Here is a 115343-nt window from a genome sequence, read left to right on the forward strand (position 1 = left end):
ATGGCGCGCTATCAACAATTGTTTCTGGATCCCGATTGGACACTCACTGAGCTACCCCCCTATGGTGATGCCGAGGGCGGCAATCCATTCAGCACCTATATGCAGATGCCCGCCAAAAGCCGCTATCAGTTCCTGTTGGATGATGCGCTGTTTTTTGTCCGCAGCTTCATACGCGGCCCTGTCTGTCACGGAGCGACCGCAGTTGATGTGATCGAAGACCGGTTCTGGGTCAGCTTCCTTGACCCGGAAGCGGATTTGTCAGTTACCGACCCCAGCTTTCTGCAAGACGGGGCCATCTATCTGGAGTTGCCCGTGTCAGAGGCCGACGCCAGTGCATTGGGCGCGTTGCCGGGGTTTTCGCACAAGAACCAGGTTCGGTATCTCGAGTTTCGGGACGCACGGTACAAGAAGGCCCCGATATACGAAACCGGGTTTGACTATGGCTCGATCTGGGACGGCGACGGCTCGAACCCCAATGCTCTGATCACCGTGTTCCGTCACTTCGACAACGCCTCGGCCATGACCGGATTTCACGGCGGCATTCCCGAAACCGCGTGGGTTCTGGATTTCCCGGTGTTCGAACGTATCTACTATGACCTTGTCGCGGGCTATGATGTTTTCGGCCGGGTCGAGCATCAACTGACCACGCGGCTTTACATGAACGAGCTGCGGATGGAGAGTGAGGATACGTTTCTGTTTTTCATGCCACGGGATGTCAGGTCGCAGATGCATCAAGGCTGGTATCAGGGCGTGTTGGCCGAATGGCTTACCTATTGGCACCGTCGCCAAGTTGATGGACATTTCCCCACCGGCATCACCTTTGCAACCACCACTCCTAAGCAAGAGTTCCTCTTGACCTTGCTGGAACGTGGCAACGGCCTGTGGCCCACCACCGACCCGATCAACCGATGTGTGGACGGTGACTGCCCCTCGGATCAGTCAGGCATTTTGCTGCGCGATCTGGCGGATCAGACCGGAGATTGGGTGAAGTATCTGCCCGACCTGTCCGTTCTTGTGGTCGAGCAAGATGGCGGCGCGGCAGAGCTGTTCACCCTGGCCCATGACAAGGCGCATTCCAACGTCGCCTTTCTGTTTGAAGAAAAGGCGCGCCGACTCCCGGCCGAGGACAAGGTGACAATTCTTCCGGGCCTGATCGGCAGTTATCCGAACTTCTATTTCCATGTCCGGCAGAACCAGTTGGCTCCTTTCATCACTGGATTGAAATCCGTCAGATCGCAAAGCGATTACATGGCCCTGGTGGCAGAATACGGCGTGCGCCGGACAAGCCCTGAATTCTGGGCGCTCAGCGATCGGATTTACGAGATATTCCTGGATCAGAAGCCAATACAGGCAGGGGTGTTTGACCTGAACAGGTACAAAGACCCGAAGGCGGGGGATGATCCGACCTAAACTTGTCGGGTTGCGATCCGGCCCCTAGATTTGAGACATGTGGTCTTTTGCAGATATCCGGCCGGCCTATACCCGTGCCGAACGTATCAGCGATGGGGTTGTACACGTATTGGGCGTGGCCGCGGCCCTTGTTGCCGTGCCGGTTCTGATCACGATCACCGCCCAGCACCGGTCCGAGCCCGAGGCGGTACTGGGAGTTTCGATCTATGGCGTGACGCTGGTGTTGATGCTGACGTTTTCCGCCCTCTACAACATGGTCGACAATGACAGATGGTCCGATCTACTGCGCCGGCTGGATCATTCGGGTATCTACGTCAAGATCGCTGGCACCTACACGCCGTTCGTTTTGCTTTCGGGCGGGCAGGCATGGGGGCTTTTGATTGGCTTATGGTCGTCGGCGACGCTGGGATCAACATTGAAGCTGATCGATCCAAACCGGTTTAGGTGGTTTGGTCTGGGCCTGTATCTGATGATGGGATGGGCCATCATTTGGGCCGGACAATCCATGCTGACCGAGCTGTCGCCGACAATAGTGTGGCTGATGATGGCGGGCGGTGTCGTTTATACCGTCGGCGTTGCATTCTATCTTTCGGAACACCTGCCGTTTCATAACACCATCTGGCACGTGTTTGTCCTGACCGGCAGCGCGCTGTTTTTCATCGCGATTTCGGTTCGAATTCTGTTGGAACCACACCCGTTTTCCTGACGGTGGCGCCGGTTAACGGGGCTCAAACCTGATCGGTACAGAAAAGCGAAAGCTGTCGCCCTGTAACCCCTTGGGTGCTTTCGGTACGCGCTTTGTACGGGCCACAGCGCTAAGTGCGGCCTGATCCAGTGCCGAATTGCCCGAGGATTTCAGCAGTTTATGCGACAACAGACGCCCATCGCGCGAAACGGTCAGGGTGATCATGGCGCTGCCACCATCCGTGCGGCGCAACGATTGCTTGTTGCGCTCGATGCGGGCGCGAACTTTTGCACCCCAAAACACCTTGAGCTTTGCTTGCTTTCCAGAGGACCCAGCGTTCACTTCCGCCGATCCCGCCCCGGCCTGCGATCCGTCACCTGAACCTGCGGCAACCTGTTTGTTTACACCTGCGGCGGTTACCTTGGCTTTTCGACCGTCCTGCGCGGGCGTCTTGTCTAGCTGTTGAGATTCACGCTCGGCCCTTTCCGTCGGCGCGACAACTGGTGGCGGCTGTGCCGTGTCCACCTGCGGCAGCTTCTCCGGTTCTGGCGGGGCAAGTGCGATTGTCATTTGAGCCCTCGGGGCCTGATCGATTTTCAAGATTGGCCCGGCGGGGACGGCCGGGGTTTGCGGCACTTGCACGGTCGGCGTCTGCCGGGTGGGCGTGATGGGCGCAGCCTCCCACGTTTTGACCATCTCGGCCACCGAGGGGGCGGCAGCTTTTATCGTTGCCAGATCTGCGCCACCAACACCGCCCGCAACAACACCAGACTTTGGCTGGCTGGCAAAGGCGGCGAGATGCAAGGCGGCGGCCAGAGCAACAAAAACAAAGGCTTCAACCCAGCGTTTCATTTTCGGGCCACCACAAGCTCGACCCGGTTCAGCCCCGCTTGTGCAAGACCACGCAGCAGCCCGGACATCACTTTGGCCTCAAGCTGCGCATCGGCGCGAACCTGGACGACGCTGTTGGTTTCGCTAATCGTTGCCAAGGCGACCAGCGCCGCGTTTCCTTCCTTCCCTTCGAAGGACATATGGCCAGTTTTGTCGACATAAAGCATCCGCTTGACCTTGGGGTCGGTGTCGGATGTCGATTTTGGCGGGGTAACTTCGAACGGCTCGGGTTTGATCAGGTTCGCCGTCATCAGGAAAAAGATTAGCAGTAGAAACACGACATTGATCATCGGCAGGATGGATGCAGGGCGCGGTTTGCCGGATGGGTCCGAGAAATTCATCGCGCTATTCCACCAAAACGACCGAAATAAACCCAGCGTCACGCAGGATCTCGGTGACGGTCACGATCCGTTGCAATGTCGCGCCATTCCTGCCGCGCAAGATCACCAAATCCGTGGGGGCCTGCATCAGTGGTGCAAGATCGCGAGCTATATCCGCGCTGGCGATGCCGTTCAGCAACTCTTGGTTGGGCAGGACGTCAATCAGGCGCGGCGGTCCGCTATATTCCTGGCCCGCAGAGGCCAGCGGCAGCGGCAAGATGGACTCGATGCCGAAGCGGGACGCCAACATGAAGAACACCAAAAGCAGGAACACCACGTCGATCATCGGCGTGAGGTTGGGCTTGCGTCTGGGTTTTGCAATTGGGGCGAATTGCATCAGATCACTCGGCAGCCAGCTTCAGATTGCCCGGCTTGCCTGATACGAAAATACGGGTTGCGCCGTCTTCCAAATCGCGGCGGATGCGGTCGATTACGGCCTCGAACCACGTCAGCGCGGCAGAGGCTGGGATGGCCACGGCCATACCTGCCGCGGTGGTCAGAAGCGCCTCCCAGATGCCGCCAGCCAATAGGGAGGGATCGGCGCGGTTGCCTGACTGTTGCAGCGCCTGAAACGCTGCAATCATGCCCAGAACTGTGCCTAACAGACCCAACAGAGGTGCGATCGTTGCGATTAGCTCCAGCGCTCGAAGGCCGGTACCGGCATCGGCAATCTCGCGTTTGGCCACGCGCGAAACCTCTTCGCGGGCGCGGTCTTCGGGTAGGGTGCGAATGGACCGGATGGCATGGCTCATCACCTTGGATCGAATTCCCCGGCGGCCATGGAGCGTCGTAACAGCGGCATCGGACTCCCCAGTTTCGAACAAATCCACGGCCTGACCGGCCTTGCCCCGTGACCATGCCCCGATCAGGGCCAGCCGCCAAATCTTCCACAGGATCAGGGCAACGGTGAGCACAGACAGCGCCGCGATGGCCCAGATCGATGGTCCGCCTTTGCGCAGAAACTCGGCCGCCTGGACCGAGGCATCCTGCGTGGTTTCCACACCTGTGCTGTGTTCAGGCGCGGGTTCGTTGGGTTCAGCCGAAACTGGTTGCGCTGGTCCAATCTGGTCGCCTGATACCAGAACCTCTGGCACTGGGGGTGTCAGGGTGTCTTGCGCGGCGAGGGCAACCGGTACCATCGCAAGGGCCATAAACAGGATCAATCGGGATATCATAAGGTTCTCCTGTGTGCAGGACCAACCGGGTTACCCCGTGGCCCCGCTATTCTCCGGGTCAGAAGGTTGCAGTGACGAATAGGTTGATATTGCGTCCTGCAGCCGGGATCTGGTCATTGGCCCGGTAGGACCTGTCGAGGATGTTGTTAAGCTCGAGCGTCAGCAATGCGTTCTCGGTCAAATCCACGCTGCCGCGGAAGTTCAGCGTGGTCCAGCCCGAGGTCGGGTTGGTGCCGGTGGCTGTCCCGCTGTCGACGATATTGCCGTTTTCGTCGCGCAACTCGGCCGCGCTTTCGCCCCGCAGGAACATATCCCAGGTACCCGTCAAGCTGGCAGTCTGCCAGTCTGAGCGCACACCAAGCGTCCCCGTCCATTCCGGGGTGCCACTGTCTTTGGTGCTGAACCCGTTGGAATAGGTGAACTCTCGGGTCACATTCGACACGATGACATAGGGGCGTACACCGCCCCAGCCGGGATCAACCTCGGCCGCGATTTCAATGCCCCAGCTGTCTGCGCTTTCGACATTGTCATAAATCAGCTCGGCCGGATTGACCGGATCGGCCACGGTGGTGATGTAGTCCTTGGCTTCGGTATAGAAAATGGCCGTATCCAGCACGAAGTTCCCCCGATCCACACGCGCACCGACTTCATAGTTGGTCGCGGTTTCGGGTTTCAGGTTCGGATTGCCATTGATGACCTGGCCGCCAGCCGACGTGGACAGGTACAGCTCGGACAGGGACGGGAATGTATAACCTTGCGAGATGTTGGCCCGCAGGATGGCGTCATCTGACAGATTGTAGACGGCACCAATCGAGCCCAGCCAGCGGTCATCGCTGTTGCTGGCATCCGGCAGCGGAAACCCGTTGACCGTTCGTTCGTTCAGATCGCTTTCGACGCTATAGTAGCGCGCGCCGACCGTGGCGACGAAATCGCCAAAGGTTGCTTCGTGCTGTCCAAAAATACTGGCCGTTCGGATTTCCGCATCCGTGAAAGAGGGCACGCTGATTTGGCTGGGCGGTCCAAAGGGCGGAATGATCGTGATATCAGAGGTCTTGGTGGTCTCTAGCCGGTCATCGTCATATTCAAGCCCGATACCCGATCGGTGACCGGGTGCAAATTCAAAATTCGCTGTTGCCACGAATCCGCTGGTTGTCTGTTCATCGTCCGATCCCGCGTTGACAATGGTGGTGACCGGCCCGCCGCTGCTGGTGAATTCGCTGTCGAACACGCGGTCGACCTTTTGCGTATAAGCGCTGAACTTCAGCATCGACATCCAGGGCGTCAGGTCTTCGCCTTCGTAGAACGCGCTGTATTTGCGCAGGTCCCGTTTGGGCAGGTTGATCTGGGCAACCGGGCTGCCGGTGAACACCTCGGTCGAGGCGTCGAAATCCTGTGCGCGCAGGCCGACATAGCTGTTGCCAAAGCGGTATCCGACAAAGCCCAGCACGCCGTGTTCTTCACTGCTGGAGGGCACCAGATCACCGTCGGGTGCTTCGCGGTCGTTCAGATCCAGTTTCGAATACGACAGACGATAGTCAAAATCGTTGAACGTACCTGCGATGCTGGCAGCGGCGCGATAGCCGTCATTGGCCCCGATGTAACCTGCGGTGCCGGAAACCTCGACCGGTTTGTCGGCGCCGCGTTTGGTGATGATGTTCACGACACCCCCAATGGCCCGATTGCCTGAGACAACCGATGAAGGGCCACGCACGATCTCGATCCGTTCGATATCGGTGGGTGACACCAGCAGAGGTGTTCCATAACGGTTGTGATCCGACAGGCGCTGACCGTCCAGCAGGATTGCGACGCGCTGCGAATCTTCGCCACGGATACGGATACGATCCAGATCATTCTCGGATACCTGAACGCCCGGCACATCCGACAACAGATTGGCGACTGAGGCCGGGGGGATTTCGCGGATTTCACCGGCATCCACAACGGTGACGGAGGACGGGCTGTCGAAAACCTCGGTTGGAAGCCCGGTGCCGGTGACGATGATGTCATCGAGTTGGATGATGTCGTCTTCTTGTTCTTGCGCCCATAGCGGCGTTGCCGCCAAAACGGCGCTGGTCAGGGCCACGCTTGCGGTAGGCCGCTTTAATGCCGATTTCATTGAAACCCCCAGTATGTGTATCGTGCAGTCAGAGATGCACCCGCCTGAAGCAGGCGAAATTCAGATGCTACCTCGCGATGTGCTGGGTGTTTCTACGGGCCTGCGCGCTAGATGCCGCGCGCTGTGGTCCATGTGGGCGGCTCCTTAGCGGATTAGATTTTTTAATACCATACTATTTTTGTCAGAAAAATGCTGCGTGCCCTTGATGCCACAGGCCGGACCGCTTAGGACAAGGGCAAAGAAAGCTAAAAACAGCGCGCAGCCCGGTCGTCTCGGTCCCAGCCAAATGCGTTTCGATACCATTGTGGAGACGACCATGACCCATCCAAGCCCTTCTGAAATCCGTGCTGCGCGGTTGGAAAACCCCAAGCGGCGCGAGCGTGATCTGGCGGATCAACTCGGCATCACCGAGGCACAGCTGGTGGCCGCGCATGTCGGACACGGAGCCACCCGCATAAGCCCCGACATGGATCGGCTGATGCCCTTGGTGAACCGATTGGGCGAGGTCATGGCACTGACTCGCAACGAAAGCTGCGTGATCGAGAAGGTGGGGATTTACGATGATTACCGTGGCGGCCCCCACGCGGCGCTGATCGCCAATCATGAGATTGATCTGCGCATGTTCCCGCGTCACTGGGTTTACGGCTTTGCCGTGGCCAAAACTCTTGAGGGTGGCTCGGAACGCCTGTCCCTTCAGATTTTCGACGCCGCAGGTGATGCGGTTCACAAGGTCTTTTTGCGCGATACCTCTGTGATCGAGGAATGGGATGCCGTGATCGAGGCCCTGAAACTGCCGGACCAGTCAGACACTCTGACAGTTGAACCGCGCGCAGCGGTCGAACCTGCCAAGGTCGACCCCGAGAAAACCGACCGTCTGCGTGCTGGATGGGATGAAATCACAGATACCCATCAGTTTCTCCAGATGGTTCGCAAGCTCAAGCTGAACAGGTTGGGGGCCTATCGCATGGCCGGGGCGTCATATGTGCGGCCTCTGGCGATATCGGCTGTCGACACAATTCTGCACAGCGCCGCCAAAACAGGCCTGCCGATCATGGTTTTTGTTGGCAATCAGGGGTGCATCGAAATTCACACCGGACCCATCAAGGAGGTCAAGCAGATGGGCCCATGGCTGAATGTGCTGGATCCTGGCTTTAACCTGCACCTACGAACCGATCACATCGCCGAGGTCTGGCAGGCCAGGAAATCCACCAAACGAGGCGATGCGATCTCGGTCGAGGCGTTTGACGCGCAGGGTGCACTGATATTGCAAATCTTTGGCGTGCTGGCCGAGCCTGCCTCAGCTGCAATCTGGAACGACCTTGTTGCGTCGCTTGAGGGCCGCCCAGAGGAGGTTCCGGCATGACTCGGGTGCGCGCAAAACTGAAACTTGCCGGATTGTTGCTGTTGGTATCTGCATTTGGTCTGCATGCCGACCCGGCGCAACGCATTGTCTCGGCCGGGGGATCGATCACCGAGATCATTTATGCGCTGGGACAAGAACACCGGTTGGTGGCACGCGACAGCACGTCGAACCATCCGCCGCAGGTCGCCGCATTGCCAAACATAGGCTACGTGCGCCGCTTGTCCGCCGAGGGGTTGCTGTCGGTCAGCCCCGATCTGATCTTGGCAGAAGAGGGCGCAGGCCCGCCGGAAACGCTGGAGGTTCTGGCCGAAACTCATATCCCTTTTGTCTGTATACCGATGGGCCATGATCGCGCGGCGGTTGTCGCCAAGATCAAGGCCGTTGCCAAGGCGCTGGATGTTCCTGACGAGGGCGAAGCACTGGCGCAACGCGTTGGCGGCGCAATCGATGCCGCCACTGCGCACAGTGAATTGGCCGATCAGCGTGTTCTGTTTGTACTGGCAATGCAGGGTGGGCGCGTGCTGGCCGCAGGGCAGGATACAGCAGCGCAGGGTATTATCGAACTGGCCGGGGCCACAAATGCTGTTGAGGGGTTTCAGGGCTATAAACCATTGGGGGATGAGGCGATCATTACAGCAGCCCCCGATGTCATCTTGCTGATGGAGAGCGGTCGACAGATTTCCCTGACAGATGAAGAGGTTTTCAAACACCCTGCGATTGCGGCCACACCGGCAGGTCAGAACGCTAAATTGTTGCGGATGGATGGCATGTTGTTGTTGGGTTTTTCGGTGCGCACCGGGCAGGCCATCTCTGATCTTGCAGCTGGATTGCGCGGCGCCAATGGCTGACCAAACCGCTGACGGGATGACAATCGACGGCGACCGGAGCGTAACCGCGCGTCGGCTCAGCTGGGTTTTGATCCTTGTATTGAGTGTGGTGGTGCTGACCGGGCTTGCAACGGGGTCGGCGGGCACGTCGTTGTGGCAGGCATTGATCGATATGGCACAGGGCCAAGACCTGTCCTTACGGGACCGGGTGGTTTTGCTGGATATCCGCGCGCCCCGTGTGATCATGGGTTGTCTTGTTGGGGCGGCGCTGGCTGTGTCTGGGGCAGTGCTGCAGGGCTTATTCCGCAACCCGCTGGCCGATCCGGGCATAGTTGGCGTCAGCGCCGGGGCCAGTTTGGGGGCGGTCGGTGCGATTGTTCTGGGCGGGACTTTGACCGTTGCCGCCGGGCTGGCAACATGGCTTGTCCCGATTGCAGCGTTTCTTGGCGCCTGGATCACCACAATGCTGCTCTACCAGGTCGCGACGCGGCATGGCCGAACCTCTGTTGCAACGATGCTGCTGGCCGGGATTGCGCTGACCGCGCTGGCGATGGCATTGACAGGCATCCTTGTCTATGCGGCGGATGACGCGCAGTTGAGGGATTTCACCTTTTGGTCCATGGGCTCTCTGGCGGGCAGCAGTTGGGGCAAGATCATGGTTGCGGCCCCGTTGATCCTGATCCCCCTAATGCTGTCGCCATTTCTGGCGCTGGGTCTGAACGGTCTGGCCCTGGGCGAAGCCGCAGCCGGGCATATCGGCATCCGCGTGCAACATCTGAAAACCTGCGCCATTCTAGTCGTCGCCGCATCGACCGGGGCAGCTGTGGCCGTCAGTGGTGGGATAGGGTTTGTGGGTATCGTGGTGCCACATCTGCTGCGACTGGCCTCGGGGCCCGATCACAAATACCTGCTGGTCAATTCGGCCCTTCTGGGTGCGGCGCTTCTGGTGCTGGCCGACCTGATCAGCCGAATGATCATCGCGCCGTCTGAGTTGCCCATTGGGATTGTCACCGCAGTCATCGGCGCGCCGTTCTTTCTGTGGATTTTGTTGAGGCAACGCGGAATTGTGGACCTTTAGACCATGTTGATTGTCACAGACCTGAGCGTTCAGCTGGGACGCCGCACGATCCTAAGCAATCTATTTTTCTCAGCCCAGCCCGGACAGGTGACTGCTGTTGTCGGCCCGTCGGGGGCGGGTAAATCCACCTTGTTGGCCGCGCTGACCGGCGATCTGGACCATGACGGGGCCGTTACTTTGAACGGTCGGGATATCGCGCGAACCAGCGCTGCTGAGCTATCCGACATTCGTGCCGTCTTGCCACAAGCGACTCCGATGAGCTTTCCTTTCACCGTGTTAGAGGTGCTCCGCATGGGGCGTATGCGCAGGGCTATGGACGACCGGATTGCCTTGCATGCGCTGACTCGTGTCGGTTTGGGTGGATTTGAAGGGCGGTTCTATCAGGAACTGTCAGGGGGTGAGCAGCAGCGTGTTCAACTGGCCCGCGTTCTGGTGCAGGTGTGGCAACCGACCGGGCCGACAGAGTCGCGCTGGTTGTTTCTGGACGAACCCGTTTCCAGCCTGGATATCGGCCACCAATTGCAGGTGATGCAAATTGTTCGGGATTTCGCGGCCAGCGGCGGCGGGGTGGTCATGGTGATGCATGATCTGAACCTGACGGCCATGTGTGCCGACAATGTGATTCTACTGTCGGATGGGCAAATTCTCAGCCAGGGCACGCCGGTGGATACATTGTGCGACGATTTGCTCAGTCAGGCGTATGGCTGCCGTATTGCGGTCAATTGTGCCCCTGAAACAGGAGTCTACCTTTTACCGCAGGTGGCTGGGCTTTGATCACGCTTCGCGGTTCGGCGCTGTTGAATTAGATTTAAGTTGTAGTTTGTTGTATTATCGATATTAGAAAGGCTAGGCATGGAGTTTTGGATAGATTATCGATAAAATGGAAAACACCTCCCCCACTTGGACCCGCGAGGCGGCGCAGGCCGTATATGATCTTCCCCTGATGGATTTGCTGTTCCGCGCGCAGACCGTGCATCGCGAGAATTTCGATCCCAACAAGATTCAGACCTCCAAGCTGTTGTCGATCAAGACAGGTGGCTGTGCAGAAGATTGTGCCTATTGTTCGCAATCGGCGCGCAACGGTTCGAAGCTGTCGGCCTCGAAACTGATTGAGGTTCAGCGCGTGCTGGCCGAGGCCCGCAAGGCCAAAGACGGTGGCGCTACCCGGTTCTGCATGGGCGCGGCCTGGCGTGAACCGAAAGATCGCGACATGGATGCGCTAGTGGCCATGGTCGAAGGCGTTCGCGAGATGGGCATGGAGACTTGCATGACACTGGGCATGCTAGACGACAACCAGGTGTTTCGCCTGCGTGACGCGGGCCTGGACTATTACAACCACAACATCGACACGTCCGAGCGTTATTACCCCGAAGTAATCACCACCCGCACCTTCGCCGACCGGATCGATACAATGACCCGCGTGCAAGAAGCCGGGATCAAAGTGTGTTCCGGCGGTATCCTGGGGATGGGTGAAGAGGTCGGCGACCGTGTCGATATGTTGGTCACACTGGCCAATATGGGACCCGCACCTGAATCGGTGCCGATTAACATGCTGATGCCGCAGGAAGACACACCGCTGGCGGACGCCAAGCCGATCGATCCGATCGAGTTCGTGCGTGTGATCGCCACCGCCCGTATCATGATGCCGAAATCCTATGTTCGCTTGTCTGCCGGACGCAGCGACATGACCGATGAGCATCAGGCCATGTGTTTCCTGGCCGGGGCGAACTCGATCTTTGTGGGGGAAACGCTGCTGACGGCAGAGAACCCGGAAGAAGACACCGACGCGATCCTGTTTGCCAAGCTTGGGCTGCAAGCCGAAACCGTGGCCGGGCAAAGCTGCGCGGAAGCTGCTGAATGAAAGCATTGGGTCGCCTGAACTCGATGCTTGAAACATTAGGCGCCCGGCATCGTCGCCGGGTGCTGACCCCGAGGCGTGGGTTGGACTTTGCCTCGAATGATTATCTGGGTCTGTCCGAATCTGCATGGCTGCAAGGTGCCGCGCAAAAGGCGCTGGATCGCGGTGTGCCGCTGGGATCGGGTGGGTCGCGGTTGCTGCGCGGCAATCACCCGGAACATGAGGCGTTGGAGGCTGAGGCCGCCGCGTTTTTCGACGCCGAGGCCGCCTTGTTCATGGGTGGCGGGTTTCAGGCCAATCAGGCGATTTTTTCGACCCTTCCCGCCGGCGGTGATCTGATCCTGTATGACGATCTGGTTCATGCCAGCGCTCATGAAGGAATGCGTATGGGCCGGGCCGACACGCGGGCCTTTGCTCATAACGATGTGGCCGACGCACGCCGTGTTATTGCCGACTGGCTTTCCGCAGGAGGGTCCGGTCAAATCTGGATTGCCGTGGAAAGCGTTTATTCGATGGAGGGTGATCTCGCGCCCCTGAACGCGCTGTCCGATCTGGCTGTGGAGCAGGAAGCGGTGTTGGTCGTGGACGAAGCCCATGCAACCGGTGTTTTCGGCCCACACGGCAAAGGACTGGCGCATGGGTTGAAGGCCGAAGTGCTGACATTGCATACCTGCGGTAAGGGTCTGGGCGTTTCGGGCGGACTGATCTGTGGCCCACGGCTGATGATCGACGCGCTGATCAACAGGGCACGGCCGTTCATTTTTGCGACCGCGCCATCTCCGTTTAACGCGGCCCTGGTGCGGGCTGTACTGGCGCATTTGCAATCAGACACCGGACTGACCGAGGCGGCGAACGCTCGAATACATCATGCCCATGCCGAAGCGCGCCAGAACGGCGTGTCGCCGGGTGCGCTGAACAGTCAGATCATCCCCGTCATTCTTGGGGACGAAGCGCGCACGATGCAGACGGCCGCAGCCCTGCAGTCGCAAGGCTTTGACGTGCGCGGCATTCGCCCTCCTACGGTTCCGCGCGGCACATCGCGGCTACGGGTTTCGATTACAGGCAATGTTTCACAGGCCAATATTACCGCCTTGTTCGAAACCCTAGCGCATCAACAAAGCGAGGCCGCATGAGCCCTGTCATCGTAGTCGGAACGGATACGGGCATCGGGAAAACTGTCTTTGCAGCGGGCCTGACAGCAGCCCTTGGCGCGCGGTATTGGAAACCTGTGCAGTCGGGGCTGGAAGAGGCCACCGACTCGGAAACCGTCAAGGCCCTGACCGGGGCCGAGGTGCTGCCCGAGGCGTACCGGCTGAACATGCCCGCCTCACCGCATTTGTCGGCCGAAGATATGGGGATTGAGATCGACCCGGCTCACCTGACGTTGCCACAGGTGTCCGGCCCACTGGTGGTCGAAGGCGCGGGCGGGTTGATGGTGCCGCTTAACCGTCAGGTCTTTTTCCTGGATGTGATTGCGCAGTGGCAGGCCCCGATTGTGCTGGTGGCGCGTACCGCACTGGGTACGATCAATCACACGACCCTATCCCTGATGGCGTTGCGCAATGCAGGATGCAATGTGATTGGCGTGGCCTTTGTCGGTGATGCTGAGCCGGACGTGGAACAGACCATCGCCGAAATGACCAATATCCGCCATTTGGGCAGGCTGCCCTTCGTCGAAAACCTTTCACGCGAAACCCTGTCCGACGCATTCTCTGCCATCGACATTGACGCGATCCGAGGTGCCTTATGACACCGCTGGAGTTTGATGCCCGCCATCTGTGGCACCCTTACACAAACGTGCTGGAACCCGGCCCGATGCACCTGATCACCGGGGCAGATGGGGTTTGGCTGACGGCTGAGGATGGCACGCAGATGATCGACGCCATGTCGTCCTGGTGGTGTGCGGTGCATGGGCATCGTCACCCGGCCATCATCGCAGCCATGCAGTCGCAGTTGGATCATATGCCGCATGTGATGTTTGGTGGGCTGACACATGAACCCGCGATTGAACTGGGCCGGAAAATGATCGGGCTTTTGCCCGACGGGCTGGATCGCATTTTCTACAGCGACAGCGGGTCGGTCGCCATCGAAGTAGCCCTGAAAATGGCGGTGCAGTACCAAATGGCGCAGGGTCGCAAGGGGCGAACGCAGTTTGCCACCATCCGCGGCGGCTATCACGGCGACACCTGGAAAGCGATGAGCGTGTGCGACCCGGTCAACGGAATGCACGGGTTGTTTGCGGGCGCCCTGTCCGTTCAGCATTTCCTGCCGCGCCCTCAGATCGCCTTTGGTCAGGACTGGTCCGAGGACGGTGACCTGAACGGGCTGAATGCACTGGAACAGTTGCTGGAGGCGAAAGCCGACCAGATCGCGGGGCTGATCCTTGAACCTGTGGTTCAGGGGGCAGGGGGGATGTATTTCTACCACCCGACCTGGCTGCAGCGCGCCCATGAGATGTGCAAGGCACATGACGTGCTAGTAATCTTCGATGAGATCGCCACTGGCTTTGGCCGCACCGGTGAGCTGTTTGCCCTGCACCATGCCGACATTGCGCCAGATATCCTGTGCGTGGGTAAGGCGCTGACAGGTGGGCATATCACGTTGGCGGCCACGGTCACCACCGAAACCGTCGCACGACGGATTGGGGAAAGCGAGGCCGGCGTCATGATGCACGGGCCCACTTATATGGCTAACCCGCTTGCCTGCGCGGCGGCGGTCGCCAGTTTGGAACAACTCTCGGTCCGCGATTGGCGGTCGGAAGTGGCGGGTATCGCTGCGCAGATGACGCAGGAGCTGGCTCTGGCGCGCGACTTGCCCGGTGTGGCAGATGTGCGCGTCTTGGGTGCCATCGGTGTTATCGAGATGGAAGGCTGGGTCGACCCGTCGGTGGCGCATGGGTTGGCGTTGGAAACCGGCGTCTGGCTGCGACCGTTCGCGCGCAACATCTATTGTATGCCGCCCTATATCATCTCATCAGATGAGCTAAGCCGCGTAACCTCGGCCATGGTATCGCTGGTTCGAGGGATGTCATGAAACAGCGCTGGTTGTCCCGGTTAGGCACGGCCGAGGTGCTTTTGGTCTTCGGGGGCTGGGCCCTTGGCCCGGGTCCTTTCGAAAGCCTTGAGGGCAATACGGATGTCTTGTTCGTCGACGACTATATCCGTCTAGATAACCCGCTGAGCGAGCTGTCAAACTATGACAGGGTCACCCTGATCGCGTTCTCGTTTGGCGTGGCCTCGGCCGCGCATTGGTTGGCACAAACGGGGGTGCGGCCAGATCGGCTGATCGCGGTCAGCGGCACTTTGCATCCCGCCGATGTCGAACGCGGCATCGCGCCGGACATGATCCGGGCCACGGCCGATCAACTTAGCACCGCCAGCTTTGCCAAGTTCTGCCGCCGAGCTGGGCTGGAAGGTCCGGCGCCCGAAATAGATATCGACACGGCAAAAGCAGAGCTGCACGCGGTGATCGAACGTGGCCCGGCACCCGATCCCGGGTTCGACCGGATTTGGATGCCGCTGAGGGACCGGATCATTTCCACATCCGCCCAAAAGGCAGCGTGGGTTGATCAACAAGAAGCAGTCCGAACTGTTCCAACCGCGCATATACCCTTTGCCAACGGTCAGAACTGGCAGGAGTGGATCGCATGAATGCCCAGATGACCAGCCGCGTCCAGCGTAGTTTTAGCCGCAGTTTCCGCTCGTACCACGAGGCTGCCAACCAACAGGCGCGGATAGCTGAGCGATTGGCGCAGGATTTGCAACGTGACGGTGCTCCGACGCATTTTGCGTCCGGATTGGAGTTTGGCTGTGGCACCGGGCATTTGACCCAAAGGCTTTGCGCGCAGTTCGCGTTTGATGGTTTGACCGTCAACGATCTGTCCCCCGAGGCATATGAGACCGCCGCGTCCTTTGGTGCAGGATTTCTGTGTGGTGATGCGGAAACGGTCGCATGGCCTGCGAAACCGGATCTGATTGCCTCGGCGTCAATGATCCAGTGGTTGCCAGATCCCGCCGCGTTCCTGCACCGTGCCGCGCGGGCGCTGGCCCCCGGAGGCTGGCTGGCGGTTTCCGGTTTTGGCCCGCTGCAATATCAGGAACTGGTGCAGGTTGGATCGGCGGCGAAGGCGCCCGGCCTTTGTGGACCGGAGGTTTTGACCGCTGCTGTCGAAGGTATTCTGAACGTCGTCAGTGCCGGAGAATCCAAACAGCAGATGCAGTTTTCCTCTCCTCGCGACGTGCTGGACCATCTGCGCAGAACCGGAGTGAACGGGCGCGCGCAGAAGCCGTGGACAAAGTCGAGCCTGCTTTCCTTCAATAATGACTATGTTCGGCAGTTTGGCGGCAAGGACGGGGTTCCGTTGACCTATCACCCGACCTGGATCATCGCCCGGAAACCCGACTGATCCCGCCTAGGGCAGGCGGGTCAGGTGGCGCTGCATAACCGAATGCGCCTTGGCCGCATCGCGATCCTTGATGGCGGCCAGAATTGCAGCGTGATCCGGATCGGCGCGCGGTCGCCATTTGGCGGTGTACAGGTTGTTGAAATGCCACGTGTACAGCACTTGCAGGTTCCTGATCTCGTCAATCATGCGCGGCATGTTGCAGGCCGCGATGACGGCCATATGGAAACGCTGATTGGCGTCTTCCCAATCTTCAGCAGTTTGGGCGCTGTCGCAGTCTTCGTGTACCTGTTCGATCTGGGCAATCTGCTGGGCCGTCAGGTTTGGAACGGAATGTAGCAAGGCCACCGGTTCAAGCGCGCGTCGCATCACGCGCAGCTCTTGATTGGCGTTCTGGTCCATTGGCGCCACGCACATACCTCGGCGTGGTACAGCGACGGCCAGTCCTTTTGATGCCAGATTCAGCAGCGCCTCGCGTACAGTGACCTGGCTGACTCCGAACTCACGCGCGATCAGGTCCTGCCGCAGCTTTTCGCCGGGTTTCAATGCGCCACGGACAATCCTGGTCAACAGTTTCTGCGCAATGTCATCCGATTTTTTGATCTGCTGCTCAGACACCTGAACTCCGTCGCTTTGGTGCTTTGGTCATATGATCAGACGATTATCGCTCTGCAAGGTGATGGGCAACAGGTGATGGTTGTCGTCGCAACAGCTTGGTCGTTAACTCTGCCACGCTTGACGATACAAAACCCGGCAAGTCCTGTCGCAACTCAAATGACCTTGCGGCAAAAACCGTTGGAAACCAACTGGCAGCTTTCACAAATGCGGTGGGTGCGGATAGGGTACCCGCAGAGGCAACGTAGTGTTGCAACGTTCTGAAAAGGGACCGTCATGGACTTTGCCCCATCGCCACGCGCTGCGGAAATCCGCGAGCAGCTGAAACGCTTTATGCAGGCGCATATCTACCCGCGCATCCGTGCCCATAAGGAAGAGATTGACGCAGGCAAATTCCCGGTCTCATTCATGGAAGACCTCAAGGCGCTGGCCCGGGCCGAAGGGCTGTGGAACCTGTTCCTGCCTTCCTTGCGCGACGATGAACCCGGCACCCGGCTGAGCAATCTGGAATACGCCCCGCTGGCCGAGTTGATGGGGCAGGTCAGCTGGTCCTCTGAGGTGTTCAACTGCAATGCGCCGGACACCGGCAATATGGAGCTGTTGCACATGTTCGCCACGCCCGAGCAGCGCCAAGAATGGCTGGTGCCATTGCTGAACGGCGAAATCCGTTCGGCCTTTGCAATGACGGAACCGGATGTGGCCAGTTCGGACGCGACAAACATCACCACCTCGATCCGGCGCGAGGGGGATGAATATGTCATCAACGGGCGCAAGTGGTTCATCACCAATGCCTGCCATCCGAACACCAGAATGTTCATTGTCATGGGCAAGACCGATCCCAATACCGACAGGCATAAACAGCAAAGCATGGTGATCGTGCCCAAAAACACATCCGGCCTGGAGATTGTCCGCAACCCCACGATCCTGAACATGCATGACCCAGAAGGCCATGCCGAGCTGCTGTTCAAGGATGTACGCGTGCCGGTCGGCAATCTTCTGGGCGAAGAAGGCAGCGGGTTTGCTCTGGCGCAGGCGCGGCTGGGGCCGGGACGTATCCATCACTGTATGCGCTCAATCGGGGCCGCAGAGATGGCGTTGTCGCTGATGGTTGAACGCGCGCAAGAACGGAAAACCTTTGGCAAGCAACTGTCAGACCAAGGCGTGATCCGGGAATGGATCGCGAAATCGCGGCTTGAGATCGAACAGGCACGTTTGCTGACCCTGCAGGCTGCGTGGAAGATTGACCAGGTGGGCGCCAAGGCGGCGCGGCGTGAGATTTCCCTAATCAAGGTGGTGGCACCCAACGTGCATGCCGCCGTGACCGACCGCGCAATGCAGGTCTTTGGTGCCATGGGGATGACGCCGGATACGCCGCTGGCCGACAGCTATACATGGGCGCGGGCATTGCGATATGCGGACGGCCCGGACGAGGTGCACCTGCAAGCCATCGCGAAGCAGGAGATCAAAGAGTCAAACTTCGGGATGTCAGCGCAATGGCTGACTCCGCCGCCGCGCTGAACGCTTACTTTCCTTTCCAAACCGGGTCGCGTTTTTCCGCAAAGGCGCGCGCGCCTTCCAACTGATCTTCGCTGGCATACAGCACATCTACCGTGCGCAACTGGCGCTTGGTGATGCGGTTCATGGCATCCTGGAACTTGCTGTCCTCGGCGTCGCGCACGACCTCTTTGATCGCGGCGTAAACCAGAGGAGGGCCCGAGGCCAGCAGCCGGGCCAGCTCCCACGCGCGATCCATCAACTGATTGGCGGGGATGATTTCGTTCACCAACCCCCAGCGGTTGGCTTCTTCGGCGTCGAACCAGCGCCCGGTCAGCAGCAGCTCCATCGCGATATGGTAGGGGATACGCTTGGGCAGTTTGACGCTGGCCGCATCCGCAACAGTGCCCGAGCGGATTTCGGGCAGGGCGAATGTGGCATGCTCGGCCGCCAGGATCATGTCGGCTGACAGAGCCAGTTCCAAACCGCCGCCACAGGCGATCCCGTTTACCGCTGCGATCACCGGCTTGTTCAGATCGCGCAGTTCCTGAAGGCCGCCGAACCCGCCAACGCCGTAATCGCCGTCAACTGCATCGCCATCGGCAGCGGCTTTCAGATCCCAGCCGGGGCAGAAGAACTTTTCGCCCGCGCCTGTCAGAATGGCGACGCGCAGTTCGGGGTCATCGCGAAATTCGGCAAAGACCTCACCCATTCTGCGGCTGGTGATCAGGTCGATAGCATTGGCCTTGGGCCGGTCCAGCGTCACCTCAAGGATCGCTCCGTCGCGTCGGGTTTTGATCGGGTCCATGTCTCAGGCCTTTCTAATCAGGGCATCCACTGCAACCGCCGTGTCGGGCGTGCAGAGAAGCGGGTTAATTTCGACCTCGCCAAGCGTGTCGGCATTTTGCATGACATAGGCCTGAACGGCCTGAATTGCGGTGATGATCGCATCCATATCAGCGGCAGGTTGGCCGCGATAGCCCGCAAGTAACGGGGCTATTTTCAACTTGGCCAATGCGGCGCGCATATCGTCGGATGTGCTGGGTACCAACAGCGACGCGGTATCGCGTAGCACTTCGGTCAGCACACCGCCTGCGCCCAGCGTCAGGACGAACCCATGCGCCGGATCGCGGACGACACCGATTAAAAGCTCGACTACGGTACCGGTGATCATCTCTTCGATCAGCACCTCATCCGTCCCGATATCGGCGGCCACATCGGCCACGTCGTCAACCTGGACGCCAAGGCATACTGCGCCGTGTTCGGATTTATGGGCCAACCCGATGCCTTTGATAGCAAAGGGCGCGGTCATATCCGACGCCGCAGCGCGTGCTTCGTCAGCGCCCCGAACTGTGCGGTTCTGAGGGACGCGCAAGCCACACACTTCCAACGCTGATTTCGCCTCGGCCTCGGTCAATGTACGCGTTGCCTCGATCGTGCCGGGCAGGCAAACTACGGCCTCGGCGGGTGCTTTGATCTGACCCGCTGCACGGGTGGCGCTAAGCGCTTCTTGCAGACCCATAAGAGGGGCTACGCCACCGGCCATAAGGTCTTGCGCGATGTCCTGGGGCAGAAGTTCAGGCAGAGTTGCCGCGATAGCGAAACGAGCTCCGGTCTCGGCCCGCACTTTCAACGCCGCTCGCGATGCGCAGGCCCAATCTGTCGGATCAGTGGTCGGGTAATCGACGATCGAGAAGGTCAGGTCGATATCGTCGCCTGTCATTCCCGACCACGCCCGCGTCATCGCACCCTCATCGCGCCAGATATAAGTGTGGTAGTCCAGCGGGTTATTCAAAGCGACCATCGGACCAAGCGCATCACGCAGTTGGGTTTTCTTGTCGTCAGTCAACTGAGGGAAACTCAGACCAGTGCCAATGGCCATATCGGCGATCAAGCTGGCCTCGCCCCCCGAGCAGCTGATCGAGGCGATGTTGCCACCCGGCAATGGCCCGTAGCAGTGCAACAGTTTCAGCGTTTCCAGGAAATCAGGCAAGGCAGACAGGCGCGGTATGCCCAACCGCTCCAGCAGCGCCTGCGCCCCGGCGTCGCTGCCTGCCAGAGACGCGGTGTGCGACACGGTTGCCGCCTGCGCTTGTTCCGACGCGCCGACCTTGAGCGCTATCAGGGGGATGTCCTTTGCATGCGCCTTAGCGGCTAGCGCCTCCCACTGTCGGATATCCTTGAACCCTTCGATATGTAGGCCAACGGCGGTCACGCGCGGGTCGTCGATCAGGGCCGAGGCAATCTCGGCCTGACTGGTTTGCGCCATGTTTCCGCAAGTCACCATATAGGCAATCGGCAGCGCGCGTTTCTGCATCGTCAAGTTGATCGAGATGTTCGAGCTTTGCGTCAAGATCGCAACGCCCTTGTCCACCGGCGTTGCACCATGCTGATCCGGCCATAGCAGCGCCCCGTCGAGCGCGTTGATGAAGCCGTAACAATTCGGTCCCAGAATGGGCATGTCTCCTGCGGCGGCTAGCAGCTGCTCCTGCAGGTCCGCGCCGGTGTCATCTTCGGCCACTGCTTCGGAAAAGCCCGAGGCGAAGCATACCGCCCCACCGGCACCCATGGCAGACAGCGTCTGTACCGCCTCAATCGTGGCGTGTCGGTTGATGCCGATGAAAACGGCGTCCGGGGCCTGTGGCAAGTCTTCCAGACGGGCGAAAACCGTGTGCCCTGCGATGTCACTTGCCTTGGGATGGACCGGCCAGACCTGGCCGGCATAGCCCATGCGTTCCGATTGCAGGATGACCTGCTGACACCACGCCCCACCGCCGATAACTGCAATGGATTTCGGGCGTAGCAGCCGGTTCAGATCTTTGCTCATCTTCAGGCGCCCAAGGGACGCAGCAGATCGCGGCTGATGATGTGGCGCTGAATCTCGCTGGTGCCGTCCCAGATACGTTCAACTCTTGCATCGCGCCAGAACCGTTCGATCGGGAAGTCATCCATCAGACCCATGCCGCCGAAGATTTGCAGTGTGGTATCGGTCACCCGTGCCAGCGTCTCGGAGGCATAGAGCTTGGCCGAGGCGATCTCACGGTTCGATGGCAAGTTCTGGTCCAGTCGCCACGCGGCGGCGAGGGTCAGCCAGTCTGCAGCGTCAATCTCGGTGATCATGTCGGCGATTTGGAAACCGACGCCCTGAAACTTGCCGATGGGTTGGCCGAACTGCTTGCGTTCGGCCGCATAATTCAGCGCATAGTCAAAGCACCGGCGCGCGCGCCCGACTGAAAAGGCCGCGACCGTCAGCCGGGTAGCATATAGCCATTCGTTCATCACCGCAAAGCCACCATCGACTTCGCCGAGGACCTGCGCATCGGGCAGGCGGCAATTGTCGAAATAAAGGATGTAGTTCTTGTAACCTTTATGGCTGACCGAGTTATAGCCCTCGCGAACCTCGAACCCCGGCGTGCCGCGATCCACGAGAAAGGTGGTGATCCGCTTCTTTGGACCTTTCGGGGTCTCATCGACCCCGGTTGCGATGAAGACAATGAAGAAATCCGCGTGCTCTGCGCCCGAGATGAAGTGTTTTGAGCCATTGACGACCCAGTCCCCGCCATCGGGCACGGCCTGACATTTCATGCCCCGCACGTCCGACCCGGCATCTGGTTCGGTCATCGCCAGCGCGTCCATCCTTTCACCACGCACGGCGGGCAGCAGATAGCGTTCGCGCTGATCATCGTTGCAGGCCATCAGAATATTTTGCGGACGGCCAAAGAAGTGGGTCAGCGCCATAGAACCGCGGCCCAATTCACGTTCGACCAATGTGAAATCGAGATGCGACAGACCAGCGCCGCCGACTTCTTCGGGGAAGTTGCAGGCGTAAAAGCCAAGGTCGATACACTTCTGTTTGATCTCTTCGCCCAGCTCTGATGGCACGGTTCCGCTGCGCTCCACCGCGTCTTCGTGGGGGTAGATCTCTTTCTCGACAAAGCTGCGGACCGTAGAAACGATCATTTCCTGTTCTTCTGACAGACCGAATTGCATGGCGCGTGTTCCCTGGCTGGTGGTTGACGAATGAAACGCCACAGGTCACGGTCACGACATGCAAAGTTAGCCGCCTAGTATGCAGAGTTAGAAAAAATTGTCCCAACGCTATAACATTCTGTTGTTTGATGGGTTTTCGAACCACTGCCTCGCCAACATGGTCGAACCGCTGCGGGCGGCCAACTCGTTGTCGCGGCAGACGCTGTATCTCTGGCGATTCTGTTCGTTGGATGGCAAGCCCGTGCAAAGTTCCAGCGGGCTGGTCGTCACGCCGCATGGGGCCTTGCACGTTCACAGCGGCGATGTATTGGTCGTGATGCCATCTTACGGCTATTTGTCGCTGGATACTCGTGCCACCACGCGCGCCCTGCTGGCGGCGGCGCGGACCCATCCGCAAGTGGCCGGGCTGGATACCGGCAGTTGGCTACTGGCGCGCGCTGGCTTGCTGGACGATCACCGCGCGACGATTCACTGGGATGAGCTATCGCGGTTCGAAGAAGCCTTTCCAGCAGTTGACGTTGTGCAGGAACGCTTTGTCATAGACGGCAATCGGTTGACTTGTTCGGGGGCGATGGCGGCCTTTGATCTGGCCTCGGCCCTCATTCGTCGGGATCATGGCCCGCTACTGTCGATGGAGGTAGCCCACCTGCTGATGAGCCGCAGCGCGACCGATCCCTATGCCTTACCTTTGAAATCCGAAGATACGCTGGTCAATCGCACGTTGACGGTGATGCAGGGGAACATAGAAACACCGCTGACGATCCGGGACGTTGCCCGCAAACTTGGCTGTTCGCAAAAGAAGATTGAGATGCGGGTTCAGGCCGAGTTGAGCACCACGCCGCAGGCGCTGTATCGGCGACTGCGGCTGACTATGGCCCGGAAACTGGTCGAGGAGACCGAACAAACCATCGCGGAAATTGCCGGTCGCTGCGGGTATGAAAACGCCAGCGCCATGACCCGTGCGTTCAAGGCCGAATTCGGGCGAACCCCAACTGCATTCCGCAGCGGGGCGCCGAATTGATGCAAAGCTTGGCGAATTCAGACTGTCGCACCCTTGATGCGGATGACCGAACCCAACGTACCTGCGCATAGGCCGATGACGACGGCGATTAACAGTTCGACCATACTGACATTGGCAAAGTTCCAATGGGCGAAGATCACCGTTTCCAGCACGCCGACCACGGCCCCCATCAAGCCGCCCAGCCACAGGCGGCGGGTCATCATGCCAAGCGCAAGGCCCAGAATGCCCGGAAGGCTGATGATGTTGGCCCCGATTGTTCCCAGAAGTTCCAGCATATCGTGCCTCTCTTTAATCCGCGCTCTTGTTCAGAAATGACCGGATCTCATCGCTGCTATCTGCAACCTGATGCGATTGTGCGCCCGTTGTCTCACCGGCCAGCTCATCCGTAACTCTCTGGTATTCCTCAAGGTAATCCGAAGGCAGGCTGTGCGCGATGCCCTGGTGGCAATCGATGCAGGTCATGTTGGTGTCGATGGCGCGCTGGTGTTCGGATGCGGCGCGAGTTTCCTGAATGGTGAAATCCATATAGTCGAAGTTGTGGCAATTGCGGCATTCGCGGCTGTCCGACGCCTTCATCTTTTTCCAGACGGCCGAAGCCATGCTCAGACGGTGCGCTTCGTATTTTTCGGGCGTGCTGATGGTTCCTGCCAGTTCGTGATAGACGTCTTTGACGGCCATGATCTTGGCCTTGATCTTGTGGTTCCACTCATGCGGCACGTGGCAGTCGGAACAAATCGCGCGCACGCCGGAATGGTTGTTGTAGTGGATCGTTTCGCGATATTCGCCCAGATTGACCTCCATCGTGTGGCATGAGGTACAAAATTCCTCGGTGTTGGTCAGTTCCAGTGTCCAGTGGAACCCACCCCAGAACAGGATGCCGGCCAGAAAACCAGCCAGGATCAGAAAGCCCGAGCTGAACGCCACGGCCGGTGTCCAGATCCAGTTCCAGAGGCGGCCAATCCAACCGCGTTTTTCGGGGGAGTCTGCCATCTTGGTGCTCCTTTCAGACATGCGTTGGATTAGTTGCCGGACGAGGGTTCAAACACGTTGTCGACCAACGCAGGCGCGTCTGCCTGAGGCACGTGACATTGGTTGCAGAAATAGCGGGTGCCCGCAATGTGATCCAGCTCGTTGCCGTCGCGATCCAGATAGTGGGTCATCGACAGGGTCGGAGCGTTGCGTTCACCTGCCTTGGTCCAGTCGTGGCAGGACAGACACTGATTGGTGCGCACGTCGATCTGGTATTGTTCGATCGAATGAGGAACCAGCGGTGGCTGCTGGCGATAGTTGCGCTGCATACGCCCTTCGACATTTTTGTGGATCTGATCGAGTGGAATAAGCTCATCCACATCCGCCCCACGCAGGGTTTCCACTTGGGCCGACTGGGCAAGGGCGAACCCGCTCAGGAGCAAAACGGGGATCAGGGCCAATCCGCCTGTCACGATTGATTTTTTCATCTTGGCACTCCCTTAAATAGGTCTGGCTGCGCGCCGGTCGGGCGCGGGAACTGGATCGGAAGGCGCGGCGACATGGTCGTCGAACCGGTGAGTAAAGGTAAAGACATCGACCGCGCATACGTCGATACAGCGGCCGCAATTGGTGCAGTCCGGGGAAAGGATCAGTGGCGTTGTCCCGGGCTTGCCCTTCAATGCGGGGGATATGATTTGATTTTCTGGGCAGACGGCATAGCAATCCATGCAATCGTCACAGGCCGCCCGGTTTGCGGCGCTGACCCGCAGCAAGCTTTTGCTGCCGATCAGACCATAGAAAGCGCCGACCGGGCAGATATGACCGCACCATCCGTGGCGCGCGACGAACAGGTCAAAGATAAAGATCGCAGCAACCATGGCCCAGACAAAACCCGCGCCAAAAATCAACCCGCGATGCAGCATGGTGATCGGGTTGATCAACTCCCACGCGATCACGCCGGTCAGGCCCGACACGACCAGAACCATTGCAAGCACCCACAGGCGGGTGGCGCGTTTCGGCTGCCAGCCTTTCGGCAGGTCCAGTCGCCGGTGCAGCCAGTTGGCGGCGTCGGTCACTGGATTGATCGGGCAGACCCATGAACAATAGACGCGGCCCCCGATCAGCGCATAAGCGACCAGAACGATCAGCCCGCCAATCAGAGCGGTCAGTTCGGGCCAATGACCGGCAACGATGCTTTGCAATACGATAAACGGATCGGTCAGAGGCAACACGCCAAGGGTCAGGGACCCGGCCAGTGTGCCTTGCACGATCCAGATGCCGAACCAGGGGCCCAGCAGGAACAGGACCAGAAAGAACAACTGGCTGGTGCGACGCAGTAGCAGAAAACGATTCGCTCCGATCCAGCCTTTGGCTTCGATCGCTTCGTGACCGACAGGTATATGCGTGCGTGCGCTCATTGGCCTACCCCCGGCAGGTCATATGACGGTGCAAAGCCGCCCGGTGTGGTCAGGTTGTCTGTGCCCGGTCCCGGCAAGCGGTCGGGCAGATCGATCAAGCCGTCAACCAAAGGCCCGCCATGGGCCTCTTTTTCTTCCCAGCCTTTGCGATAGTGGTCGGCCGCGCTGCCCCGCGCCAGTCGTTCCGGCAGAACCTTGATGGCAGCTTCCGGTAGGACACAGCTTTTTTCGCACATGCCGCAACCGGTGCAGCGCTCGGCATGCACGGTGGGGATGAACATCGCATGATGGCCCGATCGGGCGTCATGGGCCGCTTCCAGCGTGATCGCGTCATCAATGACGGGGCAGACGCGATAGCAGACGTCGCAGCGCAGGCCCTGAAAGTTCAGACAGTTCTCCTGATCGACCAGAACGGCAACGCCCATTTTCGCGTCGTCGATATTGTCCAGCCCCGGGTCCAGCGCACCTGTGGGGCAAGCGGCAACGCAGGGAATGTCGTCGCACATCTCACACGGCACATTGCGCGCCGTGAAATAGGGGGTGCCGGTGGCCACGGCATCCACCCCAAGTTCGGCCAGTTTCAACGTATCGTAAGGGCAGTCCCGCACGCACAGCCCACAGCGGATGCAGGCCGACAGGAACGCCTCCTCAGGCAGTGCGCCGGGAGGACGCAACGCCTCGGCCGGTAACGCACGGGCATCACGGGCCAGCCAGGCCAGCAAAGACCCTGCGACCACGCAGCCGCCTGCCGCGCGCGCCGAATCCTGCAGGAAACGGCGCCGTTGCGGCGAGAGGGGGGTACCAGCCAGAGACATGGGGGCTACCTTTGCGATCCGGGCCGGTTACGCGCGCTCGACCTTGCAGGCGCACTTTTTATAGTCGGTTTCTTTCGACAGTGGGCAGGTCGCGTCCAGCGTCAGTTTGTTGGTCAGCTGGTGTTCGTCGAACCACGGCATGAAGACCAAACCGCGCGGCACCTTGTTGCGTCCGCGGGTTTCGACCCGGCTGGTGACCTCGCCGCGGCGAGTGGACAGAACGATCTCTTGCCCGCGGCGCAGACCCCGATCCTTGGCGTCCTGCGGATGCATGTAGACGACAGCGGATGGGAAGGCGCGGTGCAATTCAGGCACCCGGCGGGTCATCGAGCCCGAGTGCCAATGTTCAAGCACACGTCCCGTAGACAACCACAGATCAAATTCTTCATCCGGCTCTTCGGCCGCGGGTTCGTAGGGCGCAAAGATGATCTTGGCCTTGCCATCCTTGTGGCCGTAGAATTTTACGTCAGCCCCTTCGGGAACATACGGGTCAAAGCCTTCGCGGAAGCGGTATAGCGTTTCTTTGCCATCCACGACCGGCCAGCGCATGCCGCGTGCCTGGTGGTACATTTCGAACGGTGCAAGGTCGTGTGCATGTCCTCGTCCGAATTCAGCGTATTCTTCGAATAGGCCTTTCTGAACATAGAACCCAAAGTGCTCGGCGTCGTCGTTATGGAACCCTTCTGCCGTTTCGGACAGCGGGAACTGATCCACCTTACCGTTGGCATAAAGCACGTCGAACATGGTCTTGCCGCGATGCTCGGGCATCTTGGCCAGCAGTTCTTCGCCCCAGACCTCTTCGACGGTGAAGCGTTTGGAGAATTCCATAAGCTGCCACAGGTCGGACTTGGCCTCACCCGGGGCCTGCACCTGTTGCCGCCAGAACTGGGTGCGGCGTTCGGCGTTGCCATAAGCGCCTTCCTTCTCGACCCACATGGCGGTGGGCAGGATCAGGTCGGCAGAGACGGCGGTGACGGTGGGATAAGGGTCAGAGACAGTGATGAAGTTTTCGGGGTTGCGATAACCGGGATAGCCTTCTTCGTTGATGTTGGGCGCGGCCTGCATGTTGTTGTTGCACTGCACCCAATAGGCGTTCAGCTCACCATCTTTCAGCTTGCGGTGTTGCAACACAGCGTGGAAGCCTGGTTTGGGCGGAATGGTACCTTCGGGGATGTTCCACGCAGTTTCGCAAATCTCGCGGTGTTCATCATTCGCCACCACCATGTCGGCGGGCAGGCGGTGGGCAAAGGTGCCGACTTCGCGTGCAGTCCCGCAAGCTGACGGCTGACCTGTCAGCGAGAAGGGCGAGTTGCCCGGTTCGGAAATCTTACCCACCAGCAGATGCACATTATACATCAGCGAGTTCACCCAAGACCCGCGGGTGTGCTGGTTGAAGCCCATGGTCCAAAGGCTCATGACCTTACGGGTTGGGTCCGCATATTGCTGCGCGAGTTTCTCCAGCTTGTCTGCTGGAACGCCCGACAGTTCCGAGGTGTATTCCAGCGTATAGGGCGCAACTGCTTCGGCGTATTCTTCAAAGCTGATGCTCTCAAGCGCGCCAGAGTTCGGGTTTTCTGCCTCTTGTTGCAGCGCGTTGGTTTCTCGCAGGCCATAGCCGATATCGGTGGCAGTCTTCGTGATGTTGACGTGATTTCTGACGAAATACTCGTTCACCGCGTTGTTCTGGATGATGTAGTTCGCGATGTAATTCAGGATCGCCAGATCGGTCTGTGGTTCAAACACGATGCCGTTGTCTGCCAGTTCGAACGAACGGTGTTCGAAGGTCGACAGCACGTGGACTTCACATCCCGGCTTGGTCAGGCGCGTATCGGTCAGGCGCGACCACAGGATCGGGTGCATCTCGGCCATGTTCGAGCCCCACAGCACAAAAGTGTCCGCGTGTTCGAAATCGTCGTAACAGCCCATCGGCTCATCAATGCCGAAGGTGCGCATGAACCCGACAACGGCGGATGCCATACAGTGCCGCGCGTTGGGGTCGATATTGTTAGACCGGAATCCGGCCTTCATCAGCTTTGAGGCGGCATAGCCTTCCCAGATTGTCCACTGACCCGAACCGAACATTCCAACACTGGTTGGACCCTTCTTGGCCAGGGCCTCTTTCCACTTGGCGGCCATGACGTCGAAGGCTTCGTCCCAGCTGACCGGTTCGAATTCACCGTTCTTGTCGTATTCGCCGTTGGTCTTGCGCAACAAAGGCGTGGTCAGACGGTCCTTGCCGTACATGATCTTCGACAGGAAATAGCCCTTGATGCAGTTCAGGCCACGGTTGACCGGCGCGTCCGGGTCGCCTTGCGTGGCCACCACACGGCCGTCCTTGGTGCCGACTAGCACCGAACATCCGGTACCGCAGAACCGGCAGGCCGCCTTGTCCCAGCGGATATCGGGGGCCCCGGCCTGCGCGTTGGCCTGACCGGTGGCCAGAGGAATGCCAGCGGCTGATGCAGTGGCAGCGGCCGCTGAGGCCTTGAGAAAAGTCCGGCGAGATTCTGATGTAGTCATAGCGTGAGCCTCCGGCTGGTGGTTTGGCTTTGGGCATCGGGATGCGGGGTAGCCTCCGCAAGTTCCTCGAAATGGTGATAGGTCAGCGTCAGTGAGACCACTCCGGGGATCTGATGCAGATCCATGATGATCTCGGACGCCAGGTGATCGGATGTGTCTTCGACGACGACGACGAAACGGCCGTCTTCGGCCTGGGCATGCACCTCGACGCCTGGTGTGTCGCGCATCGTTTGCGCCGCGGCCTCAGCTTGGTCAGGGACGATATGTACAAGGCAACCGCAAATATTCATTGTATCGCTTCCGTTTTAGATGTGGGCTGACGGTCAAGCGCGATGGCATTGACAGGGCAGGAGGGCACGCAGGCACCACACCCAACGCAGGTTTTGGCATCCAGCGAAGGCTCGGCCACACCGCCCAGTTGCAACCTGAAGCGGATGGCATTCTGTTCGCAATTGTCCTGACAGACGCGACAGCTGACCCCGTTCATGGACAGGCAAGAGGATGTCTCGATCGCCGCGCGCCAGGGCCAGTCGGGCAGGCGTTCGATTTGCAACGCGTCTGTCGGGCAGACCGTGGCGCAATCGCCGCAAAAGGTGCAGGGGTTTTCACTGGGCTTAAACACCGGGAAACCGTCCTGACCGAAGACAATTACCGTTTCCTGACAAACGTCGACGCAGTCGCCACATTTGGTGCAGTGATCCAGGAAACACGGCACATGTGATCCCGGAGGACGGACAATGCTGCTGTCCTCCCGACATACTTTGGCGCTTAGAAACGCCCGACGACTGGTCATCTGGCTCATTTGGCTGGACTGTACGCGCTTGATTCCCTTACTAGGTTATCCCAATAGCGTTTCCGAATGTGATGAATCTTGATCCAGATCATTATTGAAACATTTATTTTTCGCCTTTTCGCCAGTCACCTGACAGTTGAAGTTGTCCAATGCCGCTCAGGCGGTGGCTGCACCAACGGTTAGAACCAAGACGGCGCGGCGCAGAGTTGGGTTTGAGTATCATTTCGAAACAAACTATGCTGCGTCGCAGAAATCGACTCGGCCACTGGCAGAATTTTACGGTGGTGGCGCATGTGTTTTCGATGGTTAGAGGACAGGCTCATGGTGACCAATGTGCAGAAGACCTCGTTGAACCTTCGGTCCGAGACGGCTGAAAATGCGGCTGCGGCTCAGGACCGAACGGTTGATATCGTAACCCGCGCTTTGGATCGGTCCGGCGTACAATGGACCCTGTTGTCCCAATCCGCCCGGCTGCAATCGACGCGGATTATCGAAACGCATTCAGAGCGGACCCGAGATCTGATGCAGGGCTTCGCCGAGGTTTCGCAGCGCATTGCGCGTTCGCAATCGATTGTCGACGATTGGACAGCTTATCTGAAAGACGCCACCCAGCGCGTGGTGCTGACCATGGACGCGCTGCGTGAACGCGGAGATGCTTTTCTGGAGCATGAAGCCGCGGGTTGCCCGCCAGTGCTGATCTATGACTATGAGGTCATCGTCGACGGGGCGACCCTGAAACGCCCCTGCAATTACCAACTGCTGCGCATCCTGCCGCCCAAAGGTGTAACCATTGACGACACCCGGCGTCCCTACATCATCATCGATCCGCGTGCCGGTCACGGCGGCGGCATCGGTGGATTCAAACCAGACAGTCAGGTTGGCGTTGCCCTGTCAAAAGGGCATCCGGTTTATTTCGTCAGTTTCGGGCGAGACCCTGTGCCGGGGCAGACCCTTGCCGACGTCATGCATGCCGAGGCCGGGTTCGTGCGCACTGTCCGCGCGCGCCATCCCGACAGCCCGCAGCCGGTCGTGACCGGCAATTGCCAAGGTGGGTGGGCCACTTTGCTGATGGCCGCCTGCAACCCGGATCTGACCGGACCGCTGATCTTGAATGGCGCCCCCATTGCGCCATGGTCGGGCGAGGTGGGGGAAAATCCGATGCGGTATAACGCCGGTGTTCTGGGCGGCACCTGGCAACCGATGTTCTGGTCGGACGTCGGCGCGGGCATGTTCGATGGCGCCAATCTGGTGATGAATTTTGAACAGCTGAACCCCAGCCGGAATTATTTCGGCAAGTATTTCGACCTCTACCGCGACCCTGACGGCGGTCGGAAACGCTTCATTTATTTTGAGCGCTGGTGGGGTGGTTACTTCCTATTGAACGAGGCCGAGATTCACTGGATCGTCGAGCAGCTGTTCGTTGGCAATCGGCTGATCAAGAACACCGCGCAGTTGGAACCGGGCGTGCCGATCGACATCAAGGCGGTGAAAGGCCCGATATTTGTCTTTGCCAGCCAAGGTGATAACATCACCCCGCCCCAGCAGGCACTCAACTGGATTGCCGCCACATACGCAGATGAAGAGGAAATCCGTCTGCGCGGTCAGCGGATCATCTACATGTTGCATGATGAGGTTGGCCATCTGGGCATTTTTGTTTCGTCCAAAGTGGCGCGTAAGGAACATACGCAGATGGCTTCGACCCTGGAAACGGTCGAAGCAATGGCACCAGGCCTCTACGAGATGGTGATCGAAAACACCCAAGGCGAAGGCCAGGATAAACAGTTCGAGGTTCGGTTCTATGACCGCACACTCGGGGATGTAGCCGCGTTAGACGACGGCCAGCAGGATGAGGCCAGCTTTGCCGCGGTGGCCCATATGTCCGAAGTGCAGGCGAATGCGTATGAAACCTTCGGGCGTCCTTTTGTGCGGTCCGTGACGACACCGATGGGCGCAAAGGCTTTGCGTGATCTGCACCCTCTGCGCGTTCAACGCACGGCGATGTCTTCGGACAATCCGATGATGAAGGGGGTTGCGCAATTAGCCGGGATGACGCGCGAACTGCGCGCCCCGGCGACAGCTGATAACCCGTTTCTTGAGATGGAAAAGCTGACCGGCGACTGGGTCGAACAGGCCATGGATCTGAGTCGAGACCTGCGCGACGCCTGGTATGAAGGGATGTTCTACGCGCTTTGGGGTGGTCCGCTGGCCGCGTGGTTCGGCAAGAAGAACGCTGCCCACCGTACCTTGCCTGATCCTGAAACCCTGAAAGCCCTGCCCGAGGTTGAGGCAGCATTGGCGCATATGAAACAGGGCGGGCTGCCCGAGGCCGTGATCCGGTTGTTGCTGTTGCTGGCCTCAAGCAACCAAAGCTTTCGGGCTGAAATTCTGCATCGCTGGGCGCATGTGTTCCAACATGAGGCCCCGTTCAGGGATCTCACCGTCGAAGACCGCCAACGCATGTTGCGCGAACAGACAGTGATCGTCACTTTTGACGAACAGGGTGCGATAGATACGTTGCCCGACCTGTTGCCGCGGGTTGCTGACAGAAAACAGGCGGTTGATCTGCTCAAGCGTGTTCTGGGTGAAATTCCGAACCCTTCACCTGAGCTTGTCGAGATGGCACAAGCGCTATACGACACGCTTGATCTTGCTGAGATCAAACAGAAAACCGGAACTCGGTCCAAACCTAAAGGGCGCAGTTCGGCTGCTGCGAACAAGGCCAAACAGAAATGAAAATAACGGAAAACCGCACCTACACGCAGATCAAGGTCGGGGACGTGGCGCAGGTGACGCGCTTATGTACGGTCGATGATCTTTATGCCTTTGCCTCGGCCTCGGGCGATCATAATCCATTGCATCTGGCAGGATATGATGGCGATGGCGATGGCCACCCCGAGGCAGTGGCCCCAGCCCTGTGGCCTGCCGGTTTGATTGCGGCAATTTTGGGCAATATCCTGCCCGGCGCGGGCACCCAGGCGCGGTCGGCGAACCTGTCTTTTCATGCGCCTGTTCTGGCAGATGACGAGGTGACCGCCACGCTGACCGTGACCGAAAAGCGGGACGACGGTGATTTGCTTTGTGCGACCGAAGTGCGCCGCGTGGGCGACAACGCTCTGATCCTCAGTGGTGAGGTGCAAGTGACGCCGCCAGCCAAACACCTGACGTTTGACTCGGTTGACGTGCCCGGCCTGATCGTTCAGCGCCATCGCCATTTCGATGCACTGATCGCAAAGGCAAAGCCTCTGGATCCGATGCCCACAGCCGTGATCGCCCCGGAAGAGCCGAACTCGCTGGGCGGCGCCTTGCTAGGGCATTCCAAGGGTATTATTGCGCCGATCCTTCTGGGTGATCCTGACAAAATCGCTGCTGCAGCCGCCGAGTTGAAGGCCGATTTGTCGAGTATCGAGATCATTGAAGCCCGCAGTCATGAAAATGCGGCCCATCGCGCTGTGGACCTGGTGGTTGAAGGTAAGGCGCAAACCCTGATGAAGGGGCATTTGCACACCGATGTTTTGCTGCGAGCGGTTCTGCGTCGGGACAAAGGTCTGCGGACAGGCCGTCGCTTGTCGCATGTGTTTGTGATGGATGTGCCAGGCTTTTCACGGCCCATCATGGTGACGGATGCGGCCGTGAACATCGCTCCGGACCTCGAGACCAAGGCAGACATTGTGCAGAATGCCATCCATCTGGCACACTCGATCGGGATAGAAACACCAAAGGTTGGCGTCTTGTCGGCGGTTGAGACGATCAACCCGCATATGCCCTCGTCTGTGGATGCGGCGCTGTTGTCGAAAATGGCCGAGCGGGGTCAGATCACCGGTGGGCTGGTCGATGGCCCACTGGCGATGGACAACGCGGTTGATCTGAAGGCGGCGCGAACAAAGGGCATCAAGTCCGCCGTCGCCGGGGCGGCGGATATTCTCGTGGCCCCGAATATCGAAGCTGGCAATATGGTGGCCAAACAGCTGACTTACATTTCCCATGCCGAGGCAGCGGGAATTGTGGTAGGTGCCGCCGCCCCGATCATTCTGACGTCCCGAGCGGATGATGATGCCTCGCGGTTGGCTTCCTGTGCGGTGGCGGCGCTGCATGCGCAAGCAAATAAGGGTAAAATTCATGGCTGACCATGTGCTGGCGCTGAACGCCGGGTCGTCTTCGTTGAAATTCGGGCTGTATGAACTGGTCGAAGGCAATCGCCCCAGCATGCGTTGGCACGGCCAGATCGAACGCTTGGGGGATGCGCCGCGCTTGTTGGCGGAATCTGCCGGGGGCCGCTCGATCAACCAGGCGCTGACGGATACCCAAAGCCATGACGAGGCAATCCAGGCCTTTCTGGACATGACACGCGAATATCTGCCGGACATCCACATCCGCGCCATAGGTCACCGGGTTGTGCATGGGGGGACGGTGTATTCCGAACCCGTGCGGATCGACGACAAGGTTCTGGATACTCTGGCCGGGTTCATCCCCTATGCGCCGCTGCACCAGCCATTCAGTCTGGCCGGTATCCGTGCAGCCAGCGCCGCCTTTCCAGACACGGTTCAGGTGGCCTGTTTCGACACCGCCTTTCACCGCACCCATCCATGGGTCAACGATACCTTCGCCCTGCCGCAGAGCTATTATGACAAGGGCGTGCGCCGGTACGGCTTTCACGGCCTGAGCTATGACTACATCACGCAAAAGCTGAAAGAAACCGCGCCCAGCCTGTATGATGGCCGCGTTGTCATCGCGCATCTGGGCAATGGCGCGTCGATGTGTGCTGTGTCAGGCGGGCGGGCTGTGGCGTCGACCATGGGTTTTTCCGCATTGGACGGCCTGCCGATGGGCACCCGCAGCGGTCAGCTGGACCCGGGTGTCGTGCTGTACATGATGCAGCAGGAAGGGATGAGCGCGGATGAAATCGCCGACATGCTCTATCGTAATTCCGGCCTGCTGGGTCTGTCGGGGATGTCATCGGACATGCGCACCCTGCTGGCCGCCGAAACGCCCGAGGCACGCAAGGCGATCGATTATTATGTCTTTCGCATTCGCCGAGAGCTTGGCGCCATGTCTGCTGCGCTGGAAGGGTTGGACGCGCTGGTATTCACGGGCGGCATTGGTGAGAATGCAGTACAGATCCGTCAGCGGGTTTGTGACGGGATGCGCTGGATCGGGATTGAAATGGATCCCAACAGGAACGCCGACAATGGCACGGTTCTGTCGACCGATTTCAGCCGCGTGCGCATTCTGGCAATTCCCACGAACGAAGAGATGGTGATCGCCCGCGCCGCCGCCCGGATGGTGCAATAGTCGCTATTGCTCGGGATTGTCTTTGCGACGCTTGGCGTATTTGATCAGCGTACTCAGAATGGCGCTGATAACATCGGGTGTCAGGGCACCCAGCGGGTCGCGCCGGATGCCTGTCACGGTGTTACGTGCGTCGGACAGAGTGTCTTTGATCTCGGTCTCGATATCTAACAGTGCCATATCGCGCAATTCGACCGCGGCTGTCGTATCTGCCTGCGCGTTCTGCGTGTTGGCCATCAGCACCAGGATCACACCCAGCAACAGGTTGGCCCCAGCCATGATCAGCGCGGCCAGCGGTTTGGACAGGGTTGCGGACAACCAGAAAAAACCGGCCACGTTCAGCATGATGACAGCCAGCCCCACGGCCAGCCCCGCCGCAGCGTAAAAGCCGGTACGCCGTGCGGCCACAGCAACGTGGCGTTGGGCAATCAACCGTTCGGCGCGCAGAATGATCGAGATATTGCGGGAAATGCGGCTCATTTTCAGGCTCCTACCGGGATCGGCCTAGCAGATAGCCAAGCGTAAAAATGCCAAGCGCAAACAGGATCGGTCTTTTGTGCGGCAGATCCTCCAACTCGGTCAGGGCTTCTTCAAGCTGTCCGGTCCAGTTGTCGATGTTCTCGGCAATCCTGTCGGCCACAGTATCGTGTGGTTCCGGCCTTTGTGCCTGTTCACGGGTCGCAGTTTGCTCGGCCAGTTGGCGGCGCAGATCGGCAACTTGCGCTTCAAGCTCGGCTTTCGTGACCATTGGACCGGCCCCCTAACAGTTGTTGCGCTAACAGGTCGGGGTTGGAACCCCCACCCACGGTTTCGCAGCCCATGTTAATGCGTTTTTCCGGTTTAAGAAAAGCGACTTATCATTTTGCGGGTCAGGTCAGCCTGAAAACTGCGTATCAAGAGTAGTAATCCGCGACCAACAGGAAATCCGGCGCGACGTCTTCTTCGATGGTTGCAAAGCGCGGGATCGGGTCTTCGAACACGTTGTCGGTTCGGTCGTCATTGACGGTCGAGACCTCGCCAATCAGGCAATCACCTTTTTCGGCCCAGAAGGCGTGCCATATGCCGGGCATCAGAGTGACGCTTTCGCCGGGTTTCAGGCGAAGCAACTCACCGGGCCGAATTGTGACGGGGCAACCGTCGCTGGGCACAACAACAGGATTTTCACGGTCGATATCGCCTTGCGGGTCCGAGGCATAGATCTCCATCACCAGATCACCACCGCCGCGGTTTATGATGTCTTCGGCTTTCACAATGTGGCGGTGCATTGGCGACAGCTGTTTGTCCCGCGATACCAGCAGCTTTTCGGCATAAAGCATGCCCCGACCGCTGTTCAGATCACCCACATCGCCGTTTCGCAAGGTGAACAGGAACAGGCCCAGCTCATCAAAGCGACCCTGCCCGTAATCGGTGATGTCCCAACCCAGCCCGCGTTCGCGAATGCCTGCGGCTTTGTCACTGCGCATTTGGTCAGGCGACCAATTGGCAAAGGGGGGCAGGACCGCACCGAAGGAACGGATAAAGGCATCGGCCTCGGTTTTGATGGTGTTGATGTCAGAACGTTTCATTTAGATCTCTTTGGGGTTCAAAGCTCGTGCGCCCAGGGAGGGTTGGCCCCGGCGCGGGAAACGGTGATGGCTGCAACCTCTGCGCCTTTGGCCAATGCGGCGCGCAGGTTTTCGGTACTCAGGGTGCGTAGCGCGGTTTTGGTCAGTTGCCCGCCGCGCTCCAGCTCGGCCAGCACACCAGCGTTGAACGTGTCACCTGCACCGACGGTATCGACAACCTGAACCGGTCGGACGGGGACTGAGGTTTCGGACCCGTCCGCCAGATAGCCTGACGCGCCGTCACCGCCACGCGTTACAATAACCACGGCAGGCCCGGCTTGCAGCAACAGCGGCACTTTCTCAGTGATGCTTTCCGGGCCGGGAATGATCCAATCCAGATCCTCGTCCGAGACCTTTACGATATCCGCCTGTGCGATCATCCGGTTCAGACGGGTGCGATACCGGGTTTGATCCTTGATGAAATCGGGCCGGATATTGGGATCAATCATCACCGCCCGATCCGCCCCTTGCCGGTCCAACAATGCGGCATAAGCGTCGGCGCAGGGTTCGCACGCCAGGCTGATTCCGCCGAAATACAGCGCCGAAATAGCGGGGAGCTGATCCGGCATATCCTCGGGCATCAGCATGCGACCCGCCGAGTTTTCGTCGATAAAGCTGTAAGAGGCGTGCCCGTCCTTCAACTGCACAAAGGCCAGCGTCGTGGGGCGATCTGATCGGATCACATGGCTTGCATCCACATGGCTGGTCTTCAGGGCTTCGGCCAATTGCTCTCCGAACATATCTGAAGACAGGCCAGTCAGCAGTCCAACCGGCGACCCCAGCCGCCCCAAGGCAATGGCAGTGTTAAAGACCGCGCCCCCGGAATGGGGCACAAAGCCTTCACCGCCCGAAATGGTCGGGGTGGCGATCATGTCGATCAGAGCTTCACCGCAGCACAGGATCATGCCGGGTCCTTTCTGTATTGTGGGATCAGGCGATCATATTAATGCGCGAGCGCACTTTTACAGAAATTGTTAGCGCCAACAATGCCAAATTCGTCCTGTTCCGAAACATACAGGCTCATTGATCGCCGCAATTCGCTGAACCGCCCGCCCGCGTTGAACGCATCGCGGAAGGCTTCCTTGAAGAGCCAGCGGTTTTTCTCGGCCACACCGCCCACAAGGAACACACCGCCCACAGGCATCAGCACGACGGCAAGATCACCCATCACTGCGCCCAGATGGGTGGTGAACATATGCGCCGTTTTTTCGGCGATCAGGTCTGTCTGCGTACGCGCGTCATCAAGAATGTCCTTGGCGCTGCGCATTGGCGTGTCGGCCTGTCCGGCGGCCATACCGGCCGCACGGTACAGGATCGGCAGACCTGTGCCGCTAAGGAACATTTCCGCCTCAAGGACCAAAGTTTCATCAAAGAAACAATCCGGCGCGATGTGCCGGGCGGCTTTGAAAATCTCGACCTCATCCACATGGCGCGGTGACAGGCCGATATGGCCGCCTTCACCAGATGCGGTGTGATATCGGCCTTCAGAGTAGAGCAACGCCCCAACCCCAAGACCTGTGCCGGGACCGACTACCAACCGGGTGCCAGGGGGTGGGGTCGCGGCGCCTTGCAACACCTCGACATCATCGCCTGTGATTTCGGCCACCGACCAAGCAGCGGCGGTAAAGTCGTTGATGACAAAGGTATGCTGCGCGCCCGTGGCCTTGCCGATATCACCCTCGGACAGGTCGAGCTTTGCATTCGTCAGGCGGATCGTCCCGTTCTTCACAGGCCCGGCCCCGGCGGCCACCACGGCGCGTGGATCGGTGCCGATCTCATCGCGCAGGGTGTGAAAGGCGTTAAGCAATTCTGGCAGGGTGCCGGTTGGGTATTTGCGCAGATCGGTCAGCTTTCCGTCAGCGATCACGCCCAAGCGCGTATTGGTTCCGCCGATATCCGCGACCAAGTTCCAATGCGCGCGCATGGCACCAGGTGGTTGAGCCAGAGGCAATGACACCGCGCCACCAGACAGGACGGGTTTAAGGATGTTATACGACACCTTCGGTTTGCTTTCTGGCGCACTAGAGACTGTGTCGACCACGTCTTTCGGTTCAGCGTCGTAAGGGGCCCAATTGCCCCGGTCCAGCACAGACCGGATAAACACCCCCTTCACCGGAACACCCTGTTTCAGCGCGTCCTGTACTGCCGATAGGTGTTGGGTAAGATCGTTACCCCACCCATCCCCGTGCGAAGTTTCGCGGCCAGCCATACCGGTGACAAGGATCGGCCTGTCTTGGGTGTAGTCGTGCTGAAAACGGCTCAGGTCCACAGCAGATGGCCAATGCGTGTCAAAGGTCAGACCGCACCAATCAACGCCAGTTCCAATGGTTTCCATGTCGCCCTGCCAGCTTGACGGCAGATGACGCTCCAGCGATTCAAGCGCCATTGTAGGGTAGGTCTTGTTGAAAACACCAGCCGGACAGAACCGATTGAGGATGTCACCAAGCAAATCGGTGGCGGGGTCCTTGGACGGTTCCGCGCGTGTTTGATCGAACACAACCCCAAGATTGGTCATGCCCAACCCTCGCATCGCCTCGATGGCACACCCATGGGCCAACAGCATGTGGTGCATTGCCCGCGCGGTGGCGCGGGTATTTCCGGTGTCGAGTATCTGGTTAGCGAAATTGTGTAATCTGCCGATGCCAGCCGGGATGCTGATCGGTGCAACGCTGTACATACGGTCGCCGACACGCCCCATGATGATTTCGGTGAAATCCGCAAAATAATCGGCGATGGCGCGGTTTCGCCATCCGCCCAGATCCGCCAGCGCTGCAGGCAATTCGCCGTGATTCAGTGTTGCGCACGGTCGAAGGCCACGCGCCAACAGCGCGTCCGTCAGACGATCGTAAAAGTCCAGCCCGGTCTCGTTCATCGCCCCGCGCCCTTCGGGCAGAACGCGGGCCCAATTGATTGAAAATTGATAACAGTCAAACCCGGCTTCGTGTACCAGATCGAATTCCTGTTCGATCTGGTGCGCTGAGGTTGCCACGCCAAAGAGGAAATCCTTTGGGAAATCGGAGCGGGTGTAATTCATGGTCAAAACCTGTTTGCGCCGGTTGGGCCGCCACCTAACAGGTCGGCCCGATGCATTCTAGATGTTAGCGATATCATGGATGGATTAGTGTGTTTTGTCAGCACTTCTGGCGAAATACCAGCCCCTTTGGGCCGAATCTTGACAAAAGGGGTGTTGCTGCTTCAACGTTATTGAAACGTTTCAATCGAAAGACATCCAGTAAGCAGATGCGTATAGCGGCACAGCTTTATACCGTCAGGCAGCTCGGGGATCTGGCTGCGCAGTTGGATCTGATCCACGCCTGCGGTTTTGCGGATGTTGAAACGGTTGGATTTCACGATCTGTCCCCTAAACACATGGCGTTGCAAGTTGCGCAGTCGGGCCTGACCGTCCGTTCGGCGCATTTCGATTGGGAGGAATTCGAAACCCGGTTTGACGATATTCTGACCCTGCTTGATCTTTTGAACTGCCCGGTTGCCGTGATGCCATGGCTGGCGCCACAGGCCCGCCCCGGCACGGTCGCGGGATGGCAGGATGTAGCAGACCAACTCTCTGCCTGGGCGGCGCGATTGGCGGGCCAGGGGGTTCGACTGGCTTATCACAACCATGATTTTGACCTGGTTGGCCCTGTTGGAGAAACGCCTTTGGACCTGATCTTGGCGCATGACACGCTGCATTGGCAGCCCGATATAGGATGGTTGGCCGTCTCGGTGCCGGAACCGGCCGCGGTGTTGCAGCGGTACGCGGGGCGGATCGTATCAGTACACGCCAAGGATGCAGAACCGGCTTCGGGGCAGGGTGATGATCGCTGGCGCAATCTGGGGCAGGGTGTGGTCGATTGGCCCCGGCTGTTGCGCATTCTGAATAACAGCCCCTGCAGCGATCTGTTTGTCGAACACGATGAAACGCCTGACCACGCCGAGACCTTGCGGACGGGGCGAAAGTTTCTGATGGGACAGATGTCTTCGGAGGTCGGATAATGGCGCGCGCAACGATCAAGTCGATCGCCAAGGAGACGGGCTATTCCGTTGGCACCGTCTCGAACGCGCTGCGGGGGGCTGCGTCAGTTCGGGAAGAAACACGCCAAGAGATTCAGGCTGTAGCCACGCGTCTCGGGTACCGTGTCAATATGGACGGTTTGAAGCTGCGCACCAACAAATCCTACCGTATCGCGGTGCTGGTTAGCGTGTCACCTGGCGCAGCAGAGGAATGGGAAGGGGTAGAATTCACCCGCATTCTGGCCGGTATCTCGGCGTCCTTGCAGGGTTCGCGATACGAGATGTCTGTGTTCAACGTGGCTGACCTGTCGGATGCCATGGCCGTTCTGGAGCGGATTGTTCAGGACGGTTTGGCCGATGGTGTCATCTTTTCGGGCACATTGCAGGGCGACCCGCGCATCGCTTTTCTACAGCAACATAGCTTTCCGTTCGTGACTATGGGCATGAGCGACAGCGAGTCACCCCATGCCTATGTCGATTTCGACAGTCAGGCGGCTGCGTTTGACGCAACCGCGCGGTTGGTGGGGTTGGGGCATCGGCGTATTGCACTGGTAAACCCCCCGACCGAACTGATCTATGCAGCACAACGTCAAACCGGATACGAACAGGCGTTGGCCAATAGTGGCCTTGCGCCTGACCCAGCGCTGATTTTCAATGGCCCCACAACCGCTCGTACTGGGCAGTTGTGTTTTGAGGCTCTGATGCAGCTAAGCAACCGACCCACGGCCTGTATCTGCGCGAATGAGGCAATGACACTAGGCGTTTTGTCCGCAGCCCATGCTGCGGGTGTGCAGATTGGCCGGGAAATGGTGGTGATTTCCACCGATGATCTGCAACTCAGTCGATACTTCGTACCCCCGCCCAGCACCTATTATGTGCCCATCGAAGAAACCAGCCGTCTTCTGGGCGAATACATGTTGAGAGCTTTGGACGGGGCCGGCCCGTCCGAGATCCAGAAAAAGATCAGGGCCACGCTGATCGAGCGCCAACCTGACACCCCAGCGCCGCATAAGGCGCCCACCACGTAAACCAACTCAGGAGGACTTGAAGGTGTTTAAAAATCTACTGGCCGCAGCGGTCGTGACCGCGATAGCAGCCCCCGCAGTTTTTGCTGCCGACCTTGACGGGCGCGTTCTGAAAATCGGAACCGACGCCACCTATCCGCCGATGGAAACTGTCGATGAGACGACCGGTCAGATCGTGGGTTTCGATGTGGATGTGATGAATGCGATCTGCGAACGGGTCAATTGCGTCCCGAATTTCGTCAACACCGCATGGGACGGCATCTTTGCCGCGCTTCAGCAGGGTGAGTTCGATCTGGTGATCTCGGGCGTCTCAATCACGCCGGAACGCGAAGAGACGATGGATTTTTCAGAACCCTACATTGTGGTCAGTCAGGCCATTCTGCTCCAGGTCGACAATGCGGACATGACGCTTGAGGATTTCAAAGCCGGTGGTCAGAAGCTGGCGGCGCAGACCGGTACCACCAACGCGCAATTGGCCGAGGATCTAGTAGGGCGCGAAAATGTCAGCCTGTATGACAACTTCTCGGCCGCGATCCTGGCACTGCAAAATGCGGATGTGCAGGGTGTGATCATCGACGGCACTTCGGCCGCCGCATACGAGCAGGAGTTCGCGGGTGAGCTGACCGTGGGCATCACCGGCCTGCAATCCGACCCGCTGGGTATCGTGTTTCAGGAAGGCGACGCAACGGTCGACGCCATCAACGAAGGGCTGGCAGCGATCAAGGCCGACGGCACGCTGGACAAGTTGGTCGGCAAATACTGGGGCACCGAATAAACCTGTCCGATCCGAAACGGCCCGGTGCCGATGGCAACCGGGCCGCCTGTTTGCAGTGAGGTCCCATGAAGCGTCTAAGCTCGATCCGCCCGAGCAATCTTGTTCTGCTCGCCGCGGCCCCGTTCATTATCTACCTGTTCGCTACCTCTTCAAAATACCTGCGCTCTTTGATCGCAATTCTCGGGATCGGGAATAATGCCGGCCCGATTTTTGTCGGGTTCCTGCTGGTTCTTGCGGTGGCCATTCTGGGATATCTCTGCGCCCGAAACGCGCGGTTTCAGACGGCGCCGGGTTGGGTGCGTATCTCGGCATGGGCGGCCTTGCCCGCAGCGTTGGCGCTGGCAGTCTTGGTCTTCGTCGCGCCGCAGGTGCTGATGCCATTTGCCGAGTCCGTCTTCTTTCATGCGCTCAACGAAAATACTTCGACCTTGATCGACCGCTCCGCGCAGACTTGGGTACTTTTTCCAGACGTTGTTGATCAGGTTCAGACAGGTCTTCAGGTGTTACTGCTAATCTATGCGCTTGTGGTTGCAGGTATTTTGCTGTCGGGCCGGTTGCCCGTCAGGGCGCAGGGACTTGCTCAGCTTGGGTTTGAAATCCTGACCGGGGCCGCGCTGTTCTATCTGATGTTTATGGCCCATTGGCAATTTGCAACCGGAGTGGCGATCACGTTTCGCGCCGCCATTTTTGCTTATATCTTCGCCGCCATTCTGGGGTTGATCTGGGTCGGGCTGCAATCGTTCAAACCCAAGGCGCGCACGACTGTTGTCTATGGCTGCATCAGCCTGACTTTGCTGGGTGTATCGGCGTTTTTCTTCATGCAGCCACAGGTCAAATACGAACTGATAGGTACGCTGGATGCGCGCATCGCCATTGTGCGCGGCACCCCGCAGGCGCAGGCCGACATCATCAGGTTTGGTGAATTCGACGGGGGCGAAGACCAACAATACCGCATCCGTAGCGCCCCAAACGCTGCCAGCGCGGTGGAACAGATCGAAACCGTCGACAGCGTGTCGGGCGCCTTTGTCCCGGTCGGTGCCAACACCAAGGGCTATCCGGTGATCTGGCAGACGCAATTCCTGCCGGATCAGTACCGCAACCCAGCGCTGGCTTTTGCCGTGTTTGGTTTTCTATTGCTGACGCTGACGGTGGGCGGTGCGCAGCACAAGCTGCATCCGCTGGCCGTAGGGGCCGAGTTCTTCGTGGACACGATCCGTGGCATTCCGATGCTAGTGATCATCCTCTATATCGGTCTGCCTTTGGCTGGGGCGGTCAAAGATGCCACGGGTGGCGGTATCGATATGACCAATATGACTCGCGGGATCATCGCGATCTCGGTCGGCTATTCCGCTTATATGGCCGAGATTTTCCGATCCGGGATCGAGGCCATCCCACGGGGTCAGATCGAGGCTGGTGGCTCGCTGGGTCTTTCGCGCTGGCAAACTGCGCGGCTGATCATCCTGCCGCAGGCGCTGCGCATCGTCACGCCGCCCTTGGGCAATGAGTTCATTGCGATGATCAAGGATACCTCACTGCTGTCGATCCTGTCAGTCCGCGATATGACCCAGCGGATGCGCGAATTTCAGGCCGCCAGTTTTCTGCCCTTTGCGCCGTTTAATACAGCCGCAATCCTCTATGTGGTGATCACGTTGGGCTGCGCCAGCTTCCTCAAATGGATCGAACGCCGCACGGCAAGGGAAGATCGATGAGCAGGTTGGAACTTGGGGTATGCTATTACCCCGAACAATGGGACCGGTCGCTCTGGTGTGAAGACGCGCAGCGAATGGTCGAGATGGGACTGGATTGGGTGCGCATCGCCGAATTCACTTGGGGCCTGATTGAACCGGAGCGCGGCGTTTTCCACTGGGATTGGCTGGATGAGGTGATCGACATTCTGGGCGAGGCAGGCCTGCGCGTGATGATGTCCACGCCCACCGCCGCCCCGCCGAAATGGCTGATCGACGAACATCCGGAAATTCTGCCAGTTGGGCCGGACGGGCGCGTGCGAAGGTTTGGATCGCGGCGGCACTATTGCTTTTCCAGCGATTTCTATCTGGCCGAAGCCCGCCGGATTGCCACCGAATATGCCCGTCGTTATGGCCAGAACCCCTATGTTCACGCTTGGCAGATCGACAATGAATATAACGATCACGACACGGTGCTTAGCTATTCGGATGCGGCGCGGGTCGGATTCCAGCGGTGGCTGGCGGATAGGTACGGGTCGATCGCGATACTGAATGAAATTTGGGGGACCGTGTTCTGGGGATCTGCCTATTCCAGCTTTGACCAGATCGAATTGCCCAACGGGCTGGTGGCCAGCCCCAACCCAACCCATGCACTGGATTTTGCGCGATACTCCTCGGACCGGGTGCGGCTTTTCAACCGCGCGCAGGTGGATGTGCTGCGTCAATACGCGCCGGGTCGGGACATCACCCATAATTTCATGGCGGGCAGTTTTGAGTTCGATCACCATGCCGTTGCCGCCGATCTGGATATTGTTGGCTTCGACAGTTACCCCTTAGGAAATCTGTTGGGCTCGACCCTGTCTGACGACGAAAAGCACCGCTATTTGCGGACTGGCGCGCCGGATTATCAGGGGTTTCACTGCGATCTGTATCGCTCTCAAGGCAAGGGGCGGATGTGGGTGTTGGAGCAGCAACCCGGCCCGGTGGACTGGGCCGAGAAAAACCCCTCACCCGCGGACGGGATGGTGCGACTGTGGACCTGGGCAGCCTATGCGCATGGCGCGCAGGCGGTGATGTTTTTTCGCTGGCGACAGGCTAAATTTGCGCAGGAACAGTATCACACAGCATTGTTGCGTTCGGACGGCAGCCCGGATCAGGCCGCCGTGGAATTGGCGCAGGTCGCGGCAGAGCGCGACTTGTTGCCCGCCGTGGTACGTGAGCGGGCGCAGGTGGCCATAATTCTGGATTACGAATCCATCTGGGCGGCGGATATCCTGCCGCATGACGATGCCTTCCCAAATGCTCAGGTCATCCGCGAATGGTATGCCGGGCTGTGCGCGCTTGGGGTCGATCTGGATTTTGTGGGGCCACAAGATGAGCTGAACGGGTATGCCCTGATTGTTGTCCCGCAAAGCATGATCGTTCCAAACGATCTGGCCAACAAACTGCGGGACAGTGGGGCGAAACTGCTGATCGGCGCGCGCGCGGGCAGCAAGACACCCGACATGCACACACCGCACAACCTTGCGCCCGGAGCGTTGGCTGAGCTTACCGGTGTGACGGTCTTGCGGGTGGAATCGCTACCAGAACTGGCGCAGGAATCGGTGCGCTTGCAGGACGGAACGACGTATGACTTCACCGGTTGGCGGGAAATCATCGACACCAGCGGAATGGTAACGGCAGAGTTTAGCAGCGCATACCGGGATGGCAGCCCGGCGATTGTACGCTCGGACCGAGCGATCTATCTGGCAATGATCCCACGCGGCCAATTGCTGCATGCCATACTTTCGGACGCGTTAAGCTGGGCGGGCCTTCCCGTCACGGATTGCGGACCGGATCTGCGGATCACACGTCGCGGAGGATTGAAATTTGCCTTCAATTTCGGGGCAGATGGGTTGTCATTACCGACTGACGAACCACATGCCTATTTGGTTGGGGGCACTGAAATCCCACCCTATGGGGTTTCAATCTGGCGGGACACGTGATCTTGCCAGTCCACATTCCTGTTGGCAGCAAGTAGAAGGCTGCAAAACAACTCAATAGCAGGAGAATCAAAATGGCTGAACGGAAAACCCTTTCCAGACGCTCGATGCTGAAAGGCGCGGGCGCGGCTGTTTTGGCGGCTCCGCTTTACAGCAAAAGCGCGCTGGCCTCTTCGGGTGAGATCAACGTGGTGATGTGGTCGGATTACCTGCCGCCTGTGTTTCTGGAAGGGTTCGAAGCGGAAACGGGGATCAGGGTCAATCATATCGGGATCGGATCGAACGAAGAAATCCTCAACATGATGACTGCGTCGAATGGCCAGGGGTTTGACCTTGTCGCGCCTACCAACATGCGGTCTTTGCAATGGGCGCCGCTGGACCTGCTGCAACCGTTTGATCTGGATAAGGTGAATCTGGACGCGGTTAACCCTTCCATGGTCAGAATTGGGACCGACGCTTGGAATTTCAACAAAAGCGGAGCGCACTGGCTGCCGCATATCTGGGGGACTGAGGGCATAGCCTACCGTACCGATCTGTGGTCGCCCGAAGGTGCGGCCCCGTCCTATGGTGATGTTTGGGCAGAGGAAAATGCTGGCATGACCATGGGTCGTGCGCATTCGATGATGCTGTGTGCGGGTCTGTATTTGGAACGCTTGGGTGAGATGGAGCCCGAGTCCGTCTGGGATGCCTATGACGACGAAGACACCATGCGCAGGGTCTGGGACCAGATCACGGACTGGTGCATTGAACGCAGGGATCGGATCAAGCTGATTTGGAACGATGCTGAAACTCAGAAATACGGCTTGCTTAATGGCGGCGTGGTTGTGGGGCAAACATGGGACGGGCCGCCGCTGGCTTTGAAATCAGCAGGGGAACCGGTGAGTTATCAGGCTCCGATCGAAGGAGCGATGGCGTGGGTGGATGGTCTTGCAATGCCGGTCGGTGCGAAAAACATCGAACAGGTCTATGCGTTCATCAACTATTTGTACCGACCTGAGCCAGCCGGAGCTGCCGCTGCAGTGAACGGATATAACACAGCCGTACTAGGCGCCGAGGATTTCGCGGGCGATGAGTTCAGAAAGAACTTTGCCGAGGCCTATCCGGGCGACGCGTTGGCCAGCCTCAACCCGTGGCTGGCCGAAGCTCCGTGGTATGCCAAAGCACGGGCCGAGTTTGTCGAGAAATTTTTAAACGCCTGAGCATTACCCCTGTGCGGCTGGACCTTTTGGTAGGATGACGACGTCACACGCTGCGATTTCGTGCCCGTTCCAAAGGACGGGTGCGGCGGTGTAGTTGATCAGAAATATATACTGCACGGTTTCCCGTCGGCGCAGGCCCTCGGGCATTGCATGCAAGGTCAGGTCGACCGTTTGGGCGGCCATCGAGATGACCCTGTCCCAAAGAGCCTCATCCGGGAAACCCGCAAGGTACCAAAGACCGTTTTCGCCTTTTAGGGCAGATGTGCCATCAACAAAAGTCAAAAGGTCTGGGGCATCTCCGGAGAGGCGGTCAACCCAGTGTTGCGCCGCGCCACCTCCGTTAACATCACGCTGCACGTTAGGGGACAGGGTTTCCACAAGATCAACTTCGCAATCCAGCCCGGACAGGCCCGGGCGGCCTGAGGTTGGGATTTGGAAATCGCGAGTGATCGCGCCTGTACGGGGGCCAAGGATGGCCAGATCACAACCCTCAGTCAGGCGGGTTTCCAGATCGTCATCCAGCGTGGCCATACCGGGGGCGAGGATCAGTTTGTAGCCGGTCTTGGGCGTTTCCGAGGCCGCAATGAAGTCCATCGAAAGCCCGGCCCGCCGCAGCGCGCGATAGGCTGAAAAAACCAGCCGGAAATAGTTGAAGCTGGCCCCTTGCGGTTGTGTCGCCCAGGCCCAGTCCGAGGCATAATCGAACACAATCGCCACGTCCGCCTGCGTTTGTGTCAGCGCGCCAAGCTCGGCCAGATCAACTGCGGTTTGACGAGCCTCGGCCATAGCCGGGGCGGGTTTGTTGTTCGGCGTCAAAAGGCCAGCGTGCATTTGTTCCTGCGCGAACGGAGCCTGCCGCCAGCGGAAATAGCTTACCACTTCGGCCCCATGCGCCACCGCCTCAAGCGACCACAGGCGCACCATGCCGGGCAGGGGGGCAGGGTTATAAGGAGCCCAGTTCACCGGGCCCGGTTGTTGTTCCATCACCCACCAGCGCCCGCGCCCAACGGCGCGATAAAGGTCGTGATGAAAGGCCTGCATATCCGGATCGCCCTGTTGCAGGAACGCGGCTTTATGGGCCTCGTCCGCCTCAAGCCGGTCTGAGAGAAACCCAATCGGATAGCTGTCCCATGTGGCGATATCCAGATCCGCACCGACTTTGAAATGATCGAAATCCAGAACCCGACCCATGTAATTATGCAACAGCGGCGCGTCGGTCAGTGGCCGCAACGCATCAACCTGCGCTTTGTTGAACATCACCACCTGATCCGAGCTGAACCGGCGGAAGGCCAGAACATGCGCGGGGTTGGGCTCGGTCACAGTGAGATTGGGCAGGCCGATCTGATCGAAACCTGCGTATTCCATCGACCAGAACACATTGCCCCAGGCGGCGTTCAGAGCGTCAACCGAGCCATATTGATCGGCCAGCCACCGCTGAAACTCTCGCAAGGCAGGCTGGCTGTAGCTGACGGTCGTGTCATGGCAGCCATATTCGTTGTCGATCTGCCAGGCGGCGACATGCGGGTTGCGCCCATACCGTTCGCCCATGAGCCGGACAATGCGGGCGCATTCGGCGATATATCCCTGATGACTAAAGCAATAGTGCCTGCGTGAACCGAATTTGCGCGGCTGCCCCTGAGCATCCACCGCCAGCATGTCAGGGTGTTTCTCAAGCATCCATCGGGGCGGCGTTGCTGTCGGCGTGCCCAGAACAACCTTAAGGCCCGCAGCCCCCAGCACCTCAATCGCTCGGTCCAACCAGTCGAATTGCAGATCACCCGGAGTTGGCTCCATCCGGCTCCAGGCAAACTCACCGATCCGCACCCAGCTCAGGCCGGTTTCGGCCATCTGCGCGGCGTCCGTGGCCCACATTTCTTCGGGCCAGTGTTCGGGATAGTAGCAAACACCAAGTTCGGGCTTCATAGAATGACTCTGTGTTCGGCCTGCCCAGTACCCGTGCTGGGGGCGGCAAAGGTCATACCGTTGGTAGGGTGTGCAGCAAGCGTGTCCTCGTCCAGCCCCTCGCGGGCAGTGGTGCAGTAGAGTGTGGTCAAGTCGTTGCCGCCAAATGCGGGGCATGACACATGGGTGGCTTCAAATGGGATGGCCGTCAGGAACTGTCCTGACGGTTTATAGGCTGCAACACGGCTTGCACCCCATTGCGCGATCCAGAGGTTGCCTTTCGCATCAACCACGGCGCCGTCGGGGTTCAAACCGTCGACGCGTAGGTCCAGGAATACCGTGCTGTCGCCCTTGGGCCAGCCGGTTTCGGAATTCAGCGGCCATTGAATGACCTGCTTGGTGGCCGTGTCCGTGTAATAGGCGCAAGACCGGTCCGGGGCGAAGCAGATCGCGTTCGAGATCGTGACATCGTTCACCAGTTGCCGAAGTTCCCCCCGCCAATACCGATAAATCGCGCCTGCACCGGGTTCGGCGGTTTTACCCATCGTCCCGATCCAGAACCCACCCCAAGGATCCGCACGCCCGTCATTTGAGCGCGTGACCGGATTGTCCGCCTCAAGTGGGGCGATCAGGTCTTTCTGGTCGTTTTGCAGGTTGAACCGCCACAGGCCCGTTTCAGAGGCTATCAACAGCCTATCCCGGTCTACCCAGCCCGCGGCCGAGACATGTTCGTCGAACTGCCAATTGCGCTGCGCTTCGCCGTCCCGTGTCATCAGACGTTTGCCCAGGATGTCAAACCAGAACAGCTGTTGCCGTTCCGGGTGCCACAACGGCCCTTCGCCCAGTTCACAGGCGCGGTTGTCGTAGACGATGCTCATCCAGCGGCCTTGTCGTAGGCGGTGACGATTTGGGTCGCCCGCTCTGCGACTTCCGAGGCGGTCATGCCGGGTTTGAACAGCGCCGATCCGATGCCGAACCCATCAGCGCTTGCCTTGATCCACAGGTCGAAATTCTCGGGGCCTGCCCCGCCGACGGCATAAACCTGCGTGCCTGTAGGTAGCACCGCACGTAAGGCCGCCAACCCTGTTGGTCCTGCCAGCGCTCCGGGGAACAGTTTCAACCCTGATGCCCCTGCTTGGAGCGCGGCGAAAGCTTCGGTCGGGGTAAAAATACCCGGCCAGCTTTCCAGTCCCAGCCGATGTGTGTGCGAGATCACCTCGGGGTCGCAATTCGGTGAGACGATCAGACGACCGCCGACCTCTGATACCATGTCGACCTGCTGGGACGTCAAAACCGTGCCTGCCCCGATCAAAGCACGATCACTGAACTCATTGGCCAGAACGGCGATCGAGGCCAGCGGATCGGGTGAATTCAGCGGCACTTCGATCTTGTCGATGCCAGCGTCGATCAGCGCCCGTCCAACGTCGGTTGCGTCCGAGGGGGCTATTCCGCGCAAAATGGCGATGATGGGTCGGCTCATGCGGTTTGCCTCGTGAGGTTGCGGGCCTGTTGCAGACCGGCCAGGGTACATTTCGTGCTGTTGGCGGTTTCTACAAACGCGCCCTGTTGTTGTAGCGCCTTGGCATAAACTTCCGACAGGCTCTCGGCCCCGATGATTGCCAATTGCTGACCCAACCAATAGGGGCGGGTGGCCGCCAATTCCGCGCCGATCAGATAACCTGACAGCCGTGCCCGGATAACGCCGCCATCCTGCCCTTGCAGCAGATCAGCGGCCCGCAGGCCAAACAGACGCGCCGCCAGTTGTTCAGGTTTCGACAACGCATCGGCAGTGGCCTCGGCAAAGGCGGCATCCTCCCAGCCCTCGCCGATCGAATGTTTTAGCACCGATTGCCCGCCCAGCAGATCGAACATCTCGCCCGTCATGAAGGTGCGAAAGCTGACAACCTCTCCGGCGCTGACCTGCACCCATTTCGTATGGGTCCCGGGCAGGCAAATCACCCCGTCCCAGTTTTGATGAGTGGCCAGAAAACCAGCGATCTGGGTTTCTTCGCCGCGCATGACGTCCGGCGGGGCCGTTTGTTTTAATCCGGGCACCACAAAGGCGCGAATTCGGGGATCTGTATTCGGCACGCGGAAGGGGGCAACCGGTGTCGGTTCACACGGAACCGCCGAATACGGGGCCTCGACCCAGCCCTGGCGCGCGCCGACCATTCCACAGGCCACCACATCAATCGGAGCAGTGCTCAGCCAACCTTCGATCAGTTCGAACAGCGCGGCTTGGAACCCGCCTTTGTCCACCCGCGCCATGCCTTTGACCGACTGCGCCTGATCCAGCACCGCATCACCCTGCATCGCCCAAGCCCGCAGATGCGAGGTTCCCCAATCGACTGCAATCCATTCCGTATTCATGGCTTTACCCCGTTACGACAACGCCGCCATCGACGGCCATGCATTGCCCGGTCATCGCGCGGCTGGCGTTTGAGGCCAGAAACAAGGTCGGAGCGACCATATCCTCGGGCGTCAGGTGTTCTTTCAGGCATTGACGGTCCAAATGCGCGGCCAGATCTTCGGGCGTGGCCCACATGTCCAGCTGTTTCTGCGTCAGAACCCAGCCCGGAGCCAGCGCATTCACGCGGATGTTCTGCGGCCCAAGCTCGCGCGCCAAGGATCGCGTCATCCCGGTGATCCCGGCATTTGAGGTGGTGTAGATCGGATAGCCTGCATTGCCCATCATATAGCTGATAGAACTGAAATTGATGATTGCTCCACCCTTGCCCTGCATCTGGCGCGCGGCCTCCTGACAGGCAAAGAAATAAGCCTTGAGGTTCACCTCGATCATCCAGTCCCAGAATTCGGTGGTGGTTTCGTCCAGCGAATGGCGTTTGTCATTGGCGGCGTTGTTGATCAGCACGTTCAGCGGGCCATGCGCCTCGGCGGCTTTTTGCATGGTGACGTGAAGCAGCTCGGTGTCGGTCATGTCGCCTTGCATGAACAGGGGCGCGCGGCCGTGTTTGTCGCGCATTTCCTCGACAAACCCACTGGCGTCGGACCGGCCGATGAAGGCGACATTGGCGCCCTGCGCAAGAAACCCATCGGTCAGCGCCGCGCCAACCCCCGAGCCACCGCCGGTGATATAGACCGAAGCCCCGTTGAGATCGTGGAAAGTGGCTGGTTGATCCATCAGTGGCTCTCTCTGGTCACAAGGCGGGTGTCTTTGCCGACAAGAAAATCAAGGTCCGCGCCCTGATCGGCCTGCAGCACGTGGTCGATATAGAGTTTCGCATAACCGCGTGTGTAATGCGGGTCATCCGGTTGCCACGTGGCGCGACGGGCGTCCAGTTCCTTTTGATCGACCAACAGTTCCAGCTCACCCTTGCTGGCGGAAACCCGGATGCGGTCACCGGTTTTGACCAGTGCCAGCGTGCCGCCTGCCTGCGCTTCGGGGCTGACATGCAGGATGACGGTGCCATAGGCGGTGCCGGACATGCGCGCGTCCGAGATACGGATCATGTCGCGCACACCTTCCTTCACCAGCTTGGCCGGGATCGGCATGTTGCCGACCTCGGGCATCCCCGGATAGCCCTTGGGGCCGCAGCCCTTGAGCACCAGAATGGTCTCGGGTGTCACCGGCAGGTCGTCGCGGTCGATATTGGCCTTGAGATCTTCGATGTTCTCAAAGACATAGACTTCGGCCTCGGTCTCCAACAGCGCGTCCGTCGCGGCCGAGGGTTTCACGATGGCGCCGTTCGGGGCCAGATTGCCGCGCAGCACGCGCAGGCCCGCGGCGGGTTTCACCGGATCGTCAAAGGGGCGGATGACGTCGCGGTTAAAACATTCAGCCCCTTCATAATGGGCCGAGATATCCTTGTTCAAAACCGTTTTCGCGGGCCGCAGGAAGGGTTTCAGCTCGGACAGAACGACGGGAACGCCGCCTGCGTAACAGAAATCCTCCATCAGGTATTTGCCCGAGGGCATGCAGTTCACCAAAAGGGGAATATCTGAACCGATTTCGAAATCTTTCAGGGCCAGATCGACTTCGACGCGGCCTGCCAATGCCAGCAAATGAACTACCGCATTTGTCGATCCACCCACGGCGGCGTTGGCCAGGATGGCGTTTTCAAAGGCTTCCTTGGTCAGAATATCTGAAGGTTTGAGGTCTTCGTCCACCATCTCGACAATGCGTTTGCCGGTCAGATGCGCCAAGGCCATGCGACGCGCATCCACCGCCGGAAGGGCGGCGTTCGTGGGAAGGCTCATGCCCATCGCCTCGACCAGCGACGCCATTGTGCTGGCCGTGCCCATGGTCATGCAAACGCCCGCACTGCGCGACATACCGGATTCCGCACTCATGAAATCCTGCAGCGTCATTTCACCCGCGCGTACGGCTTCAGAGAACTTCCAGACGTCTGTGCCTGACCCGATATCCTGTCCGCGGTATTTACCGTTCAGCATCGGGCCGGAACTGACCACAATAGACGGCAGATCAACCGAGGCCGCACCCATCAATTGACCCGGTGTGGTTTTGTCGCAACCTCCCAACAGGACAACGCCGTCGATACCATAGGCGCGGATCGATTCCTCAACATCCATCGCCAACAGATTGCGAAACAGCATGGCGGTGGGTTTCATTTGCGTCTCGCCCAGCGACATGACCGGGAATTCGACCGGAAAACCTCCGGCCTCCCACACGCCGCGTTTGACCCCTTCGGCCAGATCGCGCAGGCCCGAGTTGCAGGGCGTTAGTTCCGACCATGTGTTGCAGATCCCGATGATGGGGCGCCCGTCAAACGCGTGGTCTGGAAAACCCTGGTTCTTCATCCACGAGCGGTGGATGAACCCATCTTTGTCCAGCTTGCCATACCAGTGCTGTGATCGGCGTTTCTTAGTCATTTGTTCTGCCTTCTATTCTTGGGGTCAGGCGGCTTTTGCGGGTTTGCACCAGTCCGGTAGCCAATCGGCATGGGCGATGAGAAGATCATCAACCATGTTGCGGATTTGGCGCAGGTCCAGTTCGGCGGCAGTGTGCGGGTCCATCATGGCGGCGTGATATATGTATTCGGGGTTCCGGTCGACCAGCGCACGCACCGTTAGCTCCTGCACGTTGATCTGACTGCGCATCAGCGCGATCAACTGCGGTGGGATGTCCGCGACCACCGAGGGCTGCACACCGTTGCTGTCCACCAAGCACGGGGTTTCAACCGCAGCCCCCAAGGGCAATTGCGGAATTTGGCCTGTGTTGGGCAGGTTGCCATAGGCCACGTAGGGCGTGTCGGTGACGATGGCGTTCATCAGATCGGCAGCAAATTCATGGCTGCGGGTAACCTTAATATTGCGCCCGTCGGTCAGGGTCTGGGCCTGTTCTTTCCAACTGGCCACCTGTTCCACGCAGCGGGTGGGGTATTCGTCCAGCGGGATCGAAAACTGCTCGATCAGGTCCGACCGCCCATCCTTGATGAACCACGGCACGTATTCCGCCAGATGCTCGGAACTTTCGGTGCAGAAATAGCCCAGATGGTCCATCACCTCATACCGGACCTTGTTGGGGCAGCGTGGCATCAACAGCGGGGCCTTGGGTATTTGACCGCTTGCGTATCCCTGCCGCAATGCGGGGTAGAGATCGCGCCCCTGGTGTTCCAACCTTAGAAAGAAGGCGACGTGATTTACGCCAGCGACCTTATAGCGAAACTCGTCCTTAGACAGGTCCAGATCATGGGCCAGCTCTTCGATTGTGTTCTGGACCGAGTGGCAGAGGCCAACATGCTTCACCGCTGGAAATTGCTCGGCCAGCGCCCAAGTGTTGATCGCCATTGGGTTGACGTATTGCAACAGGGTTGCATTCGGGCACAACTGCATCATGTCTCGCGCCACATCCCACAGAACAGGAACCGTGCGCAGGCCGCGCATGATGCCCCCAATGCCCAGCGTATCAGCTATGGTTTGTCGCAGACCGTACTGCTTGGGAATTTCAAAATCGGTGACTGTGCAGGGTTCATAGCCGCCAATCTGGAAGGCGGTGATCACGAAATCCGCCCCGTCCAGCGCCGCGCGGCGGTCATTATGGGTGGATACGGTCGCACCCGATCCGACCGAGCGGATCATCGCACGGGCGACCGCCTCGCTTTCAGCCAGGCGCTCGGCGTCGATATCCATCAATGCAAAGTGGCTGTCGGCCAGCGCAGGGGTCAGCAGGGCATCGCCCACGATGTTCTGCATGAAAATCGTGGAACCCGCACCAATAAAGGTGATCTTGGTCATAAGGCGAACTCCGGTTCGAAGCTATTTGACGGCACCGAGGGTCAGGCCCGCGATGAAGTGTTTCTGCATCAGGAAGAACATGGCCACCGGCGGCAAGGCTGCCACGATGGAGCCGGCGCTCATCAACTGATAGGCGGCGCGGAATTGCGCGTTAAAGCTGGTGATGCCTGCGGTAACAGGTTGGCTTTCGGCCCCTTGGGTCAGGACAACGGCCCAGAAATAATCGTTCCAGATGAAGGTGAAGATCAGCACACTGAGCGCGGCGATGGCTGGTTTCATCAGTGGCAGGACCACATACCAGAAGATACGCCATTCGCTGATACCTTCGACCCGGGCAGCTTCGATCAGCTCAAACGGAAGGGCGCGGATGAAGTTGCGCATGAACAAGGTGCAGAACCCAGTCTGGAAGGCGATGTGGAACAGGACGAGCCCGGTTTTGGTGTTGTAGAGACCTAGCTGCAGCGTCAGGTCGCGGACCGGAACCATCAGAATTTGAAACGGCACGAAATTGCCTGCCACGAACATGAAGAATATCCAGATGTTCGATTTGAACTTGTAGATCCCCAGCGCGAACCCGGTCATCGTGCTGAGCGCGACACACCCGACCACCGTCGGGATGGTGATCAGGAATGAGTTCAGCAGATACCGTGGCATGTCCGAGTTAAAGAACACCTGCCCGTAGTTGAACGCACCCTCAAAGCTGGACGGCATGCCCCAATAGTTCGCGTTGGTGAAGTCCGCAGCCGGTTTGACGGAGAACAGGGCGACCGCCAACAACGGCCCCAGCCACAACAGCAAGGCTAGTGGCAGCATAGCCTGATAGCTGATTTGCGCCGCGCGGGATTGTTTTTCGATAGGTTTGGGAAACATCTCAGTGCCCCTTTTCTTCGCGATACATCGACCACAGGAAGTAGGCGATGAAGCAGAGCATGATCAGGAACAGGATCACAGCGATGGCGGCACCATATCCCATACGGAAGCCGTATTCGGACAGCGCGACCTCGAACATGTAATAGGCCAGCACGCGGGATGATCCGAACGGGCCGCCCTGGGTCATGATTGAAATCAGATCGAAGCTGCGCAGCGCGCCGATGATGGTCACAACAAAGGCGATGAACGTGGCAGGGCGCAGTTGCGGCAGGATGATGTGCCATAACATCCGCAGGCCCTTGGCGCCGTCCAGACGCCCGGCCTCGATCTGTTCGGGGTCCACGGCGTTCAGGCCGGTCAGGTACAGGATCATGCAATAGGCCGTTTGCGGCCACAGACCGGCAAAGATGATGCCATAGGTGACAAAGCGCTCATCCCCTAGCACGTTCAGCGGCTCGATGCCGAACAGGCCGAGGAATTCATTGAGCAGGCCGAAGGTCGGGTCATAGAACCACGTAAAAACGAGGCCGACGACGACCTGAGAAATAACGAAGGGGAAGAAAAACAGTGATTTGTACAGGCGGATGCCCCAGACCGTCTGGTTCAAGAGCAGCGCGATGAACAGGCCCGCCGGGATCGCGGCCAGATAGAGAACCAGCCAGATCAGGTTGTTTTTCAACGAGGTATAGAATGCATCCCGGTCAACCCATTCCCAATAGAGGTCTTCATAGTTGCGAAAGCCCACATATTCAGCCGCCCCAAGTCCATCCCATTCATAGAGGGACAGGTTAAAGGACTGGAACACCGGGATGATCACATAAACCATGAAGAACAGCAGGCCCGGGGCCAGAAACAGCCAGGGCGCAATGCGTTGTTGGTTTCTGTGGAACCAGCTTTCCTGTTCTGGGACGTCGACGGCTGACATGAGCAAACTCGGGTTTTAGGTATGTTGAGTAAGACGGGTTGCCACCCGTCTTACGCAGGATGAGGTGCAGGCCGGGCTTTCGCCCGACCCGACCGGTTCAGTTGTCGTAGATGCGCTGACGTGCGCGTTCCAGTTTGGCCAGAATGCGGTCGGCATTGTCCGGCTTGACCATGAATTCCTGAAACCCTTCCATTGACACTTTGGCCATTTCGGCAGGTGCGTCACGATCCCAGAACTGCGCCACGCCACCGGGGCTGTTCGACGACAGCATCTCGAAACCCTGTAGCAGGAACTTGTCGTCATCCACGGTTGATTGCGCGTTCACTGGCAGTTGGCCGAGATTGGCGCCGTTGTTGATCTGGGACTGTTCGTCCGCGGATACAACGAAGCGCAGGAACTCACGTGCGGCTTCCTTGTTCGATGCGTTGGCCGGGATGTGGAACGTGTCGGTCGGCGCGTCCTCGGCCAGTTCAACGTCTGGGTTGATGGCAACGAACTGGTAGAAATCCAGTTGATCATCGGTCAGCCCGGCCTCGCGCAGCGGAGCGACGGCGAAGTTGCCCATCAGATACGCCGCGGCCTCGCCGTTGACCATGAAGGGTAGGGCCTCTTGCCAGCTATAGGTCTGGTGGTTGTCGATGAACGCACCCATGTCGATCAGCTGTTTCCAGTTGGCGAAGGTTTGCTTGACCCGGTCGTCTTCCCAGCTGATTTCGCCATTGGCAAGTTGGTTGTGGAAGTCGAAGCCGTTTGTGCGCATGTTCAGGTAGTCGAACCAGCCACCGGCAGTCCAAAGGAACTTGGTGCCGATGGTGTAACAGGCGCGACCGGAATCGACGATCTTCTGACAGTTGACCAGCTCTTCTTCCCAGGTGGTCGGCTCGGTCAGGCCCAGCTCATCAAAGATGTCTTTGCGGTAGTAAACGCCCCATTGATAGTAGGTATAGGGCACGCCCCATTGCTTACCATCAAGGGTCATCGCGCCTTTGGTCGAGGCGAGATTGTCTGCGATCTCGGGTTCGGCCCAAAGATCGGACACGTCTTCGAACAGGCCGGCCTCAACATAGGGCTTCATCCGGTTGGCTGCATACCATGTCGCAACGTCCGGTGTGTCCGCCGTAAGGAAGTTGCGGATCTGAGTCTTATACGCCTCGCGGTCGATCACGGTGGTTTCAATCTCGAGCCCCGGATGCTGTTGTGCGAACCGATCGATCATCGCTTCCATCGTCGCGCGGGGCGCCGGGTTCGATGTGTCGAGGAAGATTCGCAGCTCGCCGGACAGTTCGGCTGCTACGGGCGCGGCAAGTGCCGCACTGGCCGCCAGCGCCACCGCAGTACGCTTGAACATGGAATGCATGGTTTCCTCCCTTAGCTTCCATTTTTAGTTTCAAATAATGAAACCGTGTTTTATATATTGAAAACTACACATCGACTCGGTTAGTCTTGTCAAGACCCTCGTGAAGATGGCTATGGGTCAATAGGAGGAGAACAGACGCCCGTGGCAGGTGACGGAACAATAGGAAAAGCATGTGATGTGCTGGATCAGGTGGCGAATTTCGCGCGTCCAGTCCGATTTGCGGAACTGCTGGAGAGCAGCGATTTCCCCAAGGCAACGCTCTATCGGTTTCTGCAAACCCTGACCAATCAGGGCATGTTGTCATATGACCCTGATCGGCAAACCTATACGCCCGGTCTGCGGCTGGTGCGGCTGGCACATGCGGCTTGGACACAAAGCTCATTAGCGCCGATAGCGCGGCCGTTTCTGGATGCTTTGAGCGCGGAGACTGGGGAGACGGTGCATCTGGCGCAGCTGGATGCCAATCAGGTTCTGTACGTCGACAAGCGCAACGCCGCCCAACCGATTGAGATGTATTCGCAGGCGGGTAAGGTCGGCCCGGCCTATTGTACCGGTGTCGGTAAGGCGATGATGGCGTATTTGGATGAGGTTGCGCTGGAGCGCGCCGTTTCTCAGCAGAGCTTTCACCGGTTCACGGATAAAACCCTGACCTCTGAGGCGGCGCTGCGCGCTGACCTCGACCTGATCCGCAGTCGCGGCTATGCCATCGACGATGAAGAACACGAGCCGGGCATTATTTGCATCGCTTGTCCGATTCTGACGTCGGGCGGGCGGATGTTGGGGGCAATTTCGGTCACCGGATCGACCGAGCGGATGAATTTCGAACAATTGGAAACCTGGGTTCCCCGTGTTCGCCGAGTGGCCGAACAGATCGGAGCCGAAGCACAGGCCTGGCGGTTCCCTGAGACCCGCCAAAGCGCCGACAACAACAGGATGCAAGCGACATGACCGGAGTGACTCTGAACCAGGCGATCAAGCGATATGGCGAGACGCAGGTAATCCACGGTATTGATCTAGACATCGAAGATGGTGAGTTTTGTGTTTTCGTTGGCCCCTCTGGCTGCGGCAAATCCACTTTGCTGCGCATGATCGCGGGGCTTGAAGAGACGACCGAGGGTCAGATTAATATTGGTGCGCGAGACGTAACCCATATGGATCCGGCCAAGCGTGGCGTGGCGATGGTGTTTCAGACCTACGCTCTGTATCCGCATATGACTGTGGCCGAGAACATGGGCTTTGGTCTGCGTATGAACGGGGTCGCCAAATCCGAGATCGACCAAAAAGTTCAGCAGGCGTCGAATATCCTGAAGCTGGATCAGTACCTCAAGCGTAAGCCCAAGGCCCTGTCTGGCGGTCAGCGTCAGCGGGTTGCCATTGGCCGCGCCATTGTGCGGGGACCCGAGGTGTTTTTGTTCGACGAACCTCTGTCTAACCTCGACGCTGAATTGCGTGTCGAGATGCGGGTCGAAATCGCGCGGCTGCACAATGAGATCGGCGCAACGATGATCTATGTGACTCATGATCAGGTCGAGGCGATGACCATGGCCGACAAGATCGTGGTATTGCGGGACGGCCGGATTGAACAGGTCGGCGCGCCGATGGATTTGTATCGCGACCCGGACAACCGCTTTGTCGCGGGGTTCATCGGTTCGCCCGCGATGAATTTTCTGGAGTGTGATTTTGCGGACGGTAAAGTCTCGCATCCCGCCCTAAGCGCACCGTTGGAGGTGACGGCTAATGTGCCTGCGGGACTGAACAAGGTGACGCTGGGCATCCGTCCCGAACATATCGAAGTTGATCGTGCAGCCGAAACCTGCGCCGTTGATCTGACCGAAGCGCTTGGTGGGGTAAGTTATACCTATCTGTTGACCCCCAATGGCGACAAGCTGATCATTGAAGAGCGCGAAGACCAGCGCAGCAAGCAAGGGGAGCGTATCGGTATCACCGTGCGGTCAGATCGTGCAATGCTATTCGATCCTGAAACCGGGCAACGGTTCCGGTAATCGCAAAATCCTGAGTGAAGCAAAACGCACCGGTCTCTGTGATCTGGTGCGTTTTTTGTCAGTTGTAAATTTTCTGGATTTTGTATCCAATATCCGTTATGCCGAGTCAAAAGGGTGAATTCCGCCCGCCTCTACGTTGCCTATTGGAAGGAAAACTTCGATGTCGACCAATGTTTTCACCGGCACCATGCCTGCTCTTATGACCCCCTGTAAGGCTGATCGCACGCCTGATTTCGACGCGCTGGTGCGTAAGGGAAAGCAGATGATCGACGCGGGAATGTCAGCGGTGGTCTATTGCGGCTCGATGGGGGATTGGCCGTTGTTGACAGACGCACAACGGATGGAGGGTGTTGAACGGTTGATCGATGCAGGGTTGCCCGTGGTGGTCGGGACCGGGGCCATCAATACAAAATCTGCTGTGGCCCATGCGGCCCATGCGCAGAAGGTTGGGGCGGTCGGCCTAATGGTGATCCCGCGCGTGTTGTCGCGTGGCAGCTCTCCGGCAGCGCAAAAGAACCATTTCCAGGCGATCCTGACCGCCGCGCCGGATGTGCCCGCGATCATATACAACAGCCCGTATTACGGATTCGCTACGCGGGCAGACCTGTTTTTTGCCTTGCGCGACGAGCATCCAAACCTAATCGGATTCAAGGAATTCGGCGGCAAGGAAGATCTGCGTTATGCGGCCGAAAACATCACCAGTCAGGATGATCAGGTCACCCTGATGGTCGGCGTGGATACCGAGGTTTATCATGGCTTTGTCAATTGCGGCGCGACGGGCTCGATCACCGGGATAGGCACCGCCTTGCCGCGTGAGGCATTGTTGCTGGCCGGGTTGTCCAAAAAGGCGGCCCAAGGCCATGCCGAGGCCCGCCAGCGCGCGCGAGAGCTGACCGAGGCGATCCATGTGCTGTCCAGCTTTGACGAAGGCCCGGACCTGGTGCTGTATTACAAGCATCTTCTGGTGCTGAACGGGGAACAGGAATACCGTCTGCACTTCAATGAAACGGACGAGTTGACGGATGCGCAGCGCAACTATTGCGAACAGCAATATGACCTATTCCGCACATGGTTCGCCGACTGGTCCAAACAGGGCGGAGTAATCGCTGAATGCATGTGATCGACAGCCACACCGGGGGCGAACCCACACGGGTTATCCTAAGTGGCGCACCCGATTTGGGTTCCGGCCCGTTGGGCGAACGCGCCCACCGGCTGGCGACAGACCATGAGGAGTTCTATCGCTCGATCATGTTAGAGCCGCGCGGCCAGCCTGCCATGGTTGGCGCGCTGCTGGTCGAGCCGGTTGATCCGACCTGTGTGACTGGCGTGATCTATTTTGACGTGGATGCCGTGCTGGGCATGTGCGGTCACGGAACCATCGGGCTAACCGTCACGTTGGCCCATCTGGGGCGGATCGGTGTTGGACAACATCGCATTGAAACGCCTGCTGGGATCGTAACGGTCGACCTGCACGACGCCAACACTGTCACCGTCACGAATATCGAAAGCCGCCGGGTGCATCGCGGGGTGACGCTGGATGTGCCGGGTTATGGCGCGGTGACCGGCGATGTGGCTTATGGCGGCAACTGGTTCTTTATCGTTGATCCCAGCCCTATACCGGTGGAAACTGAAAATATCCCTCAGCTGACCGATATGACAGTTGCGATCCGAAAGGCCTCGATTGCGCAAGGGATTGGCGGAGAGCAGGGTGAACCGATCGACCATGTGATCTTTCAGGGCGCCTCGGATGATCCGACGGTCCATGGTCGCAACTTTGTGCTGTGCCCGGACGACAATTATGACCGGTCCCCCTGTGGCACCGGCAGTTCCGCGCGTCTGGCCTGTCTGGCCGCTGATGGGGTGCTGAAACCTGGCGAAGAGATTGTGCAACACAGCGTCATCGGCAGCGCCTATCACCTTTCATATCAGCCCGGCACGAATGGTGGTGTCATCCCGTCGATAACCGGGCGGGCCCATATTATGGCCGAGGCGACGCTAATCTTTGGGGACAATGACCCCTTCAAGGCGGGCATCAACCTATGACCTCGCGGGTCGTCGTGATCGGCGCTGGCGTGATCGGCATCACAACCGCGCTTGAGTTGCAGCGCCGGGGCCATCGCGTTCTGGTTCTGGATCGTGAGGGTGTTGCAGCACAGGCCTCGGCCGGGAACGCAGGCGCGTTTGCCTTTTCCGAGGTCGAACCTCTGGCAAAGCCAGGGATTATGCACAAGGCACCTAAATGGCTTCTGGACCCGCTGGGGCCGCTGTCCGTACCACCTGCTTATGCACTGAAAATCGCGCCGTGGATGTACCGGTTTTGGCGGGCCAGCCGACCGGGACGGTATCAAGACCACCTGCGCGCGCAGGCGCGTCTGATGGACTTGTCCCGCGCGGCTTTGGACCGTTTGGTCACTTCGGTGAATGGCGAAGCGATGATGCGGCGTGACGGACAAATGCAGCTGTACGAAAGCGAGGCCGAGTTCCGCGCCAGCCTGCCCGAGTGGGAGCTGCGGCGCCAACATGGGATCGATTTCGAACTGCTGGACAGTCGCGAGGCACTTGCCGAAAAACAACCCGGCCTGAGCCCCCGTTTTACCCATGCGGGGTTCACGCCGAACTGGATGAACACTGTCGACCCAAAGAAATGGGTTGCGCATCTGGCCCAGACCTTTCGCGATCGCGGAGGGCAGATTGAAATTCATGACACGCGCGGGCTGACTGCTGATGAAGGCGGCGTTCGGATCGCTCTGTCAGACGGTGAGAAAAAGGCAGCCAAGGTGGTTCTGTGTGCCGGCGCATGGTCGCATCACCTTGCGCGGACACTGGGCGACGCGATTCCGCTTGAGACTGAACGTGGCTACAACACTACCCTTCCTGCCGGTGCGTTTGACCTGCGCATGCATCTGACATTTGCGGGTCACGGATTCGTCGCCACACGAATCAATGGCGGCGTTCGGATCGGCGGAGCGGTTGAATTGGGTGGGCTGACCCTTCCGCCGAATTACAAACGAGCGGACGCGTTGCTGAAAAAAGCGGTGCAATTCCTGCCTGGATTGAACACCGATGGGGGATCGCAGTGGATGGGGTTCCGCCCATCCCTGCCAGACAGTCTGCCGGTGATCGGAGCGTCGCCGAACGCGCCGGACGTCATTTATGCCTTTGGCCACGGTCATCTGGGTCTGACGCAATCGGCAGGAACGGCTGATTTAGTCGGAGCTTTGATTGACGGGCAACCTTCTCAGATATCCCTAACCCCTTTTTCCGCCACCCGGTTCTAAGGACAAGACATGCGCAGCATCAAAACCATCCACGTGATTTCGGCCCATGCAGAAGGTGAGGTGGGGGATGTCATCGTCGGCGGGGTCCAGCCACCGCCCGGAGAAACCCTGTGGGATCAGCGCGCGTTCATCGCCCAGGATCAGACTCTGCGCAATTTCGTATTGAACGAACCCCGCGGCGGCGTGTTTCGCCATGTCAATCTGTTAGTGCCACCCAAAAACCCCGAGGCGGACGTTGCCTTTATCATCATGGAGCCCGAAGACACGCCGCCCATGTCGGGATCGAACTCGATCTGCGTGTCGACGGTGCTGCTGGATGGCGGGATCATCCCGATGCAGGAACCGGAAACCGACATAACGCTTGAGGCGCCGGGCGGATTGGTCCGGGTCCGCGCAGAATGCCGGGACGGCAAAGCCCAGCGTATTCACGTGCAGAACTTGCCAAGTTTCGCCGACAAGATCGCAGTGCCATTGGAGGTTCCGGGCGTTGGCACGTTGACCGTGGACACGGCCTACGGCGGCGACAGCTTTGTGGTGGTCGACGCCGCCGCGCTTGGGATCGAGATTGTTGAAAATGAGGCTCGAGATATTGCGCGCATGGGTGTGGCGATCACGAATGCCGCTAATGAACAGCTTGGCTTTACCCATCCTGAGAATCCGGACTGGAACCACATCTCATTCTGCGCCTTTTGCGGCCCGCTTGAGACCACCGAGACTGGCCTGACCGGCAAGTCCGCAGTTGCCATCCAACCGGGCAAAGTTGACCGGTCACCCACCGGTACCGCAGTCTCGGCGCGTATGGCATTGATGGCGGCCAAAGGACAGATGACGGTCGGCCAGACATTCGAGGCGGTGTCGATCATCGGCTCTCGCTTTACCGGTCGGATTGTCGCCGAAACCCGCGTCGGCGACCGCCCGGCCATCACCCCCGAGATCAGCGGCCGTGGTTGGATCACCGGCATCCACCAGCACATGCTGGACCCAAGTGACCCCTGTCCCGGGGGGTACCGGTTGAGTGACACGTGGGGCGTGTGATTGATCGCCAAGGTTGCGCGTGTGGTTTTTATGGATCACTTACAGCAGGTTGACGGTAAAGGCATCTTGAGAATGGGCCGGGGATAACCACCTAAAGGTGAGTATCTCTGACCCAAAGGAGCCTAGATGCGTATACGCCTTGCTGCCCTGATCGTTGTGATTACGGCATTGCTGCTGTCGAGTAATTCACCGTCCAAACTTGACGCGGTACACGCAGAGCTGACTGCAGCATGTCTGGGTAATAAAGGCAGCACGTCCCATATAACCGGCGCGTGTACTACGTTGATGGACGTTGAGGGCTCACTCCGGCGTATCAAAGCACGCTACTGGGGGCACGTGGTTGGGCCTTCTACTGCGATCGCCAATATGAGAACGCCATTGCGGATTATAATCAGGCTCTGGCTTTACGATCCAAAAATGCGACTGCGTTTCTGAGACGCGCTATGGCTTTGGACGCTCTGGGAAACAGCGAAGCGGCTGTAGCCGACTACGCAAAAACACTGTTGATAGATCCAAACAACACGAATGCGTTGCTTGGAAAGTCGGAAATTGATGAAAACAAGGAAGATTTGCTGAAGCTGTTTTGGGATATGAGCGGGTGCTTGATATTAAGCCTGATAGCCGAAAAAGCGGTTATGCAATTGCCTATTTGCTAAATCAAGAAGACGGAAAAGATGCGGTCAAGACGTTCTTGGATCAGGCGTCAATGCGTTGGCCAGAACAGATTTGGGCCTACGAACTGCTTGTGGAATACCACCTAAGCTACACCAGTGATTACCTTGGCGCGTTGGCAGCTGTGTCAGAAATTGATCGGTTGACGTCCGACATTGGGACAGTGCTGCTGCTACAGGCCCGCGTGCACCTTGAGATTGGTGATGAAAAGAAGGGGATAGAATACGTTCAGAAGCTTGCTGCATATCAGCATGAAGATGATGACACAATGAAAGGCATTTTCATAAAACGGTGGTTCTACAATGCCGTCGGATGGTTTTGTGGAGAAATAAAGAAGAAATGATGCTCCGAGGCTATCTCTACGCGGTTATGGGACGACCGGACTTGGCGGTGTCAGAGCTAGAAAATGCTCTGCCATCGTTTGGATACAAAGGACGAAAAGCGATATTGGATTCCTTCGGCAAGCAAGGAATATCAGTTCCACGCCAAGCGTATGACGGGTCACCTGAGCATCTTAATAAAGCGATTTCTGACTACGTTTTACATGCGGGCAGATTGATCGAGCCCCTAAAGTTTCGCTCCGTAAGCACAGCGCCGCATGATTTGGTAAAAGTTAAGTAAGGCTAAGCTAAACGGCTGAATGTTTAAGCAACCTCGGGATTTCTCAACCCCGTGTCAATTTGCGCCCCCACTAGACGATTGATCCCAAGGCAAACCTGATTTAAGGGAGACCCTGTCAAATCAGAGTCACCATTGGGGCGCTAGGAATCCCGCGCCCCGTATCAAGCCACGCAGATGTGGCAAACTCTTGGATCGCACGCCCCGAAAGGTTGAAAAAAGGTAAAAGAATATGGCAGAAAAATCGAACTTCGATATATTGTATACCATTGTAGACGAAGCGCCTGAGCTGGCCAGCGCGTCCTTCCTGCCCATCATTCGCAAATTCGCCGGCGCCGCGGGTGTCAGTGTTGGAACCAAGGATATCTCGCTGGCAGGACGTATTCTTTCGACCTTCCCCGAAAACCTGACCGACGAACAGCGTATCACCGACGATCTGGCCGCGCTGGGTGAACTGGTGAAAACGCCCGAGGCCAACGTGATCAAACTGCCGAACATCTCGGCCTCGGTCCCGCAGCTGGTTGCTGCCATCGAAGAACTGCAATCGCAGGGCTATGATATCCCGAACTACCCCGAAGAGCCTTCGACCGAAGAGGAAAAGGCGATCCGCGCGCGGTATGACGCGATCAAGGGTTCGGCCGTGAACCCGGTTCTGCGCGAAGGCAACAGCGACCGTCGCGCCGCGAAGGCCGTCAAGAATTATGCCCAGAAAAACCCGCACTCAATGGGGGAATGGGCCGCTGACAGCAAGACCAAAGTGTCGTCGATGTCCGGCAATGACTTCTATGCCAACGAAAAATCGGCCACCATCACCGCGGCACAAGCGGGCGATGCAAAGATCGAATTCGTCGGCAAAGATGGCAGCGTGACTGTCCTGAAAGGCGGCTGGCCGCTGGACGAAGGCACCGTGGCGGACGCCACCTTTATGTCGGTCAAAGCACTGTCTGCCTTCCTGACCGAAGCCATTGAGGACACCAAGAAAGACGGCACCATGTTCTCGCTTCATATGAAGGCGACCATGATGAAAGTGTCGGATCCGATCATCTTTGGCTATGCCGTCAAAGCCTGGTTGGCGCCGGTGTTCGAAAAATATGGCGCTGAGCTGGATGCGTTGGGTGTGAACCCGAATTCGGGTCTGGGTGATCTGCTGGACCGCGTCAAAGGCGACGCCGAGATCGTGGCCGCCATTGACGCCCTGAAAGCTGATCGTCCGTCCATGTACATGGTCGACAGCGACAAGGGCATTACCAACCTACACGTACCGTCGGATGTGATCATCGACGCCTCGATGCCCGCAGTGATCCGCGCTGGCGGCAAGGGTTGGGATGAGACTGGCGCCAAGGGCGACACCAACTGTGTGATCCCTGACCGCTGCTATGCCGGTGTTTATGATGAGGCGATCAACTTCTTCAAAGCCAATGGCGCGCTGAACCCGGCCACAGCCGGTGCTGTCGCCAACGTTGGCCTGATGGCGCAAAAAGCCGAAGAATACGGCTCGCATCCGACCACGTTCGAAGCGCCTGCTGATGGCGTGATCCGCATCGTGCTGGCTAACGGTGACGTCCTGCTGTCACATGAGGTTGAGGCTGGCGATATCTGGCGCGCTTGCACCGTCAAGAAAGCTCCGATCGAAAACTGGATTCAGCTGGCATTGGACCGCCAGCGTCTGACAGGTTCCGAGGCGATCTTCTGGCTGGACGCAAACCGCGCCCACGATGCAGAGCTGATCAAATACGTCAAACCGGCGCTTGAGGCTGCTGGCTTGGCGGATAAGTTCCTGATCATGGCGCCGCGCGAAGCGACACAGCAAAGCTTGCAAACGATCACCGCTGGCAAGGATTCGATCGCCATCACCGGCAATGTGTTGCGGGATTACCTGACCGACTTGTTCCCGATCTTGGAACTGGGCACCTCGGCCAAGATGCTGTCCATCGTCAAGCTGATGAATGGCGGTGGCCTGTTTGAAACCGGTGCTGGTGGCTCGGCTCCGAAACACGTGCAGCAGCTGGTTGAGGAAAACCACCTGCGTTGGGACTCGATGGGTGAGTTCTGCGCGTTGGGTGAATCGCTGAACTTCCTGGCCGACAGCAAAGGCAACGCTAAGGCAGGTGTTCTGGGTGCCGCGGCCGAGGCGGCGACGCAGGGTATTCTGGACAACAACAAGTCGCCCAGCCGTAAAGTTGGCCAGCCCGACAACCGCGACAGCCACTATTGGTTTGCGCGCTATTGGGCCGAGGCACTGGCGGCGCAGTCCGACGATGCAGACCTTGCGGCCGAATTTGCGCCAATCGCAAAAGAGTTGGCCGATAAGGAAGGTCAGATCCTGGGCGAGCTGGCCGCTGCGCAAGGTGCACCCGCCGATCTTGGTGGCTACTATCACACCGACCCGGCCAAGGCCGCTGCTGTGATGCGCCCCAGCGCAACATTGAATGCGATCATCGGCTGATCGCCGGAAGTCACGCCTTTAGGCGTGGCTTTTTCGCTGAAAAATAGAGATCAAAATAGAAAAAAGGGCCGACCCCCAAAAGTCGGCCCTTTTTTGAGTGAGTGGGGAGGCTGCGCCTCTCCGGTATAGTTGATTTCAGAATATCACTCTGAGCTATTCCGGGTATTAGGGGATTCCCGTAGGCTCCGCATTTGAACCCCAAGAATTTGACCGAATAGCGGTACCAGAAACCAAAAAAGGCCGGTCCTAAGACCGGCCCCAAGGGTTTCAGGTGAACTAAAAGATCAGTTCGACGCTGCGTTCAGCTTTTCGTTCTGCTCACGCAGGGTATCCGAGATGATCGCGTACCACTCGCCGGACTCACGCATCTCAATCAGGCCTTTGTTCATCATCGCAATGTATTCGCGTGCGAACGGGTTGGTGCGGTGCGCGAGGAAGCTCATCGAGGACAAGGTGGATACATACGGGTTTTCAACGATGTCAGCCGAGGTCAAGCCCATGTCATTCATTGTCGATGCGAACAGATCCACTTCGAATGCCGCCACATCTGCGGTGCCGGTCAATACGGCATCCAGACACTCACGGGCTGTATTGGGCTGGACCACGGTTGTGTTGTTGTGGTTCAAGCCTTGCTCTTCAAGCACCACCATGCTCCAGCCTGCCATGCGGCAGATGGTCGAGCCTTCAAGGTCCTTGAAAGAAGTCGCACTTGCATAGTCGCTTTCCGGCAGTGTGAAGAAGCCACCCACGATGTCATAGACAGGAACTGATGCGACAAACTGCGTGCAGCGGGCTTCGGTAGCCTCAGACCACTCATACGAGCGGTTAGTGCAGTCCGGGACGGTCCATGCGATCGAAATGTCAAACGCCCCTAGCGGCAACAGGGTGTCCAGGTGCGAGCTCCAGTCATCAACAAAGCTGACAGAGTATTCGCGCTGGTTGCCCGCACGCTGAAGGCTGGTTGTTGCCAGACGGGTCATAATACCGCCACCGTTCAGGGTTTCAGTTGTAAATGGCTCCCATCCGTTGCCCGCGACCATCTTGATCGGCGGCGCATAGACATTCGAACGCTTGACGCTTGCCGCACGCTGTTCCTCGGCCGCAATAACTTCCTGAGCGGATTGACCGTTCGGCAGGCTGCCGTCTTCACAAGGCAGCGCAAGAACCAGACCAGGGGCCAGATCGTTCGGGTTGGTGATCAGGTTGCGGTTCGCGTTGAAGATCGGCTGATAGTTCGACGTGCCATAGGCTGCGATGGCGATGGTGGCCATCGTGTCGCCATCCGCGACGGTATAGTTGGTGCAGGCTTCCTGTGCTGCGGCGGCTCCGGCGCTCAGGGCGGTGACGGCTGTTGCCGACAGCGCGACTTTCTTCAGGTTGAATTCAAACATGTCCACTTCCTCCAGACTTTTTAGTTGTCAGGCCGGTTGAGGCCTTAGCCATTTTCCATTTGATGACGCAGAGCGGTCGAAACGATGTCACGCCATTCGCCAGATTGCTGCATGATTGCCAGACCCTGGTTGAGCGTCTCAAGGATCGCTTCCCCATCCGGATTATCTTTGTGGGTCATGACGTTAAGCGACTTGATCGCCGCCAGGTTGGGGTTTTCGAGAATGCGATGCTCATAGCCCAGGCGGCTGATTGCACCGACGGCCAAGTGAGCTTCGATCGCGACGATGTCGGCGGTGCCTTCCATAACCGCGTGAAAGCAATCATCTGGTGACACCGGGCGCATCAGCGTGATCGCCGGTTCATAAAGACCCACTGCATCCATATGCGACAGTGACCAACCCTCGGGGCGGCAGATCGTGGTGCCTGCAAAATCGGCATAGGTCAGCGTCTGTTCATAGCCCGAGCCTTCGCGGGCAAAGAAGGTGTCCACAACCTCATAGAACGGGTTCGAGAAATTGTAAGTCTCGCACCGCGCGCGGTCATTTTCCGAGAGGGCTTCGGCCGTTTCGCAATTGGGGCGCGACCAGGGGAAGGTGCCGTCAAAGGCCAGTGTCGGCATCAGCAGGTCCAGATGCGAGGACCAGTCGTTGACGAACTGGATCTTGTAGGCTTGCTCGGGCGCGGCCCGAAGCATCGCAGTTTCCACCAGATTTGTATAAAGGCCGCGATGGGGCAGGGCCTCATCTGTGAACGGCGCATAGTTGCCGCCGGTGATCAGCAGCAACTGGCGATCCCGAATACCGGGGCGGATCCCGCCATCCGCGTCGCGGATCAGTGCGGCACCCTCGGCGCGGGCGGCTTCGATTTCTTCGCGGGCCGCGGCTTTGGCTGCAACCACTGCGTCCTCGCTGGTCTTTTTGGCTTCGGCCTCGGCTTCTGCTACGCGGGCTTCGGCCTCGGCTATTGCTTTAGCTGCCCGCTTTTCGGCTGCTGCGACCAGTTCGGCCGCCATCTCGGCTGCCATGGCTTCTGCTTCCGTTTGCGGAACTTCCCGCGCACGCCCGATATCTTCCAGACAGGGCAGGGTCAGTACGTCGCCCACGCGGATGATGTTCGGGTTGTTGCCGATCACGTCGCGGTTGGCGTCAAAGATGATACGAAAATCCTCGGTCGAATAAACATTGATCGTCAATTCGCGCAGGCTGTCGCCTGATTGGATTTCGTAGGTTGAGCACGCCTCTTGCGCCGAGGCGGCTCCGGCCGCGGCAGCAAGTGCCAGGCTGGATATGAACAGATGGGTTTTCATGGGTCCTGTATCTTTGCCTTGGTTAGTTTCTTGTTAATTTCACAACACCGATCGAGGCATTGTCCTGATCGGGGTCAAACTTGGCGTGAAGCGCCTGCAACAACGCTTCGGCGATGTCCTGCGCCCATGCATGCGCGTTGGCCTGCACAATGGTCTGAATTTCCGCGTCGCTGAGGAACTGCAGCCCGTCACTGCCCAGGATCAACACATCTGCTGCAGTCAGGTGCAGCGGCTCTTCCGGGCAATCGACCTTGGGGATTTCGGCCCCCATGACCACTGATGTCAGTTGGTTGCGATCCGGGTGAACCTGCGCTTCAGCCTCTGTCAGAGTGCCTTGGGCCACCTGCGCGTCAATGACCGGAGCCATGGAGTGATCTTCGTTGATCTGGCGCAGCACCCCGTCGCGGAACAGGTACAACGGGCTGTCGCCGATCGAAATCCAGAACACGCGCTGTTCCAGCAACAGCACCCCCAAAAGGGTAGACCCCATGTTGAGGCCCTCGCCGTTTTCCTCGCAGCGCGCGGCAATTGCGGCATTGGCTTGCATGGCAGCCAAGGGCAACGCGTCGATTATCGCGCTTTCGGTCGGGGTATTGCACTCAAGCTCAGCGTCCAGGGCCTCGCGCCAGGCGGCAATCACAAGATCCGAGGCGACTTCGCCTGCCGCATGACCACCCATGCCGTCGGCGACGACAACATAGCTGGCATTGGCCGCATCGAACATGCGCGCCGCGATCGCGTCTTCCTGCGAGTCGCGCTGACCCTGTTCCAGGATCAGAGCAATGTCATATGCCGGTTGCGCCAGCATCTATTATGCATCCCGCCAGTCAAAGCCGTCATCGCAAAAGGCGGCAAATCGAACTGAGGTTTCGCTGATCCGGATCAGGTCGCCACTGGACAGCGCAACGGTACTCAGCACCGGTTTGCCGTTCAGACGGACCAGGTTGGCTTTGCCGCCGTGACCCAGATAGCATTTGCGGTCTTCGGGATCATAGGCGATCACCGCATGATTGCTGCGTGAAATACCGGTGTCGCCAAAGTCCAGTTGAATAGCCTGGTCGTCGTTGCGACCAATCTGCATCAGCCCCTCAGTCAGGGTGATGCAGGATCCACGACCCGGTCCGGCGGTTACGACCAGCCAACCCACAGGGAAGGTTTCCTGCGCAGTCTCGGTCTTGGCTACCGGTTCTGCGCTTTCGATCATCTCCTGAACGTGCGTGTCGGCGCGTTCAAAACCAAGGAACGTGGTTTTGACGCGGCCACGGCGGTCCTCGGAGGCGGGCGCTTGAACCGGCTGAGGCGGTTCCGGTGCAATTTCTGGTTCAGGTGCGATTTCAGCGACTGGTTCGGGTTGCGCAGGTTCAACCGGCTCGGGCTGAGCGGTCTCAAGTGTTTCAACAACAACCTCAAGAATGGCCTCTTCCAGCGGCTCCTCGGCCTGTGCGGTTTCTTCCGCCTCGATCTCTTCGTCGGTGGCGATGTGCAGGGTTACAACCGGCTCTTCTGGTTCGGGCTGGGTTTCGGGTGTTTCGAAGATGTTATCCTCGGCCTCTTCGACCACTTCGGTCACCACGACGTCATCCGAGGCATCTTCTTCCGGCTCGTCGGAAAACTCGGGCATGTCCTTTTCGGGGATCAGTTCGTCAGCTTCTTCGTAGGATTCCGACGACATGTTGCCACCGGCCAGCGCGTTACGCAGTGCGTTGAAATCCGCAATTGGCTGGGGCTTTTCCGCCTCGGGCTCTGCGGCTTCTTCCGCGACCACTTCTACTTCGGTTTCTGCTTCTTTAGGTTTGCCGGCACCTTCGAGAAGCCGGCTGAGAGGGCTTTTATATTTGAACATGGTGTCGACACCTTTGCTTTTTGACACAGGGTTTTCGTCCTGCGGGGCTGCTACTCGCCTCTGCGCGCATCGGCACAACGGCACTTACAATTTGGAAACCAAACCAACTTTTATCTGCCGCGACGGGCCGGTCCCCGTCAGGGTGGCGGATTTCCAGGCACCACCCTTCGTTTTCACTTTGCGGCAGATCACTTTCGAACCGGTCAGATTACTCCTGCGCTAGCTGCATCACGGCCTCAGCTTCGGCCCCGTTGCGCAGCACGGTCAGTCGGGCCTGCGTGAGATTGTCCGAAACCAGAGCTTCCAGCAGGGCATCCAGGCTTTCTTCTTCGTTCAGGATGGTCCCGGTTTGCGCTTCCGAGATTAGAACGTCACCAGTCCGAAGGCTTCCCGCCGTGTCGGTAGGGGTGCTTGTTACAGTCGCCTTCCAGCCCTGACCGCCTTCATTGCGGACGGTAAAGCCAATGCCGTTTTCCAAACCGATCACACGGATGGCAGGCAGGGCCAGCAAGCCGTTCTGGGCCAAGGTCTTGCCCAGCGGACGATAACGCGCGGTCACACGGATATACCCGTCAGGATCAACGGACAGATCATCCAGAACATGCGCGGCGAAGCTTGCGTTCTCGCGAATGGGTTTGCCATTCAGCGTATAGATCGCAGCGCCGCGCGTGACCCAATCGCCGATCACCGACATGTCTTGTGCCGGGTCAACACCGGTAACGGCGATGATGCTGCCGGTGGATACACGACGTCGTGAGAACTGGAACGGAATCTCGACATCCCAATGCGAGAAGGCAACTTGCGTTTCCGCAGGGGTTCCCGACGAAACCGCTGCGGGTGAAGGTTCGGCTGTCTGGGCTTGGGCCTCTTGTGTGTCAGCCGAGGGGGCCTGTGTCTGCTCGACAGGCTCTGGCGTCGGTTCTGCCATAACAGGCGCCGGATCAACTGGTTCCGGCGTAGGTTCGGTGTTGGCCGCCTGCTCGACAGGGGCTTCGGTATCAGCAGTCTGCTCGACAGGTGCTGCCGTTTCAGTTTCGACCTGGGTTGTTGCTGGGGTGGTGGTCTCGGTCGTTGCGGGTTCGGCCACAACCGCAATGTCCTGTGCGGGTTCTGGTTTTTCGCTGGTCATCAGGAAGTATCCGCCCGCCGCCAGACCGGCCACAACAACGGCAATGCCCGCAACCAGTTTTCCGCTGCCGCCTGATCCACTTTTTACCACAGTGTCAACGGCGACGGCCGTGTCTTCCTTGGACGTGAACTTGGCCAGTTCATCGTCGTTTTTATCTTCGTTGCCCAGAGCCAGATCTGCGTTGCCAGCCAGCAGTGCGGTGACCACCGCCTCGGCGTTTTCGCTTTCGGCCTTGATCCGGGCTTTTTCAACCTCATCATCCTTGCGGTCCATCGCAACGATGACGGAAACTGGACGGTAGTCGAACGTATCGAACATCACGCCCGGACCGCGGAACATGCGCAACCAATCCAACGCGCTTTGCAGGCGGTCAGTGACGTGAACCTCCATCGCCTTGTCGATCGCTTCAAGGAACCCATCCGGGTAGCCTTTGAACTGTCCAGCCAACGGAGAGTACGGGTCGTCCTGGTCATTGTTGAATGCGTTCAGGCGGGTCTGACCATCAATTGGACGTTCTCCGCTGATGGCGTGATACAGCGTGGCGGCCAGCACATAGAGATCACTGCTGGGGCCTTGATCGGCGCCACGCACATAGAATTCGTGGGGGGAATAACCGTCCTTGATAACCCGCAGGGTCAACAGAGCCGCGGATTGCTGTGCCGCTTGCTCGCGCGCGGCGCCAAAGTCGATCAGCACCGGATCGCCGTTCTCGTTGATCAGGATATTGTCGGGTGAGATATCCCGGTGCAGCATGCCGCTTTGGTGGATGAAGGACACCGCAGACAACATCCTTTCGGTCACCTGTACGATGAAATCCGGCCCGGCCTTGTTGTCGGAGTTCTCAACGTAATCCAACAGATCGCATCCCTTGATGAAATCCATCGCGATATAGGCGGTGTTGTTGTCTTCAAAGACCTGGTGGACGTCTACGATATTGGGATGCACCAGACGCGCGTGGTTGCGTGCCTCTTGAATGAACAAATCAATGATGGCGCGCAGATCGTCCTTGTGGTCAGGATCGGCGGGTTCGACTATGTCGCCATTGCGACGGCACAAGGCACCCGGAAAGCACTCTTTGATCACCACGTCACGCTCTAGGCTGTCGCGGGCCAAATAGGTGATCCCAAAGCCGCCATTGCTTAGGAAACGCAGGATTTCATACTGACCGCGCAGTAGTTTTGCGCCGGGTTGAAGTCCTTCAATTTTCGGTTCGTCGTGCGATGCACCGACCGCCTGGTTGTGGCTCATTTCTTTCCGCCCGTTCTGATCGTTTTGCGGTTTATTTAACTGGGCTAAATCGCCCTCGAACTCACAACCAAACACAACCGCAGGACACTTAAGACGGTTAGACGTTTCAAATTTGACTTTATTGGGGCCGCCTCATGGCTTCACTATGGACCGTTTTCGGATCAATACTACATATTGTATTCTTGGGAGGTGGTGTCTCTAAATGTTGAAAATCAGCCTGCACAAAATGCAAGCTGATCGACTGTTTGTCTCCGCTTGGTCAACGGAGTCAGAAAGTTTTAGGTGCGATTCTAGGGCATTCGAATCGCTGTATCGCGACTCAATTTTAACGAGAAGTTATCAGGTTCCGGTTTTTGGCTGCGCCGAATCCACTCGGCTGCCTGCCCAGGCAAGGTTATCGCTGAGCTGTGCCAGAATGCTGATCGCGTCCTTCAAGGGGGCGTCACCGCTTTCAAATTGCAACAACAACAACAGGTCGGTGGCCTTTTCGAACTCGCCCGGGATCCAGTCGGCCGTGGGGTCGATTTCGCCCCCTTGCTCTAACCGTTCGGCGAAATCTTCGACGATTTCCTGGCACGAATGCAAAAAGGCCGACGGTTCGATATCCGACGATTCACGCAGGTCTTCGTAGATGCTGGCAATTGCGGCCAGCCAGTCCTCGAGGATCGGGTTTTCAAGCGGCGGCAGTGCGGATTCCAGCGTGGCATGCATCGAGGCAGTGTCGGCTGGTTGCGGCTCGGCCTCTGGCAGGTCCAGCGTTTCCAGAAAGGGCAGAAAGTCCTGTTTCAGGTCTGCCTGTGCGGCTTCAAGGTCAGCCAGACGGCGGGCGGATGCGATCTCTAAAACCTGTTCGGCCAGATTTTGGCCACCACAAGTTTCCCACAGGGTAAAATCGGGCTCGGGCTCCTGCGCCATGGCGCGGACGGCAACCGGCGTGCCAATAGGCACGACCGAGCGGAACAAATCGCCCTTTTCCTTGTTGAGCCGCGACAGAACCCGATCCAGTGCTTCGCTGACATGCGGCAGATCGGTGTGGGTGACGGCCAGCAGACTATTGGCGCGCAGCTCTTGCGGGACTTGTACCCACAGATGCCGTTCGGTTTCACGCCAGGCATTGGTCCCGTTGGTACACCAGATCGCACAATCGACAAATTTCAGCAGATCGAGCGTCTCTTTGTAATTGTCGTCCAGCGCGCCGGTTCCCGGCAGATCGAACAAAGAGATTTCCTGCAGGGCAGGGGTGTTCAGCCCAACCGAAATGAAATCGGGTTCATCCGCGGCTGCTTTTTCCAGCGCGATGCCGGAATAAATCTTGGGTTCACGATCCCACCAGCCCACGGTGGTTTCCGGAGTTTCAGAATAGGCGACGATAACCAGTGGCAATTTCAGGTGTTGTGGCCCGGTGGGCAGGATATCGGCCCCGGCCAACATGTTGGCAAGGCTGGACTTTCCAGCCCCGAATTCCCCGGCAAAACCGATGTTGACCGCGTTGGACAGCCGTTCGGCATGGGCCAGCGCTCTATCGCGCATATCGCCCAGTGCCTCATCGGCTGTCAGGTTTTCGGTCACGGTCAGAAAGCGTTCAAGTTGTCTTACTTCCTGTTCGGTTCCGGGAAATTCGATCATTCCGCCGCCTCTGCTAGTAATTTGTCTACGTCATCCGCGCCGAATACGGCGCTTAGTTCTGCCACGATGCGCTGTGCCTGATCAAAGGCCATTTGAGCCTCGGTGCGCTCATTGGTTTCGCCGCTTCCAATGCGATGTTCAAGATGCCCGGCCAGCAAGGCCAGATAGTGATCCAGAACGGTGTTCAGGCGCTCCAACAAATCGCTGCGGGCGGTGTCCACCAGATCGTCTCCGATCATCTCGAATTCCTGAACGATCATGCGTTCGGCGCGGGCGACAACGCTTTTGCGTGAAATCAGACGTGACAGCCAGCTGACCCGCAACTCAACCGTAATGCCGCGGGTCAGAGCTGTGGTATCCGGGCGGAACCAGCGTACGGCACTGGTATTCATGCGGTTGTCGCTTGGGTCTTGCCAGCCGGGCAGGGCGCGCAAGGCGGCATTGCTTTGCATATCAATCGAGTACAATTCGCTCAGCATTCGCTGCCGCACCACCTGCGTGGCCCCTTGAACCAACTCGCGCATTCGGTCGCGCAGCGGAGTGAAGTTCAGTTCGGTATCCCCACCCTTAGCAAGCAGGGGTGAGTCGCCATTCGGTCCCCGAACCACAGCCGAGACAGACTCGGCCACGGTATCGTCCATGACCCCGCGCAGATTGGCCAGAACATCGTCCATGTCATTGACGATTTCCGAGGTTTTTTGCGTTACCAGTGTGCGCAGATCGGCGAGCGTCTTACTATTCTCGTCACCGCTGTCGGGGGCAGGGCTGATTTCCTCTTCGATGACACGCAGATGGGCCTTGCTGCGCTCTAGCTCGCCTTGGGCAAAACTGTTGAGGTGCTGCCAAGCCATCCGCAGCTGTTCATTGCGCGGTCCCTCGGTCAGCGCACTGGTCACGTGACGGCGCAGGTCTGGCAAGCCCGAAGCGATCATGGCGGCAAACCGCAAGACGCCTTCGCGGCTGATCGGGCCCGAGCCGCGTTTGATTTCTTCGACCCCGTCCAGATATTGCTTCATTTGTTCCGGATGCGCGCGCAGCCAGGCCAGGACCTCATCATGGTTGATACCTGTTTCGTCCCCGGTCAGCGCATAGTGCGCCCATTGGGCGCTGCCCATCAGCACATCGATATCCGAATTGCCAAGTGCTTTTTCCAGACCGTCCATCACATCGGCCCGGACCTTGCCCGCATCTTCGGCTCCACCGCCCAATTCGTCGACGCGGTTGATGAAGACTACGATCTGACCCAGTTCCAGCGCCTGCATCAGGCGGAACAGTTTCAGATCGGCGCGCGACAGGGCCTGATGCGCAGACAGAACCACAACAAAGAAGTCGGATTCCTTGAGGTATTGGCGCGAGATCTCCTCGCGGATCAAAAGCGGGTCGTTGACGCCCGGCGTGTCCGTCACCGTCAGCGGGAACGGGAAGTGGCCGATGTCGAAATAGACCTCGGCCTTGCGGGTGATGTCGCTGTAGAGACCACGATCTGATCCAGGGTCGTGCTCACCCTCTTCGGTTGGATCATCCCCGGCACAGACATAGCGCGCCAGATCGTCCGAATTCAGGTCATCCAGATCGTGATGCTGGCCCAGCAGGTGCTTATAGCTTTCGCCCAGACGCAGCTTGGCGCGGGTTTTCATCGCCTCGACCTGCTCTTCGATCATTTCGCGCTTATAGCTGTCCTCGTCATCGGGGAACATGTTGCGCAGCTCTTCGCCTTCGGCGATCAGCGCTTGCCACTGGCGGTTGTCGAAAAAGTGGAATTCGGCCCCTGCGGTGCGTCCCGATGGGTGGCCGAAATGCATATCGGTAATCACCGTCGTCCACGGGTTCACATCCGACGGCAGGTATTCGGCCTGCCCGGTGAAGCCGTTGATCAAACGGGATTTGCCGGCCTTGATCTGCCCGACAAAGGCAATCGAAGGTTTCAGATTCGTCAGGTCGCTGACAATTCGCGAAATGAACTGGCGGGTCTCTTCATTAGAGGTGCCGTTCATGTCATCGGCAATACGGATTAACTCGCGACGGTTGTTCTCACTCATAAACTTTACCCTGGTAACTTGTAATCACGGATAGAATTAGTCGAAAAATTGAATGTTATGGCCGAAATCATCCGTCCGGCCTCTTTAGATTGGTCCACAGATTGACGACGGCACCCAGCTTGCGCGCCTCGTGTACGGCCATTGCCAGGTTTTTACCATCGTTCAGGATTGCCAGCCCGGCGTCTTTGCCACCCGAAGGGCGCATGACAATCAATTGCGGATGGTCCATGACGGCGGCGCTGTCGCCATTCCAACCAGCAAGATCGCGGGCAAAGCGGGCCAGCAGGTCAGAATCGGGGTGTAATGATCCATTTTCTTGGCAATCACCTGCCATTTGCAGTGCTGCCCCGTCGGCCCCGGCTGCCAGAACACGCCCCTGTGCAAACCGCTCGGACCCGTCATAGAAACGCTGGGCAAGAGTGTCGTTTTCTTCGCTTTCCAGAGCTTCATCGGCGGATGCTATTTCGTCAAGATCGGCATCCGCAACAATGGAAATAACAGGCTCTGTCGGCACTTCTATGTTTTCACAGGCGGTTTCGATCTCGCTGTAGGTTATGCCAACGTCATCCGCCTCAAGCGCCGTGTCTGGTTGCAGGGAAACAAGCTCAAGCGGAGCAGGAGCGCAGGCGATGTCCGTGACCAGTTTCGCCAGCTTGACGGCCAGATCCTCACGCGATTCCGTTTCGAAATCCGGGGCAATACCGGATTGCACGCGAAACACATCCGTCACCCGAGAGCTGTTGACCTCAATCGCCAGGCAATCGCCGTTTGCGGCGGTGAATTCCAACCGACGTGGCAGGATGGTGCCGCGAATGGTACGCAAAACCTTTTCGCGCCGCGCCTGGGCTGTTTCGCCTGGTACGGTCACCGCCGGATTCAGGCGGGCGACAGATGCGCGACCGATATCGTCGAGCAGATCAAGTATGTCCGTGTCCATCATGCCGTGACCCCCCTCTGGTCCGGTCTAAACTGCAGCCGCTACCGGCCCCAGGCTGAGATGCGATTTGGTCAACGCCAACCCGACATTGGCGCTGTTGTGACAGATGTAGCAGACCACGTGATCGGGATATTCCCGGGTCCGCAGAAAGATGTGCAGCCGATCGTTCGAAAACACCGCGATTTCCCCAAATCCCGGACTATCCGACTCTTCTGCTGTGGCCGAGCGCAACAATTCCTCAAAGGCTTTGACGCCGCGACCCTGAAACAGGTTAGCCACGGCAATGGCCAAAGTGTCCAGAACGTCCGCGCTGTCTGTGTCCAAGGTGTTGGTCGCCAGCAACATCCCCGTTTCCATATCGACATACCCGGCTGCAATGCAGTCGGGTATGGTGTCCATCGCGGTGTTCAATGCGGCTTCGATTGTCATCGCTTGCTACCTGCGCTTCGGGTCACAACACATGGAATTCCGCCCCGCCGTTTTTCGAAGCGTTCGGAACCGTATGCATAGAATCCTTGGCCTGACGTGCGTAATGTTCGGCTGCGATCTGGTCAAATTCCTTGAGGAACGCGTCGAACACATTTTTCATGCCTTCAGCGTCGTCCGGCAAATCCTCATCCGCAGTGATGTCGCGCCACATGGATGCCGCGCTCAGCGGTTTTCCTGCCGGTACGTTCAGCAAATCTTCCAGTTTTTCGCCGTTTTTTGCGGCCGGGGTTGCCTCGTCAGGGGCGGCACCGTTGGACAGCGGCACAACTTGCATGTCCACAAGACCACTGGATTCGGGCTCGGGTTCATACTCATCATCTGCGCCTTTCGCCTGTTCCGCCAGCAAAGCCGTAATTGATGACACCGAGACATCGGCGCGACGGTCTTCCGGTGCTTGTTCGGCGCTCTCACCCTGCTCGGACGTGTCTGCCAACTCGTTTTCGGGCGAGGAAAGGATCGGGTCCGAAGCGGCCAGTTCTTCGGCAGGGCTGTCCACTTCGGGGTCAGACAACAGGTTGATATCGTCATCTTCGTCCAATTCGTCATCATCCAGCAGATCGAACGAGTCTTCCTCGTCGAAACCCCGCACGTGTTCGGACAGGTTCAGGCCGGTATCCGGTGTGTCGCGGAAAAAGGCGCGCAGCTCGTCCTCTTGGGCGTCCTGGACGGGTTCAGCATCCTGCTTTTCCGCCACCATTTCGGCGCGCAGGCGCTCGGCCTCGGCCGCATCGATGCGTTCTTCCCGGTCGGTATCCTCGGCGCGGCGCTCGACACGCGTTGGACGAATTGGGAAGTTGGTGACCACTTCGTCTGCGCCACCCGCCTCGGATTCGGATACGGGGTCGACCAATTTCAACGGCGCCGGTTCGTCGGCCTGTTCTTCCTTTCGCTTGGGGCGATTTGGCTGAACACGAAGGCCGCCTGACAGGCTGTTGTCGATCTGGTAGCGCGCCAGCATATCGGCGCGGTTGTCCATGATCTGTTCGGTAATTTCGAGGAAGCTGTCGACCATCTTGCCGCCACCGCTGCGGGCCCACAGCTCGGCGTCACCGCTTTTGTCCCGCGCCGTGATCGCGTCACGAGCCGAAAACAGGATCGATCTGTTAAACAGATGACCGGCTTCGCGGTTCACGCGGCGCAGCACTTTTTGGCGATCTTTCTGGCCCAACACATCTGCTCGGGTCACCAGCAGCAGCGAGTTATGCTGCAAACGTTCGGGCAAAGACACCCATGTCGCCCGCTCGGTCTCGCGCCAGGCTTGGGTGGCATGAGTACACCACAGCACGCCATTGGCTTGCCCGACCGCGCGACGCCAGACATCGCTGGAAATTTTCGGGTCGGAAATGCCGGGGGTGTCGATCAGGTCCACCGCTTCCAGAATGTCGGATTCAAGGAAAATGCGAACGAACTGAACGTCGTTGACCCCTACGGTATCAAGCTGGTCCAGCGTAATGTTCTCGCGGCTACCATCGTGGCGCTGCACATAGGCCGAACCTTTTCCCCAACTGAACCAGACGGGGGGCAGTTGCGTGGCCGTGACCTGCGTTGGCAGCGCGTGCGAGCGCAGCAAAAAGTTCATCAGCGTCGATTTTCCGGCACTGAACTCTCCCATCAGCGCAAAGATCGGTTTGCGCCGGGACCACTGCTCGATGCGTTCCCATGCCTTAGGAGAGACGAAGCGGGTTTGTGTGTCTTTTGCCATATCGCTACTTATGCTGCCTCGTTACTAAGATCTTTCAGGATGTCACCCAGGATATCGTCGCGCGATTTCTTGGGTGCTATACCGGCCATAAGCGCGGCCTGGCTTGGGTCTTGCTCGGCTGAGGCCGAGATGTTCAACAGGGTCTCGGCCTGCTCGCGCAGGAAGTCAGACAACCCGGCCCGGACATTTTCCAGAACCGCAGCGATCTGATTTTCCTCAAGGTCCTTGGTGATCGAGTTCGCCTCGGATGCGATCAGGCGCGTATAATCGGCAGCGTATGCTTCGAACCCTTTGCGTCGTTGCCACCAGCGACGCCACCATGTGCTTTGCAGGTCCAGCGCAATTGTGCGCCCGATGCCCAGTGGCGGAGGTACGCGTGGGACGATTGGGGCTTCGATGCTGAATTCACCCAGATGGTTGCCCAAAAGCTTCTGATACAGCGCTTCGACATCCGCCGCGGCGGTACTGTAAAGCGCGCCTGCCTCTTTGCGCATCGCGCGGGCAAAGCTGAAATAGGCCGCTTTCTGCAATGTGCGCAGACCCGCCGGGTCATATTGCCAAGTGCCTTCCTCGCCATTCTGTTCGAGATGCGAAATCAAAGAGTCCGTTGCGCGTTTGACAAAGTTCGCCTCGGCCGATTTCAGACGTTCCAGCACTTTGTCGCGCAAGGCGGTCGTCAGTTCCGCAGCCTTCTTATCGTATTCCTCAGCAACCTTGGCGATTGCCTCTTCGGGGGACACACCATCCAGATCCCGCACGACCCCTTGGCCGTCGGACAGGTTCTTGGCCACAGCCGTCGCCCGAATCTGGCTGGCGATATTGCGGGCGCGATGCCGGACGCGATCCAACAGGCGAGTACCCGCTCCGTCAGCGATCCGTTCATTCATCGCCAGTAGCAGATCGGGAAGACCCGACAATGCCCAGATTTTATCCAGCGACGGGGCCTGATCACCAAACCCTGCTGCCAAATAGAAGGTATTCAGAGCTTGCCGCGACTCTTCTGTCAGAATGTCGGGATTGCCGGTCAGGGCGGCTTCGGCCCAAAGGGCACTGCCGAACACAACGCTTGTGCTCGTGTCGATATTATTCTGTTTCAGCGTGTCCTGAATGCGGTCGCGGATTTCCGGCACTTGATTGACCGGATCTGACAGTTCGTCGATGCGGTTCACAAACAGGATGATCTGGCGGTTTTCAAACTGTGCGATGATCCGCATCAGCGCCATGTCCATGGTGGTCAGCGCCTGGCTGGCGGCCAGAACAACAACGCAAACCTCGGACCCGCGCAGGCTGCGCAGCGTAATCTGTTCGCGCACCATAAACGTATCGTTCACGCCGGGTGTATCGCAGAGTTTCAGCGAAATCGGATACTGCGGAATGTCCATAAACAGTTCCGCAGATTTGGTGACGTCGGCAAAACGCCCGGTCTTGGGGTTGATATCCGGGTCTTCGTCATCGCCCAGACAGACATAGCGCTGGATCAGTTCGTCGTCGAAATAGTCATACTGGTGGCTTTGTCCCAGGATCAGGTCAAAATGCTGGCCCAGGCGGGATTCGGATTTGGCCTTCATCTCGCCGATCTGGCGGCGAATATCTTCCATCTCATCATCGGCCCCGGCGCGATTGGCCAGTTCTCCCAATCGGCCACCGCCGACCATCAGGTTGTCCCACTCTTCTTGTTCGAAGAAGGTGAACTTGGCTTTTTTGTCGCCTTCTGTGCGAGTGTTGATGTTCAGCGTGGTTACCACCGAGGTCCACGGGTTCACATCCGACGGCAGCAGGGCGGGGCGCCCGGCCAGAATGTTCACGATCGAGGATTTGCCAGCCTTGACCTGCCCAACCAGTGTCACACTGGCCGTAAAATTCTCCATCTTCGTCTTGAGCGTTGCTAACCGCGCCGAGGATCGCGCATCTGCTACCTCTGTCAATTGGTCGATCTGCGTAGACAGGGCAGTCATGGCCGAAGTCATCGGCGTCAGCGCCTCATTTCCAACGGACAGAAGATGGTCGTTTCGGGCCATGGTCAGCCTCCGGTTCCAGTGGCAGCGATGGGATTGTGGTCCTGACCGTCATGAGAGCTGGTCATGATGTCGATACGCGCGATCAGATTCAGCGCAGTGCCCAGAATATCGGCCTCGTCACCGGGTGAGATCGTTTCATAAGCTTGAGAATCGGCAAGCACTTCGATCTCGCTGAACTGTTCACTGTTTTCCAGCAGAGCCAGGCGACGCCCGGTCGGAAAACTTTTTGATTTCGTTCGGGGCAACGGCATGCGCGAGTTGGCCAACAGGTAGTGACCCCCCGAATGCGTACGCAATGACACGCCGAAGCCTGTGTTCGGATGATTCCGGTTCAAGGACTTCAGTTCACCAAGAAAACTTTCACGGGCAAGACCAATGGCGTCTTGCTCGGCAGAAGCAGCGTTCATCATATTGGTCACGGTTAAGATCCTCGTGTTCGAGTTGAGCAAAAAAGAAACTCGTACTTGCCCGAAGGCAAAAAGACTCATTAATTCCCGCTCTCCATAATTGTTGGCAAGGCGGTGTTATTTTGACGCGAATAAGATTTTTTGGCGTTTGAATTGTGGCGCAAATATGGTCACAGTCTCTTGGGACGCTCAACTCATGGTCGAGTGGGAAGAATTTCGACACTGAAGAATCAAGGCGCCATAGCTGAGCAAGGCGTTGATTGTAGGATGAATTATATTGAAGGTTAGGCTGGTAATATATTGTTTTATAACAATATAAATTCGATAAGAGAATTTATCTACGAGCTGGTTTTCCGACCCTCCCGGTGCGATGATCGAAGCAACCGTGTTAGGTGCGCCCGGTTTTCAATCAGATAACTCAACGTAAGCGAGTGTAATTTTTCGGCCATCTTTAATGTGCATGAATCGTCAACTATTGGTAGGACGAGCAATTGATGGATCAAATGCTGTCGTACTGATTTTCGCCAGGGATCTAAGTTCCAAACATTCAATAAATTGGGACTATTGGCCCGATTCAGTCTGCTCACGCACCCTCAGAGGCTCGGATTCTGCGCGCCGGGTATGACGATCAGCCTCGCCAAGATTGTCGCCAATAAGGGGGCAATAATCTTTGCCAAAAGCCAATTTCCCTCTCGCACTCGGTCGCAGCCTTTGTTATTGAGCACGTCAATCCGGCGCTCAAGGCCGGTCGTGCGGGTGTGGCGAAATTGGTAGACGCACCAGATTTAGGTTCTGGCGCCGCGAGGCGTGGGGGTTCAAGTCCCTCCACCCGCACCACTTTTTCTGAATGCTGTCATATAACTATGTCTTGAAAAGACTGTCCAAACCATTTGTCTGGTTGGGCAGCAGCACCGCGCAGGCGTGCGTTGCTTTGTTCGTTGCGACACTTATGCCGCCGAGAAGGCCTGAAAGCTGCCGCGCGGTTCGAAGACGTGCAGGAACGCGTCGGGATGAGGGCGTATGCGATAGTTGTCCGTCTCATCGCCGAAGATCACTGTGCCATCTTCATCCAGTGCGATGACAGTCGCTTTGACAGTATCGCTAGGGTAACCGGGCATCTCAGACGGTGCTCCACCCAAATCTTCGATACCCAGGGTCTTGGCGTCGGCCAATCCGTTGTCCTGAAGGATCTCGAAATGTGCCGGTAACATCAGATTCTTTGCCAGTTTCTCGGAATTCTTGATGCCTTGGTTAGAGATGAACTTTACCTTCACACCCGCCTTTGCCTTCACCTCTTTGAGCTGGTTCATGCAGAAAAGGCACCAGTTGGCGCGAAAAAACACCAGCAGTGTTTGTTCGCCTGTAAAGGACGCGGAGGTCCTGTGTGTTTCGTCCAGCCGTTGCAGCGGCAATTCAGATAACGCTTGGCCTTTCACAATGGCAACGTTCGGCTTGCGGCCATAATTCGAGAAAATGTGGATGTACCATTGCATGGTGATCGCGCCAAACAAGGCCAGTCCTACGGCAACGTATTCACTTGGGGTCGTGAAGCCGCCGCGCGCGGTAATTTGGTAGACTACCCAAGCTACGGCAGACAGGTTGATAAGTTGGATCACCGGCAGGTTCTTCGAGGTTCGGGAAATGCCCAACGCTCCGGCCAGCACCATTAGGAAGAACGGCATGGTGAACGTCGCAAAAAATGAACCGCTCCAAATCGGATCGTAGCCTGACATCCAGAACATAATAGCTAAACCAGCGTCCCTGGCCTTCTTGCGGCGCCAGGGTGAGAACGTCGCCGGGCTTCACGCTAAGCTCACTGTCCAGTACCGCGCGGAACTGGTGCCCTTCCACGTCACACGTCACCAGCATATGCGGGCCCAATGGCTCCACAATCTTGGCCCGTGCCAAAGCCCTGATCCGAAACGCGTAAATCTTCCGGGCGAATGGCCCATTTCAGTTTTTGCCGCTGGCTGGACCCTCAAGGCTTTGCCCTGCAACTGTCCAGCGACCAGAGCCCGAAGACTCAGCCGGAAGGAAATTCATTGGCGGATCGCCGATGAAGCTGGCCACAAACTCGGCCGCTGGATCCCGATACACCTCGATGGGTGAGGCTGCCTGAACAATTTTGCCCTGATGCATGACACTGATCCGGTCAGCCATGGACATGGCCTCGACCTGATCGTAAGTCACGTAAGTGGCAGCGGTTTCGCTTTCGGCCAAAACCCCCTTCAACTCGGCACGCATTTCCATCCGCAACAGCGCGTCGAGGTTCGACAGGGGTTCGTCCATGAGAATCAAATCCGGCGCTATCGCCAATGCGTGGGTAACCGCAATACGTTGGCGTTGATCGCCGGACAGCTCGCCCGAATAGCGTTTTTGAAGTTGCTCAATATGCATCAGCCCGGCGGTGCGTTCGACCCAGCATTTGATTGATTTTGGGCACAAGCACATCGCTTATATTGGTGGCATCGAACAAACCTTGGTGCGCGAGGAACGCATTGCCGGCTACCTTAGCGCCCTTGATAAATTGGACGGCGTGCGCCCGATTGTTTGGCCATGTGAGGAAACAAAGCGCTCGGGCGTGGAAGCAATCGCCGCACTTCACCACTAACACCCTGAGGTGACGGGCATAGTTTGCAATGGGGATGTCGTTGCCCGTGGAGCCTGCTTTGGCTTGATCCGATCCAACTTGAAGCCCGGACATGATTTTTCGGTCGTGGGGTTCGACGATATCGAAGACGCGGCCGTTTCGACGCCGGGCCTTTCAACCATGGCAATCAACCCAAAGAAACTAGGCACGCGATTGGCTGAAATCCTTCTGGACCGAATGCGAACACCCGAACTGCCAGCCCGTCAATTTGAGCATTCCGCGACCTTGGTTGCACGGGGAACATCAGGGCCAGTTCCTGACCATTGAATCTATTCCCAGAATTTGCTGTAGGTATTCATCGCTGCCCTCGCTGACATTGTGCGAGCAGGGGAGCGGTCATTTATGATCGGCGCAGCGAATGTTCGGTTCGAGCCCGTACTTTGCAACACGGCCTGGGAAAACGGCCCTTTACGTTCAGCGGTTCTCTGCGATTTTGACAAGCTACACTAATTAATCTGCGCTCATCTAGCGCCACACGACAGCTTTAGCGTGTCGAATGCTAAATGCCCCAAAATCGTTTTGATGAACTGATGGATTTCGTCTGCGTCCGCTATAGCTATTGTGGAGGCGTCGTTGATGGGAAACCGATGCATGTAACACATTTCATTCATGAATATGGGAACGTAGCTGCAAGTGAACTTTCTGAATGGGTGATGTTGGCAGAAGATATTGGTCCGGATTCGAACTTGGGTTTTCGTGACCAGCATAAAAAGGACATAGAGGCTGCATTCGTAAAGATCATGGGAAGCGCAGTAGTTCCTGCCAAAGAATTGAGATGGGATGCAGAAGACTAAGTGACTTGTGTCGAAGCAGTTGAAGCGAATGATGCTCTATCTGCAATGCGTGAGTTCGACCGATTGGAGTTCCGCAGCACCGTCCCGGGTGCCGCGGAGATTTTTTTATTTAGAACGACCAGCGAAGTCCCGCCCGCAGGAAGGGGCCCTGTGCGTCGCTGCCGATTTCCTGTTCGGCATTCAGTTCAAGTTGAATGTCCTCAACAATATCTTGCTCGTAGCCGACCGCGACACGAGCGCCGGTGAAGTCGGTAGATGCAAAGATCAGCGACTGAGTCGATGAGAATACGGTCACATCAGCATCTGTTGTTCCCAGATCGCGCCGCAGAACACCGCTGAGCTGCCCGCTTAGGATACCGCCATTGCCGAACTGCTTTTCAGCCTCTACACCCAGTTGGGCTTCGATGACTTCGGTGGTGACATCTCCGACCGTGGCGTTGGCGCTTGAGCGTGTTTCGGTGTAACCATCGTCCTTCTGGTTGGTATAGCGCGCGTTCGCAAATCCGAGCAGCCCGAAATGACCACTGACGTCGAACCCGCGTTCTACCGCGATATGCGCTGTCAACAGCCTGCTGTCGTAATCGGCATGGGCATCATCGCTGCCATTGATTTGACGGGTGCGGTCTGTCGAGAGCCAGCCATAGCCAAACCCAGCTTCAAGCGTATAGGCACCAATCTGTCGACCCACGGCGGCGTCAAGATAAAAGCCGGTCGTGTCAAAGTCCGCGGACTCGTTATCTCCGTCCGCCGAGAACACGCCCATGCCAACAGCCAACGCAATGCCGTTGTCCATTTGACCGGTAATCCCGGCGCTGCCGCTGAAAAGCGATACGTCCAGATCGCTGCCGGTTTCAGGGTCGAACTCTCGATACTGTGCGTCGATCATCGCAAATGGCCTGAAGCCCGCAAAGGTGAACCCCTGCGCAACTTGCTCTGACGGTGCATAGTTCAGCGCGTTGCCACTGCTGCCTACTACGCTGCCGTAAAAGGCGACGACGTCGCCTGAAACCGCAAAATCATCAGCATCTACAGCGGCATATATCGGTGCTGCTCCGCCCTCATCCTGCACGAACCAGGCAGAGCCCTCTTCGGACACGGTGGTCGTGAAAACACCCGCTCCGGGCGTGGCGTCTTCAAAGTTGAACACAGCGCTGCCGCCCTGCGCGTCGAGATTTACGTTGTGCGCGTCGACCCGTATGACGCCGTCGACATCATCATTGGTGTCAGCGTTAAGCGTGCCCGAACCCGTCCCGAGATAAACGGCATAAACCTCGTCATTGCCGGAAACCCGGATGGTTCCCAGGCCGTCGATCGTGCCGTCAAAGTTGTCGAATTGGATACCGGCAGCACGTGTCCCGGCAGAACCGGTCCCATGAACAGTGATCTGTCCGGTGTTCGAGAACGATCCCTGCATGTCGTTGGCGTAGATACCGATTGCCGTTGATTGGTCCGGCGATAGTCCACCGCCATCCATCCCACCCTGGGCGGTGACCGTGATATTACCCGAGTTCGAGATGTCTCCGGTTGCGGTTTCGTCAACATAAACACCGTAAGCTTCGGCCTCGGTATCCCGCGAGATGGCGGTGGCCGTGATATTGCCCGAGTTTGTGATGGTGCCGCTCAGATTGTCTGTCAGATAAAAGCCTGCGGCAGTTGCCGAGTCTTCGGCAGCCTCGGCGCGCAAGGTCATGGTCCCCGAGTTGGTGACCGTTCCCGAAACGTCATCGCCAATATACATGCCCGAAGCTGTCGCCTCGTCACCGGTATTAAGAGAAAGCGCAGTTCCGGTGATCGTACCCGAGTTGATTACGGTGCCTTCAACCAGATCTTCGAGGTAAAAGCCGCCTGCATAGGCCTCATCATCGGTATCGGCACTTGCGAATGCAGTGATCGTGCCGCTGTTGATGATGGTTGCGCCTTCCAGCATATCATCATCGACGAAGATACCATATGCCGAAGCGTCGGATTCAACCGCCAAGGCAGTTACTTTGATCGTACCGCTGTTTTCAATTCGGCCGGACAGATCACTATCGACAGCAATGCCATAGGCGATCGCCTCATAGGTTGTTGGAGCAGATGCGAAAATGTCCAGAGTGCCCGTGTTCAAGATCACACCGGACGCATCGCCATCAACGAAAATCCCGAATGCAGAGGCAGTACTGTCAACGGTGGTGATGGCAACCGATTTTATGGTGCCCGAGTTCACAATCTCACCGGTCTCTAGCAGGTCATCCTCGACATAGATGCCCCAGGCATAGGCGTAATCGTCGGCGAAGGATCTGGCGCGTACATCGATTGTGCCCGTGTTTCGGATGGAACCACCAACGTCGCCATCAACGGCGATACCGTAGATAGATGCGGTGCTTCCTGCAGAGGTATTGATAAGCCCATCGACCCTTATCGTGCCGGTGTTCAAGATTTCGCCGGTCTCTGTAAGGTCTCCGTCGACATAGATACCCCAGGCTTCGATGTCCCCATCAGTCGATTGCACATCGACCTCTATGGTGCCGTTGTTCACGATCGAACCGGCGACATCACCATTGACCTGGACTGCATAAATATCCTGAGGGTCAGAGCCCGTAATATCCAGCGATATGGAGCCGTTATTCACCAGTTCGCCGCCCTCAAGCAGGCCGCCATCCAGGCGCAGGCCCGTCGCCGTATCCGTGTCGGTGGCAGTGACCGAAATCGACCCGTTATTGGTAAACGTGCTTGAGTAATCCGTAGTGATCGTCAGGGCGGCGGCCGTTGAAGATGTAATCTCAATCGCGCCGCTTGCTGTCACTTCGTGATCCGCATCGGTTGCGAAAACCTGAGGCGTCGTCACCACATTTGAGATCGTATCCGCATGTACGTCCCCGGCAGTCAGTGCAACCATCGATACCTGCGCCAGCAACGCAGCAGGAGCCGCACTCACAATTTGGCCTTTCCACTTGAAAAGACGCCCCCCACGGAGCTTGGGGGCGTTCACCCCCGACCCATTTTTAGACATTTACTATCCCGTTAGATTTTTTTGTCTTTTTTTGTCGAAGCTTGCCGCGTATTCGCGATCGGCTCCGCTTATGAACTGTTAAAAAGTCGTTAACATATATGCAATCCACCAATTTTGCATTGCATAAGATGATCTATTGCTGTTGGAAATTCGTAGGAAAACTGCAACACAATGTGGCAATTTGACGGCGCTTGGTATCAGGTTGCTATCATGCGCCAGCCCGGAGCTACTTGAATGCCAAAAAACCAGACTTTGTCCATCGGAGAGGCCTATAACCAAGGTGTTCAGGCATTTGAAACAGGGCAATTGAACAAAGCTGTCAAGGTTCTGAACCAAGTCCTCAAAGCGGCGCCCGAATATGCCCCTGCGCATCAACTGCTTGGAGTAATTGCGTTTCAAACCGGTCAGACCGGGCCTGCCGAAAATGCCATGCGCGAAGCGATCCGATTGCAGCCAGACAATGCCGGGTTCCTGTCAAATTTTACCGAGGTATTGCGCACGAACGGAAAACCTGAAGAAGCACTCAAGGTCGGCAAACGTGCGGTTCAGCTTGCTCCGGGGGTTGCAAACGCGCATTCAAACCTTGGGTTGGCCTATTATGATATGGGTGAACTGTCCGAAGCCGAAGCCTGTCAGAAAAGAGCGTTGGCCCTAAACCCCGATCTGATTGCGGCGTTGAACAATCGGGGATCGATCGCGCGCGACAACGAGGATAGAGAAGGAGCAATTTCATTCTACCGCCGGGTGCTGGACCTGCGCCCGGGCTATCTGGAGAGTGTCAACAACCTCATTTCTGTATTGATCGAAGCTGAACAGTCGGAAGAGGCCACAGAGCTGGCAGATGATTACCTTGGCAAGGGACATGTTTCCGCAGAGCTGCATCGCAATCGGGGACGGTTACACGTTTTGCAGTGCGAATGGGACGAAGCCGAACGCTGTTTTCGGAATGCAATTTCGCTGGATGAGAAGAAGCCCGAATCCTATGTCGGGCTTGCACAAGTTCTGACCGAGAAAAACCTGCATGAACTTGCCCTTGTCGAGGCTGAAAAAGCGCAGCGTTTAGACCCCAGCCACGCACCTGCGTATCACTATATCGCCGTCTGCAAATCGCACCTTGGCGACCTTGAGGCCGGTTTTGCCAATTACGAAAAGACCCTTGAACTAAAACCAGATTTTTCGGCCACGATGATCGCATTGGGGCATCTGGAGATGGAGCGCGGCAACTTTGACGCCGCCCGCAGTTGGTTCAACAAGGCGGCTGAAAGGGACAAGGCGCGTTTGAATGCGCAGATCGCGTTGGTCAGGTTGGACAAGGTTGCCGAAGACAACCCTGATTTTCAGGCTCTTGTGGCCGGGTTGCCCGGGGTCGACAAGTTGCCGCCCGAACAATCGGTTTCGTATCACTACGCTTTGGGGAAATGCTATGAGGACCTCAAGCGCTACGACAGCGCTTTTGAGCATTTTGCAAAAGGGGCCGCGCTAAAGCGCAGCATTATCGATTTTGACGCGGACCAGATCGAGGAAACCGCCGACGATCTGATTTCGATGTTTACGCCAGAGCTGGTCCAAAAGCTCCGCCAAAATTCTGTGGATAGCAGCCAGCCGATCTTTGTTGTTGGTATGCCCCGATCTGGAACCACGCTGACCGAGTCGATCCTAGCCAGCCACCCCTACGTTTTTGGGGCCGGAGAGTTGAGCTATATGCACAAGCTGTTTACCGATCAGCTGCGCGGTGGAAACAAGAAAACGGGCAGTCTGATCGCCGCTCTGCCGGATCACGAGATTTCGAAACGCGCCCAACAATATATCCAGCAGCTTGACGCGCACGCGCCTGGTAAACCGTTTATCGTCGATAAGATGCCTGCGAATTTTCTGATGGTTGGTCTAATACATGCGATCATGCCCAACGCACGGATCGTGCATGTCGCGCGCAATCCAATGGATACGTGCCTGTCCTGTTTCACACGGGTCTTTCAGCGCAGCCAGTATCACAGCTATGACCAGGTCGAGCTTGGCCGGTACTTCAACGCCTATGTTCGCGTCATGCAACACTGGAATGATATCCTTCCGTCGGGCAGTTTTCACACCGTTCACTATGAAAACCTGGTCGAGAACATTGAGTTTGAAGCGCGTCGCCTGATCGCCTTTTGTGGTCTTGAATGGGATGATCGCTGCCTTGAATTTCACAAAGATGCGCGGCGAGTTCGTACCGCCAGCGTTCAGCAAGTGCGCCAGCCGCTGTACAAGTCCTCAAAGGAAAAATGGCTAAACTACAAATCTCATCTAACCCCGCTTATTGAAACTATCGGAGAAGCAAGGATTTCTTTCTGAAAGATTTTGGCTGAAACTTAAAATTGAAGGTTGCCGGTGTGAAGAAGGGCGCTGTTTTCGATCCAAAATCACCAATGTCAGCTGGTTTAGAACGTCCGGAATATGAGTTCTTCGCGACGTGCGAAAGGCGCAGAACCTAACTCTCGCAATACGTAGATGAACCGACTTATTCCCGCCGCGCCATCACGTGATGCATCACCAAGTTCAGCACTTCGACATCATCCTGATTAAATGTCCGATAGCGAAACCGTACAGTTTCCCGGTCGGGTTTGGAACGAGACGGCGTAAGCGCTTCGACCGTGTTACGAGCGCAGAGCGTGTCGTCCGGGAAAACAGGAGCAGGCCACCGAATTTCGTCCAGCCATGGCCACCCTAGTTGGTGCCGGTGAGTATGCCGGTGTCACGAAAAAGGCGGAAGGTGAGGGGAATGGTTTGAAACCTACTGGCCATTCCTAGCTCCTGGTCCACCAGTGCTATCGCTCACCTACGTCAGAAGTTATCGTCCTTTCGAGTGTGCAGCAGACGCGGTCTTTAATCACCGAATAGTCACATGTTCGCGGATATCAACTCGTTAAATTTCCAAGCATGACGATCAACACTTGCAACAGAATGTTTGAAACACCCTCTGAGGTTATGGGCAATTCCAAGCAGCGACTTCCTCGGCAGTTATTGGGTATCTTGTCGCCTCCATCACTTCGGGTACCTGACTTGCATCATACCGGTCCATGACCCATTCCCAGACGGGATCGCCCGTACTGGTCACTTCCAGCGCTCGTCCGGCGCGGGATTCGGTTAGCAGAAGATTGCCATTGGGCAGCTTTTGCCATTTCCCGGACCACTTGGTGTAGAACGGTTGGTCGGGCCGTTTGGGAAAGAGAATGGCGCGTTCTTGCGTATGGGGTTGTACTGCGACGATACGCGATCCTCCTGCAGGCCTCCGCCCTCGGTTCGGTCGTAGTTGTTGTCAAAGATGCCGATCCATCCGTCACCGATGAAATCCGGGTCGTGCTGAAAAAGAGTGTCTGAATAGGTGTGCCATTTCACCTCTAGCGTCTCCGGGTCGAGCACTATGACCATATGAAGGTCGCGGAGGGACACGACGATGTCGCCCGCATCGAACAACGGATATTCAGCGGCCATATCCGGTGACAGTTCTTCTATGTCGTTGAGGTGAAAGATATCGCCATGATAATTCCTGCCTGTCCTCAGGTACACGTCGCTCAGGCCATTTTTCTCAAACACTTCGATCGAGCTGATGGATTTCAAGATCTCGCCATCGGGGCTGACTTTCATGAATACGTCTTCGTAGACGGGGAACGACACGATATCGAAAAGCGCCTCATCCCGCCCGTCACGAGAGCGCAGTTCCTGATTGCCGGACACCCAGAAAGAACCGTCATCATTCGCTGAGATAGAGTGATGCGCATTGGGTTCTGACAATGACCACAACACATCACCACAGGCCGACATACGCGCGATCCCGATGAATTCGAAGTTGAACAAAATGTCGCCATTGGGAAAAAGATGCGAGCCGTGAATATAGGGATAGTTATGCCGCCCGCCGAAGATCTCACCCGGATCAGGCGCCCAGGAATACAGGACCGCGCCGGATTCATCTATCAGCCGGACGCCTGCATGCCAGTCGAATTCGGGAAAATACGATGTGATAAGCGTTGTGCCGGGTGCAATGGCGTCGGCGTCCTGACGATCCGGCTGTTCATTTATCATTACACCATCGCCTTGACCGCGTGAGGGCTGCAGGTGTTCAGCTATGATTATTGTGAGACGGTCAAGCTGGATCCGTGTTCCAATGTACCCTGGGCGCTTGATGAGCCGTCGCACCATTCAATGGTGGCGTCCGAACAGGGCGGGTATCTGACACTTGGCCGTAACGAGTGGTCCGCTGCCGAGGTTGCTGATCGCTTTCCAGCCTTTTTTCAGCGACCCCAGATGAGAAATTTTTAACATAATTGTTGTTACACGAAATAGAGATGCGCCCAGGTGGATTCACAGCCGGGTACATTTTTCACGCCTTTCGATGCGGGGACAAAACCTTGTTATGGTGGTGTACCGCACCACACGAAATGTGAAGTGGCACCAGACCAGCCCCTGGATTCGGCAGCATGACCCAGAGTTTCGCCCGGATGGTAAAATCTCGACATTCAACAACAATACCTATGTGTCAGCGTATACATGGCATGGCAAAACACGACTGGATGTGCCCCGGGATACGAACATCATGGTCATTGACCCGGTAACCCGTGAGACCGAGATCGTTTTTGGCTGCAAGCCCGGTCAAGAGATGCTGTCGGTCATCCGGGGACAACACGAGCTTTTGGACGACGATGGGGTTTTGATCACCGAATTCGACGCGGGGCGGGTGCTGGAAATAGATGGCGCTGGCAACGTGATCTGGGAATATGTCAATAAATACGATGAGGAATTTGTGGGTGAGGTCGCCAATGCAAAACTCTATCCATTGAGTTATTTTGAAACTGATTGGAAGGAATGCGCGCAATGAAATGGTTCACGAAGTTTTGGGCAGGGGTAAGTTTTATACCGCTGTGGTTTGTCGGAGCGGTGTTTTTAGTGATGCAGGCAAACCAGGCTCACGCCTATTCCGGCTAAGCGCCGCTGGGCGGTTTCCATGTTGCTTAGTGTCCTGTTGCACTGAAACTTCCCTCATTCCATGTAGAAGTGATCCATATTGGAACTTCGTGTTTCTCGCGCCTGCCATTATGCCGTGAAATTCAAAGATGCGTCTCATTCCGCTTGTCTGGTCTTGCCTTTAGCGATGCGTGAAAAAAGTCGACCGTCGGTCACGGCAAAGCCCAAAGCAATGATGGCGAACCCAATCCACGCGCTCGGCTCCATCCTCTCACCAAGGAATGTCACGCCAAGACCGATAGCAAACGGTGGGATCAGCAGCGTCACCAAAAGAAGATTGGCCGCACCCGCACGCGCAAGAATTGCAAAGTAAAGAACATAGGCCAATGCCGTTGACAACGCGGCCATCCCAAAAAGCGCAGACCAAACGCCTAAAGACAAAGCAAAATTGGGGGCGCCATCCATCACAAGAACAATTGGGATCATAAGCACGGTGCTGCCAATCAGCATACCGAGCGCATTCACAAGCGGCGGTTGGCCTGAAAGGGCAGTTCTGCCCCAGACGCCGGCAAAAGCATAGGAAAGTGTGGCCCCAAGGATAGCCAACTGTGCCAGGTTGCTGGGATTGAACTCAGTCAACGCACTTGGCCCCATGATAAAAGCCACACCCAAAATACCTAGCGCAGCACCTGCTATCTTCTTTGGCGTCAACGGCTCATCCTTGAGAAGCAAACCAGCCACAACTGCTGCGAACATTGCCGTCGTTGCGTTTAAAATTGACGCAAGTCCACTGTCGATCTGCGTTTGCCCCCAGAAGATCAGCGAGAATGGGATGGCATTGTTGAGCGCGCCCATAACAAGATAAGCGCCCCATATCCGAGGGGTGCGTGGCACGCTCAATCCTTTGATTATGACGATCAGGGCAAGAATAGGAACCGCCCAGATCACCCTGTGCAGCGTAATTGTCAGTGGCGGCACTTCGGTCAGGGCAACCTCGCCGAAGAAAAACGAACCGCCCCAAACGGCCGCAAGCAACAGCAGCATGGCAGTGGCCTTCAAATCCATCGATGGCATGGGCTGCGGAGTCATTTGTTGCCTGTTCCTCGTTAATGCTTCTCCCAAAAAACTAGTCCGCGCGCCCCCAACACCGCGACCCGTTTCTTGCGGAAAGCTCTCCAATAGTGGTCACTCGACCAAAACCGCGACTTCCAAAAAGGCGATGGACCACCTTGTTGCGCATAACCAGGCATTTGCGAGATATCGCACGTTCGCGCTTCTACTTCTCTACACGCCTGAAATTGATAGATATTTCGGGGGTTTTAATCCTGATCCGCAAGACGCAGAGGCTTAAATTCCCCGATCCGTGCCATTCTAAAACAGGAAATTATTCCGCCGCCTCAAGCAATCTTTCTAAGGGCACCTGGATTTTCCGTTGAACGTCCTGCGGCTAACAACGACGCCTCATAAGATCTCAAAACCGGGCGCGCAGCCTCAAGACCCCGCCCTGATGGCAAATCAAGTTCTGGAAACAACGTCTGGATTTCTGAAACATCCTCTTCATCCAGTGCGGCTGTCCCCGCTTTGCCAAGAAGAAGGCTTTCTGACGCGACGCCATTGGCCCAGACAATCTGGTGATCATCAAAAAGCAGATGGAAATATTCGACTTCGCCACCGATGCGCACAGATATTCCGTCACCGTCAACCAGATACTTTGCTGCTGCCAAAACCTCTGGGCTGGCAAACTGCAACTCGATATCGGCGCCTTGTAACAGAAGGCGATGTTGCGGGCTGACCTCGAATGTGTCCTCGGCGCCCAAAACACCCGCGCGGATTCGGATGGGTGCGAATTTTCCAATAGCCGCCATCGTACGTCGACCGATCCAACGAATTGGTTGTGCGCCGCTATCCATGGTCAGCACCTGATCTCCCGCTTTCAGGGACTCGATGGGCCTAGGCCCGTCCGGGCAGGCAATCAACGCCCCCCGCACAAAACACAACGGATCGGAATCGGCCCTTTCCCCGAACAGCGAGTATCCGGTATTGAAGCCGTTCGCATAGATCGGCGTGACCAATTGAATCGACTCGATCGCGCTTGCGTCGATCGCGTCCTGATCCGCGTTATCCTGAAATTCCGGTGCCCAAAAGGTGTTGCCGTTGGTATCTTGAAAAACAACAGCTGTAATACTTACGGTCGAGCCATCGGTATATGTAATGACAGCATCGAATTGCATTGCTGCATCAAACGACTGCGGCGACCCACCGTCGATGCTGAACTGATCGTTCGAGACGTTGTTGTCCAGATCATAGGCCGTAGAATCCCCGCCGCTGAAACCAGACCCTGCCTCGGCGAAAGTCTGTCTGCTGTCAAACAGAGGATTTCCCGCAGACCCATAGGTGCCAAGGGACGAATTCACTGCGCCGGTTGAAAGGGTTTGGTTGCCTTCAGCCGTGTCCCAGATTTGCTGGTTGCCAAGGGAAAAGACGGTAAATGTTGTCGGCATGGAAAACTCGTAAAAAACAAAAAACGAACGTACAGCAGTCAAATAACCTTCGACTTCTTAACAATTCAAGAATTTTTACTTGTGGATCGGGTTTGGTGGTCAAAACAAATATCGAAACGTGTCTTATTGGTATCTGGGTCGGGCTGGTCAATCATCAGCAGAGTACAGATCTTTATCGTGTAGTGATGCGCAAAAGAACCGAACCCGTGTGGCGCATCAATTACTTACGGTGCAAATCCTTGATGGTCTGTTTTCTCATGTTAGGATCGCGTTCATGCTCAACTTGGTGCAAGTGAAGATCGCATTCGAAAGAGCTAATAAAAACACTGTTGATAGAAAGCAGTCTGTTGGGCCAAATACCTGCAACTGTACTGTTTTTCGATACAGCAAACAATAAAGGCCAAAATGGCCAGTCCACCAACGGAGGTCACACAATGACTATTTCAAACTCTCTGAAGCCTGCTTTGCTGGCTTCAGCCGCACTGCTGTTAAGCCAGGGCGCTGCTCTGGCCGATCCCATCAAGATTGCTGTCAACGAATGGACCGGTCAGCATATCTCGGCCCATTTTGCAGGGGCGCTGTTCGAGCAGCTGGGCCACGAGGTCGAGTACGTGACCGCCGGTGCCGTGCCGCAGCTGGCCGCCATTGCCGAGGGCAGCCTGCATTATCAGCCGGAACTTTGGACCAACAATGTCGGCGACATCTACCCCAAGGCCGTTGAGGCCGGGGATATCATTGTTGTTGGCGGCCTGGGGCTTGAGCCACAGGAAGGTTGGATTTATCCGCCATACATGGCCGAAAAATGCCCGGGTCTACCGGCCTATGAGGCGCTGTATGACTGCGCGCAGGCCTTTGCCGCCGCGGATACCTTCCCGGATGGTCGTCTGATCACCTACCCGGCAGACTGGGGAACCCGGTCAGCCGATCTGGTTGAGCTGATCGATCTGCCGTTCAAGCCGGTTCCGGGCGGTTCCGAAGGGGCGATGCTGGCCGAACTGAAAAGCGCCGTGGCCGCCGAGCAGCCTATCCTGATGATGATGTGGCAGCCGCACTGGGTCTTTGCCGAGACCGATGTGAACTGGGTCGAATGGGACACGCCGCATGGCACCTGCGACGAGGCCAGCCAGAAACGCGGCGAGGCGTGCGGCTTCCAGCAGGCGACTGTCGACAAGATCGTCTCGAAAGATTTCGCGTCGACCTATCCGGATGCGATGAAGATGGTTGAGCAAATGAACCTGACCAACGACGTACAGAACGTACTGATCCTGGAAGTGGATCAGAACGGGCGCGAAGTCAAAGAAGTCGTGGCCGAGTGGATGGGCGCAAACGAAGACGTGTGGCAGCCTTGGGTTGCAGCGGCAAAACAGTAACCCGTCTCTGACCATGGTGGAGCGCGACATATGCGCTCCACCCTTTGTAAGGCTGCTAAAATGACTGCATCTTCCCCAACCAGCACCCCGAAACTGTCTTGCAAACATGTTTGGAAACTTTACGGTAAAGGGGCGGATCAACATCTGCGCAACATCGGTGTGGCAGGTCAGGACCCAAGCGAGGCCAAGGCCCTGGCTCAACACATTCGCGATGACGGCGGCATTGTCGCCTCGACCGATGTCAGCTTTGATGTCATGCCGGGCGAGATTTTTGTGATCATGGGGCTTTCAGGTTCGGGTAAGTCCACCATCGTGCGCTGCCTGTCCCGTCTGGTCGAACCCACCGCCGGGGAAATATTGTTGGATGGTGAGGATCTGCTGAAAGTCTCGGCGAAGGAACTGATAGACATTCGCCGTCACAAGATGGGGATGGTGTTCCAAAGCTTTGGCCTGATGCCGCACCTGAACGTTCTGGAAAACGTGGCCTTTCCCCTGAAGTTGCAAGGGTTGGACGACAAAGAGCGTCTGGAGCGCGCCGAGCGCGTGATCTCATTGGTCGGCCTAGAAGGGCGCGAAAGCAGCTTTCCCAGCCAATTGTCAGGCGGGCAGCAACAGCGTGTCGGCATTGCACGGTCGCTGGCTGTAGAACCAGAGGTCTGGTTTCTGGACGAACCCTTCAGCGCGCTGGACCCATTGATCCGACGCCAGATGCAGGACGAGTTTCTGCGGCTACAGCAAGAGCTGCACAAATCTATCGTCTTCATAACCCATGATTTTCTTGAAGCGCTGCGCATTGCCGATCGAATGGCAATCATGAAGGATGGCGCAGTGGTTCAGATCGGGCGCCCAGTCGATCTGATCCTGAACCCCGTCGACGATTATGTGCGTGAATTCACCAATGACGTCCCGTGGGAGCTGATCCTGACGGCGGGCGATGTGGCTTCGGACAACGTCCCGCCGAGCGGAATCAAAGAGGTTCCGGCCTCAACCAATGTGGCCGATCTGCTGCCCTATCTGGCCTCTCACGACAACGGGGTGGCCGTGCGCAAGGACGACAATGCGCTGGTACACATGACCAGTCAGAACGTGATTGCCGCTTTGGCCAGCGGTGTATCAGACGCCTCAGCGGTCAAGGACTGACCTAATGGATGCAGTTTCGAACAGATCGCTGGTGGTCTGGCTTGCGGTCACAGTGCTTGTGGCCATTTGCGTCGTCTTTGCCAAAAGCCTTGGGCCACTGGTCACCTATCCTGATGCACTGGTTCTGCCGGTAACCGACCCGATGAATATCGCGATGCGGTGGGTTGTGGTGACCTTCGGCTGGTTTTTCAAAGCTATTTCTTGGCTGTTGGATTGGCCCATCCTTTTGGCCAAGACGGTTCTGCATGCGGTGCCATGGGTGGCGTGGTTTATGCTGTGGGTCTATCTGGCCCTTCGTGCAGGGGGTCGGGGGCTTGCGATCTTTACCGCCGTCAGCCTTTTATACATGGTCACGTTTGGGTTCTGGACACAGTCCATGAACTCTTTCGCGCTTGTGGTTGTTTCGATTCCAATGGCGGTGGCACTGGGCTTTGCGCTGGGAACCTGGGGGTTTCTGTCTGACCGAGCCTATCGGATCATCATGCCAGTCCTGGATCTGATGCAAACCGTTCCGGCCTTTGCCTATTTGCTGCCGATCCTGCTGTTGTTCGGATTTGGCACTACGGTCGGTTTGGTCGCTTCCATCCTGTTCGCCTTTCCTCCAATGGTGCGCAATACCATCGTTGGCCTGCGCGGTGTTCCAGACGAAGTGATCGAGTCCGGCCTGATGAGCGGTGCCACCCCATCCCAGCTATTCTGGCGCGTGCGGGTTCCAACGGCGCAGCGGCAAGTCCTGCTGGGGGTGAACCAAACAACGATGGCATCCTTGTCCATGGTGATCATTGCATCGATCATCGGCGGCACTAACGATATCGGCTGGGAGGTGCTATCGACCATGCGCAAAGCGCAGTTCGGTGAAAGCCTTTTGGCAGGGATCGTGATCGCGTTGATGGCCATGGTGCTGGATCGGATCACCTGGGGGTTCGCGGTGCAGTCCAGTTCAGCTAAACGCGGGGCCAAAGGCTGGATCATCTGCGCTGCGTTGTTTGGCGTTGCTTGGCTGCTGGCCATGGTTTTCCCACCCCTCAAAGACTGGCCCGAAGCGTGGGTGCTGAACCCCGCCCCGGCTATGAACGCGGGGCTTGAGTGGATCTTTGTCGAATTCCGCACCACGCTTGAAGCAATCAAACGTGTCGCGCTGTTCTACCTGATGCTGCCAATCAAGATCGGGCTGTCTCAGGCCGTCAGCCCGTTTACCTGGGGTTTTGCCATGACACCCGCCGTGACCACGGGGTATGCACTGATCGTCGCGGCAATAGCAGGGTATTTCGCGTTCAAAGGCAAGCAGTTGCAAGCTCTTTGGGTGATCCTATTCGGGCTGGTCCTGTATTCCGGCCTGACCGGGCTGGCTTGGATTGCGCTTTGCGCCGTTATCTTGGCCCTGGCCTGGCAGGCCGGAGGGAAGAACCTTGCACTCTGGGCGCTGGCCGGGGTCGCTTTTTTGCTTCTGACCGGAATTTGGGAACCGTCAGTCATTTCCTTGTACCTCTGCGGCGTGGGCGTTCTGTTGTCATTTCTGTTCGGCAGCGTCATCGGCATCTGGGCGTCCGAGAATGACACTGTGTCCCGCATAGTAAGGCCCGTTATCGACACGTTGCAGACCATGCCGCTATTCGTGATCCTCATTCCCTTTGTGATGGTGTTCAAGATTGGTGAATTCACGGCTCTTCTGGCCATTATCGTCTATGCGATTGTTCCGGCGATCCGATACACCGAACATGGGCTACGTAACCTGCCGCATGACGTGATCGAGGCGGCAACAGCCATCGGCACGACGCCTCGTCAGTTGCTGTGGCAGGTGAAATTGCCACTTGCGGTGCCATCAATCATGCTGGGCCTAAACCAGACAATCATGTTCGGGATTTCAATGTTGGTGATTACCGCCCTGGTGGGAACTGACGATCTGGGCCAGCAGATTTATATCGGTCTTGGAGACGGTGATTTCGGCGTCGGCATGACAGCCGGTATCGGCATGGCCATCATCGCAATGATCGCCGATCGCATCACGCAGGGGTTCAGCCAGCAAATTCAGGCGCGTCTGGGGGTGAAACTCAACGACGCCCTTTAATCTCCAGCGGTACGATATACTGGACACACGGCCTGACAAAATTACGCGGCAGCCCCCGAAAGGTCCAAAGGCCGCAGCGGTTGACCGATAGGATATGATCTATCATCCTGCCCCGTAACGGACTGGCCCGGCGCAGTTATTTTCACGTCGAGCGTAAATTTCAAACAAGGCTTGTAACATGCCCGATGGATCGCAGAAGCAATATGTGCTGGACACACATCGGTTGCGCGATCCTGAGCACACTCTGCAAATTGTTAAACCTTATCTAAAAGCCATGGGCATCACCCGGATCGCAAACCTGACCGGTCTGGACAGGATCGGATTGCCCACTGTGATGGTCGCCCGACCCAATTCCCGATCGGTTGCTGTGTCACTGGGCAAAGGGTTGTCACTGCGCGCAGCCGAAGCATCAGGCGTCATGGAGGCGATTGAGTCCTGGCATGCCGAACGGGTGCAATTGCCGCAGCGTCTGGCCAGATATGCCGAACTGGCCCAAGAAGCGACTGTGGTTGAGGTGACCAAGCTACCGCGTGTGACCGGCGGGCATTTCGATCCGCAGGCCAACATGTTGTGGGTTTTAGGCCAGGATCTGGGTACAGGTCACGCGTGCTGGGTTCCGCTTGAGATGGTCGATACCGACTATACCACCGCGCCGGTTGGCGGTCAGGCTGCCTTTCCTCGCACGACCAACGGTCTGGCGTCGGGAAACAACATGGCCGAGGCCAGCTGTCACGCCATCTGCGAGTTGATCGAACGGGACGCCACAACATTGTGGGATCACCGTGCGAGCGCCCCCCGGCTTAATCCAAACACTGTGGATGACCCGCGCTGTCGTCAGGCCATCGAAATGATTGCCACCGCCGGGCTTGAGATCGGGTTGTGGAACACGACTTCAGATATAGGTATCGCCAGTTTCCGCTGTGTGATTTGCGAAGGCGGCGGACAGCCCGGCCATATCGGTATTGGTGATGGTTGCCACCCAGACCGTGCGATCGCCTTGCTGCGGGCCCTGACCGAGGCGGCACAGACGCGACTTACCTATATCTCTGGCGCGCGGGATGATCTGGATCCAGAGGAATTCACCGATCAGGCCAAGATGGATCGGGGGCGCTATGTGCGTGACCTAATTGATAGTACCGCAGCGGATCAAAGATTTGACGATTGTCCGTCTCATGTGACCGGGTCCTTTGACGAAGACCTGGAATTGCTGCTGCAACGGCTTGCCGCCGTGGGCATTTCACAGGTGGTGACGGTTGATCTGTCGCGGCCTGAAATTGATATCGCCGTGATCCGGGCTGTGATCCCCGGGCTGGAGGCTCCGCATGACGATCCAGATTACGTGCCCGGCCCCCGGGCACAGCGCATAGTGGATGGTTTGGCATGACGGCAGTTGTTTTTGTGGGACCTACCCTGACGTCTGACGCAGTGGCCGAACATCTGGATGCGACCATTCTGCCACCCGTTCGACAAGGCGACGTCTATCGCGTCGCGCGCGAAAAACCGACCGCGATTGGGATCATAGACGGATTTTTCGAAGGAGTTCCATCGGTATGGCACAAGGAAATCCTATGGGCGATCGAACAGGGTATTCCGGTCTTTGGCAGCGCCAGCATGGGCGCGTTGCGCGCGGCCGAGCTGGCTGATTTCGGAATGATCGGGGTTGGTCAGATCTTTCAGGACTATTACACCGATGTCCTGCAGGATGACGATGAGGTTGCCGTGCTACACAGCCCGGCCGAGCTGGGGTTCCAACCTCTCAGCGAGCCGATGGTGTCGATCCGCGCAACTGTCGAGCAAGCGCAGGCTGCGGGTGTCCTGCCTACGGACACGGCGTCTGAGATGCTACATCTCGCCAAGGTCATGCACTATCGCCAGCGAATTTGGGCGGATATTATCTCTGCCGTACAGGACTTGCCAGGAGTGGACGGTTTCGCGGATTGGCTGCCGACGGGTCGGGTCGACGCCAAGGCGGTTGACGCATGCGCCATGCTGACCCGCATGTCGGACCACTTGAATGGTTCACCTTTGCCCACGACCGAGGTGACGCGTACCGAACCAACCCTGATGTGGAAAGCCTTATGCGCAAGGGTGGATGGCGGTGAGCCGAAAGCTGATCGCGCCATTGTCGACGAATTACGTCTGAACCCTGACTTATACGCGCAATTGAAAGATCGCGCCGCGTTGGCGCTGCTGTCGCGCGAAGATGCCTCTAAACGGGATCGTACCCCTGAACGCGCTGATCTGATCCGGCAGATGGACGATCATAGGGCGGCAACAGGCTTGTCACGGCGGTCTGACCTGATGGCGTGGATTGAGGCGAACGATCTGAACCCCGAAAGCTATGAGGCTATGCTAGCAGACGCTGCGCGGATCGACGCCGCCGTTGCATCCCGCGCGAGCTATTTGGACACACAACTGCTGTCAGAATTGCGTCGCACGGGTCAATACACCCAGTTGCGGGATCGGGCCGCCAGCAAGGGACAGAACGCTATTCCGGAGGGCTCATCCGGAGTGGATCGTTTGCGGGTGCTAATGTGGTATTTTGAATCTCGTCTTGACCAAGAGGTGCCTGATGATCTTGACTCCTACGCAGTGGCGCTTGGTCTGGCCGGGCGCGACGCGTTTTATGACCTGATAGAAGCCGAGTTTTTATACTGCCATAAAAGTGCCGACACCGGAGCCGCCGAATAGCAGGTCACCGGAATTTACCGGGCACAACACGGGAGGGCATTTTTGTGAACTACCCCGAACAGATCGAAGACGAAGAACCCGGCACCCGATTCCTGCTGTACCCACAGTCGCCCTTTCTTGAGCCTGACGCCCCGCTGGAGCTGGTCGAAATCTCTGCCCCTCAGGGTAGTGTTGGCCCGGGACCGTCTGGGCCGCGCATGTACACGGTGCACCCGGTGGGCAAAACCACGCCTTATGGGGCAATTGTACCGGGGCCGAACGGGCCCGGCATGTACCTGCCCCCTTGGGATGGCTATATCCAACCGCCCGCCATGCCGGATGAATTCGGAAATTTCATCCATATCGATCCTACCGACCCCTCCTTCGAAGCAGCGCATCTTTATGGTTCGGCCCATTTCACCATGGATGTTTGGCAGGGGTATTTCGACCGTCCGATCCCATGGCACTTTGCCCGCGACTTCGACCGTCTGGAACTGTCACTTCTGCCCAGCCTCGACAATGCGCATATCGGTTGGGGTTTTCTGGAAACTGGCGGCACCCATGAACACGGAGATGAATACCGTCCCTACAGCCTGAATTTCGACGTGGTCGCGCATGAAATCGGCCATGCCATTATCTATAGCGTGATCGGGATGCCGACGGATGGCGATGCTTCGGGCGAGTATTACGGATTTCATGAATCCGCCGCTGATCTGGTGGCCTTGTTGGCGTCACTGCATTTCGGGTCGGTGGTGGACACGTTACTCGAAAACACCCGGGGTAATCTTTATACCTTCAACCGTCTCAGCCGATTTGCAGAACTGTCGGACAACGCACAAATCCGGATCGCCGCCAATGACCGCTCTTTGTCGGAATTCGCTGCCGGTTGGTCCAGCGAGCATGCCCTGTCGGAACCCCTGACCGGCGCGATGTTTGATGTCTTTGTCGATATCTATCACGAGAGGTTGCTGGTACACGGCCTGATCTCAGCCGAAGAAGAAAACCTGTCAGATCAACTGGAAGGCACACCTGAGTACAGCCGGGTGATGCAGGGAATTTTTGACAAACGATACGCCCAAAACCCCGAAGGGTTCCGCACCGCCCTGATTGAAGCGCGCGATTATCTGGGCACCTATCTGGCCGACGCATGGGAGCGGCTAGACGCGGATATGCTGAGCTATTTTGGAGTGGAAAAGGCGCTTTTGGCTGTCGACCAAGAGATTACCGGCGGCGCCTTCCGCCGTATCATCGAAGGCAATTTCCGCATGCGCGATATCGGCCTGACAACGGCCGGCCCTCGCGTGCCGGACCCCGATGAAGACAGTCATTCCCATTCAGTTCGCACGCAGGTGCCGGGTTAGCGCCTAAAATCCTTTATTTTTAAACGGTTTTATGGCATGCAATCTTGGGGTGATTATTGGAATGTATTTGCTCGAATTATTTGTTCGAGTCTAATTTAAAGGGGGGAGATGAGGGTTCAGACTCCGTCGATCCCATAGTTGGGAGAAAATGAGATGTCCGAATCCTTGCTCAGTTTTTCAGAAGTGTTGTTGTTTGGCCGTTTGTTGACTGACCTTAAGGTCGCAGCATCAAAGAATGTGACAGCGAATAAAACTGTTCGACTTGTTGCGAAAAAAAAGGTGAAGTTGAACAAGGATTTGTCCGTCGCGGATGACACCATCGACGGTGAAGAAGTCGCTAATAACGACAAGGTTCTGATTACCGGAAATCGTCCGAAAAAGAACGGTATCTACACCGTAACGACTAAGAATAGTGGCGTGAATTACACGCTAGACAGTCTGGTGAGAGTGAAAGAAGGCGCCCTCGTTAAAGTCACCGACGGTGACAAATACGCAGATAGTTATTGGGAGCAGACGTTACCCACGCCGACTGGCTTCAATAAACAAGAGTTTGTATTCCGCAAGGAACTTTCAGAAAAACTTGGAGCCAATCAGCAGCTCAAAGATCAATATGGCGATGACGCCAGGTTGGCACGTATCTATGGTTTCTCTTACGAAGGCACCTATTATGAGTTGCCCGAACCCACTATCTTTTTGGTTCACGGTAAAGGCGAAAGCCCAACCGACGGCAACAAACCCGGTAACCTTGCGTCCAGGGCCCCGAGTGACCCAACCCTCTCAGGCGTTGCTTCAGCTGATTATCAGATCGCCAACGACATCAAGGTGTGGGACTATGACAAGGCCGATTACACCGTCCGGATGGATGTAATGACTGGTCAGTTTGAACAGGTTCTGCTGGATATCTTTTTCGGCTTTGACAGCCCGGCCGTCGGCGGAGCCCGCGTAAGTGGCGCGCGTGTCAGCGGAGCTCGTGTCAGTGGGGCGCGCGTCAGCGGTGCCCGTGTGAGCGGAGCCAGGGTCAGCGGTGCGCGCGCACGAGGCTCAGAAGACTGACGCAGTTTTACAGTATCGGGAAAGAACACGGCAGGCCCTTGCAAAACAGGGCCTGTCTTTATTTAGAAACCTGCCTTTTTCAGGCCCCCAACAAAATGTTGCGTGTCTTCTTCCAACTTGTCCGGCTGCACTGTTTCCCAACGTGCCAGTGAAAAATTAGGATGCGCGACACGGTGCTTATCCGCGATCTGACGCGCAATGTCGGTTTCACCAAGTTGTGCATAGCTTGCTGCCAGCAAACGTTGCCCTTCTGTAGGGTTGTTCATCTTGTTTACGGCGTCGATGGCGTCTTGATACTGCCTGAGATTGAAATATGCCCCACCCAGATGCCATAAGTATTGGTCCGGGAAGTATGGATTCAACCGCATCGCCTGCTGCAGATGAGTGATTGCCGTTTCGTTGTCACCGTAGTGAGCCAGCGCGTCGGCATAATCTGAATGCATATCGGCGTCGTTGGGATTCAATGCCAACGCCCGCCTATACGACTGTAGGGCCGCGTCATGTTCCTTGCGGTATAGGTGGACATACCCCAATTCACCAAAACCGCGCGCGTCCGTGGGATCCAGTTCAATCGCCCGCTGTGCGAAAGTCAGCGCCTGATCCAAGGCTTGCGTAGGATCTTCGGACCAGGAATAGCGCCAGTCGATATTCAGCGTTCGTGACAGGGCAGCCGCAGCGCGTGCATAACCCCCATCCCGGTCAAGCGCACTCTGATAGAAGTTTTGCGCCTTCCGGTTGTCATTCCTGGTGTATTTGAAGATGTGATATTGGCCCTGCAAAACAGAGCCATAAGCCTCGAGGTCGGATGGGACCGACTGGATCATCCGCTGCTTTTCATGCGACTCGATCATCACCGCGGTTGCGGCCACGATGCACTCGGTCACCTCATCCAGAATGTCGAAAATATCGTCGATATTACGATCAAACCGCTCACCCCAGATGGTGCGTTCGGTTGAGGCATCGATCAGTTCGGCCGTGATCCGAATGCGGCTGGCCGAGCGACGCACGCTGCCCCGCGCGATATACCGCACGTTGAGCTTTTGCGCGGCCTCTTTCGGTGGCATCCCCTGCGTCTTGAAGAAAAAGGACGAGTTCCGCGCGATTACGAACAGATTGCGGAACTTGGACAGGTTCATGATGATGTCGTCGGTCAACCCTTCCGCAATCCAGCTGTCGGATTCGTCACCGCCATTGCTGCTGAAGGGCAGAACCGCCACCGAGGGCGTATCGGGACGTTCCAGAATATTCCCGGGCATATCCGGTCGCATCGTTCCGGCCATTGTGGCGCCAGCGACTTCGCTGCGGACACAATAGGTCGAGACAGGCGCAAGGATGTTCTTCAGGTGCTGAGGACCGAGAAATTCATAGCCATAGCGCAGCCGGTTACAGACCTGATCATAAACGGCGGAACTGACGTAAACCCTTTCTGGTTCAGCAATTTCCTGAAGACGCGCCGCGATATTCACATTGTCGCCATGAATGCCGCGATCGTCGATCAGGATTTCGCCCAGATGGACGCCCGCGCGAAAGTTGATTCGTTGATTTTCGGCGCGATCCTGATTGTGCTGGCTGGCAATGCGGTGCAGTTCGACGCCGAACTCCACGGCACTGGTGGCAGTTTCGAACAAAGCCAGAATACCATCGCCGCGCACCTCGACCACCCGGCCCTGAAAACGGGCACAGGTCTCTTCAAGATGAGAAATCAACGATTTCAATGCGTTATAGGTGTCCAGCTCGTTCTCACTCATCAGGCGGGAATACCCGACGACATCGGCAAACAAGACTGCACCCAGCTTCTGCGTTATGGAAGAGTTTGGACTCTTGGTGTTCACATTCATAACTCGTATTAGGGGCTGCGTTCGAACCCTATGGTCACCTTATAGCAAAATGTGCCTCTGCGCTTGCAGAGCAATTGCACACCCCGTTAGTCACACTTATCAACCTGTGGTGGCCAAGACCAGCTTGGGCACCCGTTCTCTCCGAAAGTCACAACTGTTTCTGAGCTAATGCTTTTTGCCAGGGTCGGACGAGTATTCATCCAATCCTGACGGAGAAGTCCAACAACAATCATGTCATGAAACGTTCCGTCTGCATACCAGGCTTGCCGCATGGTACCTTCGACCTGACATCCCAGTCTTTCCACAAGGTCGCGGCTGATATGATTATCCTGCCTGTAATACGAGGTCAGCCTGTTCAATCCCAGTTGACGGAATGCAAAATCCGCCACCAGTGCCGTCGCTCTGATGGCAAGGCCCAAACGCCGAACCGATTTTTCGACAAACATGGCGATGACCGCGTCCCGGTTTACCGGGGAAATCGCCTCGAGCCCAACAATCCCCACCACTTGTCCGCTATTGGAGACGACAACGAACCAGCACTTTCCGCTGCCGCCTGACGCGCTAAATGCATCGCGCCAGACGTCTTCGGTTTGCGCAAGGTTGAACGGAATCCGCGATGTACGATCAAATCGGCCGAGGTCCTCGATATCCTGAAACCAGGGTGTGATTACCTCCAGATCTGCTTTTTCAAGTGGGCGCAGTTTGAATACGCTGTCGGACTTGTCTGACAATGGACCAACTACCTTTAACTAATATCAGAAAATATACACCCCAGAGCCTAACATACATAGGCAGCAAATACGAAATGAGAAAACAGCGGCCCGGCGATTATATACCTATGGTTGCGAAGATCAGACCCCGACGTGCCGAAGATCAACATGCCCTTGGTCGCACGATCCTGAAGTATGCACCGCACCGGTTTGTCTATTGCACGCCCAAGGCGGCGGTGATTTGGTCACATCGAACAGCATATTGCCGTCGTCGGCGGCTGGACCAACTGAGTTGAAAGGGAACAGGATATGAAGCTGTTACGCTATGGGCCGGTTGGCGCGGAAAAGCCCGGTATTCTGGATGAGGCCGGTAAAATCCGCGATCTGTCGGGGATTGTTGACGATGTAACTGGCGCGATGCTTGGCGATGAAAGCATGGCGCGGCTGCGTGGGCTCGACCTTGGAACATTGCCTGTCGTCGACGGTGATCCGCGGATTGGGGCGTGTGTCGGGAATGTTGGTAAATTCGCCTGCATCGGCCTGAACTATGCCGATCACGCAGCCGAAAGCGGTCTGGACCTGCCCGACGAGCCGGTGGTTTTCTTCAAGGCGACCTCTGCCATCGTAGGTCCGAATGACACCGTCGAAATCCCGCGCGGTTCGGTCAAGACCGATTGGGAGGTTGAACTGGGCGTCGTCATCGGTAAGCACACCAAATATATTTCCGAGGCCGAGGCGCTTGACCACGTAGCCGGATATTGTGTGATCAACGATCTGTCCGAGCGGGATTTTCAACTCCACCGCTCGGGCCAATGGGTCAAAGGTAAATCGGCCGACACGTTCGGCCCGATCGGACCTTGGCTGGTCACCCGGGACGAGATCGCCGATCCACAGAACCTGCAGATGTATCTTGAGGTGAACGGGCATCGCTATCAGGATGGTTCGACCAATACGATGCATTTCAGTGTGGCCACAGTCATTTCGCACCTGTCACAGTTCATGTCACTGCAGCCAGGGGATGTGATCTCAACCGGAACACCACCGGGTGTGGGTATGGGACGGACCCCTCAGATCTATCTGAAACCCGGTGACAAGATGGAACTGGGCATCCAAGGGCTGGGCGTACAACGACAGGACGTAGTGCAGGGCTGAACACCCTTACTCTGGCCAGGGCAAGGAGTAGGTCTTGACGTTGGTGAAGAATTTCATCGCCTCGATGACCCCTTCTTTGACCCCGTTGCCGCTGTCCTTGATGCCCCCAAAAGGCGACATTTCGATCCGGTACCCGGGCTGTTCCCAGATATTGCAGGTTCCGACATTCAGACCATTGATATAGGCAATCGCGCGGTTCAGATCGTTGGTGCAGACGCCCGAGGACAGGCCAAACGCAGTTCCGTTTGAGATTTCCATGACCTTGGCGTCATCATCCGGCACGCGGACGATGGGTATGATGGGACCGAAGGTTTCCTCCATCACCAGCTCGCTGGTGTGGGGAACCTTGTCGACGACAATCGGCGGCAAAAGCGCGCCCTGACGACCGGGGTGGTAGAGAATCACCGCGCCCTCGCCTTCAGCCATGTAAACACGTTTTTCGAACAGTTCCGCAGCCTCGGAATGGATCACGCAGCCCAGTTGCGTTTCACGACCCTGCGGATCGCCAAAGCGAATGGCCTTGGCCTTTTCCAGAACCAACGGCACAAATCTATCCGCCACGTTTTCCTGTACGAGAATACGTTTGATCGCCGTGCAACGCTGCCCGGAATTGCCAGTGGCCCCGGCCACGGCGATGGCTGCGGCCCGGTCCAGATCGGCCTCGCTCAGATCGTTCAAGACGATCAGGGGATCGTTGCCGCCCAACTCTAGCGCCTGACGTTTAAACCCCGCTTTTTCAGCAATCATTTTGCCCACCGGCACCCCACCCGTGAAGGTGATGATGTCGATGTTTTCATTGGTGACCATTTCATCACCAATGTCCTGTGGCCAGCCAGTGACCACCTGGAACATCTCGGGCGGCAACCCTGCCTCGTACAGGATGTCAGCCAGTGTCAGCGCTGTCAGCGGGGTCAATTCGGTCGGTTTGCAGACCATGCAATTGTTGGTGGCAATCGACGGGGCAACCTTGTGGCTGACCATGTTCAGGGGGTGGTTGAAGGGCGTGATCGCGCTGATGGCTTTGACCGGTTCGCGTTTAGTGAAAATCTTCCGCTGCTTGCCATTATGGGTCAGATCGCACGAGAACACCTCACCATCATCCTTCAGCGCTTCGGCTGCGGCGAACTGAAATACATCCTGCGCCCGCTTGGTTTCGTAAATCGCATGCTGGTGGCAGATGCCAAGTTCCAGCGTCAGCCACTTCGCCAGATCGTCGCGTTTTTCACCGATCAATTCACCTGCGCGCTGCAGAATCTGGCTGCGTTCGTACCGGGTAAGCTTGGGGGTATAACTTGCAGCGACCTCAAAAGCCTTGCGTGCGTGTTCGGCGGTGCCTGCTGGCACCGTGCCAATAACCTCGTTGGTATAGGGGTAGTGAACGGGAACCGTAGCCTCGGTAAAAACGATCTGCCCCCCGATGCGCATGCCTTCGTTGCGAATGTCGGATGTATTCATGATCCCGTCCATTTTTCTTAAGCGCCGCTTTTGTTTCATAGATAAATACGTCAATTATCCTGTAATTCGTCTCGTACCGTCAGAACGCCATTTTCGTACCAGGGAAATCCCTGCTCATGGTCCGTCAGAATCCGTGCGACACCTAATTGTTATCCTTAATGCAAAGGGCTTGGAAATTGTTCAGGCATTTTGTATTTTGGATACAAGTTTCCAGTACCCGAGACGAAGTGAATGCCCAGAACGCGTGCGATCCCCCGACAAAGCCTGCCCGACGTCATCACCAACGATCTGCGCGAGCGGATTCTGAGCGGTGAAATCGCCGAAGGTGAAACCATTCGTCAAGAGGCACTGGCTGAGGATTACGACGTCTCGCGCATGCCGATCCGCGAGGCGCTGAAACGGCTGGATGCCGAGGGCCTCGTGCAGCTAACCAACAACCGAGGTGCTGCGGTCACATCGCATTCCCTGTCCGAAATCGGAGAGATTTTCGACCTGCGGGTCTTGCTTGAGGTGGATCTTTTCAAACGCGCCATTCAGCAGATGACTGCCGCCGATTTCAACGAATGCGATCGGATTCTGGATGCGATGGAAAAGTCCTATGATGCATATGATGTGGGCCGCTGGGGCAGCTTGAACAATGAATATCACATGGCGCTTTACGCCGCTGCCGGTCGCGGGCTGAGCAACGAAATCCTTCAGCGGGTAAACGTGCAGTCCGACCGCTATGTTCGCATGCATCTAAGTGTCATGGAGCAACGCGAACCCGCCAAGAAAGACCACCGCGAGCTATTGTCGCTGGCCCGTGCGGGTCGGGTCGATGATGCCTGTGACCTGCTGACCCGGCATATCCAGCGCACCAAGGAACAATTGCTAGCCATGATTACGGCGACGCGTAAAACCGAATAAGTGGGTTTAGTCCAACGGGTGCAGGCAAGCGACCTGATGCCTGTCTCCGCTCAGCTCGGGCGGCGCGGCGCGGCATTCTTCGGTGGCCAGCCAACACCGCTGCGCAAAGGCACAGCCCTTGGGAATATTCATCGGGGACGGCAATTCACCTTCCAGCTTGATCCGCTCTTTCCGGGCCTCAGGGTCAGCGCGAGGTGTCGTAGACAATAGAGCCTTCGAATAGGGATGACGGGGCGCGGCGAACAGCAGCTCTTTCGGGGCTTTTTCAACTGCGCGGCCCAAATACATGACGATCACATCATCTGCGAAATGTTTTACCACCGACAGGTCGTGCGAGATGAACAGATAGGCAAGGTTCAAACGCTCCTGCAACTCGACCAGCAGGTTCAGAATCTGCGATTGGATCGACACGTCCAGCGCCGAGACCGGTTCGTCCAACACAAGTACTTTGGGGTTCAGCATCAGCGCGCGGGCAATTGCGATGCGCTGGCGCTGACCGCCTGAGAACATGTGTGGATAGCGGTCGTAGTGCTCGGGGCGCAGGCCGACAAGGTCAATCATCTCACGCGCTCGGGCCTCGCGGTCGGCGGCAGACATGTCGGGGCGGTTGATGATCAGCGGTTCCTGCAGGATCTGCCCGATCCGCTGACGCGGGTTGAGCGAACCATAGGGGTCTTGAAACACGATCTGCACCGTCTCGCGCATTTGCGCCCATTTCGACGGGGTAATGTCGACCCCATCAATGGTCAGGCTGCCCGAGGTCGGTTCTTCGATCATCGTTACCACGCGCGCCAGCGTGGATTTTCCGCAGCCGGATTCTCCGACAATCGCCAGTGTTTTGCCGGGTTGCAGGTCAAAATCCACACCTGACAGAGCCTTGACCGTTGCCGGTTTCGACAGCAA

101 protein-coding genes and 1 tRNA gene (2 of these 102 cut by a window edge) are annotated in these 115343 nt (G+C 57.5%); 47 read left to right on the forward strand and 55 right to left on the reverse strand.

What is annotated here, in order from left to right:
• Both ACR3EP_RS20740 and trhA read left to right on the forward strand, forming a co-directional pair.
• Nucleotides 1-1410, forward strand: the 3' portion of a protein-coding gene (locus ACR3EP_RS20740; RefSeq protein ID WP_480639280.1) for a fatty acid cis/trans isomerase. 939 nt of this gene lie to the left of the window's left edge; only the last 1410 of its 2349 coding nucleotides appear in the window; the start codon falls outside the window, past its left edge; its stop codon occupies nt 1408-1410.
• Between the two features lie 37 nt (nt 1411-1447).
• Nucleotides 1448-2116, forward strand: coding sequence for a PAQR family membrane homeostasis protein TrhA (gene trhA / locus ACR3EP_RS20745; protein ID WP_170349956.1), 669 nt, complete (start codon nt 1448-1450; stop codon nt 2114-2116).
• A 12-nt stretch (nt 2117-2128) separates the two neighbouring features.
• Here trhA and tolA read toward each other — a convergent pair whose 3' ends face one another.
• From tolA to ACR3EP_RS20770, 5 genes are read right to left on the reverse strand one after another with little or no spacing between them, the layout of a single operon-like run.
• Complete coding sequence (gene tolA, locus ACR3EP_RS20750; RefSeq protein ID WP_480639281.1) at nt 2129-2947, reverse strand: cell envelope integrity protein TolA; 819 nt, start codon at nt 2945-2947, stop codon at nt 2129-2131.
• A complete protein-coding gene (locus tag ACR3EP_RS20755) occupies nt 2944-3327 on the reverse strand; it encodes an ExbD/TolR family protein (protein WP_480639282.1) in 384 nt (127 codons plus the stop codon). The genes tolA and ACR3EP_RS20755 overlap by 4 nt, the downstream gene beginning before the upstream one ends.
• A gap of 4 nt (nt 3328-3331) precedes the next feature.
• Nucleotides 3332-3703 (reverse strand): ExbD/TolR family protein, encoded by a 372-nt coding sequence (locus ACR3EP_RS20760; protein ID WP_170412279.1) that lies wholly within the window; start codon nt 3701-3703, stop codon nt 3332-3334.
• A gap of 4 nt (nt 3704-3707) precedes the next feature.
• Nucleotides 3708-4541 carry a MotA/TolQ/ExbB proton channel family protein gene (locus tag ACR3EP_RS20765; protein WP_480639283.1) on the reverse strand — a complete coding sequence of 278 codons (834 nt, stop codon included), beginning with the start codon at nt 4539-4541 and terminating at the stop codon, nt 3708-3710.
• 58 nt (nt 4542-4599) lie between these two features.
• Complete coding sequence (locus tag ACR3EP_RS20770; RefSeq protein ID WP_480639284.1) at nt 4600-6654, reverse strand: TonB-dependent receptor; 2055 nt, start codon at nt 6652-6654, stop codon at nt 4600-4602.
• A gap of 316 nt (nt 6655-6970) precedes the next feature.
• Here ACR3EP_RS20770 and ACR3EP_RS20775 point away from each other — a divergent pair, with 316 nt between their 5' ends.
• The 10 genes from ACR3EP_RS20775 to ACR3EP_RS20820 all read left to right on the forward strand — a co-directional run bounded on the left by ACR3EP_RS20775 (nt 6971) and on the right by ACR3EP_RS20820 (nt 16185).
• Nucleotides 6971-8017 carry a hemin-degrading factor gene (locus tag ACR3EP_RS20775; protein WP_480639285.1) on the forward strand — a complete coding sequence of 349 codons (1047 nt, stop codon included), beginning with the start codon at nt 6971-6973 and terminating at the stop codon, nt 8015-8017.
• Nucleotides 8014-8865, forward strand: a complete 852-nt coding sequence (locus ACR3EP_RS20780) for a heme/hemin ABC transporter substrate-binding protein (protein ID WP_480639286.1) — start codon at nt 8014-8016, stop codon at nt 8863-8865. The genes ACR3EP_RS20775 and ACR3EP_RS20780 overlap by 4 nt, the downstream gene beginning before the upstream one ends.
• Nucleotides 8858-9922, forward strand: coding sequence for a FecCD family ABC transporter permease (locus ACR3EP_RS20785; RefSeq protein WP_170361771.1), 1065 nt, complete (start codon nt 8858-8860; stop codon nt 9920-9922). Before ACR3EP_RS20780 ends, ACR3EP_RS20785 begins: the two co-directional genes overlap by 8 nt.
• Nucleotides 9923-9925: 3 nt before the next feature.
• Nucleotides 9926-10696: a heme ABC transporter ATP-binding protein gene (locus ACR3EP_RS20790; RefSeq protein ID WP_480639287.1), complete on the forward strand. Its 771-nt coding sequence runs from the start codon at nt 9926-9928 to the stop codon at nt 10694-10696.
• A gap of 106 nt (nt 10697-10802) precedes the next feature.
• Nucleotides 10803-11783: a biotin synthase BioB gene (gene bioB / locus ACR3EP_RS20795; protein WP_170349946.1), complete on the forward strand. Its 981-nt coding sequence runs from the start codon at nt 10803-10805 to the stop codon at nt 11781-11783.
• Nucleotides 11780-12913, forward strand: a complete 1134-nt coding sequence (locus ACR3EP_RS20800; protein ID WP_480639288.1) for an 8-amino-7-oxononanoate synthase — start codon at nt 11780-11782, stop codon at nt 12911-12913. The genes bioB and ACR3EP_RS20800 overlap by 4 nt, the downstream gene beginning before the upstream one ends.
• Nucleotides 12910-13530 carry a dethiobiotin synthase gene (gene bioD / locus ACR3EP_RS20805; protein ID WP_480639289.1) on the forward strand — a complete coding sequence of 207 codons (621 nt, stop codon included), beginning with the start codon at nt 12910-12912 and terminating at the stop codon, nt 13528-13530. Before ACR3EP_RS20800 ends, bioD begins: the two co-directional genes overlap by 4 nt.
• Nucleotides 13527-14813: an adenosylmethionine--8-amino-7-oxononanoate transaminase gene (gene bioA / locus ACR3EP_RS20810; protein ID WP_480639290.1), complete on the forward strand. Its 1287-nt coding sequence runs from the start codon at nt 13527-13529 to the stop codon at nt 14811-14813. The genes bioD and bioA overlap by 4 nt, the downstream gene beginning before the upstream one ends.
• Nucleotides 14810-15430, forward strand: coding sequence for a pimeloyl-ACP methyl esterase BioG family protein (locus ACR3EP_RS20815; RefSeq protein ID WP_170394901.1), 621 nt, complete (start codon nt 14810-14812; stop codon nt 15428-15430). Before bioA ends, ACR3EP_RS20815 begins: the two co-directional genes overlap by 4 nt.
• Nucleotides 15427-16185 (forward strand): methyltransferase domain-containing protein, encoded by a 759-nt coding sequence (locus ACR3EP_RS20820; RefSeq protein WP_170394904.1) that lies wholly within the window; start codon nt 15427-15429, stop codon nt 16183-16185. The genes ACR3EP_RS20815 and ACR3EP_RS20820 overlap by 4 nt, the downstream gene beginning before the upstream one ends.
• A gap of 6 nt (nt 16186-16191) precedes the next feature.
• Here ACR3EP_RS20820 and ACR3EP_RS20825 read toward each other — a convergent pair whose 3' ends face one another.
• Nucleotides 16192-16800: a GntR family transcriptional regulator gene (locus ACR3EP_RS20825; protein ID WP_480639291.1), complete on the reverse strand. Its 609-nt coding sequence runs from the start codon at nt 16798-16800 to the stop codon at nt 16192-16194.
• A gap of 273 nt (nt 16801-17073) precedes the next feature.
• Here ACR3EP_RS20825 and ACR3EP_RS20830 point away from each other — a divergent pair, with 273 nt between their 5' ends.
• Nucleotides 17074-18315 (forward strand): acyl-CoA dehydrogenase family protein, encoded by a 1242-nt coding sequence (locus ACR3EP_RS20830; protein WP_480639292.1) that lies wholly within the window; start codon nt 17074-17076, stop codon nt 18313-18315.
• A gap of 4 nt (nt 18316-18319) precedes the next feature.
• Here the strand turns inward: ACR3EP_RS20830 and ACR3EP_RS20835 are convergent, their stop codons facing one another.
• The 3 genes from ACR3EP_RS20835 to ACR3EP_RS20845 are packed head-to-tail and all read right to left on the reverse strand — an operon-like array spanning nt 18320 to nt 22281.
• Nucleotides 18320-19099: a carnitinyl-CoA dehydratase gene (locus ACR3EP_RS20835; RefSeq protein WP_170394910.1), complete on the reverse strand. Its 780-nt coding sequence runs from the start codon at nt 19097-19099 to the stop codon at nt 18320-18322.
• 3 nt (nt 19100-19102) lie between these two features.
• Nucleotides 19103-21118 carry an acetate--CoA ligase family protein gene (locus ACR3EP_RS20840; protein ID WP_480639293.1) on the reverse strand — a complete coding sequence of 672 codons (2016 nt, stop codon included), beginning with the start codon at nt 21116-21118 and terminating at the stop codon, nt 19103-19105.
• Between the two features lie 2 nt (nt 21119-21120).
• The gene (locus ACR3EP_RS20845) at nt 21121-22281 is read right to left on the reverse strand and encodes an acyl-CoA dehydrogenase family protein (protein WP_480639294.1); all 1161 of its coding nucleotides are present in this window, start codon (nt 22279-22281) and stop codon (nt 21121-21123) included.
• A 97-nt stretch (nt 22282-22378) separates the two neighbouring features.
• On the opposite strand from ACR3EP_RS20845, the gene ACR3EP_RS20850 reads away from it, so the two are divergent.
• Nucleotides 22379-23302 carry a GlxA family transcriptional regulator gene (locus ACR3EP_RS20850; protein WP_480639295.1) on the forward strand — a complete coding sequence of 308 codons (924 nt, stop codon included), beginning with the start codon at nt 22379-22381 and terminating at the stop codon, nt 23300-23302.
• A 17-nt stretch (nt 23303-23319) separates the two neighbouring features.
• Here ACR3EP_RS20850 and ACR3EP_RS20855 read toward each other — a convergent pair whose 3' ends face one another.
• From ACR3EP_RS20855 to napF, 8 genes are read right to left on the reverse strand one after another with little or no spacing between them, the layout of a single operon-like run.
• Nucleotides 23320-23577, reverse strand: coding sequence for a hypothetical protein (locus tag ACR3EP_RS20855; protein WP_170349935.1), 258 nt, complete (start codon nt 23575-23577; stop codon nt 23320-23322).
• A gap of 13 nt (nt 23578-23590) precedes the next feature.
• Nucleotides 23591-24292, reverse strand: a complete 702-nt coding sequence (locus ACR3EP_RS20860) for a NapC/NirT family cytochrome c (RefSeq protein ID WP_170349934.1) — start codon at nt 24290-24292, stop codon at nt 23591-23593.
• A 29-nt stretch (nt 24293-24321) separates the two neighbouring features.
• Entirely contained in the window at nt 24322-24759 is a 438-nt protein-coding gene (locus ACR3EP_RS20865) for a nitrate reductase cytochrome c-type subunit (RefSeq protein ID WP_480639296.1), read from the reverse strand.
• Between the two features lie 12 nt (nt 24760-24771).
• Nucleotides 24772-25689, reverse strand: a complete 918-nt coding sequence (gene napH / locus ACR3EP_RS20870) for a quinol dehydrogenase ferredoxin subunit NapH (protein WP_480639297.1) — start codon at nt 25687-25689, stop codon at nt 24772-24774.
• Complete coding sequence (napG, locus tag ACR3EP_RS20875) at nt 25686-26504, reverse strand: ferredoxin-type protein NapG (protein WP_170349931.1); 819 nt, start codon at nt 26502-26504, stop codon at nt 25686-25688. Before napG ends, napH begins: the two co-directional genes overlap by 4 nt.
• A 27-nt stretch (nt 26505-26531) precedes the next feature.
• Nucleotides 26532-29024 carry a nitrate reductase catalytic subunit NapA gene (napA, locus tag ACR3EP_RS20880; protein ID WP_170361756.1) on the reverse strand — a complete coding sequence of 831 codons (2493 nt, stop codon included), beginning with the start codon at nt 29022-29024 and terminating at the stop codon, nt 26532-26534.
• Nucleotides 29021-29314: a chaperone NapD gene (locus tag ACR3EP_RS20885; protein ID WP_480639298.1), complete on the reverse strand. Its 294-nt coding sequence runs from the start codon at nt 29312-29314 to the stop codon at nt 29021-29023. The genes napA and ACR3EP_RS20885 overlap by 4 nt, the downstream gene beginning before the upstream one ends.
• Nucleotides 29311-29826, reverse strand: coding sequence for a ferredoxin-type protein NapF (gene napF / locus ACR3EP_RS20890; protein WP_480639299.1), 516 nt, complete (start codon nt 29824-29826; stop codon nt 29311-29313). The genes ACR3EP_RS20885 and napF overlap by 4 nt, the downstream gene beginning before the upstream one ends.
• Before the next feature lie 312 nt (nt 29827-30138).
• On the opposite strand from napF, the gene ACR3EP_RS20895 reads away from it, so the two are divergent.
• The 3 genes from ACR3EP_RS20895 to ACR3EP_RS20905 are packed head-to-tail and all read left to right on the forward strand — an operon-like array spanning nt 30139 to nt 35106.
• The gene (locus ACR3EP_RS20895) at nt 30139-32550 is read left to right on the forward strand and encodes a DUF3141 domain-containing protein (RefSeq protein WP_480639300.1); all 2412 of its coding nucleotides are present in this window, start codon (nt 30139-30141) and stop codon (nt 32548-32550) included.
• On the forward strand, nt 32547-33941 hold the full coding sequence (locus ACR3EP_RS20900; protein ID WP_170349926.1) for a bifunctional enoyl-CoA hydratase/phosphate acetyltransferase: 1395 nt from the start codon (nt 32547-32549) through the stop codon (nt 33939-33941). Before ACR3EP_RS20895 ends, ACR3EP_RS20900 begins: the two co-directional genes overlap by 4 nt.
• The gene (locus ACR3EP_RS20905) at nt 33934-35106 is read left to right on the forward strand and encodes an acetate/propionate family kinase (RefSeq protein WP_480639301.1); all 1173 of its coding nucleotides are present in this window, start codon (nt 33934-33936) and stop codon (nt 35104-35106) included. Before ACR3EP_RS20900 ends, ACR3EP_RS20905 begins: the two co-directional genes overlap by 8 nt.
• A 3-nt stretch (nt 35107-35109) precedes the next feature.
• On the opposite strand, the gene ACR3EP_RS20910 is transcribed toward ACR3EP_RS20905, so the two are convergent.
• The 5 genes from ACR3EP_RS20910 to ACR3EP_RS20930 all read right to left on the reverse strand — a co-directional run bounded on the left by ACR3EP_RS20910 (nt 35110) and on the right by ACR3EP_RS20930 (nt 39741).
• The gene (locus ACR3EP_RS20910) at nt 35110-35583 is read right to left on the reverse strand and encodes a hypothetical protein (protein WP_480639302.1); all 474 of its coding nucleotides are present in this window, start codon (nt 35581-35583) and stop codon (nt 35110-35112) included.
• A 10-nt stretch (nt 35584-35593) separates the two neighbouring features.
• Entirely contained in the window at nt 35594-35851 is a 258-nt protein-coding gene (locus ACR3EP_RS20915) for a hypothetical protein (protein WP_170349923.1), read from the reverse strand.
• A gap of 145 nt (nt 35852-35996) precedes the next feature.
• A complete protein-coding gene (locus tag ACR3EP_RS20920; RefSeq protein WP_480639303.1) occupies nt 35997-36668 on the reverse strand; it encodes a D-lyxose/D-mannose family sugar isomerase in 672 nt (223 codons plus the stop codon).
• A gap of 17 nt (nt 36669-36685) precedes the next feature.
• The gene (locus ACR3EP_RS20925) at nt 36686-37612 is read right to left on the reverse strand and encodes a carbohydrate kinase family protein (RefSeq protein WP_480639304.1); all 927 of its coding nucleotides are present in this window, start codon (nt 37610-37612) and stop codon (nt 36686-36688) included.
• Between the two features lie 38 nt (nt 37613-37650).
• Nucleotides 37651-39741, reverse strand: a complete 2091-nt coding sequence (locus ACR3EP_RS20930; protein WP_480639305.1) for a family 1 glycosylhydrolase — start codon at nt 39739-39741, stop codon at nt 37651-37653.
• A 206-nt stretch (nt 39742-39947) separates the two neighbouring features.
• On the opposite strand from ACR3EP_RS20930, the gene ACR3EP_RS20935 reads away from it, so the two are divergent.
• The 6 genes from ACR3EP_RS20935 to ACR3EP_RS20960 all read left to right on the forward strand — a co-directional run bounded on the left by ACR3EP_RS20935 (nt 39948) and on the right by ACR3EP_RS20960 (nt 47384).
• Complete coding sequence (locus ACR3EP_RS20935; protein WP_480639306.1) at nt 39948-40700, forward strand: sugar phosphate isomerase/epimerase family protein; 753 nt, start codon at nt 39948-39950, stop codon at nt 40698-40700.
• Nucleotides 40700-41746 carry a LacI family DNA-binding transcriptional regulator gene (locus ACR3EP_RS20940; RefSeq protein WP_480639307.1) on the forward strand — a complete coding sequence of 349 codons (1047 nt, stop codon included), beginning with the start codon at nt 40700-40702 and terminating at the stop codon, nt 41744-41746. Before ACR3EP_RS20935 ends, ACR3EP_RS20940 begins: the two co-directional genes overlap by 1 nt.
• A gap of 22 nt (nt 41747-41768) precedes the next feature.
• Complete coding sequence (locus ACR3EP_RS20945) at nt 41769-42518, forward strand: basic amino acid ABC transporter substrate-binding protein (RefSeq protein ID WP_170349916.1); 750 nt, start codon at nt 41769-41771, stop codon at nt 42516-42518.
• Nucleotides 42519-42583: 65 nt separating this feature from the next.
• Nucleotides 42584-44227 (forward strand): amino acid ABC transporter permease, encoded by a 1644-nt coding sequence (locus ACR3EP_RS20950; protein WP_480639308.1) that lies wholly within the window; start codon nt 42584-42586, stop codon nt 44225-44227.
• Entirely contained in the window at nt 44224-46188 is a 1965-nt protein-coding gene (locus tag ACR3EP_RS20955) for a beta-galactosidase (RefSeq protein WP_480639309.1), read from the forward strand. The genes ACR3EP_RS20950 and ACR3EP_RS20955 overlap by 4 nt, the downstream gene beginning before the upstream one ends.
• A gap of 71 nt (nt 46189-46259) precedes the next feature.
• Nucleotides 46260-47384: an ABC transporter substrate-binding protein gene (locus ACR3EP_RS20960; protein ID WP_480639310.1), complete on the forward strand. Its 1125-nt coding sequence runs from the start codon at nt 46260-46262 to the stop codon at nt 47382-47384.
• A gap of 3 nt (nt 47385-47387) precedes the next feature.
• On the opposite strand, the gene ACR3EP_RS20965 is transcribed toward ACR3EP_RS20960, so the two are convergent.
• The 10 genes from ACR3EP_RS20965 to ACR3EP_RS21010 form a co-directional block, all read right to left on the reverse strand.
• Nucleotides 47388-49307, reverse strand: coding sequence for a beta-galactosidase (locus ACR3EP_RS20965; RefSeq protein WP_480639311.1), 1920 nt, complete (start codon nt 49305-49307; stop codon nt 47388-47390).
• Complete coding sequence (locus tag ACR3EP_RS20970; RefSeq protein WP_170349911.1) at nt 49304-50164, reverse strand: SMP-30/gluconolactonase/LRE family protein; 861 nt, start codon at nt 50162-50164, stop codon at nt 49304-49306. The genes ACR3EP_RS20965 and ACR3EP_RS20970 overlap by 4 nt, the downstream gene beginning before the upstream one ends.
• A complete protein-coding gene (locus ACR3EP_RS20975) occupies nt 50161-50766 on the reverse strand; it encodes a 2-dehydro-3-deoxy-6-phosphogalactonate aldolase (protein WP_170349910.1) in 606 nt (201 codons plus the stop codon). The genes ACR3EP_RS20970 and ACR3EP_RS20975 overlap by 4 nt, the downstream gene beginning before the upstream one ends.
• On the reverse strand, nt 50763-51656 hold the full coding sequence (locus ACR3EP_RS20980; RefSeq protein ID WP_480639312.1) for a 2-dehydro-3-deoxygalactonokinase: 894 nt from the start codon (nt 51654-51656) through the stop codon (nt 50763-50765). Before ACR3EP_RS20980 ends, ACR3EP_RS20975 begins: the two co-directional genes overlap by 4 nt.
• Before the next feature lie 4 nt (nt 51657-51660).
• Complete coding sequence (locus ACR3EP_RS20985; RefSeq protein WP_170349908.1) at nt 51661-52428, reverse strand: SDR family NAD(P)-dependent oxidoreductase; 768 nt, start codon at nt 52426-52428, stop codon at nt 51661-51663.
• On the reverse strand, nt 52428-54137 hold the full coding sequence (locus ACR3EP_RS20990) for an IlvD/Edd family dehydratase (protein WP_480639313.1): 1710 nt from the start codon (nt 54135-54137) through the stop codon (nt 52428-52430). Before ACR3EP_RS20990 ends, ACR3EP_RS20985 begins: the two co-directional genes overlap by 1 nt.
• Before the next feature lie 24 nt (nt 54138-54161).
• Nucleotides 54162-55502 carry an alpha-galactosidase gene (gene melA / locus ACR3EP_RS20995; protein WP_480639314.1) on the reverse strand — a complete coding sequence of 447 codons (1341 nt, stop codon included), beginning with the start codon at nt 55500-55502 and terminating at the stop codon, nt 54162-54164.
• Between the two features lie 21 nt (nt 55503-55523).
• The gene (locus ACR3EP_RS21000; RefSeq protein WP_170349905.1) at nt 55524-56372 is read right to left on the reverse strand and encodes a carbohydrate ABC transporter permease; all 849 of its coding nucleotides are present in this window, start codon (nt 56370-56372) and stop codon (nt 55524-55526) included.
• Nucleotide 56373: 1 nt separating this feature from the next.
• Nucleotides 56374-57297 carry a carbohydrate ABC transporter permease gene (locus tag ACR3EP_RS21005; protein WP_170361733.1) on the reverse strand — a complete coding sequence of 308 codons (924 nt, stop codon included), beginning with the start codon at nt 57295-57297 and terminating at the stop codon, nt 56374-56376.
• Between the two features lie 97 nt (nt 57298-57394).
• Nucleotides 57395-58654, reverse strand: a complete 1260-nt coding sequence (locus ACR3EP_RS21010; protein ID WP_170361732.1) for an ABC transporter substrate-binding protein — start codon at nt 58652-58654, stop codon at nt 57395-57397.
• A gap of 141 nt (nt 58655-58795) precedes the next feature.
• Between ACR3EP_RS21010 and ACR3EP_RS21015 the strand changes: the two genes are divergently transcribed.
• From ACR3EP_RS21015 to ACR3EP_RS21055, 9 genes are all read left to right on the forward strand, one after another.
• Complete coding sequence (locus ACR3EP_RS21015; RefSeq protein ID WP_480639315.1) at nt 58796-59602, forward strand: IclR family transcriptional regulator; 807 nt, start codon at nt 58796-58798, stop codon at nt 59600-59602.
• Nucleotides 59599-60657: an ABC transporter ATP-binding protein gene (locus tag ACR3EP_RS21020; RefSeq protein ID WP_170394982.1), complete on the forward strand. Its 1059-nt coding sequence runs from the start codon at nt 59599-59601 to the stop codon at nt 60655-60657. The genes ACR3EP_RS21015 and ACR3EP_RS21020 overlap by 4 nt, the downstream gene beginning before the upstream one ends.
• A gap of 160 nt (nt 60658-60817) precedes the next feature.
• Nucleotides 60818-61777, forward strand: coding sequence for a dihydrodipicolinate synthase family protein (locus ACR3EP_RS21025; protein ID WP_480639316.1), 960 nt, complete (start codon nt 60818-60820; stop codon nt 61775-61777).
• Nucleotides 61768-62700 carry a 4-hydroxyproline epimerase gene (locus tag ACR3EP_RS21030; protein ID WP_480639317.1) on the forward strand — a complete coding sequence of 311 codons (933 nt, stop codon included), beginning with the start codon at nt 61768-61770 and terminating at the stop codon, nt 62698-62700. Before ACR3EP_RS21025 ends, ACR3EP_RS21030 begins: the two co-directional genes overlap by 10 nt.
• Entirely contained in the window at nt 62697-63935 is a 1239-nt protein-coding gene (locus ACR3EP_RS21035) for an NAD(P)/FAD-dependent oxidoreductase (RefSeq protein WP_480639318.1), read from the forward strand. Before ACR3EP_RS21030 ends, ACR3EP_RS21035 begins: the two co-directional genes overlap by 4 nt.
• Nucleotides 63936-63944: 9 nt before the next feature.
• Entirely contained in the window at nt 63945-64970 is a 1026-nt protein-coding gene (locus tag ACR3EP_RS21040; RefSeq protein ID WP_480639319.1) for a trans-3-hydroxy-L-proline dehydratase, read from the forward strand.
• A 326-nt stretch (nt 64971-65296) separates the two neighbouring features.
• Entirely contained in the window at nt 65297-65626 is a 330-nt protein-coding gene (locus ACR3EP_RS21045) for a tetratricopeptide repeat protein (RefSeq protein WP_480639359.1), read from the forward strand.
• Nucleotides 65569-65985, forward strand: coding sequence for a tetratricopeptide repeat protein (locus ACR3EP_RS21050; RefSeq protein ID WP_480639320.1), 417 nt, complete (start codon nt 65569-65571; stop codon nt 65983-65985). The genes ACR3EP_RS21045 and ACR3EP_RS21050 overlap by 58 nt, the downstream gene beginning before the upstream one ends.
• A gap of 507 nt (nt 65986-66492) precedes the next feature.
• On the forward strand, nt 66493-68706 hold the full coding sequence (locus tag ACR3EP_RS21055) for an NADP-dependent isocitrate dehydrogenase (RefSeq protein WP_480639321.1): 2214 nt from the start codon (nt 66493-66495) through the stop codon (nt 68704-68706).
• A 284-nt stretch (nt 68707-68990) separates the two neighbouring features.
• Here ACR3EP_RS21055 and ACR3EP_RS21060 read toward each other — a convergent pair whose 3' ends face one another.
• The 12 genes from ACR3EP_RS21060 to ACR3EP_RS21115 form a co-directional block, all read right to left on the reverse strand.
• Nucleotides 68991-70097, reverse strand: a complete 1107-nt coding sequence (locus tag ACR3EP_RS21060; RefSeq protein ID WP_170349894.1) for a transporter substrate-binding domain-containing protein — start codon at nt 70095-70097, stop codon at nt 68991-68993.
• Between the two features lie 44 nt (nt 70098-70141).
• Complete coding sequence (locus ACR3EP_RS21065; protein WP_480639322.1) at nt 70142-71404, reverse strand: substrate-binding periplasmic protein; 1263 nt, start codon at nt 71402-71404, stop codon at nt 70142-70144.
• Nucleotides 71405-71426: 22 nt separating this feature from the next.
• On the reverse strand, nt 71427-72212 hold the full coding sequence (locus tag ACR3EP_RS21070; RefSeq protein WP_170349892.1) for a PP2C family protein-serine/threonine phosphatase: 786 nt from the start codon (nt 72210-72212) through the stop codon (nt 71427-71429).
• 3 nt (nt 72213-72215) lie between these two features.
• The gene (locus ACR3EP_RS21075) at nt 72216-73247 is read right to left on the reverse strand and encodes an FHA domain-containing protein (protein WP_480639323.1); all 1032 of its coding nucleotides are present in this window, start codon (nt 73245-73247) and stop codon (nt 72216-72218) included.
• Between the two features lie 208 nt (nt 73248-73455).
• Nucleotides 73456-75624, reverse strand: a complete 2169-nt coding sequence (locus ACR3EP_RS21080) for a serine/threonine protein kinase (RefSeq protein WP_480639324.1) — start codon at nt 75622-75624, stop codon at nt 73456-73458.
• A gap of 339 nt (nt 75625-75963) precedes the next feature.
• Nucleotides 75964-77250, reverse strand: coding sequence for a dynamin family protein (locus ACR3EP_RS21085; protein ID WP_170505916.1), 1287 nt, complete (start codon nt 77248-77250; stop codon nt 75964-75966).
• The gene (locus tag ACR3EP_RS21090) at nt 77247-79289 is read right to left on the reverse strand and encodes a dynamin family protein (protein WP_170349888.1); all 2043 of its coding nucleotides are present in this window, start codon (nt 79287-79289) and stop codon (nt 77247-77249) included. Before ACR3EP_RS21090 ends, ACR3EP_RS21085 begins: the two co-directional genes overlap by 4 nt.
• A gap of 67 nt (nt 79290-79356) precedes the next feature.
• Complete coding sequence (locus ACR3EP_RS21095) at nt 79357-80229, reverse strand: hypothetical protein (protein ID WP_480639325.1); 873 nt, start codon at nt 80227-80229, stop codon at nt 79357-79359.
• Between the two features lie 24 nt (nt 80230-80253).
• Nucleotides 80254-80655, reverse strand: coding sequence for a hypothetical protein (locus tag ACR3EP_RS21100; protein WP_170349886.1), 402 nt, complete (start codon nt 80653-80655; stop codon nt 80254-80256).
• A gap of 22 nt (nt 80656-80677) precedes the next feature.
• Nucleotides 80678-82417 carry a dynamin family protein gene (locus tag ACR3EP_RS21105; RefSeq protein WP_480639326.1) on the reverse strand — a complete coding sequence of 580 codons (1740 nt, stop codon included), beginning with the start codon at nt 82415-82417 and terminating at the stop codon, nt 80678-80680.
• Between the two features lie 8 nt (nt 82418-82425).
• Entirely contained in the window at nt 82426-84435 is a 2010-nt protein-coding gene (locus ACR3EP_RS21110) for a dynamin family protein (protein ID WP_170349884.1), read from the reverse strand.
• Between the two features lie 2 nt (nt 84436-84437).
• Nucleotides 84438-84923 carry a hypothetical protein gene (locus ACR3EP_RS21115; protein ID WP_226689470.1) on the reverse strand — a complete coding sequence of 162 codons (486 nt, stop codon included), beginning with the start codon at nt 84921-84923 and terminating at the stop codon, nt 84438-84440.
• A gap of 671 nt (nt 84924-85594) precedes the next feature.
• Here ACR3EP_RS21115 and ACR3EP_RS21120 point away from each other — a divergent pair.
• Nucleotides 85595-85679 (forward strand) — tRNA-Leu (locus ACR3EP_RS21120).
• A 110-nt stretch (nt 85680-85789) separates the two neighbouring features.
• Here ACR3EP_RS21120 and ACR3EP_RS21125 read toward each other — a convergent pair.
• Nucleotides 85790-86524, reverse strand: coding sequence for a peroxiredoxin family protein (locus ACR3EP_RS21125; protein ID WP_480639327.1), 735 nt, complete (start codon nt 86522-86524; stop codon nt 85790-85792).
• 271 nt (nt 86525-86795) lie between these two features.
• A complete protein-coding gene (locus ACR3EP_RS21130; RefSeq protein ID WP_480639328.1) occupies nt 86796-87239 on the reverse strand; it encodes an ATP-binding cassette domain-containing protein in 444 nt (147 codons plus the stop codon).
• Between the two features lie 10 nt (nt 87240-87249).
• Here ACR3EP_RS21130 and ACR3EP_RS21135 point away from each other — a divergent pair, with 10 nt between their 5' ends.
• The 3 genes from ACR3EP_RS21135 (at nt 87250) to ACR3EP_RS21145 (ending at nt 88286) form a co-directional block, all read left to right on the forward strand.
• The gene (locus tag ACR3EP_RS21135) at nt 87250-87453 is read left to right on the forward strand and encodes a hypothetical protein (protein WP_480639329.1); all 204 of its coding nucleotides are present in this window, start codon (nt 87250-87252) and stop codon (nt 87451-87453) included.
• 9 nt (nt 87454-87462) lie between these two features.
• Complete coding sequence (locus ACR3EP_RS21140; RefSeq protein WP_480639330.1) at nt 87463-87759, forward strand: substrate-binding domain-containing protein; 297 nt, start codon at nt 87463-87465, stop codon at nt 87757-87759.
• 236 nt (nt 87760-87995) lie between these two features.
• A complete protein-coding gene (locus ACR3EP_RS21145; RefSeq protein WP_480639331.1) occupies nt 87996-88286 on the forward strand; it encodes a hypothetical protein in 291 nt (96 codons plus the stop codon).
• Between the two features lie 109 nt (nt 88287-88395).
• On the opposite strand, the gene ACR3EP_RS21150 is transcribed toward ACR3EP_RS21145, so the two are convergent.
• Nucleotides 88396-91164, reverse strand: a complete 2769-nt coding sequence (locus ACR3EP_RS21150) for an autotransporter outer membrane beta-barrel domain-containing protein (RefSeq protein WP_480639332.1) — start codon at nt 91162-91164, stop codon at nt 88396-88398.
• Between the two features lie 348 nt (nt 91165-91512).
• Between ACR3EP_RS21150 and ACR3EP_RS21155 the strand changes: the two genes are divergently transcribed.
• On the forward strand, nt 91513-93609 hold the full coding sequence (locus ACR3EP_RS21155) for a tetratricopeptide repeat-containing sulfotransferase family protein (protein ID WP_480639333.1): 2097 nt from the start codon (nt 91513-91515) through the stop codon (nt 93607-93609).
• Between the two features lie 631 nt (nt 93610-94240).
• Here ACR3EP_RS21155 and ACR3EP_RS21160 read toward each other — a convergent pair.
• On the reverse strand, nt 94241-94489 hold the full coding sequence (locus tag ACR3EP_RS21160) for an arylsulfotransferase family protein (RefSeq protein ID WP_480639360.1): 249 nt from the start codon (nt 94487-94489) through the stop codon (nt 94241-94243).
• Nucleotides 94402-95337, reverse strand: a complete 936-nt coding sequence (locus ACR3EP_RS21165; protein WP_480639334.1) for an arylsulfotransferase family protein — start codon at nt 95335-95337, stop codon at nt 94402-94404. The genes ACR3EP_RS21160 and ACR3EP_RS21165 overlap by 88 nt, the downstream gene beginning before the upstream one ends.
• A gap of 310 nt (nt 95338-95647) precedes the next feature.
• On the opposite strand from ACR3EP_RS21165, the gene ACR3EP_RS21170 reads away from it, so the two are divergent.
• Nucleotides 95648-96130 (forward strand): arylsulfotransferase family protein, encoded by a 483-nt coding sequence (locus tag ACR3EP_RS21170; protein WP_480639335.1) that lies wholly within the window; start codon nt 95648-95650, stop codon nt 96128-96130.
• Between the two features lie 242 nt (nt 96131-96372).
• Here the strand turns inward: ACR3EP_RS21170 and ACR3EP_RS21175 are convergent, their stop codons facing one another.
• Both ACR3EP_RS21175 and ACR3EP_RS21180 read right to left on the reverse strand, forming a co-directional pair.
• Nucleotides 96373-97395 (reverse strand): DMT family transporter, encoded by a 1023-nt coding sequence (locus tag ACR3EP_RS21175; protein ID WP_480639336.1) that lies wholly within the window; start codon nt 97393-97395, stop codon nt 96373-96375.
• A 218-nt stretch (nt 97396-97613) separates the two neighbouring features.
• On the reverse strand, nt 97614-98717 hold the full coding sequence (locus ACR3EP_RS21180) for a Hint domain-containing protein (protein WP_480639337.1): 1104 nt from the start codon (nt 98715-98717) through the stop codon (nt 97614-97616).
• A 434-nt stretch (nt 98718-99151) separates the two neighbouring features.
• Here ACR3EP_RS21180 and ACR3EP_RS21185 point away from each other — a divergent pair, with 434 nt between their 5' ends.
• From ACR3EP_RS21185 to ACR3EP_RS21215, 7 genes are all read left to right on the forward strand, one after another.
• Nucleotides 99152-100087, forward strand: a complete 936-nt coding sequence (locus ACR3EP_RS21185) for an ABC transporter substrate-binding protein (protein ID WP_170361707.1) — start codon at nt 99152-99154, stop codon at nt 100085-100087.
• 60 nt (nt 100088-100147) lie between these two features.
• Entirely contained in the window at nt 100148-101227 is a 1080-nt protein-coding gene (locus ACR3EP_RS21190; protein ID WP_170551862.1) for a quaternary amine ABC transporter ATP-binding protein, read from the forward strand.
• Between the two features lie 4 nt (nt 101228-101231).
• Nucleotides 101232-103295: an ABC transporter permease gene (locus ACR3EP_RS21195; protein ID WP_480639338.1), complete on the forward strand. Its 2064-nt coding sequence runs from the start codon at nt 101232-101234 to the stop codon at nt 103293-103295.
• A 178-nt stretch (nt 103296-103473) separates the two neighbouring features.
• Nucleotides 103474-104679, forward strand: a complete 1206-nt coding sequence (locus tag ACR3EP_RS21200) for a YcaO-like family protein (RefSeq protein WP_480639339.1) — start codon at nt 103474-103476, stop codon at nt 104677-104679.
• Nucleotides 104676-105986, forward strand: a complete 1311-nt coding sequence (locus ACR3EP_RS21205) for a TfuA-like protein (protein ID WP_480639340.1) — start codon at nt 104676-104678, stop codon at nt 105984-105986. Before ACR3EP_RS21200 ends, ACR3EP_RS21205 begins: the two co-directional genes overlap by 4 nt.
• Nucleotides 105987-106030: 44 nt before the next feature.
• Nucleotides 106031-107326, forward strand: coding sequence for a gluzincin family metallopeptidase (locus ACR3EP_RS21210; RefSeq protein WP_480639341.1), 1296 nt, complete (start codon nt 106031-106033; stop codon nt 107324-107326).
• 153 nt (nt 107327-107479) lie between these two features.
• Nucleotides 107480-108379, forward strand: a complete 900-nt coding sequence (locus ACR3EP_RS21215; protein ID WP_480639342.1) for a hypothetical protein — start codon at nt 107480-107482, stop codon at nt 108377-108379.
• Nucleotides 108380-108441: 62 nt separating this feature from the next.
• Here the strand turns inward: ACR3EP_RS21215 and ACR3EP_RS21220 are convergent, their stop codons facing one another.
• Both ACR3EP_RS21220 and ACR3EP_RS21225 read right to left on the reverse strand, forming a co-directional pair.
• Nucleotides 108442-110160 (reverse strand): adenylate/guanylate cyclase domain-containing protein, encoded by a 1719-nt coding sequence (locus ACR3EP_RS21220; RefSeq protein WP_254428490.1) that lies wholly within the window; start codon nt 110158-110160, stop codon nt 108442-108444.
• Between the two features lie 143 nt (nt 110161-110303).
• Nucleotides 110304-110948: a GNAT family N-acetyltransferase gene (locus ACR3EP_RS21225; protein WP_170350067.1), complete on the reverse strand. Its 645-nt coding sequence runs from the start codon at nt 110946-110948 to the stop codon at nt 110304-110306.
• 288 nt (nt 110949-111236) lie between these two features.
• On the opposite strand from ACR3EP_RS21225, the gene ACR3EP_RS21230 reads away from it, so the two are divergent.
• The gene (locus tag ACR3EP_RS21230; RefSeq protein ID WP_170350066.1) at nt 111237-112079 is read left to right on the forward strand and encodes a fumarylacetoacetate hydrolase family protein; all 843 of its coding nucleotides are present in this window, start codon (nt 111237-111239) and stop codon (nt 112077-112079) included.
• A gap of 6 nt (nt 112080-112085) precedes the next feature.
• On the opposite strand, the gene phnY is transcribed toward ACR3EP_RS21230, so the two are convergent.
• Complete coding sequence (phnY, locus tag ACR3EP_RS21235) at nt 112086-113534, reverse strand: phosphonoacetaldehyde dehydrogenase (RefSeq protein ID WP_480639343.1); 1449 nt, start codon at nt 113532-113534, stop codon at nt 112086-112088.
• A 231-nt stretch (nt 113535-113765) separates the two neighbouring features.
• Between phnY and ACR3EP_RS21240 the strand changes: the two genes are divergently transcribed.
• Nucleotides 113766-114440, forward strand: coding sequence for a GntR family transcriptional regulator (locus ACR3EP_RS21240; RefSeq protein WP_170350064.1), 675 nt, complete (start codon nt 113766-113768; stop codon nt 114438-114440).
• A gap of 6 nt (nt 114441-114446) precedes the next feature.
• Here the strand turns inward: ACR3EP_RS21240 and ACR3EP_RS21245 are convergent, their stop codons facing one another.
• Nucleotides 114447-115343: the 3' portion of an ABC transporter ATP-binding protein gene (locus tag ACR3EP_RS21245; RefSeq protein WP_170376836.1), read on the reverse strand. It continues 60 nt past the right edge of the window; 897 of the gene's 957 nt are visible here — the last part of the coding sequence; its start codon lies off the right edge, out of view — the gene reads right to left on this strand; the stop codon is at nt 114447-114449.

This window comes from Ruegeria sp. BB10, assembly GCF_056535725.1.

Coding starts and splice junctions, on each gene's coding strand:
- trhA (WP_170349956.1), top strand. CDS start 1,448: ATGTGGTCTTTTGCAGATATCCGGCCGGCCTATACCCGTGCCGAACGT.
- tolA (WP_480639281.1), bottom strand. CDS start 2,947: ATGAAACGCTGGGTTGAAGCCTTTGTTTTTGTTGCTCTGGCCGCCGCC.
- ACR3EP_RS20755 (WP_480639282.1), bottom strand. CDS start 3,327: ATGAATTTCTCGGACCCATCCGGCAAACCGCGCCCTGCATCCATCCTG.
- ACR3EP_RS20760 (WP_170412279.1), bottom strand. CDS start 3,703: ATGCAATTCGCCCCAATTGCAAAACCCAGACGCAAGCCCAACCTCACG.
- ACR3EP_RS20765 (WP_480639283.1), bottom strand. CDS start 4,541: ATGATATCCCGATTGATCCTGTTTATGGCCCTTGCGATGGTACCGGTT.
- ACR3EP_RS20770 (WP_480639284.1), bottom strand. CDS start 6,654: ATGAAATCGGCATTAAAGCGGCCTACCGCAAGCGTGGCCCTGACCAGC.
- ACR3EP_RS20775 (WP_480639285.1), top strand. CDS start 6,971: ATGACCCATCCAAGCCCTTCTGAAATCCGTGCTGCGCGGTTGGAAAAC.
- ACR3EP_RS20780 (WP_480639286.1), top strand. CDS start 8,014: ATGACTCGGGTGCGCGCAAAACTGAAACTTGCCGGATTGTTGCTGTTG.
- ACR3EP_RS20785 (WP_170361771.1), top strand. CDS start 8,858: ATGGCTGACCAAACCGCTGACGGGATGACAATCGACGGCGACCGGAGC.
- ACR3EP_RS20790 (WP_480639287.1), top strand. CDS start 9,926: ATGTTGATTGTCACAGACCTGAGCGTTCAGCTGGGACGCCGCACGATC.
- bioB (WP_170349946.1), top strand. CDS start 10,803: ATGGAAAACACCTCCCCCACTTGGACCCGCGAGGCGGCGCAGGCCGTA.
- ACR3EP_RS20800 (WP_480639288.1), top strand. CDS start 11,780: ATGAAAGCATTGGGTCGCCTGAACTCGATGCTTGAAACATTAGGCGCC.
- bioD (WP_480639289.1), top strand. CDS start 12,910: ATGAGCCCTGTCATCGTAGTCGGAACGGATACGGGCATCGGGAAAACT.
- bioA (WP_480639290.1), top strand. CDS start 13,527: ATGACACCGCTGGAGTTTGATGCCCGCCATCTGTGGCACCCTTACACA.
- ACR3EP_RS20815 (WP_170394901.1), top strand. CDS start 14,810: ATGAAACAGCGCTGGTTGTCCCGGTTAGGCACGGCCGAGGTGCTTTTG.
- ACR3EP_RS20820 (WP_170394904.1), top strand. CDS start 15,427: ATGAATGCCCAGATGACCAGCCGCGTCCAGCGTAGTTTTAGCCGCAGT.
- ACR3EP_RS20830 (WP_480639292.1), top strand. CDS start 17,074: ATGGACTTTGCCCCATCGCCACGCGCTGCGGAAATCCGCGAGCAGCTG.
- ACR3EP_RS20835 (WP_170394910.1), bottom strand. CDS start 19,099: ATGGACCCGATCAAAACCCGACGCGACGGAGCGATCCTTGAGGTGACG.
- ACR3EP_RS20840 (WP_480639293.1), bottom strand. CDS start 21,118: ATGAGCAAAGATCTGAACCGGCTGCTACGCCCGAAATCCATTGCAGTT.
- ACR3EP_RS20845 (WP_480639294.1), bottom strand. CDS start 22,281: ATGCAATTCGGTCTGTCAGAAGAACAGGAAATGATCGTTTCTACGGTC.
- ACR3EP_RS20855 (WP_170349935.1), bottom strand. CDS start 23,577: ATGCTGGAACTTCTGGGAACAATCGGGGCCAACATCATCAGCCTTCCG.
- ACR3EP_RS20860 (WP_170349934.1), bottom strand. CDS start 24,292: ATGGCAGACTCCCCCGAAAAACGCGGTTGGATTGGCCGCCTCTGGAAC.
- ACR3EP_RS20865 (WP_480639296.1), bottom strand. CDS start 24,759: ATGAAAAAATCAATCGTGACAGGCGGATTGGCCCTGATCCCCGTTTTG.
- napH (WP_480639297.1), bottom strand. CDS start 25,689: ATGAGCGCACGCACGCATATACCTGTCGGTCACGAAGCGATCGAAGCC.
- napG (WP_170349931.1), bottom strand. CDS start 26,504: ATGTCTCTGGCTGGTACCCCCCTCTCGCCGCAACGGCGCCGTTTCCTG.
- napA (WP_170361756.1), bottom strand. CDS start 29,024: ATGACTACATCAGAATCTCGCCGGACTTTTCTCAAGGCCTCAGCGGCC.
- ACR3EP_RS20885 (WP_480639298.1), bottom strand. CDS start 29,314: ATGAATATTTGCGGTTGCCTTGTACATATCGTCCCTGACCAAGCTGAG.
- napF (WP_480639299.1), bottom strand. CDS start 29,826: ATGAGCCAGATGACCAGTCGTCGGGCGTTTCTAAGCGCCAAAGTATGT.
- ACR3EP_RS20895 (WP_480639300.1), top strand. CDS start 30,139: ATGGTGACCAATGTGCAGAAGACCTCGTTGAACCTTCGGTCCGAGACG.
- ACR3EP_RS20900 (WP_170349926.1), top strand. CDS start 32,547: ATGAAAATAACGGAAAACCGCACCTACACGCAGATCAAGGTCGGGGAC.
- ACR3EP_RS20905 (WP_480639301.1), top strand. CDS start 33,934: ATGGCTGACCATGTGCTGGCGCTGAACGCCGGGTCGTCTTCGTTGAAA.
- ACR3EP_RS20910 (WP_480639302.1), bottom strand. CDS start 35,583: ATGAGCCGCATTTCCCGCAATATCTCGATCATTCTGCGCGCCGAACGG.
- ACR3EP_RS20915 (WP_170349923.1), bottom strand. CDS start 35,851: ATGGTCACGAAAGCCGAGCTTGAAGCGCAAGTTGCCGATCTGCGCCGC.
- ACR3EP_RS20920 (WP_480639303.1), bottom strand. CDS start 36,668: ATGAAACGTTCTGACATCAACACCATCAAAACCGAGGCCGATGCCTTT.
- ACR3EP_RS20925 (WP_480639304.1), bottom strand. CDS start 37,612: ATGATCCTGTGCTGCGGTGAAGCTCTGATCGACATGATCGCCACCCCG.
- ACR3EP_RS20930 (WP_480639305.1), bottom strand. CDS start 39,741: ATGAATTACACCCGCTCCGATTTCCCAAAGGATTTCCTCTTTGGCGTG.
- ACR3EP_RS20935 (WP_480639306.1), top strand. CDS start 39,948: ATGCGTATAGCGGCACAGCTTTATACCGTCAGGCAGCTCGGGGATCTG.
- ACR3EP_RS20940 (WP_480639307.1), top strand. CDS start 40,700: ATGGCGCGCGCAACGATCAAGTCGATCGCCAAGGAGACGGGCTATTCC.
- ACR3EP_RS20950 (WP_480639308.1), top strand. CDS start 42,584: ATGAAGCGTCTAAGCTCGATCCGCCCGAGCAATCTTGTTCTGCTCGCC.
- ACR3EP_RS20955 (WP_480639309.1), top strand. CDS start 44,224: ATGAGCAGGTTGGAACTTGGGGTATGCTATTACCCCGAACAATGGGAC.
- ACR3EP_RS20960 (WP_480639310.1), top strand. CDS start 46,260: ATGGCTGAACGGAAAACCCTTTCCAGACGCTCGATGCTGAAAGGCGCG.
- ACR3EP_RS20965 (WP_480639311.1), bottom strand. CDS start 49,307: ATGAAGCCCGAACTTGGTGTTTGCTACTATCCCGAACACTGGCCCGAA.
- ACR3EP_RS20970 (WP_170349911.1), bottom strand. CDS start 50,164: ATGAGCATCGTCTACGACAACCGCGCCTGTGAACTGGGCGAAGGGCCG.
- ACR3EP_RS20975 (WP_170349910.1), bottom strand. CDS start 50,766: ATGAGCCGACCCATCATCGCCATTTTGCGCGGAATAGCCCCCTCGGAC.
- ACR3EP_RS20980 (WP_480639312.1), bottom strand. CDS start 51,656: ATGAATACGGAATGGATTGCAGTCGATTGGGGAACCTCGCATCTGCGG.
- ACR3EP_RS20985 (WP_170349908.1), bottom strand. CDS start 52,428: ATGGATCAACCAGCCACTTTCCACGATCTCAACGGGGCTTCGGTCTAT.
- ACR3EP_RS20990 (WP_480639313.1), bottom strand. CDS start 54,137: ATGACTAAGAAACGCCGATCACAGCACTGGTATGGCAAGCTGGACAAA.
- melA (WP_480639314.1), bottom strand. CDS start 55,502: ATGACCAAGATCACCTTTATTGGTGCGGGTTCCACGATTTTCATGCAG.
- ACR3EP_RS21000 (WP_170349905.1), bottom strand. CDS start 56,372: ATGTTTCCCAAACCTATCGAAAAACAATCCCGCGCGGCGCAAATCAGC.
- ACR3EP_RS21005 (WP_170361733.1), bottom strand. CDS start 57,297: ATGTCAGCCGTCGACGTCCCAGAACAGGAAAGCTGGTTCCACAGAAAC.
- ACR3EP_RS21010 (WP_170361732.1), bottom strand. CDS start 58,654: ATGCATTCCATGTTCAAGCGTACTGCGGTGGCGCTGGCGGCCAGTGCG.
- ACR3EP_RS21020 (WP_170394982.1), top strand. CDS start 59,599: ATGACCGGAGTGACTCTGAACCAGGCGATCAAGCGATATGGCGAGACG.
- ACR3EP_RS21025 (WP_480639316.1), top strand. CDS start 60,818: ATGTCGACCAATGTTTTCACCGGCACCATGCCTGCTCTTATGACCCCC.
- ACR3EP_RS21030 (WP_480639317.1), top strand. CDS start 61,768: ATGCATGTGATCGACAGCCACACCGGGGGCGAACCCACACGGGTTATC.
- ACR3EP_RS21035 (WP_480639318.1), top strand. CDS start 62,697: ATGACCTCGCGGGTCGTCGTGATCGGCGCTGGCGTGATCGGCATCACA.
- ACR3EP_RS21040 (WP_480639319.1), top strand. CDS start 63,945: ATGCGCAGCATCAAAACCATCCACGTGATTTCGGCCCATGCAGAAGGT.
- ACR3EP_RS21055 (WP_480639321.1), top strand. CDS start 66,493: ATGGCAGAAAAATCGAACTTCGATATATTGTATACCATTGTAGACGAA.
- ACR3EP_RS21060 (WP_170349894.1), bottom strand. CDS start 70,097: ATGTTTGAATTCAACCTGAAGAAAGTCGCGCTGTCGGCAACAGCCGTC.
- ACR3EP_RS21065 (WP_480639322.1), bottom strand. CDS start 71,404: ATGAAAACCCATCTGTTCATATCCAGCCTGGCACTTGCTGCCGCGGCC.
- ACR3EP_RS21070 (WP_170349892.1), bottom strand. CDS start 72,212: ATGCTGGCGCAACCGGCATATGACATTGCTCTGATCCTGGAACAGGGT.
- ACR3EP_RS21075 (WP_480639323.1), bottom strand. CDS start 73,247: ATGTTCAAATATAAAAGCCCTCTCAGCCGGCTTCTCGAAGGTGCCGGC.
- ACR3EP_RS21080 (WP_480639324.1), bottom strand. CDS start 75,624: ATGAGCCACAACCAGGCGGTCGGTGCATCGCACGACGAACCGAAAATT.
- ACR3EP_RS21085 (WP_170505916.1), bottom strand. CDS start 77,250: ATGATCGAATTTCCCGGAACCGAACAGGAAGTAAGACAACTTGAACGC.
- ACR3EP_RS21090 (WP_170349888.1), bottom strand. CDS start 79,289: ATGAGTGAGAACAACCGTCGCGAGTTAATCCGTATTGCCGATGACATG.
- ACR3EP_RS21095 (WP_480639325.1), bottom strand. CDS start 80,229: ATGATGGACACGGACATACTTGATCTGCTCGACGATATCGGTCGCGCA.
- ACR3EP_RS21100 (WP_170349886.1), bottom strand. CDS start 80,655: ATGACAATCGAAGCCGCATTGAACACCGCGATGGACACCATACCCGAC.
- ACR3EP_RS21105 (WP_480639326.1), bottom strand. CDS start 82,417: ATGGCAAAAGACACACAAACCCGCTTCGTCTCTCCTAAGGCATGGGAA.
- ACR3EP_RS21110 (WP_170349884.1), bottom strand. CDS start 84,435: ATGGCCCGAAACGACCATCTTCTGTCCGTTGGAAATGAGGCGCTGACG.
- ACR3EP_RS21115 (WP_226689470.1), bottom strand. CDS start 84,923: ATGAGTCTTTTTGCCTTCGGGCAAGTACGAGTTTCTTTTTTGCTCAAC.
- ACR3EP_RS21125 (WP_480639327.1), bottom strand. CDS start 86,524: ATGCCGTTCTTCCTAATGGTGCTGGCCGGAGCGTTGGGCATTTCCCGA.
- ACR3EP_RS21130 (WP_480639328.1), bottom strand. CDS start 87,239: ATGCATATTGAGCAACTTCAAAAACGCTATTCGGGCGAGCTGTCCGGC.
- ACR3EP_RS21145 (WP_480639331.1), top strand. CDS start 87,996: ATGCCCCAAAATCGTTTTGATGAACTGATGGATTTCGTCTGCGTCCGC.
- ACR3EP_RS21150 (WP_480639332.1), bottom strand. CDS start 91,164: ATGGTTGCACTGACTGCCGGGGACGTACATGCGGATACGATCTCAAAT.
- ACR3EP_RS21155 (WP_480639333.1), top strand. CDS start 91,513: ATGCCAAAAAACCAGACTTTGTCCATCGGAGAGGCCTATAACCAAGGT.
- ACR3EP_RS21165 (WP_480639334.1), bottom strand. CDS start 95,337: ATGATAAATGAACAGCCGGATCGTCAGGACGCCGACGCCATTGCACCC.
- ACR3EP_RS21170 (WP_480639335.1), top strand. CDS start 95,648: ATGCGGGGACAAAACCTTGTTATGGTGGTGTACCGCACCACACGAAAT.
- ACR3EP_RS21180 (WP_480639337.1), bottom strand. CDS start 98,717: ATGCCGACAACATTTACCGTCTTTTCCCTTGGCAACCAGCAAATCTGG.
- ACR3EP_RS21185 (WP_170361707.1), top strand. CDS start 99,152: ATGACTATTTCAAACTCTCTGAAGCCTGCTTTGCTGGCTTCAGCCGCA.
- ACR3EP_RS21190 (WP_170551862.1), top strand. CDS start 100,148: ATGACTGCATCTTCCCCAACCAGCACCCCGAAACTGTCTTGCAAACAT.
- ACR3EP_RS21195 (WP_480639338.1), top strand. CDS start 101,232: ATGGATGCAGTTTCGAACAGATCGCTGGTGGTCTGGCTTGCGGTCACA.
- ACR3EP_RS21200 (WP_480639339.1), top strand. CDS start 103,474: ATGCCCGATGGATCGCAGAAGCAATATGTGCTGGACACACATCGGTTG.
- ACR3EP_RS21205 (WP_480639340.1), top strand. CDS start 104,676: ATGACGGCAGTTGTTTTTGTGGGACCTACCCTGACGTCTGACGCAGTG.
- ACR3EP_RS21215 (WP_480639342.1), top strand. CDS start 107,480: ATGTCCGAATCCTTGCTCAGTTTTTCAGAAGTGTTGTTGTTTGGCCGT.
- ACR3EP_RS21230 (WP_170350066.1), top strand. CDS start 111,237: ATGAAGCTGTTACGCTATGGGCCGGTTGGCGCGGAAAAGCCCGGTATT.
- phnY (WP_480639343.1), bottom strand. CDS start 113,534: ATGAATACATCCGACATTCGCAACGAAGGCATGCGCATCGGGGGGCAG.
- ACR3EP_RS21240 (WP_170350064.1), top strand. CDS start 113,766: ATGCCCAGAACGCGTGCGATCCCCCGACAAAGCCTGCCCGACGTCATC.